At 47.0% G+C, this 115,343-nt stretch carries 99 protein-coding genes, 2 tRNA genes, 1 other RNA gene and 3 pseudogenes (1 of these 105 only partly in view); 90 read left to right on the top strand and 15 right to left on the bottom strand.

The features are described from left to right. Positions 1-1,379, bottom strand: the 5' portion of a protein-coding gene (locus DWY63_RS15545; protein ID WP_117802582.1) for a glycoside hydrolase family 2 protein. It extends 340 nt beyond the left edge of the window; the window shows 1,379 of its 1,719 coding nt (coding positions 1-1,379); its start codon is at positions 1,377-1,379; the stop codon falls past the left edge of the window. A gap of 146 nt (positions 1,380-1,525) precedes the next feature. On the opposite strand from DWY63_RS15545, the gene DWY63_RS15540 reads away from it, so the two are divergent. Both DWY63_RS15540 and DWY63_RS18970 read left to right on the top strand, forming a co-directional pair. Further along, the gene (locus DWY63_RS15540) at positions 1,526-2,368 is read left to right on the top strand and encodes an AraC family transcriptional regulator (RefSeq protein WP_055228666.1); all 843 of its coding nucleotides are present in this window, start codon (positions 1,526-1,528) and stop codon (positions 2,366-2,368) included. A 458-nt stretch (positions 2,369-2,826) separates the two neighbouring features. Beyond that, a pseudogene (locus DWY63_RS18970) lies at positions 2,827-2,970 on the top strand (group II intron reverse transcriptase/maturase); the annotation flags it as partial. A 25-nt stretch (positions 2,971-2,995) separates the two neighbouring features. Here the strand turns inward: DWY63_RS18970 and DWY63_RS17900 are convergent. Beyond that, complete coding sequence (locus tag DWY63_RS17900; RefSeq protein ID WP_147343085.1) at positions 2,996-3,283, bottom strand: hypothetical protein; 288 nt, start codon at positions 3,281-3,283, stop codon at positions 2,996-2,998. A 223-nt stretch (positions 3,284-3,506) separates the two neighbouring features. Here DWY63_RS17900 and DWY63_RS15530 point away from each other — a divergent pair, with 223 nt between their 5' ends. From DWY63_RS15530 to DWY63_RS15490, 9 genes are all read left to right on the top strand, one after another. Continuing rightward, entirely contained in the window at positions 3,507-4,202 is a 696-nt protein-coding gene (locus tag DWY63_RS15530) for a polyphosphate polymerase domain-containing protein (RefSeq protein ID WP_117510843.1), read from the top strand. 11 nt (positions 4,203-4,213) lie between these two features. Beyond that, positions 4,214-4,891: a DUF4956 domain-containing protein gene (locus DWY63_RS15525; RefSeq protein WP_117802581.1), complete on the top strand. Its 678-nt coding sequence runs from the start codon at positions 4,214-4,216 to the stop codon at positions 4,889-4,891. A 1-nt stretch (position 4,892) separates the two neighbouring features. Continuing rightward, on the top strand, positions 4,893-6,374 hold the full coding sequence (locus DWY63_RS15520) for a CotH kinase family protein (RefSeq protein ID WP_158568384.1): 1,482 nt from the start codon (positions 4,893-4,895) through the stop codon (positions 6,372-6,374). Between the two features lie 198 nt (positions 6,375-6,572). After that, complete coding sequence (locus tag DWY63_RS15515) at positions 6,573-8,552, top strand: hypothetical protein (protein ID WP_243001907.1); 1,980 nt, start codon at positions 6,573-6,575, stop codon at positions 8,550-8,552. Further along, positions 8,549-9,640, top strand: a complete 1,092-nt coding sequence (locus DWY63_RS15510; protein WP_117802578.1) for a HEAT repeat domain-containing protein — start codon at positions 8,549-8,551, stop codon at positions 9,638-9,640. Before DWY63_RS15515 ends, DWY63_RS15510 begins: the two co-directional genes overlap by 4 nt. Beyond that, positions 9,637-11,040, top strand: a complete 1,404-nt coding sequence (locus tag DWY63_RS15505) for a glycosyltransferase family 2 protein (RefSeq protein ID WP_117510833.1) — start codon at positions 9,637-9,639, stop codon at positions 11,038-11,040. Before DWY63_RS15510 ends, DWY63_RS15505 begins: the two co-directional genes overlap by 4 nt. 58 nt (positions 11,041-11,098) lie before the next feature. Continuing rightward, on the top strand, positions 11,099-11,665 hold the full coding sequence (locus DWY63_RS15500; RefSeq protein WP_158568383.1) for an IS630 family transposase: 567 nt from the start codon (positions 11,099-11,101) through the stop codon (positions 11,663-11,665). A 28-nt stretch (positions 11,666-11,693) separates the two neighbouring features. After that, positions 11,694-12,158 (top strand): low molecular weight protein-tyrosine-phosphatase, encoded by a 465-nt coding sequence (locus DWY63_RS15495; RefSeq protein WP_117802576.1) that lies wholly within the window; start codon positions 11,694-11,696, stop codon positions 12,156-12,158. Positions 12,159-12,387: 229 nt separating this feature from the next. Continuing rightward, entirely contained in the window at positions 12,388-13,326 is a 939-nt protein-coding gene (locus tag DWY63_RS15490; protein WP_117802575.1) for a hypothetical protein, read from the top strand. A gap of 123 nt (positions 13,327-13,449) precedes the next feature. On the opposite strand, the gene DWY63_RS15485 is transcribed toward DWY63_RS15490, so the two are convergent. Next, positions 13,450-13,704, bottom strand: a complete 255-nt coding sequence (locus tag DWY63_RS15485; protein WP_117802574.1) for a heavy-metal-associated domain-containing protein — start codon at positions 13,702-13,704, stop codon at positions 13,450-13,452. Positions 13,705-13,993: 289 nt separating this feature from the next. On the opposite strand from DWY63_RS15485, the gene DWY63_RS15480 reads away from it, so the two are divergent. After that, complete coding sequence (locus DWY63_RS15480) at positions 13,994-14,896, top strand: AraC family transcriptional regulator (RefSeq protein WP_055228413.1); 903 nt, start codon at positions 13,994-13,996, stop codon at positions 14,894-14,896. A 10-nt stretch (positions 14,897-14,906) separates the two neighbouring features. Here the strand turns inward: DWY63_RS15480 and DWY63_RS15475 are convergent, their stop codons facing one another. Beyond that, on the bottom strand, positions 14,907-16,241 hold the full coding sequence (locus DWY63_RS15475; protein WP_117761791.1) for an MATE family efflux transporter: 1,335 nt from the start codon (positions 16,239-16,241) through the stop codon (positions 14,907-14,909). 314 nt (positions 16,242-16,555) lie between these two features. On the opposite strand from DWY63_RS15475, the gene pckA reads away from it, so the two are divergent. Continuing rightward, on the top strand, positions 16,556-18,160 hold the full coding sequence (pckA, locus tag DWY63_RS15470) for a phosphoenolpyruvate carboxykinase (ATP) (RefSeq protein ID WP_117802573.1): 1,605 nt from the start codon (positions 16,556-16,558) through the stop codon (positions 18,158-18,160). Positions 18,161-18,400: 240 nt separating this feature from the next. On the opposite strand, the gene DWY63_RS15465 is transcribed toward pckA, so the two are convergent. Both DWY63_RS15465 and DWY63_RS15460 read right to left on the bottom strand, forming a co-directional pair. Next, on the bottom strand, positions 18,401-19,891 hold the full coding sequence (locus tag DWY63_RS15465) for an AAA family ATPase (protein ID WP_117802572.1): 1,491 nt from the start codon (positions 19,889-19,891) through the stop codon (positions 18,401-18,403). Between the two features lie 302 nt (positions 19,892-20,193). Next, positions 20,194-21,120: a DMT family transporter gene (locus tag DWY63_RS15460; RefSeq protein ID WP_117761787.1), complete on the bottom strand. Its 927-nt coding sequence runs from the start codon at positions 21,118-21,120 to the stop codon at positions 20,194-20,196. A 315-nt stretch (positions 21,121-21,435) separates the two neighbouring features. Between DWY63_RS15460 and DWY63_RS15455 the strand changes: the two genes are divergently transcribed. The 26 genes from DWY63_RS15455 to DWY63_RS19170 all read left to right on the top strand — a co-directional run bounded on the left by DWY63_RS15455 (position 21,436) and on the right by DWY63_RS19170 (position 50,780). Continuing rightward, positions 21,436-23,385 (top strand): ABC transporter substrate-binding protein, encoded by a 1,950-nt coding sequence (locus DWY63_RS15455; protein ID WP_022462697.1) that lies wholly within the window; start codon positions 21,436-21,438, stop codon positions 23,383-23,385. A 99-nt stretch (positions 23,386-23,484) separates the two neighbouring features. Continuing rightward, on the top strand, positions 23,485-24,489 hold the full coding sequence (locus tag DWY63_RS15450) for an ABC transporter permease (RefSeq protein WP_022462698.1): 1,005 nt from the start codon (positions 23,485-23,487) through the stop codon (positions 24,487-24,489). 15 nt (positions 24,490-24,504) lie between these two features. Beyond that, complete coding sequence (locus DWY63_RS15445) at positions 24,505-25,758, top strand: ABC transporter permease (RefSeq protein WP_022462699.1); 1,254 nt, start codon at positions 24,505-24,507, stop codon at positions 25,756-25,758. A gap of 10 nt (positions 25,759-25,768) precedes the next feature. Next, positions 25,769-26,776 (top strand): ABC transporter ATP-binding protein, encoded by a 1,008-nt coding sequence (locus DWY63_RS15440; protein WP_022462700.1) that lies wholly within the window; start codon positions 25,769-25,771, stop codon positions 26,774-26,776. Continuing rightward, on the top strand, positions 26,769-27,587 hold the full coding sequence (locus DWY63_RS15435) for an ABC transporter ATP-binding protein (RefSeq protein WP_022462701.1): 819 nt from the start codon (positions 26,769-26,771) through the stop codon (positions 27,585-27,587). Before DWY63_RS15440 ends, DWY63_RS15435 begins: the two co-directional genes overlap by 8 nt. 198 nt (positions 27,588-27,785) lie before the next feature. Beyond that, positions 27,786-29,651, top strand: coding sequence for a sensor histidine kinase (locus DWY63_RS15430; protein WP_117802570.1), 1,866 nt, complete (start codon positions 27,786-27,788; stop codon positions 29,649-29,651). Then, positions 29,623-31,071 (top strand): response regulator, encoded by a 1,449-nt coding sequence (locus tag DWY63_RS15425; protein WP_117802569.1) that lies wholly within the window; start codon positions 29,623-29,625, stop codon positions 31,069-31,071. Before DWY63_RS15430 ends, DWY63_RS15425 begins: the two co-directional genes overlap by 29 nt. Further along, positions 31,064-32,821, top strand: a complete 1,758-nt coding sequence (locus DWY63_RS15420) for an ABC transporter ATP-binding protein (protein WP_117802568.1) — start codon at positions 31,064-31,066, stop codon at positions 32,819-32,821. The genes DWY63_RS15425 and DWY63_RS15420 overlap by 8 nt, the downstream gene beginning before the upstream one ends. Before the next feature lie 115 nt (positions 32,822-32,936). Continuing rightward, entirely contained in the window at positions 32,937-33,206 is a 270-nt protein-coding gene (locus DWY63_RS15415; protein ID WP_242998449.1) for a spore coat associated protein CotJA, read from the top strand. Next, positions 33,203-33,484, top strand: a complete 282-nt coding sequence (locus tag DWY63_RS15410) for a spore coat protein CotJB (RefSeq protein WP_022462706.1) — start codon at positions 33,203-33,205, stop codon at positions 33,482-33,484. The genes DWY63_RS15415 and DWY63_RS15410 overlap by 4 nt, the downstream gene beginning before the upstream one ends. Positions 33,485-33,487: 3 nt before the next feature. Continuing rightward, positions 33,488-34,141: a manganese catalase family protein gene (locus DWY63_RS15405; RefSeq protein ID WP_055218834.1), complete on the top strand. Its 654-nt coding sequence runs from the start codon at positions 33,488-33,490 to the stop codon at positions 34,139-34,141. A 165-nt stretch (positions 34,142-34,306) separates the two neighbouring features. Beyond that, a complete protein-coding gene (locus DWY63_RS15400) occupies positions 34,307-34,597 on the top strand; it encodes a phage holin family protein (protein ID WP_117510326.1) in 291 nt (96 codons plus the stop codon). Between the two features lie 60 nt (positions 34,598-34,657). Then, positions 34,658-35,770, top strand: coding sequence for an N-acetylmuramoyl-L-alanine amidase (locus DWY63_RS15395; RefSeq protein WP_117510346.1), 1,113 nt, complete (start codon positions 34,658-34,660; stop codon positions 35,768-35,770). A 187-nt stretch (positions 35,771-35,957) separates the two neighbouring features. Continuing rightward, positions 35,958-37,805: a glycerophosphodiester phosphodiesterase gene (locus DWY63_RS15390; protein WP_055228402.1), complete on the top strand. Its 1,848-nt coding sequence runs from the start codon at positions 35,958-35,960 to the stop codon at positions 37,803-37,805. Between the two features lie 30 nt (positions 37,806-37,835). Further along, positions 37,836-39,068 carry an FtsW/RodA/SpoVE family cell cycle protein gene (locus DWY63_RS15385; RefSeq protein WP_243001906.1) on the top strand — a complete coding sequence of 411 codons (1,233 nt, stop codon included), beginning with the start codon at positions 37,836-37,838 and terminating at the stop codon, positions 39,066-39,068. Between the two features lie 95 nt (positions 39,069-39,163). Next, entirely contained in the window at positions 39,164-39,397 is a 234-nt protein-coding gene (acpP, locus tag DWY63_RS15380; RefSeq protein ID WP_022462712.1) for an acyl carrier protein, read from the top strand. Between the two features lie 142 nt (positions 39,398-39,539). After that, positions 39,540-40,991 carry a glutamate--tRNA ligase gene (gene gltX, locus DWY63_RS15375; RefSeq protein ID WP_117802567.1) on the top strand — a complete coding sequence of 484 codons (1,452 nt, stop codon included), beginning with the start codon at positions 39,540-39,542 and terminating at the stop codon, positions 40,989-40,991. Beyond that, positions 40,988-42,808, top strand: a complete 1,821-nt coding sequence (locus DWY63_RS15370; protein WP_117802566.1) for an ATP-dependent helicase — start codon at positions 40,988-40,990, stop codon at positions 42,806-42,808. Before gltX ends, DWY63_RS15370 begins: the two co-directional genes overlap by 4 nt. A 150-nt stretch (positions 42,809-42,958) precedes the next feature. Beyond that, positions 42,959-43,951, top strand: a complete 993-nt coding sequence (locus DWY63_RS15365; RefSeq protein WP_022462715.1) for a 2-hydroxyacid dehydrogenase — start codon at positions 42,959-42,961, stop codon at positions 43,949-43,951. 163 nt (positions 43,952-44,114) lie between these two features. Continuing rightward, positions 44,115-44,474: a zf-HC2 domain-containing protein gene (locus DWY63_RS15360; protein WP_022462716.1), complete on the top strand. Its 360-nt coding sequence runs from the start codon at positions 44,115-44,117 to the stop codon at positions 44,472-44,474. After that, positions 44,471-47,146 (top strand): DNA polymerase I, encoded by a 2,676-nt coding sequence (polA, locus tag DWY63_RS15355; protein WP_117802565.1) that lies wholly within the window; start codon positions 44,471-44,473, stop codon positions 47,144-47,146. Before DWY63_RS15360 ends, polA begins: the two co-directional genes overlap by 4 nt. A gap of 34 nt (positions 47,147-47,180) precedes the next feature. Further along, complete coding sequence (gene coaE, locus DWY63_RS15350) at positions 47,181-47,780, top strand: dephospho-CoA kinase (protein ID WP_117510320.1); 600 nt, start codon at positions 47,181-47,183, stop codon at positions 47,778-47,780. Beyond that, positions 47,767-48,564, top strand: a complete 798-nt coding sequence (locus DWY63_RS15345) for an MBL fold metallo-hydrolase (RefSeq protein ID WP_055218850.1) — start codon at positions 47,767-47,769, stop codon at positions 48,562-48,564. Before coaE ends, DWY63_RS15345 begins: the two co-directional genes overlap by 14 nt. A 99-nt stretch (positions 48,565-48,663) precedes the next feature. Next, a complete protein-coding gene (locus DWY63_RS15340; protein ID WP_022462719.1) occupies positions 48,664-48,936 on the top strand; it encodes an ACT domain-containing protein in 273 nt (90 codons plus the stop codon). Positions 48,937-48,955: 19 nt separating this feature from the next. After that, positions 48,956-50,320 carry a PFL family protein gene (locus tag DWY63_RS15335; protein WP_022462720.1) on the top strand — a complete coding sequence of 455 codons (1,365 nt, stop codon included), beginning with the start codon at positions 48,956-48,958 and terminating at the stop codon, positions 50,318-50,320. Between the two features lie 220 nt (positions 50,321-50,540). Continuing rightward, on the top strand, positions 50,541-50,780 hold the full coding sequence (locus DWY63_RS19170; RefSeq protein ID WP_430409883.1) for a hypothetical protein: 240 nt from the start codon (positions 50,541-50,543) through the stop codon (positions 50,778-50,780). Here DWY63_RS19170 and DWY63_RS18535 read toward each other — a convergent pair. Then, a pseudogene (locus tag DWY63_RS18535) lies at positions 50,701-50,883 on the bottom strand (IS66 family transposase); the annotation flags it as partial. The gene DWY63_RS19170 and the pseudogene DWY63_RS18535 sit on opposite strands and share 80 nt — an antisense overlap. Before the next feature lie 480 nt (positions 50,884-51,363). On the opposite strand from DWY63_RS18535, the gene DWY63_RS15315 reads away from it, so the two are divergent. From DWY63_RS15315 to DWY63_RS15300, 4 genes and pseudogenes are all read left to right on the top strand, one after another. Further along, on the top strand, positions 51,364-53,565 hold the full coding sequence (locus DWY63_RS15315; RefSeq protein ID WP_117802562.1) for a hybrid sensor histidine kinase/response regulator: 2,202 nt from the start codon (positions 51,364-51,366) through the stop codon (positions 53,563-53,565). Positions 53,566-53,619: 54 nt separating this feature from the next. Next, positions 53,620-54,299, top strand: a pseudogene (locus DWY63_RS19165) (substrate-binding periplasmic protein). Positions 54,300-54,556: 257 nt separating this feature from the next. Further along, on the top strand, positions 54,557-54,862 hold the full coding sequence (locus tag DWY63_RS15305; protein WP_055228394.1) for a response regulator: 306 nt from the start codon (positions 54,557-54,559) through the stop codon (positions 54,860-54,862). A 121-nt stretch (positions 54,863-54,983) separates the two neighbouring features. Beyond that, positions 54,984-55,295 carry a hypothetical protein gene (locus tag DWY63_RS15300; RefSeq protein WP_147326121.1) on the top strand — a complete coding sequence of 104 codons (312 nt, stop codon included), beginning with the start codon at positions 54,984-54,986 and terminating at the stop codon, positions 55,293-55,295. On the opposite strand, the gene DWY63_RS15295 is transcribed toward DWY63_RS15300, so the two are convergent. Then, positions 55,238-56,488: a tRNA(Met) cytidine acetate ligase gene (locus DWY63_RS15295; protein WP_117802561.1), complete on the bottom strand. Its 1,251-nt coding sequence runs from the start codon at positions 56,486-56,488 to the stop codon at positions 55,238-55,240. The genes DWY63_RS15300 and DWY63_RS15295 overlap by 58 nt on opposite strands. A 215-nt stretch (positions 56,489-56,703) precedes the next feature. Between DWY63_RS15295 and pta the strand changes: the two genes are divergently transcribed. The 11 genes from pta (at position 56,704) to ilvA (ending at position 68,879) form a co-directional block, all read left to right on the top strand. Continuing rightward, positions 56,704-57,699, top strand: a complete 996-nt coding sequence (gene pta, locus DWY63_RS15290) for a phosphate acetyltransferase (protein ID WP_022462726.1) — start codon at positions 56,704-56,706, stop codon at positions 57,697-57,699. A 99-nt stretch (positions 57,700-57,798) separates the two neighbouring features. After that, positions 57,799-58,995 (top strand): acetate kinase, encoded by a 1,197-nt coding sequence (locus DWY63_RS15285; RefSeq protein ID WP_022462727.1) that lies wholly within the window; start codon positions 57,799-57,801, stop codon positions 58,993-58,995. Between the two features lie 74 nt (positions 58,996-59,069). After that, complete coding sequence (locus tag DWY63_RS15280; protein WP_117802560.1) at positions 59,070-59,597, top strand: YceD family protein; 528 nt, start codon at positions 59,070-59,072, stop codon at positions 59,595-59,597. 2 nt (positions 59,598-59,599) lie between these two features. After that, positions 59,600-59,779, top strand: coding sequence for a 50S ribosomal protein L32 (gene rpmF / locus DWY63_RS15275; RefSeq protein WP_022462729.1), 180 nt, complete (start codon positions 59,600-59,602; stop codon positions 59,777-59,779). Between the two features lie 207 nt (positions 59,780-59,986). Continuing rightward, positions 59,987-60,772, top strand: a complete 786-nt coding sequence (locus tag DWY63_RS15270) for a hypothetical protein (protein ID WP_055218872.1) — start codon at positions 59,987-59,989, stop codon at positions 60,770-60,772. 228 nt (positions 60,773-61,000) lie between these two features. Then, a complete protein-coding gene (gene plsX, locus DWY63_RS15265; protein WP_117802559.1) occupies positions 61,001-62,041 on the top strand; it encodes a phosphate acyltransferase PlsX in 1,041 nt (346 codons plus the stop codon). Continuing rightward, positions 62,031-62,264 (top strand): acyl carrier protein, encoded by a 234-nt coding sequence (gene acpP / locus DWY63_RS15260; RefSeq protein WP_117802558.1) that lies wholly within the window; start codon positions 62,031-62,033, stop codon positions 62,262-62,264. Before plsX ends, acpP (DWY63_RS15260) begins: the two co-directional genes overlap by 11 nt. A gap of 105 nt (positions 62,265-62,369) precedes the next feature. Then, positions 62,370-63,062 (top strand): ribonuclease III, encoded by a 693-nt coding sequence (gene rnc / locus DWY63_RS15255; protein ID WP_055228392.1) that lies wholly within the window; start codon positions 62,370-62,372, stop codon positions 63,060-63,062. Between the two features lie 7 nt (positions 63,063-63,069). Continuing rightward, positions 63,070-66,630: a chromosome segregation protein SMC gene (gene smc / locus DWY63_RS15250; protein WP_117802557.1), complete on the top strand. Its 3,561-nt coding sequence runs from the start codon at positions 63,070-63,072 to the stop codon at positions 66,628-66,630. A gap of 60 nt (positions 66,631-66,690) precedes the next feature. Continuing rightward, entirely contained in the window at positions 66,691-67,632 is a 942-nt protein-coding gene (gene ftsY / locus DWY63_RS15245) for a signal recognition particle-docking protein FtsY (RefSeq protein WP_022462735.1), read from the top strand. 35 nt (positions 67,633-67,667) lie between these two features. Continuing rightward, complete coding sequence (gene ilvA / locus DWY63_RS15240; protein ID WP_117802587.1) at positions 67,668-68,879, top strand: threonine ammonia-lyase; 1,212 nt, start codon at positions 67,668-67,670, stop codon at positions 68,877-68,879. Between the two features lie 124 nt (positions 68,880-69,003). On the opposite strand, the gene DWY63_RS15235 is transcribed toward ilvA, so the two are convergent. Continuing rightward, positions 69,004-69,088, bottom strand: a tRNA-Leu gene (locus DWY63_RS15235). A 25-nt stretch (positions 69,089-69,113) separates the two neighbouring features. Then, positions 69,114-69,198 (bottom strand) — tRNA-Leu (locus DWY63_RS15230). Between the two features lie 203 nt (positions 69,199-69,401). Between DWY63_RS15230 and DWY63_RS15225 the strand changes: the two genes are divergently transcribed. The 18 genes from DWY63_RS15225 to DWY63_RS15140 all read left to right on the top strand — a co-directional run bounded on the left by DWY63_RS15225 (position 69,402) and on the right by DWY63_RS15140 (position 87,461). Continuing rightward, positions 69,402-70,409 (top strand): deoxyguanosinetriphosphate triphosphohydrolase, encoded by a 1,008-nt coding sequence (locus tag DWY63_RS15225; RefSeq protein ID WP_117802556.1) that lies wholly within the window; start codon positions 69,402-69,404, stop codon positions 70,407-70,409. Between the two features lie 16 nt (positions 70,410-70,425). Further along, positions 70,426-72,204 carry a DNA primase gene (gene dnaG, locus DWY63_RS15220; RefSeq protein WP_055228390.1) on the top strand — a complete coding sequence of 593 codons (1,779 nt, stop codon included), beginning with the start codon at positions 70,426-70,428 and terminating at the stop codon, positions 72,202-72,204. A 105-nt stretch (positions 72,205-72,309) separates the two neighbouring features. Continuing rightward, on the top strand, positions 72,310-73,452 hold the full coding sequence (rpoD, locus tag DWY63_RS15215) for an RNA polymerase sigma factor RpoD (protein ID WP_055228389.1): 1,143 nt from the start codon (positions 72,310-72,312) through the stop codon (positions 73,450-73,452). A gap of 29 nt (positions 73,453-73,481) precedes the next feature. After that, entirely contained in the window at positions 73,482-74,180 is a 699-nt protein-coding gene (locus DWY63_RS15210; RefSeq protein WP_022462740.1) for a tRNA (adenine(22)-N(1))-methyltransferase, read from the top strand. A gap of 117 nt (positions 74,181-74,297) precedes the next feature. Beyond that, entirely contained in the window at positions 74,298-75,953 is a 1,656-nt protein-coding gene (locus tag DWY63_RS15205) for a nucleoside kinase (protein WP_242991187.1), read from the top strand. 100 nt (positions 75,954-76,053) lie between these two features. Continuing rightward, an RNA gene (rnpB, locus tag DWY63_RS15200) (RNase P RNA component class A) lies at positions 76,054-76,404 on the top strand. Positions 76,405-76,586: 182 nt separating this feature from the next. Then, complete coding sequence (locus DWY63_RS15195) at positions 76,587-77,183, top strand: Maf family protein (RefSeq protein ID WP_117510305.1); 597 nt, start codon at positions 76,587-76,589, stop codon at positions 77,181-77,183. A gap of 16 nt (positions 77,184-77,199) precedes the next feature. Further along, the gene (locus DWY63_RS15190; protein WP_117802555.1) at positions 77,200-79,374 is read left to right on the top strand and encodes a M3 family oligoendopeptidase; all 2,175 of its coding nucleotides are present in this window, start codon (positions 77,200-77,202) and stop codon (positions 79,372-79,374) included. Between the two features lie 233 nt (positions 79,375-79,607). Next, on the top strand, positions 79,608-79,817 hold the full coding sequence (locus tag DWY63_RS15185) for a FeoA family protein (protein WP_022462744.1): 210 nt from the start codon (positions 79,608-79,610) through the stop codon (positions 79,815-79,817). A 19-nt stretch (positions 79,818-79,836) separates the two neighbouring features. Beyond that, the gene (locus DWY63_RS15180) at positions 79,837-80,058 is read left to right on the top strand and encodes a FeoA family protein (protein ID WP_022462745.1); all 222 of its coding nucleotides are present in this window, start codon (positions 79,837-79,839) and stop codon (positions 80,056-80,058) included. A 116-nt stretch (positions 80,059-80,174) separates the two neighbouring features. After that, positions 80,175-82,325: a ferrous iron transport protein B gene (gene feoB, locus DWY63_RS15175; RefSeq protein WP_022462746.1), complete on the top strand. Its 2,151-nt coding sequence runs from the start codon at positions 80,175-80,177 to the stop codon at positions 82,323-82,325. Between the two features lie 97 nt (positions 82,326-82,422). Continuing rightward, complete coding sequence (locus DWY63_RS15170; protein WP_022462747.1) at positions 82,423-82,557, top strand: FeoB-associated Cys-rich membrane protein; 135 nt, start codon at positions 82,423-82,425, stop codon at positions 82,555-82,557. A 33-nt stretch (positions 82,558-82,590) separates the two neighbouring features. Next, on the top strand, positions 82,591-83,046 hold the full coding sequence (locus tag DWY63_RS15165; RefSeq protein ID WP_022462748.1) for a transcriptional repressor: 456 nt from the start codon (positions 82,591-82,593) through the stop codon (positions 83,044-83,046). Positions 83,047-83,222: 176 nt separating this feature from the next. Then, positions 83,223-83,534 carry a DUF6110 family protein gene (locus DWY63_RS15160; protein ID WP_022462749.1) on the top strand — a complete coding sequence of 104 codons (312 nt, stop codon included), beginning with the start codon at positions 83,223-83,225 and terminating at the stop codon, positions 83,532-83,534. Between the two features lie 97 nt (positions 83,535-83,631). Then, positions 83,632-85,719, top strand: coding sequence for a heavy metal translocating P-type ATPase (locus DWY63_RS15155; RefSeq protein ID WP_022462750.1), 2,088 nt, complete (start codon positions 83,632-83,634; stop codon positions 85,717-85,719). 364 nt (positions 85,720-86,083) lie between these two features. Beyond that, entirely contained in the window at positions 86,084-86,374 is a 291-nt protein-coding gene (locus DWY63_RS15150; protein ID WP_022462751.1) for a DUF2325 domain-containing protein, read from the top strand. Positions 86,375-86,392: 18 nt separating this feature from the next. Next, positions 86,393-86,947 carry a DUF3793 family protein gene (locus DWY63_RS15145; RefSeq protein WP_022462752.1) on the top strand — a complete coding sequence of 185 codons (555 nt, stop codon included), beginning with the start codon at positions 86,393-86,395 and terminating at the stop codon, positions 86,945-86,947. A gap of 91 nt (positions 86,948-87,038) precedes the next feature. Next, positions 87,039-87,461: a flavodoxin gene (locus tag DWY63_RS15140; protein WP_022462753.1), complete on the top strand. Its 423-nt coding sequence runs from the start codon at positions 87,039-87,041 to the stop codon at positions 87,459-87,461. 93 nt (positions 87,462-87,554) lie between these two features. Here DWY63_RS15140 and DWY63_RS15135 read toward each other — a convergent pair whose 3' ends face one another. Then, positions 87,555-88,709, bottom strand: a complete 1,155-nt coding sequence (locus tag DWY63_RS15135) for a DUF4317 domain-containing protein (RefSeq protein WP_022462754.1) — start codon at positions 88,707-88,709, stop codon at positions 87,555-87,557. 275 nt (positions 88,710-88,984) lie between these two features. Here DWY63_RS15135 and DWY63_RS15130 point away from each other — a divergent pair, with 275 nt between their 5' ends. The 4 genes from DWY63_RS15130 (at position 88,985) to nadC (ending at position 93,724) form a co-directional block, all read left to right on the top strand. Then, complete coding sequence (locus DWY63_RS15130; protein WP_243001905.1) at positions 88,985-90,199, top strand: AI-2E family transporter; 1,215 nt, start codon at positions 88,985-88,987, stop codon at positions 90,197-90,199. 379 nt (positions 90,200-90,578) lie between these two features. Continuing rightward, the gene (gene nadA, locus DWY63_RS15125) at positions 90,579-91,487 is read left to right on the top strand and encodes a quinolinate synthase NadA (protein ID WP_022462755.1); all 909 of its coding nucleotides are present in this window, start codon (positions 90,579-90,581) and stop codon (positions 91,485-91,487) included. Positions 91,488-91,527: 40 nt separating this feature from the next. Beyond that, positions 91,528-92,904, top strand: coding sequence for an L-aspartate oxidase (locus DWY63_RS15120; protein WP_117802553.1), 1,377 nt, complete (start codon positions 91,528-91,530; stop codon positions 92,902-92,904). Then, complete coding sequence (gene nadC, locus DWY63_RS15115; RefSeq protein WP_022462757.1) at positions 92,870-93,724, top strand: carboxylating nicotinate-nucleotide diphosphorylase; 855 nt, start codon at positions 92,870-92,872, stop codon at positions 93,722-93,724. Before DWY63_RS15120 ends, nadC begins: the two co-directional genes overlap by 35 nt. Positions 93,725-93,865: 141 nt before the next feature. Here the strand turns inward: nadC and DWY63_RS15110 are convergent, their stop codons facing one another. Together DWY63_RS15110 and DWY63_RS15105 are read right to left on the bottom strand one after the other, a co-directional pair. Continuing rightward, a complete protein-coding gene (locus DWY63_RS15110) occupies positions 93,866-94,498 on the bottom strand; it encodes an SdpI family protein (RefSeq protein WP_022462758.1) in 633 nt (210 codons plus the stop codon). Then, a complete protein-coding gene (locus DWY63_RS15105; protein WP_022462759.1) occupies positions 94,482-94,766 on the bottom strand; it encodes an autorepressor SdpR family transcription factor in 285 nt (94 codons plus the stop codon). The genes DWY63_RS15110 and DWY63_RS15105 overlap by 17 nt, the downstream gene beginning before the upstream one ends. Positions 94,767-94,960: 194 nt before the next feature. Here DWY63_RS15105 and DWY63_RS15100 point away from each other — a divergent pair, with 194 nt between their 5' ends. Beyond that, on the top strand, positions 94,961-96,142 hold the full coding sequence (locus DWY63_RS15100; protein WP_022462760.1) for an MFS transporter: 1,182 nt from the start codon (positions 94,961-94,963) through the stop codon (positions 96,140-96,142). Between the two features lie 60 nt (positions 96,143-96,202). Here the strand turns inward: DWY63_RS15100 and DWY63_RS15095 are convergent, their stop codons facing one another. Then, complete coding sequence (locus DWY63_RS15095; RefSeq protein WP_022462761.1) at positions 96,203-96,640, bottom strand: aspartate carbamoyltransferase regulatory subunit; 438 nt, start codon at positions 96,638-96,640, stop codon at positions 96,203-96,205. 19 nt (positions 96,641-96,659) lie between these two features. Continuing rightward, a complete protein-coding gene (gene pyrB, locus DWY63_RS15090; RefSeq protein ID WP_022462762.1) occupies positions 96,660-97,580 on the bottom strand; it encodes an aspartate carbamoyltransferase in 921 nt (306 codons plus the stop codon). 413 nt (positions 97,581-97,993) lie between these two features. Between pyrB and pheA the strand changes: the two genes are divergently transcribed. The 13 genes from pheA to tnpB all read left to right on the top strand — a co-directional run bounded on the left by pheA (position 97,994) and on the right by tnpB (position 115,103). After that, positions 97,994-99,124 carry a prephenate dehydratase gene (gene pheA / locus DWY63_RS15085; RefSeq protein WP_117802552.1) on the top strand — a complete coding sequence of 377 codons (1,131 nt, stop codon included), beginning with the start codon at positions 97,994-97,996 and terminating at the stop codon, positions 99,122-99,124. 76 nt (positions 99,125-99,200) lie between these two features. Further along, the gene (locus DWY63_RS15080) at positions 99,201-100,529 is read left to right on the top strand and encodes an ATP-binding protein (RefSeq protein ID WP_055228687.1); all 1,329 of its coding nucleotides are present in this window, start codon (positions 99,201-99,203) and stop codon (positions 100,527-100,529) included. Positions 100,530-100,612: 83 nt separating this feature from the next. Next, entirely contained in the window at positions 100,613-102,154 is a 1,542-nt protein-coding gene (locus DWY63_RS15075; RefSeq protein WP_055228686.1) for a Ppx/GppA phosphatase family protein, read from the top strand. A 13-nt stretch (positions 102,155-102,167) separates the two neighbouring features. Beyond that, the gene (locus DWY63_RS15070) at positions 102,168-104,354 is read left to right on the top strand and encodes an RNA degradosome polyphosphate kinase (protein ID WP_117802551.1); all 2,187 of its coding nucleotides are present in this window, start codon (positions 102,168-102,170) and stop codon (positions 104,352-104,354) included. Positions 104,355-104,974: 620 nt separating this feature from the next. Continuing rightward, positions 104,975-106,129 carry an ABC transporter ATP-binding protein gene (locus DWY63_RS15065; RefSeq protein WP_117802550.1) on the top strand — a complete coding sequence of 385 codons (1,155 nt, stop codon included), beginning with the start codon at positions 104,975-104,977 and terminating at the stop codon, positions 106,127-106,129. A 55-nt stretch (positions 106,130-106,184) separates the two neighbouring features. Further along, positions 106,185-107,012 carry a carbohydrate ABC transporter permease gene (locus DWY63_RS15060; protein ID WP_117802586.1) on the top strand — a complete coding sequence of 276 codons (828 nt, stop codon included), beginning with the start codon at positions 106,185-106,187 and terminating at the stop codon, positions 107,010-107,012. A 101-nt stretch (positions 107,013-107,113) separates the two neighbouring features. Further along, entirely contained in the window at positions 107,114-107,926 is an 813-nt protein-coding gene (locus DWY63_RS15055; protein WP_416388109.1) for a carbohydrate ABC transporter permease, read from the top strand. Between the two features lie 53 nt (positions 107,927-107,979). Then, positions 107,980-109,398: an ABC transporter substrate-binding protein gene (locus DWY63_RS15050; RefSeq protein WP_117802585.1), complete on the top strand. Its 1,419-nt coding sequence runs from the start codon at positions 107,980-107,982 to the stop codon at positions 109,396-109,398. 478 nt (positions 109,399-109,876) lie between these two features. After that, a complete protein-coding gene (locus DWY63_RS15045) occupies positions 109,877-110,605 on the top strand; it encodes a glycerophosphodiester phosphodiesterase (RefSeq protein WP_117802584.1) in 729 nt (242 codons plus the stop codon). Further along, the gene (locus DWY63_RS15040) at positions 110,602-111,426 is read left to right on the top strand and encodes an HAD-IIA family hydrolase (RefSeq protein ID WP_243001904.1); all 825 of its coding nucleotides are present in this window, start codon (positions 110,602-110,604) and stop codon (positions 111,424-111,426) included. The genes DWY63_RS15045 and DWY63_RS15040 overlap by 4 nt, the downstream gene beginning before the upstream one ends. Positions 111,427-111,684: 258 nt before the next feature. Beyond that, on the top strand, positions 111,685-113,241 hold the full coding sequence (locus DWY63_RS15035) for an ABC-F family ATP-binding cassette domain-containing protein (protein ID WP_117802549.1): 1,557 nt from the start codon (positions 111,685-111,687) through the stop codon (positions 113,239-113,241). 324 nt (positions 113,242-113,565) lie between these two features. Next, positions 113,566-113,979: an IS200/IS605 family transposase gene (tnpA, locus tag DWY63_RS15030; protein ID WP_055222090.1), complete on the top strand. Its 414-nt coding sequence runs from the start codon at positions 113,566-113,568 to the stop codon at positions 113,977-113,979. A 5-nt stretch (positions 113,980-113,984) separates the two neighbouring features. Beyond that, a complete protein-coding gene (gene tnpB, locus DWY63_RS15025) occupies positions 113,985-115,103 on the top strand; it encodes an IS200/IS605 family element RNA-guided endonuclease TnpB (RefSeq protein ID WP_117802548.1) in 1,119 nt (372 codons plus the stop codon). Positions 115,104-115,343: the final 240 nt, after the last annotated feature.

Here is a 115,343-nt window from a genome sequence, read left to right as displayed (position 1 = left end):
CCCTGTTTAAAGGACTCGTAGGTTGCTGCAAACTTTGCCGGATCCTGCTCATAATTGTGTAAGTCATAGATGTCCGTCACCACATGATAATTTCCGCTGGTATCAATGCAGGGTCTGGTGGTGTCATACAGCTTTGTCATCTTATACACATTGGCCAGTAAGCTGTCATCCTGCCTTCTTCCCTCATAATCCCATGTCTCATTAAACGGACACCAGCCGATGATGGCGGGATGGTTGAAGTCTCTCTCCAAGGCTTCCATCCACTCAGGCAGGAAATATTTTAATGCTGCGGGATTGCTGTAATCCAGTCCCCAACAGCCCTGCTCGCCCCATACCAGATAGCCTGCTTTATCGCAGTGATACAAGAACAGAGGCTCAAATACCTTCTGATGGAGTCTTGCGCCGTTGAAGCCTGCAGCCATGGACAGTTCCACATCCTTGACAAGTGCTTCCTCTGTAGGCGCTGTGTAAATGCCATCCGGATAGAAGCCCTGATCCAGCACCAGTCTTTGGAACACGCTCTTATCGTTGATGAGGAATTTCTCTCCATCCAGTCTTACCTCACGCATACCAAAGTAGCTTTCTACCTTATCTTCTCCATAGGTTAATGTAAGGTCATACAGTCTGCCATGACCCGGCTCCCACTTTTCCAGACGGGACAAAGGAAGTGTCATGGTAACGGTGCCGCCCTCTGACTTTGCGCTTACGCTGCCACAGGGCTCTCCCCCATAAAAGGCCTTTGCTTCCAGTGTGCCCTGCCCCTTTACCACCGCCTTAATTCCCAGAGTTGCCTCTGCCAGGTTTGGATAATATTGCACTTTTTCAATGTAGCTTTCCGGTACCCACTCAAGCCATACCGTCTGCCAGATACCTGTCGTTCTGGTATAATCACAGCCTCTGGAGTAGAAGAAATGACTCTGCTTTCCCTTGGGCTGCTTTCCGCTTCTCACATCATCTGCTGCAAAAAGCGTAATGTCATTTTCTCCTTCCTTTACAAGCTTTGTAATATTAAACGTAAAGGAAACATAACCGCCCTGGTGTCTGCCTGCCTCTACTCCATTGATCCATACTCTTGCATCATAGTCCACTGCGCCGAAGTGTAAGAGAAGATCTCCCTTCAGCTCCTCCCCTGTCAATGTGATGGTACGGTGATACCATACGCCGGGGATAAAGTCCTTATAGCCGATTCCGCTCAGATCACTTTCCGGGCAGAAGGGCACCAGGATCTTCTTCTCCCAATCTGTCTTTCCTTCCTGCCATTTCTGATCTATGCCGCTGCATCCAAAGTCAAAGGAAAAATCCCATTCTCCATTCAGGTTTTTCCAATGCTCCCTCTTCATCTGGGGCTGGGGATGCTCCGGTCTGGGTATTTGTGTCATAATTTTGTCCTCCTGTGATCATTTATTTGGGTTGATTTCATTTTTATTTTATATAGTGAAAGCCATAGTTGACAGGCTTGCTCCTTTTTACTACAATGCTGTTATTGCATTATTGCAATTTGCTTTCAAAAAATGGAGGAACCACCATGCCTCAGGAAATTACACGCACACAGATTGAAAAATACACTGTCTACACCGGCCCTACCGCGGAAAGCTTTTCTCCCATCATGGCCGGTATCACTTACCCGGATCCTGCCTATGAGATCCTGGTTTATCGCAGACCCCTGTGTGTGTTTGAATACGTTTTAAGCGGCCGTGGACATATCGAGCGAAACGGCAGTATCCTCACTGTAAATGCCGGAGATGCCTATATCCTTACTGCCGGCACCTACCACCACTACTATTCAGACAAAGTTGATCCCTGGACCAAGATCTGGTTCAATGTCAGCGGCAGTCTGGTACAGCATCTTCTCTCCGATTACGGCTTAGACGGTGTCACCCTGATCCCCCGCTTCCATAACGAAACACCTCTGACCCGGATCCTTGATGCCTTTACCGCCGACCCTGTACACTCTGCTGACAAGCTGGCTGTACTGCTCCATCAATATATTCAGGAGCTTGCGGATTTTCTGGCAAACAAAGTTCCCATCAATCCTACTGCACTGGCGATCCGCAATTATATCGATATGCACTTAACAGAAAGTCTGTCCTTGGATCATCTGGCAGATACCGTTTCCCTATCCCGCTCCAGGCTCATCCACCTGTTCCAGGAGGTATATCATGTTGCTCCCTACCAGTATTACCTGTCCCAGAAGTGCAAGCTGGCCCAGTCCATGCTAAGCCGCACCACTCTTCCTGTTTCTGCCATCTCCACACAGCTTGGGTTCTTAGACCCTCACCACTTTTCTTCCTTTTTCAAGAAACAGTGCGGTCTGTCCCCGGCTTCTTACAGAAAACTCCACACAGCGCCTGGGAATTTTCCCACCTAAGTATTATTCTTTCTAAAAATGGAACCAAGGCAACGAAACTACTTTTTTAAGTACTTTCATTGCCTTGGATTATAGTGTATTTTCTTTCTGTTTACGATACAAAATACAGCTAAAAAGGTATGAATTATTGCTACTACATATTTACTCCTAAGGGAGTCAATTATTTCTTACAGTACCTTCTCCTCATTTTTTTCCGGGGACAGGCACCGGAAGCTGTAGCCAATCTCGTGTGGTCTATATTTTTTTGGTGGTCACAGATCAACGATATACAGAAAATGTTAGCTTTGCAGAATAAGCTGCAGTCCAATCGGATTGATATGAAAGGGGTCATACAGGAATATCAGGAGACTCAGAGAACTGCTGAAGTGAGTGAGAAGAAACAAGCCTTTCTTCAGGATTTTAAAGAAATGATTACGGAGGCAATAAGGGCGTTAAAATCGGACACAGAATGGGCAGAGCTGGACTTATCGAAATACTTTGACACACTCAATCATGAAATTCTCATGAACTTACTTCGCAGGAATGAAAAGGATGAACGAGTGGTACAGCTGATTAAGCGTTATCTGAAAAGCGGTGTAATGGAGAATGGAGTAGTCATGGAAGAAGTTTAAGTCAAAGCTGAAAGGATTATCTTCCCGTAAATCCGTACAGGCAATTAAACCAAGCTTTGTCGTAGCCGATGTATTCAAAATGAACATTCCAGTAGCGTGCCATAAGACGTAAGGTATCATATCCATAGCCGCTTCGTTTTCCGGTTTCATCCTGCATATGGTATCCGTCCATCTCAAAGAATCCCACGCGTATGGTTTCACGCTGTGAAATGGCTTCGGTGGCATAGGGCGATTGTGGATACAGTACGATCACACAGATAAATGTTAATATTATTTCAAGATATTTTTGGCAGTTTGATATCATACAACATCCCCATTTCATAAGGAATCCCCATTTCCATTATGATTTTTATATATTTGTTTATAAAATATCATATCTTTTGGTATATATTGTCAATAAATGTTGATTTTATCGAGAGTTCATTGTATACTACAAAGTTTTATTCCATATATGGACAAAAAAAAAAATTATGGATGTATACTATCGTAGTATTTACTAAAAAGCAAAGGCAGGAGGAAATAATACTGTGCGCGATGTACTGCGGGAAGAAAAGAAATTTCTACTTAATCAGGCAGAAGCATTAAAACTTCGGAATTATTTGTCAAATGTGGTTCATACTGACTCACATAACGGACCGGATGGTTATCAGGTACGTTCTTTGTACTTTGATTCTTTGTCAAATCGGGATTTTCAGGAAAAGGAAGATGGTCTGGAGTTAAGAAGGAAGTTTCGTTTGCGGGTATATAGTCCTGATGCGGATTTTGCACTGTTTGAAATGAAGCAGAAGCAGGGACCTTATCAGCGGAAGCGATCATTAAGATTATCCAGAAGGGAAGCGCAGGCTCTCATTGAGGGTGATTATTCTGTACTTTTAAACAGTGGCAGTGAGTTTGGACAGGAATGTTATTCAATTATGGAAATGTGGGCATACCGTCCTAAAACAGTTGTAGAATATGACAGATTTGCATTTATCGCGCCGGAAAATTCTATTCGAATAACTTTTGATTCTGGAATACGGGCTAATGAAGTAAATTTCAATATATTTGATAGAAATCTGGTGTTAAACAGTGTAATGTCTCCTTTTGCTGTAGTGTTGGAAGTAAAATATAACGGTTTTTTGTTAAGCTATATCAAGCATATGCTTCTGCCCGTTCAGAAAAGCGAGCTTTCCGTGAGCAAATACTGTATGGCAAGACAAATTGGCTGTGACTACAGATTTTAGGAGGAAAGGAAATGAAAGAGACGATTTATAACCTGCTTGCCCAGCAGGGGGATATGACCTGGCAGCAAATTACAATGCATATTCTGGTAAGTGCTGTCATTGGTCTGTTTATTTTTATTTCATATGTGATCTCACATAAGGGAACGATTTACAGCAAAAAATTTGGAGTAACACTAATCGTTCTGACTGTTATGACAGGAACAGTTATGACTGTCATAGGAAACAATATTGCATTGTCGCTTGGTATGGTCGGTGCATTATCTATCGTGCGTTTTCGAACTGCAATAAAAGATTCCAGAGATACTGTATATATTTTCTGGACGATCATTGTGGGAATATGTTGTGGAGTTGGAGATTATCTGGTTGCTGCAGTAGGCAGTTCTGCTATTTTTCTTATCTTTCTTATCATGGGAGCAATCCGCAGTGATAACCGTATGCTTTTGATCATCCGTGCAAAAAGAAGCCGCTGTGAAAATATAGAATCCCAGGTCTTTCGTTATTTTGGGACTGGTGCCGTTCTTCGGGTAAAAAATACGACAGAGGAGAATGCTGAGTACATTTATGAATTATCCAGAAAAATACTGGAAAAAGTTCAGAAACAGCATCCGGCTTTAACAGATGATTTCTATAACCTTGGACAAATTGAAAGTGTTAATATTGTAGCTCAAAGCGATGAGATTTATAACTGATATGAAATATAAAATAATAGGATTTACATGCTGCTTTGCGGTTATTCTGATTGCCGTTTTTGCGCCATTGTTTTATAAGGACTACCGAAAAACAGAGAGAATTCATCAGCATGAACAGGAAATTCCCCAAGAAGCATGTACAGATCCTGCGGATGGCGGTCTGTGTACATATCTTCCGATTGTCAAAATTGATACAGATGGGGTGGTAATCCCGGGAAGACCCATTAAGGATGATGGAAACAACCGCATTTATACACGTGCTGCTGATGGGGAAACTACAATTGCTGCTCAGATGGATATAATCGGAAATGACAGCAAAGAGTACCATCATGCAAATGAAACGGCAGATGTATCTTCTGCAATCCGCATACGAATGAGAGGTAATTCCTCAAGAGAGTTTGATAAGCCAAGCTATGCCATCAGACTTGTAGATAAAAAAGGGGAAAACAATCCGCTTTCCATTATGGGAATGGATGCGCACCATGAATGGGTATTATACGGTCCCTGGCTCGATAAAACAGCCATACGAAATTATATGTTTTACAATCTTGCCGGAGAAATGATGTCTTATGCGCCAAATGTAAGATTCTGCGAAGTAATTCTTAATGGTGAATATGAAGGTCTATATGTAATGACTGAAATGATAACCGGCGGAAAAGATGGCGCCAGGCTGGGACTTCGTGTAAATGCCAAGCGCAGCACATTTTCCGGATACCTGCTTCGCCTGGATCATCAGCATGCGGGCGAAGAAGCTTTAAACAGCTTTACAACGTATACCTACAAAACCCCCTTCATGCTGCAGATAGAATATCCCGGAAGCAGGAACAGGGATGCCAGACTGACAGAAGAAATCCGGCAGGATTTTTCAAATTTTGAAAAAACTCTGTACTCATATGATTATGACAGGGAAAAACATGGCTACACTTCTATGATAGATGTAGACAGCTTTGTAGATTACTTTATTATCAATGAGCTTTCCAGTAATGCAGATGCCGGAAACTATTCCACTTATATTTATAAGGGAACAGATAATCTGTATCATATGTGTGTATGGGATTTTAATAATGCCTGTAATAACTATTTCGAGGAGGAACTTCCTTATACTGGATTTTTCCTGAACAACCGATTATGGTTTGAAATGCTTATCAAAGATGAGAATTTTACTGAACGGATCATCCAGCGATATCATTCCTTGCGAAAAGGTCTGTTAAGTGAGGAATCACTTTATCGTTATATCGATGAAACCCTTGATTTTATCGCACCAGCTCTTGCAAGAAACGATGCACGATGGGGAAGTGTAGAACAGCAGGCAAAGGGACTTCTGGTTCCGGTATCAAGAAATCTGGACAGCAGATCTGCCGCTGAAGGACAGTTAAAAGGTTACTTGCGAAACAGAGGAAAATGGTTGGATGAAAACATTGAGACTCTGCGTCAGTATTCAGCATCCTCCCGTGTAAAGCAGTATAATGAGGTTAATGATTAAAATATGAAACGATTTATTATCAGCATATCTGCCATCATTCTGCTTCTATTTATTGGATTTATAGCTGTGTTTTATGGCGGATTTTATATGGACTCAGACCGGGACAATCATATAAACACATTTGTCCGGACTGAGAATAAAGAGATACTTATAAAGGACAAAGATAAGTGGAAACCATTTGAAGTCAGGGGAATTGATATGGGAAGCGGTATTCCTGGTGAATGGTCTACAGATTATGCGATCACCAAAGAAACCTATCTGCACTGGTTTCAGCTGATCCAGGAAGCAGGAGCAAATACGCTGAGAGTCTATTCTGTCCAGAATCCGTCTTTTTATAAAGCGTTCTATGAATACAATTCCCAACATGAGGAGCCGTTATATTTACTTCAGGGAATCTGGGTAAATGATTATATACAGAACTCCCGAGTGGATGCATATGCCGACTCCTTTGCAGGAAAGCTTCTGGATAATTGCCTGGTCACTGTAGATGTGATCCATGGAAAACGACTTATCATCAATAATGATGCAGATACAAGTACAGGACTTTATTTACACGATGTCTCGAAATGGGTGCTGGGATATATTATCGGAAATGGATGGGAAGATACAACAGTTGCATATACAGATGAGAAATATCCGGATATGGAACCTTATAAAGGAACCTATCTTACTGCTTCAAAAGATGCCTCTGCCTTTGAATCCCTGCTTGCCAAAATAGGTGACAGGATGCTGCACTATGAATCAACAAGATATGATGAGCAGCGTCTGATCTCCTTTTCCAGTGGAAATGCAACAGATCCCTTTGATTATCCTAAAGAGATTGCAGAATATTTCAGAAAATGTGCCCGGATCGACACAGAACATATAACTGCAACTGATAAATTTATATCAGGTCAGTTTGCCAGCTACAGTGCATCTCCATATGATCAGGATTACTTTTCCTGTATGGAATACACAACATGGAACAGCTTGTCTGATAAAAAGATTGACTTTAGTGACTGTATCACTCCTGACGGAAAACGGAATACTTATCGGGCATATTTAAGACTTTTAAACGAACATCATACAATGCCGGTTTTGGCTGTTGAATTTGGTGCAGCCACAGGACGAGGTGAGATTCATGAGAATCAGGTGACCAGCAGAGGACTTGGATACTATTCTGAAAAAGAACAGGGAAAGATTCTGGTAGATTGTTATGAAGACATTATGGCTGCCGGACTTTCCGGAGGCTGTGTCTATTCCTGGCAGGATGAATGGTTCAAGCATACCTGGAATACCATGTATGCTGTAGACTTAAGCCGTAATATTTACTGGGAAGATGCTCAGACAAATGACCAGCATTTTGGCCTGCTGGCATTTGAATGTGGGGAAAAAGAAAGTGTTTGTTACGTGGACGGTGATACTTCCGAATGGACGGATAAAGATAGGGTGATCCAATATGAAGACGGCTCTTTCATCAGTGTGAAGTATGATGCCTCCGGTGTTTATTTATATCTCCATAAAAAGGACTTTGATCTGGAAAATGACACGCTGTATGTTCCGGTTGATACGACCAAAAAAACAGGCAGTACCCGTATGGAAAATTGTACAGCAGAATTTGAAAGACCTGCAGATTTTGTACTGGTCTTAAATGGAAAAGATAATACTCGTCTGTTGGTTCAGGATCGGTATAATCCCATTCATGCCAATTATGAGGAAGATATTACAGGAAAAGATCCTTATATTGATCCACCAGCCAGGGACAGCGCTGTATTCGAAAATATCAGCATGGTATTACGGGATGTTATTGGTCAGTATCAGGATGCTGCCACACCGTTAAAAACCTTTGAAAGTGGAAAGCTGTATTATGGTAATGGAAATCCATCTGCATCTGCTTATGATTCCAGGGCAGATTTTATCTGTAATGGAGATGATGTGGAAATTAGAATCCCATGGCAGCTGCTGAATTTTTCTGATCCGTCCCGAATGCAGATCCATGATGATTATTATGACGGAAATTATGGCATTGAATCAGTGGGGATCAAAGAGATGTTTATAGGTTTTGGCGGAGAAGGAAATACAATCGAGATGGGAGGCCTTAAACTGAAAGGATGGGAGAATACAGTATCCTACCATGAAAGATTAAAAGAAGCATACCAGGTTCTGAAGACATACTGGACAGGAAAGGAATACGAATGATAGCACAGCTTGTGATTGTTTTTTATTTTATTGTCTGTGTGGGGATTATCATTTTTAACTGCTTTACAGAGATAATTTCAAGATATCGTTCCTGTGTTCTGAAAAGGAGGGAACAACGATATTGCGAAGAATACAGACAGTTGTTTTTAGAAAATATAACGGAAAATAAAAAGCAGGAAAAAAGGCTGGTTAAAGAGCTTCATTCAACCAGCAGACTTCTGACGTTCAGTGAAGCATTATCTAAAGTTGAAAACAGTATGCCGGAACAATTCCAGCAGGGAATAGCATCTGTAAGTCGGCTGATGGAAGAACTGATACCGGTTTATAAAAGAAAACCGGATATGGAAAAGGCCTGCCTGGCTTATGTATTTGCCATATTTCATATGACGAAATTCCAGGCTAAGGAAATTGTTTTCCCATTTCTTTTTGACCTGCTTGGAAATAAAAGTCTCTATTGCAGGGAGAATGCTTTGCGGGCATTATACAGTTCAGAAGATATACACGCGGTTATGCAGGCATTGACATTTCTGGATGCAAATGAGCAGCTGCTTCCGCATAAAAAAATACTTGCAGATGGACTTCTTTCCTTCGATAAAAAAGAAGAACTGATACCACTCCTTTGGAAAAAATTGAGTGAATTTCATCCAAGGATGCAGGTAAGCTTGTTGGATTATATTCGATATGCATCGTCAAACTGGAAGGATGAAATGCTGTCTATGCTGGAAACAAGCCAGGATATGGAAATTCAAATCGCATGTGTCCGCTATTTTGGCAGATATCAGGATGAAAGAAGTGTTTCTTTTCTGCTTCATCACGCTGAAGAAGAAAAGGAAGGGTTCTGGGAATTGCAGAATGCCTGTATTTCTGCTCTTGCTGTGTATCCCGGACCGCAGACACTGGAAATCTTGAAAAAAGAGACTTCCAGTAAAAACTGGTATGTCCGTTATAATGCTGCAAAAAGCCTTGCAGTTCTGAATACAGACAGGGATGCATTAGCTGATATTTTACAGGGAAATGACCGCTACGCAAAAGAAATGTTAGAGTACCAGCTGGATGAAGTAAAAGTACAAAGGAGGGCGGGTTTATGACCGATGCATTTCGTTTTTTTCTGGAATGTGTCAATCTGTTTTTTATTATATACCTGATTGGATATTCCAGCTTTTTGTTTTTGTCGGTTGTAGCAGGCGCAATTGAGCTGTACAGATCATACCGCCTTGAACAGATGCACAATAAACTGTGGCAAAGCTATTACATACCGGTTTCCATTCTTGTTCCGGCTTATAACGAAGAGGTTACGGTGAAGGATACAGTCACTTCACTTCTCAACCTGGATTATAAACTATATGAAATTATAGTAATAGATGATGGTTCTAAAGACAAAACATCTCAGGTTCTGATTGATGCATTTCATATGGAGCGAGTGGAACGCCCGATCCGTCATCTGATCCAATGTCAGCCTGAGGAAGAAATTTATGAATGCCCGAACCAGAAAGTGCCCATTACTTTGATCCGCAAGAAGAATGGCGGAAAAGCAGACAGCTTAAATGCCGGAATCAATGCAGCCAGGTATCCCTGGTTTATCTGTATGGATGCGGACTCTATTTTACAGCATGATTCGCTGGAGAAAATCGTTCGCCCGGTTCTGGAGGACGAAAATGTAATAGCCGTTGGTGGAAGTGTCCGCCCAGCCAATGGTGTTGTCATAAAAAAAGGTCATGTGATAAAATACAGGCTGCCCAGAAATATAATAGCAAGAATGCAATCCCTGGAATATGCCCGTTCTTTTCTGGCAGCACGTATCCTGCTGGATAAAATCAATGCAAACATGATCATATCCGGAGCTTTTGGATTATTTGAGAAAAAAACAGTGATTGCCGTAGGCGGATATGACAACAGTACAATGGGCGAGGATATGGAACTGGTAGTCAGACTTCATGAATTCAGCCGCATGAATCGTAAGCCATATAAGATTGATTTTGCACAGGATGCCATCTGCTGGTCGCAGACTCCGGAAAAATTAAGTGAATTAGGCAAGCAGCGGAAAAGATGGCAGAGAGGATTGTTCCAGTGTATGTGGGGACACCGTAAAATGCTGGCAAACCCACGGTACGGAGCTGTAGGACTTTTATCCTATCTTTATTTTCTGCTTTACGAATTATTGTCACCATTTATTGAACTTTTGGGTGTACTTACAATGGTTTTATCTGTGATGATGGATATGCTGAATGTGAAATTTATGCTGGTATTTCTTGCATACTATGCCCTGTATGGTATTTTACTCACATTAACTGCATATTTTTCAAGAATCTATACCATTGACCAGAGGTTTTCTTTTCGAGAGCTGATCCTTGCTATTACTGCTTGTTTTTTTGAAACAACTTTTCTCCGCTTTTATCTGGAATTTGTCCGTGTGACTGCATTTGTGGGATACAAGAAGAACAAACTGAACTGGGATAAACTGGAAAGAAAGAAAATGAACAGAATATAGTTTTATTATACTTATAAGAAAAAATCTTTGCACGCAAAAGAACAGGATCGTCCCCGATGTGCAGAGAAAACGCAGTCAATGGATAGAAACTATATCTGGTGCAAATGCAGAACATCAAATATATCTCGATGAAAGCGGTATTAATACAAACCTCACAAGACACTATGCACATGCAGTACATGGGAAACGTGCCATGGATGCTACCCCGATCAACACGCCTGCCGGAACAACTGTTTTGTCATCCATCCGGCTTAACGGCAGTCTGGTATATACTACGTACCAAGGTGGAACAACTGCACAGCGATTTCGTAAATATATGGGAAAACAATGGATACCGAGCCTTGAGAAAGACGATGTTGTAATCATGGATAACATGCGTTCTCATCATGCCAAAATAGTGACGGAACTTTTAGACAAGGCGGGGATCTCCTATCTATATTTGCCACCATACAGTCCAGATTTGAACCCTATTGAAAAAATGTGGTCAAAAATGAAAGCCTTTCTCCGAAAGAGGAAAGTCCGTGTTGCTGCTGAACTACCTGAGGCTGTAAAAGCGGCCTTAGAAACAATAAGCACGAATGATTGCAAAGGGTGGTTCCACGCATCTGGAATTTGCGTTAATTAAGAGGATAGCTATAGGAGGAAAAATTTTTATGATACGAGTACTTTTCATCTGCCACGGCAATATTTGCCGCTCGACTCTTGCTGAGAGCGTATTCACCCACAAAGTAAATTCCCTCGGCCTTGCCCACAATTTTGAAATTGACAGCTTCGCCACCAGCCGCGAGGAGATCGGCAATCCGCCGCACTACGGGACAGTCAATAAACTGCGCGAGGAGCACATTCCGCTCGTGCCGCATCACGCGAAGCAGATTACATGGAAGGATTACGAGCGCGCCGACTACATCATCGGCATGGATACCGCGAATATCCGCAATCTGAACCGGATGCTGAAAAATGATCCGGATGGAAAGGTTTACAAATTTCTTTCCTTCACCGGTTCCGGCCGCGATATTGCGGATCCGTGGTATACGGGAGATTTTGAGGCGACGTACCGCGATGTCGTGGAGGGATGCAACGGCTTTCTGGCGTATCTGCGCCGGGAAGGAAAAATCTGAAAAACAAAAAGCGCCGAAAACAAGGCCAGCGCCCATTTGCAGAGAATGCGGCACTAGCCTTTTAATATAAGAAAATCCTATAGCCACTCCAAAGAATTAGCAATTAGACGTAACCAGACAGATATGGTATGATAACTGCATAGAAAACATAGCGAAATGATAGGAAAGCAAAAGCTTTCCTATTTGAAAATTCATTCGATAGAACACGCGAAAGAGAGGCAGAAAATCAATGGCGAATTATGATTATGAGATTGTAAATGGAAGAAAAATCCGCGTAAGACCAAAAGAAACCGTATCGGAGATCGACAAAAACGGCTATTTCCGCAGACAGCCGAATCACTTCACGACTCCGTTCGGCGACGGTGAAAATGATCTGAAGGCAGAAGGTAATAAGAGATACCGTCTCGTCTGGGCAAAGCTGTGCCACTGGTCCAACCGCGCGGCGATCGTAAGAGAGCTGGAGGGCCTGGAAGATCAGATTTCCGTCAATATGGTAGAACATGCCCCGCATGAGAAAAACCTTGGCTGGGAATACGTTTACAATGAAAACAACATCGACCCGGTGTTCGGTGATCAGTTCCTCTCTGAGGCGTATTACCGTGCTGATGATGATTACCAGGGAAGAACGACCGTTCCGGCGCTGATCGACACAACGACGGGAAAGGTAGTCAACAACGATTACAACTGGCTGACCACTTATTTCGAGGTCAACTTCCGCCCATGGCACAAAAAAGGCGCGCCGGAGCTGTATCCGGTGGAGCTGCGGGAAGAGGTTGACAAGATGAATCTCTGGCTCTTCGATAATATCAACAACGCGGTATACCGCAGTTCCTTCTCCAGAAGCAACGAAGGCCATTTCGACGGTGTGAACACCTTCTTTGCAGATTTTGCCGTGCCGCCGGCAGACGCCAAGGGAAGAATTGAGGGAGAGGAAGACGGCTTCCGCGCCAGCACACACTACGATCTGGCACTTCCGAAGATTGACTGGGATGCACAGTGGAAGGTTTCGACCGAGCGCGCCTACCTGTCCTCAGACCCGACCCATCCGATCTATCTTGGAAACAACCGCAGATTCGACATCGACCCGACCTGGTACGATCTGGGCGCAGAATCTCCGAAAAAAGAGGAGAAAGAAACGCCGCCGTCCTGCGGATGCTGCTGCGGCTGATCAAATCATGGATAAAAAATAGAAAACACCGTTTCAGAGGCAGATTTCCAAAAGGAAATAAACTTCTGAAAAGGTGCTTTTTTTCCGACGCACAAACTGCAAAAGGAAAGGCATGAAATCCGCTTATCGTCCGAAATGGAAAAATCCCTTTTTCTCATACGGCTCACTCGTATACGAAACCAGCTCATATCCGATGTTCTTGATCTGCTGTTTCAGATACGGAATATCGAGCGGCGCTTCGCTGATGACAACGGTCTCGCCGCTTTTTGCAGAAGAGTTTACTTTCTTTGGAGAGCAGCTCTTGCGGACTACATCATTCATATGGGATTCGCACATGCCGCACATCATACCATCAATTTTTAAGACTGTTTTAATCATACAATACCTGCTTTCTTCCGGGAATACAGCGAAACGAAAGCGTGCCGGACTGTATTCCTGGAGTTTAATGAAAAATTTGAAATCACATACCCTATCGGGGTATCTAAAATATAGCGCGGATGAAAAGAAATGTCAATAAGCTGATAAAATATGATAATTATTATCATTTAAGAAGGAAAAATACGGTCATGGAAGGGCGATTCGCCGGCAGAACATGGAAACTTGCCGGAATCGCAAAGTTCGTGTTACAATTGGGACAGCAGAGCAAAACAAGAGAGGAGACAAAAATATGCTCTCACAGATGAATTACCGAAAAGAAACACAGCCCCACGGTGATGAGCTTTTTCCGCTGAGCATTCACGTTTTCGAGACAGACCTGCAGAGTACCGTGCGGGTGTACTGCCACTGGCATGAGGAAGTGGAGCTCTTTTATGCAGTAAAGGGCGAAGCTGTTTTTCATATGGATACCGAGACCTTTCTCCTGCGGGAAGGGGAGACCGCCTTTGTCAATGCAAACCGTCTGCATGAGGTAGAGGGAATCGACGGACAGGAATTTACGTTTCTTGCCGTTGTATTCCAGCCGCGTTTTCTGTCCGGCACATCGCTTGACCGGATCCAGCAGCAGTATATCGAACCAGTGCTGTCCTCCGAGATCCGTTTTCCATCCAAGACAGAGCGGGGGACACGCCTTGCAGAAAAAACGGCACAGGCCATGCAGGAGATCCGAAATCTGCAGGAAAGAAAAGAACCGGGCTGGGAGCTGCTGTTAAAAGCGGAACTTCTGAAAATCTGGCAGGGATATTACAGTGCGGCAGAAAAGAACGGCGGAAAAACGGATGCCTCGACGAATTACCGTGTCAGCAGAATGAAAGAGATCCTCACATACATGAATGCTCATTTCTGTGAGGATCTCGAAATCGCGGAACTGGCGAGCCAGTTTCATATGAGTGAGAGCGCTTTCTGCCGCTTCTTTAAGTCGATTATGCATATTTCCGCCGTGACGTATGTCAATAACCTGCGGATTGCCGAGAGCTGCCGGCTGCTGCTTTCCACCGAGGAGGCGATCAGCAAGATTGCGAGCGACTGCGGATTCCGAAATATCAGCTATTTTAACCGCGTCTTCCAGGAACGCATGCACCAGACGCCGGGGCAGTTCCGCAGTTTATCCGCAGAAAACCGTACTGCGATATAAGATTCGGAACTTATGCAGGCTTCTGCGATCGGAATGCACGCCGCAGGAAGAAAAGTCCGGTCATATCAGCCAGTGCCCAGCCGATCGGAATGGCGATCCAGATCCCGGCAACGCCAAGCGCCGTGGCGGAGAAAAGGTATGCCAGCGCCACACGCATGCCAAGCGAAATGACGGTCAGAACAACCGACATCTCGGCGCGTTTGACAGCGCGGTAATACCCGTACAGCAGAAACAGCCATCCGATGCCGAGATAGAACGAGCCTTCCAGCCGCAGGTACTGTATGCCGATCGCGATGACCTCCATTTCTGATGCTTTCACGAAAATCTGCATCAGCGGATGCGCGAACAGATTGACAAGCAGAGAAATGACGATGGAAAAAGCAGCGCTCAGTGCAAAAGCATCTTTCGTGCCGCGCCGGATCCGCTCGTGATTTCCGGCCCCGTAATTCTGTGCGGTGAAAGTGGAGTAGGCATTTCCGAAATCCTGCACCGGCAGATAGGCAAAGGTATCAATTTTCACCGCGGCCGCAAATGCCGCCATGACCGCCGGACCGAAGCTGTTGACGAGCCCCTGTACCATCAGAATGCCGAAATTCATGACCGACTGCTGAATGCAGGTCATCGAAGAAAGATTCAGAATCTCTTTTAAAATGGAATGGCTGAAACGCCATTCTTTTTTTGACGGCAGCCACATGCGGCAGCGGAGCAGCACATAGAGCAGAATACCGACGGCGGACACATACTGCGCAAGAACCGTAGCGAGCGCCGCGCCTGCGATGCCGAACGGCAGTACAGCGACAAAGAGCAGATCCAGTGCAATGTTCAGCACAGCAGAGACAGCGAGAAAAATCAGCGGCACAGAAGAGTTTCCGAGCGCGCGCAGCATACAGGAAAAGAAATTGTATACGGATGTTGCAATAAGGCCGGCAAAGATAATCAGAAGATACGTCCGCATGCCGGGACGGACTTCATCCGGGACGCGAAGAAACGTAAGGATCGGCTCGATGCCTGCATAAACAGCGAGATTCAGCACGAGCGTAACGGCAAGGATCAGCAGAAACGCGTGGAGAATCGAAAGTTTTAAAGAAGAAAGATCTTTTCGTCCCTGATAAATCGAAAAGAGCGCACCGGCGCCCATCGACAGGCCGAGAAAAATGGAAGTCAGAAACGTCATCAGCGTATAGGAGGAGCCGACGGCGGCGAGCGCATTGCTTCCGAGAACGCGTCCGACGATCAGGGTGTCGGCAATGTTGTAAAACTGCTGCAACAGATTTCCTGCGATCATCGGCAGGGCAAACAGGATAAGAGAGCGGGAGATTTTCCCGCGGGTCAGATCGTAATACATAAAGAAACTTCTTTCCGAACATAATTATTAATATTATAACATAAAAAATCAAAAAATGTCAATTTGCAGGATGAAGTGTACAAAAATGCAATTGTCAGAAAACTTCGAAAAATCGAAGTTTATAAAATTTTTACAGATTTTGGGACACGTTCTGTAAAAAAACGGAAGATTTTCAGTTGATTTTTTTGGCCTTTTATGTATAATTAGAGTAGAAGAGGTCGGCTGGTCCGGTTTCTTCTAAAGGATACCTTCAAATTTCTGCATTTTGCAGAATGAAGCAGTATTACTATCAAAGGAAAGAGGTTAATTACAAGATGGCACAGATCGATTTAACAAAGTATGGCATCACCGGTACCACAGAAATTGTGTACAACCCTTCTTATGAGCAGTTATTTGAGGAAGAGACAAAACCAGAGCTGGAAGGCTATGAAAAAGGCCGGGAGACAGAGCTTGGTGCAGTTAACGTTATGACCGGTATCTATACAGGCCGTTCACCGAAAGACAAATACATCGTTGTGGACGAGAATTCGAAAGATACTGTATGGTGGACTTCTGATGAGTACAAAAACGATAACCATCCGGCAACCCAGGAAGCATGGGCAGCAGTAAAAGAGATCGCCAAAAAAGAGCTCTCCAACAAAAGACTGTTCGTTGTAGATGCATTCTGCGGTGCAAATAAAGATACCCGTATGGCTATCCGCTTCATCGTTGAGGTAGCTTGGCAGGCACATTTCGTAACTAACATGTTCATCAAACCTACAGCAGAAGAGCTTGAGAACTTCGAGCCGGATTTCGTTGTATACAACGCATCCAAAGCAAAAGTTGAGAACTACAAAGAGTTGGGTCTGAACTCTGAGACAGCAGTAGTATTCAACATCACAAGCCGTGAGCAGGTTATCGTCAACACATGGTACGGCGGAGAGATGAAGAAAGGTATGTTCTCCATGATGAACTACTATCTGCCGCTGAAGGGTATCGCTTCCATGCACTGCTCTGCAAACACAGACCTGAACGGTGAGAACACCGCAATTTTCTTTGGACTTTCCGGAACAGGAAAAACAACACTTTCCACAGACCCGAAACGTCTTCTGATCGGTGATGACGAGCACGGCTGGGACGACAACGGAGTATTCAACTTCGAGGGCGGCTGCTATGCAAAAGTTATCAACCTGGACAAAGAGTCTGAGCCGGATATCTACAACGCAATCAGACGTGACGCTCTGCTTGAGAACGTTACTGTTGATGCAGAAGGCAAAATTGACTTCAATGATAAGAGCGTAACCGAGAATACTCGTGTATCTTATCCGATCAACCACATTGAGAACATCGTTCGCCCGATTTCTTCTGCACCGGCAGCTAAGAATGTTATCTTCCTGTCCGCAGATGCATTCGGCGTACTTCCGCCAGTATCTGTTCTGACACCAGAGCAGACTCAGTACTACTTCCTGTCCGGATTTACTGCAAAACTTGCAGGAACCGAGCGCGGAATTACCGAGCCGACTCCTACCTTCTCTGCATGCTTCGGCCAGGCATTCCTGGAACTGCACCCAACCAAATATGCAGAAGAGCTTGTTAAGAAAATGGAGAAGAGCGGAGCAAAAGCATACCTGGTTAACACAGGCTGGAACGGAACCGGAAAACGTATCTCCATCCGTGATACCCGTGGAATCATCGATGCAATCTTAAGCGGTGCTATCAACGAAGCTCCGACGAAGACTATTCCGTACTTCAACTTCGAAGTTCCGACTGAACTTCCGGGCGTTGATCCGGCTATCCTGGATCCTCGCGATACCTATGCTGATGCTTCCGAGTGGGAGACCAAAGCACTGGATCTGGCTGAAAGATTCATCAAGAACTTTGCAAAATATGAAGGAAACGCTGCTGGTAAAGCACTTGTTTCCTCCGGCCCGCAGAAATAAATTTTCTGAATTGATCGAAAGGAAGCCCCTGACATGAAATTGTCAGGGGCTTTCTTTTATGAAAATATCTGGAGAAATAAAATAGTTCCCTGCCCGAAAGTACAGACTGATGGGACAGGAAACTATTTTACAGCACACTCTAAAATAATACAAAAAATTTCAGCACCACAGAGCGTGAATTGTTGCGTCACTGGTTTTCGCCGTACCCTGATACGCCTTCAAAATAGAAAATAAGGCAGATCAGCAGGACAAGAGCAGTTCACGTACCATTTCTGCATTAAAGGTAACAGAGGAAACATGGTTGACTTCTATCTGATATAACGCATTTGCTGCGATATGCTCAGCAGCCTGCTCAAGATCACGAATACCGCTTGTGTTTTCGTGGCAGGAGATTACGGCATCGAGTCCTTCCGGTGTCAGAATGCATTCCTTTTCTTTCATACCGATACGTTTTAACACCTTTGGAAGTGCATAGCGGGAGAAAATGATTTTCTTTTCTTCCGGTGTGTAATCCGGAATTTCAATCACAGCGAAGCGGGACATCAGCGGAGCACTGATCTGGTCCTTGTCGTTTGCGGTTGCAATCGGGTATACACCGACGGTCGGGATCATACATTCGATATAGTTATCGGTAAAACCAAGATTATCAAGAAGGGTCAGCAGAACATCTGCCGGGTTTCCATTACCCTTGCCGGAGGCAGCCTTGTCGAGTTCGTTGATGATAAAGACGAGGTTGGATTCGCCGGCCATGGAAAAAGCATCCATGATGATTCCCGGTTTTGCGTTTGCGTAAATGCGGGAGCTTCCGGTCAGCTGTTCCGGGTCATTGATTGAACTCATATCGAGTGTTGTCCACGGCAGTTTTAAGATACGCGCAACGGCATAAGCAATCTGCGATTTTCCGGTTCCGGCAGGACCGATCAGTAACAGACCATAGGCCGGCAGCGTATGAGTCCGGTTAATCTGAATGATGGTTTCGATAATTCTCTGCTTCACGCGTTCCATGCCATACAGTTCTTCATCGAGGATCCGGCGTGCTTCCACTGGATCAATGGCTTCAAAATAGTTGCTTTTCCATTGAATATTCATCATCATGGAGAGGGCGCGCTGTGCGTGACGACGTTCTTCGGGAGAGACTTCGTGGGAACGGGCAACAGCGAGGTTTCGACGAGCCCAAAGGCGGATATTGTCCGGCAGCGTTCTTCCGGCACAGTTCATAAAATCAGTGATGGATTGGATGCTGGTGAGCTTCATGCTGTCACCGGTTTCCTCCTGATCCTCATCCTCAACTTCTTCTTCCGGTGCATTGCTGGCGAGGAGACGCTCAATCATAAACTGTAAAAATCCATCCTCAGCCGAAAGCTTTGCGCCGCCACCGAAAGCGATCTCGCGGATTTTGTAAACTGCATAACCGTCGGATGTTTGTGTACCGGAAAGGCGGACATTGATATGGTTTTCACCGAGCCATTTTAAAAGGCTGACAAAACGGGCATCGATCTGAAGAATGTCGGCAATAAAGGTTTCTTCTTCCTCTTTAAATTCAAACGAGGTCCGTTTGGATGGGTTTGTGAAAATACCACAGGGATGATGCGGGAAAGCCTTCTCTTTTGTATCCAGAATTAGGATCGGCTGATCCGGAGAAGTAAACGGTGCGTTTGTGCGGAAAACAGTATACGTACATTCGGAAACTTTTGCTTTTTCCGGGGAATTGCTGAAATCAAAAACGGGCATGACAGAACCTCCTAATAAAATAAGTGCTTATTGGTACAATAAAAACAGTGTAGCACGAATTAAAAAATCCTGCAATCAATATGCAGAATTTTGTATTTTTATGCTATGAAAATATTGGGCAAGCGGATATTCGAAATGGAAGCAGGTGACTTACTTGATTCTGTTAAATTTTCGGAAGGCATAAAAAAGCCCTCCGGGCAGGATCACACTGCGGCGGAGGGAAATTATGTCATCAAAGCAAGCTGTCGTAAGAAAGAAGCTCGCAAAACAGGAATCTTTCTTACACTGAAAAAGGAATGGCATCAGGAAACAGCGTTGGTTTTGGAAAATCCCGGAAGCTGTACCAGCACGATCGCTGCAAACATCAGAATACAGCCGGAGAGCTCGCGAGCGGAGAGAGCCTGATGAAGGAGAATCCAACCGGCAAGAACAGAAAAAACGGATTCCAGGCTCATAAGCAGAGAAGCTGTGGTAGGATTTAATCCTTTCTGCCCGATGATCTGCAGGGTATAGCCAATACCTGAAGAGAGAATTCCGGCATAGAGAATCGGCATCCAGGCGTGCAGAAGATCGGAGAAGTTTACGGTTTCAAAGAGAACCATACAGACAGCGGACAGGATCGAACAGGTAAAAAACTGAATGCAGGACATTTTGATGCCGCTGACAAGCGGAGAAAAATGATCAATAACCAGAATATGTACGGTAAATCCGAGCGCGCAGGCAAGCACAAGAAAATCTCCCTTCTGCAAAGAGAAGGAGCCGTCTGTCATACAGAGCAGATAGAGACCAGCGACGGCAATAAGAACTGCGAGCCAGACCTTCGGCTGTACACGCTTTCGGAGAAAAAAACCGCAGACCGGAACAAGTACGATGTAAAGTGCGGTGATAAAACCGGCCTTTCCGACGGTTGTGTACTGGATGCCGATCTGCTGCAGAGTTGAGGCGACAAACAGTGCGATGCCGCAGAGAATACCGCCCGCCCAGAGCGTTTTTGGCTGTGTGCCATTTTCTGACGAAGCATCCGGCGGTAGGGTTCGCTTTTTACGCGAGGAGAAAAAGACAATCAGCGGAAGAAGCGTAAGTCCGCCGAGCAGGTTTCGTGCCGCGTTGAACGTAAAAGGTCCGACATAATCCATACCGGTCTGCTGTGCGACAAAGGCAGAACCCCAGATCGCAGCGGTCAGAAGCAGAAGCGCTGACTGTCGGTACTTATGAGAAACAGTATTCATAATAGAAAAAACCTCCTGAAATTGATACGATATTCATCATAGCACAAAGAGATGGAAAAAGCGAACGGAAAAATGTCGGAAAAGACGGAAAAATAGCACAAATAATCATAATGACGAAATAGTGCAGATGTTGCGAAAATGGATATGTGAAAAATGAGCAGAACAAAGGGAGTTAAAAAGAGTAAAATGAGCAATTTAACCAACATAAAACAAAAAAAGAACACCAAAAACAAAAAATAGACACTGTTTTTCTAACAGTCTTTGTGTATAATGAATTCATCAAGCAAGAACGAAAACCTTAAGGAGGTAAAAAGTATGAAAAAGCGTAACATGAAAGTCCTTGCACTGTTAATGACAGTGACAATGGCAGGAACGATGCTTGCCGGATGTGGAGACAGCGGAAGTACAAGCACCGGTTCATCCGGAGGAACAACAGCATCATCCGGAGGAACAACAGCATCCTCCAGCGGAACAGCAGATGCATCAAGCGATGCCACAGCAGCATCTTCCAGCACAGCAGATGCTTCCAGCGAAGATACCACAGGTTCAGATGATGTGGTAGGAGAGCTTCCAAGAAATGAAACTCTTTACTTCGCAGGACAGCAGTGGGGTACCGTCAACGATTACAACCCAATGTCCGCAAACTCAAACAATGCAATGGTTATAGCACAGGGCGATGCTTCACGTGTACTTGTTTATGAAACTCTTTATATGTGGAATCCACTGGATGCAAAAATGTATCCGTTGCTTGCAGACGGAGATCCAGTATGGAACGACAATCGTACCGAGATCACAGTGAAAATCAAAGCTGACGCAAAATGGAATGACGGCACACCGGTTACTGCAAAAGATGTAGCAGCTACCTATCATGCACATGTAGATTACAATTCTTCTACCGGCGCTGAAATGAAGAGCTACATTGCAGATGTTGTTGCACAGGATGACAGTACCGTAGTCTTCAAACTGACAACCGATGACTCCGGCGAAGCAGTTAACCCGGTTCTCGCGGAAAGATATCTGCCGATGCTCTACATCATGCAGGAAAATTATTTAAAGACCGTAGCTGACAGAAACAACAACGATGCTGAAGCAATTAAAATGGATAAGATGGACGATCTGGTAACTTCCGGACCGTACAAAAAATACTTTGACAATGACCAGAACGTAGTTCTGATCCGCGATGATAATTATTGGGGACAGGCAGATTCCATGTGGGGTAAGCTTCCGGTTCCGAAATATATTTCTCACCCGATCTTTAAAGATAACGCAGCAGCTACCACCGCATTCCAGAATGGTGATATTGATGTGGCACAGATATTCATCACAGACCTTCAGAAATTGTGGTTAGAGCAGGATCTTCCGATTTCTACCTATGTTGATGAAGCACCGTATCAGCTGTGTATGACAATGCCTACCCTGTTCTTTAATACAGAAGTAGAAGGACTGGATCAGGTAGCTGTTCGTAAGGCAATCGCTATGGCAGTTGACTACGATCAGGTTATTTCTTCAGCAATGTCCGGACAGTCTCCTACCTTCGCAGATGTTCCGCGTTCTGTCATGAACCCGACCGATGCTGAGCAGGCTATGGTGGATCAGGATGCCTTAAAAGAGTATCAGTGGTCCAATGCCGATGTAGAAGGTGCTAAGAAGCTTCTGGACGATGCCGGAATCGTAGACACCGACGGAGACGGAATCCGTGAGTACAACGGAAAGAACCTTTCCTATAAGGCTGAGTGCCCGACAGGATGGTCTGACTGGAATGCAACCCTTGAAATCGTAGCAGCAGCAGGAAAGAATATTGGTATCAACATTGAGACCTACTTCCCGGAAGCAGCAAACTACAGCACGGATTACAGTACCGGAAACTTCGAAATCACCATGCAGTCCGGCCCTGGTACATCGGTTGCCAACCCGTACATGAGATGCCGTTTCTTCATGAGCTCTGATTACAACGATCTTGAGGTTAACTTCAGTGGTAACTTCGGTCATTATCAGAACGACCGTGTAGATGAAATCCTTGCAGCAATTCCTCATGAGACCGATGATGCAAAACTGAAAGATTACTATACAGAACTTTCCAAGATTATGCTGGAAGATTGCCCGTGTGTACCGCTGATGTACAGACCGCAGGTATTCCACGAAGTAAACGAGTCCGTATGGACCAACTATCCGCAGAAAGACGATGGAACCAATGTTCCTCCGATGGACTGCACCGATGGTTATGGCGTAGCAGCACTGTACAATCTGGAACTGATTGACGGCTGATTTGCCAAACAGAAAGAAAGCACACACTGAATTGTAACAGAGGCGGCCGGAGCCGGGGTGCTCCGGCCGCTTTTACAAAATCAGAAGGAGGGTTCCTCTATGAAAGGAATGAAAAAGTATTATACGCAGAAGATCATGTGGTATCTTTTGACGTTAGTCTTTGCAGTGCTGCTGAACTTCATTCTTCCGCGTCTGATGCCGGGCGATCCGGTTTCAACTATTGCGTCCAAATCGGTAGAAGGTATGACCGATGCGACTGCAATTCAGAAAGTATATGAAGACTATGCAGCGAAATTTGGTATTAACAAACCAATGTATGTCCAGTTTTTTACCTGGGTAAAAAATGCACTTCGCGGTGATTTCGGCATTTCTTTCAGCCAGTATCCGCGTACCGTATCCGATATTATTTCCAGTTCAGTTCTGTGGACCATATGTTTACAGCTTCCGGCCATTATTGTTGGATGGATTCTTGGTAACCTGCTTGGTGCAATTGCAGCTTACATGAAAGGTGTTTTCGACAAGGCAATCCTTCCGGCATTCCTGTTTATCAGTAACGTACCTGCCTTTGGTATGGCAACCGTACTTTTATTTGTTTTCTCACTGAAATTACATATTGCACCTGCAGCAGGCGGCTATGCGAGCAGTATGATTCCGCATATGAGCCTTGCTTTTATGAAATCTGTGCTTTCACATTACCAGTTGCCGTTCTGGTCTATCGTAATCATCACGATCGGCGGCCAGGCTATTGGTATGCGTTCAATGTCAATTTATGAATTGAATGCCGACTATGTAAAATACAGTCGTTTCCTTGGAATCAAGGATCATACGATTGTGAAATATGTGTTCCGTAACGCAATGCTTCCGCAGATCACCGGTCTTGCAATGTCCCTTGGTACCATGATAGGCGGTAACCTGGTAGCTGAGATGGTATTCAGTTATCCGGGACTTGGAACAACGATGCTCTCAGCAGTTACCGGCCAGGATTATCCGCTGCTTTCTGCCTGTACGTTAATCATTACTATCATGGTTCTGCTGGCCAACCTGCTTGTTGAACTTCTGTATGCAGTCATTGACCCACGTGTCAAAGCATCCCAGCAGGATTAGAAAGGAGAATACGCTATGAAAAATACAATCAAACAGATTTTTCATTCAGGAAAATTCGTGACAGGATTTGTAATCTTCTTGGCAATTCTCCTGACTATTATCATCTATCCGCTTGTTGTGGCAAAAGATCCGCTGGCAATGATCGGAAACGGAAACTTTTTCAAACCGGGTACCTATCTTTCGATTCAGGACACCGTAAATTCCGGCAAAACGTATAAGATGAATGTTGATGCAACCGCATCCATCGTTGAAAGCAAACTGACAATGGACAACCGTTCTATGATGGCAGAATGGCTGGAAAAATACGGCGGTGTAGATGCCAGTGAAATCGATGTTACCGATGCAGAAGGTCTGATTGCTCTCTGGGAGGAAAAATATGACCCAAATGCAGAACAGAAAGGCCTTATCGCAGCAAAAAAGAAAAAATATCAGCGTCTTGACAAAGAGATCGATGGTATTTTAGAAGATGTTCCAACTATTATTGCCGAGAAAAATGAAGAGACCGGTGAGCTGGAAGAGGTTCAGAGCATCGACAGCAAGCAGTACATCAATGAAAAAGATGTTATTAACCGCCAGACTTTCGTGCTTGGTACAGATAACTTTGGTCGTGATGTTTTGACTGAGCTGATCTCTGCAACAGGTTCATCCCTGAAAATTGGTCTGGTTGCGGGAATCATTGCAACCGTGATCGGACTGTTCCTCGGACTTCTTGCAGGTTACCTTGGAGGTTTTGTGGACAACCTGATTCTGTTCTTTACCAACTTGTTCACTGTTATCCCATCCTTCGTTCTCTTGATCCTCATCTCCTACAGCGTAGGTGAGTCTCAGAGGGGAATCATGATGGTGGCACTCCTGATCGGAATTACCGCATGGCCGTGGACAACACGTTCTGTACGTTCCCAGGTTATTTCTCTTCGAAACCGTGACCATGTAAACCTTTCCAAACTGTCCGGCCACAGCATGCTGCGGATTGTCCTTACCGACATCCTTCCGTACGTTGCATCCTACGTTGTTATGGCCTTCATTCTCCAGATTTCCTCCGGAATTCTGGCAGAGGCACAGCTTTCTATGATCGGACTTGGACCGGCAACCACAAAGACTGCAACACTTGGTCTTATGATGCAATGGGCAACCCAGTACAATGCACACTTAAACGGTGCATGGTGGGCATATTTCCCGGTTATTCTTGTAATCGCACTTATTTCATTCTCTCTTAACCTGATGAACACCGGTCTTGACCAGGTATTCAACCCGCAGTTAAGAGACTAAGGAGGCAGCTATGGGAAAAGTAATGCTGGAAGTAAACAATCTGAAAACGAAATATGTAACTCGTTTTCATGAAGATGTATACGCCGTAGACGGAGTCTCCCTGAAGATTGAGGAGGGAAAATCCCTCGGTGTAGCAGGTGAGTCCGGCTGTGGTAAATCGACGCTGGCACTGTCCCTGATGGGCTATTATTTCGCACCGCTTCACTACATCAGCGGCGATATTATCGTAGATGGAAGAAAAATTTCCGGAATGAAACCAGACGATGTCCGGAAAAATATTCTGGGCAATGAGATCGCCTACATTCCGCAGGCAGCAATGAATGCTCTGAACCCGACACAGAAAATCATCCGATTTGTAGAAGACGTTATTCATGCGCATGATCCGAAAATGCCGAGAAAGGATATTTATGATCTGGCAAAAGAACGTTTTCAGATCTTAGGCCTGCCGGAGGAGGTACTGCAAAAGCATGCGGTTGAGCTTTCCGGAGGTATGAAACAGAGAACCGTTATCGCAATTTCGACCATTCTTTCTCCGAAGGTACTGATCGCCGATGAGCCATCGTCCGCGCTGGATGTAACTTCCCAGAAAATGGTTATTAAAATGATGCGTGATCTGATGGAAAAAGGATTTATCAAATCCATGATCTTCATCACACACGAGCTGCCGCTTCTTTACAACGTAACCGATGATATTATGGTTATGTATGCTGGACAGATTGTAGAAAAAGGTACCGCAAAAGAAATGGTATTCGATCCGCTGCATCCATATTCCAAAGGTCTGATGGGATCGATCATCGTTCCGGAGGAAGGTGTAAGAGAACAGAAGCTGACTGCAATTCCGGGAACTCCGCCAAACCTGAAGCATCCGCCGGAGGGCTGCCGTTTCGCAGACCGCTGTCCTTATGCACAGCCAACCTGCCGCGGTATGAAACCAGAGGTCATCGAACTGCCGAACGGAAGAGAGTACCGCTGCCTGATGTCTGAGAGAAAGGTTCGGGAGGTGTATGCAAATGCGTGATGGTAAAGAATTAAAACCATGCCTCTCCGGAAGAGGCGTAACGAAAGTGTTTGGCTTTGGCGATGCAAAAACGGTCGCTGTAGACCATGTTGATTTCGATTTTCATGAAGGTGAATTTGTTTCTATCGTAGGAGAATCCGGATCCGGAAAAACAACCCTTTCGAAGATGTTGCTCGGGCTGATCAGCGTAACGGAAGGTGAAATTGATTTCCAGGGTAAACCAAGAGACATCTCGAACGGAAAGAAGAAAAAAGAGTACTGGAAGGGAATTCAGGCGATTTTCCAGGATCCGTTTGCTTCCTACAATATGTTTAAACGTGTAGATTCTGTTCTGCTGGATTGCATTAATATGCGCGGTGACAAGAATCTGCCGAAAGAAGAAAAAGAACGTCTGATGACAGAGGCCTGCAGCTTTGTAAACTTAAAATACGCAGAACTGACAAACAAATATCCATTTGAGCTGTCAGGAGGCCAGATGCAGCGACTGATGATTGCACGTATTTTCCTTCTGAAACCAAAGATTCTGCTTGCCGATGAGCCGACGTCTATGATTGATGCCTGCTCACGTGCAACGATCCTGGATATGCTGCTGAAGTTGCGTGATGAGATCAATATGACGATTATCTTCATCACCCACGATATTGGTCTTGCTTACTATGTATCCGATAATGTTTATATTATGGAGCATGGAAAATTTGTGGAATCGGGACCGGCAGAAGAAGTAATTCTTCACCCGACAGCAGCGTATACCAAACGTCTGATCAGCGATGTTCCAAAGATTTATGAACCGTGGGATCTGACAACAGTATAACAATGGTACGAAAGCTGTTTCCCTGGAATCATGCTTTGCGTCATATATGAGTCTTGCGAAAAGAGAGACGGTGCACGGAAAAAAAGTGTACCGTCTTCTCTTTTTGTCAATAATTTTTCTGAAAAAATTGCTTTTTAAAGAAAAAACTGGTAAAATTAGTAAGGTTACAGAACCGAAAAGAAAACTGGGGGATGAAAAATGCGAAACTGGTTTCGCGGACTGAAACTGAACCAAAAATTTACCGTAACAACGTTGATCTTTATTTTTATTCCGCTTTTTGGCATGATGTGCTTTGGGTTTAGGAGTATCAAAAAGAATGCCATAGATCATGGGGTAAATGAAGCAGTAACGGCAATAGATCTTACCTGTGCGGAGGTGAATGCAAAAGCGAATGCCTGCTCAATGGTTGTAGATACGCTGCAGGAGTATGAACCGTTGGAAAAATATCTTCTTCATCTCAGGAGGGGAGAGGAGATCTCGGAGAGCTATTATCAGCAATTTCGAAACAACAGCATCAGCATAATCGATAAAATGCAGGAGGCAATGCCAGATCTGTACCAGATCCATATTTTTGCCATGGCAGATGGTTTTCTGGAGCAGCAGCCGATCCTGTACCAGAAGGAAAAGATGAAAAACTGCGCCTGGTACCGAAGCTATCAGGGCGGAGGACAGTGGTTTTTTGACATACAGGAAAAAAATATTATCTCCGGTACAAAAAAAGAAGGTTCCCATTTGATGACTTATGTACGGGAACTGCGGGATCAAAGCGGAGGAAGGCTTGGCGTGATCGAGGTATCCATGCGTATGGCAGACATATTTCCCGAAATTTATCGATCCGGTGACAGCAGCTGGGCCTGCTTTGTTGATGAAAATTGGAATTTATATGACTGCGGAAAAACAGCGGCAGCCTGCAAATGGCAGTCCTATCGGGGGCTGATTCTGTTCCGGGCAGGAATCCGTGACAGAAAAGAGAGTCAGCAGAGCGCGGTGATTGACCGGAAAAACGTTGCAATTGTGCTTCGGAAAGTCGATAAACTCAATGGAATGTTTGTAACACTGACCAATTTGGATGATGCAACCGGAAACATGATCAAACAGCAGCAGAGAATGCTGCTTGAATTTGCCGGCTTCGGGCTGCTTCTGATTGTGGTGGTCAATCTGATTGTGCGTGGCCTGCTGAAGGAGTTTTATGACGTCTTGGGTGAGATGCGTCAGATTGACAATGGAACAACAAAGATCAAGGTTTGTTACAGCGCAGAAGAAATGCGGGAAATGAGCTATGGTATCAACGGAATGCTGGAGAGAATTCAGAAACAGAACGAGGAAAGCATCAAAAGGGAGGCAGCACTGAAAGATACGGCAATCCGGGCAATGCAGAACCAGATTAACGCTCATTTTATTTATAATGTTCTGGAATCCATCAAGATGATGGCTGAGATTAATGAAGAATATACGATTTCCGATGCAGTGACAGCACTTGGTGAAATGCTGCACTACAATATGCGCTGGAATAAATTCCTGGTAACCGTTCAGGATGAGATGAATTATATTCAGAACTATGTGGAACTGATGAATCTGCGGTATGATTTCACAATAACACTGTCCGTTCAGATGCCGGAAAATTTATATCGGCAGGATATCCCGAAGATGTCTCTTCAGCCGATTGTGGAAAATGCAATTACACATGGAATTGAGGAGCTGGATGCAGACGCTGTCATTGAAATCAAAGGAATAGAGCATGAAAAGAGCTTTGAGATTGAAATCACAGATTCCGGAACAGGCATGTCAGAAAAGCAGCTTGCAATTCTGAGACGTAAACTAAGAATGCGCCTGAATTCGGATACACAGCCGAAACATGGAATCGGGCTTCGGAATGTACAGGACAGAATCCACATTCAATTTGGAACAGAGTATGGACTGTCAGTTTATACAAAAGAGCATTGCTATACGAAGGTGAGTATTCATCTTCCCATCACGAGGGGGAAATATTCTCTGATGGATCAAGAGGGTGACGAGAAAGAGGAAGAAAAAGAAAATGAATACACTGCTGGTTGTAGAAGATGAAAAATTGATTCGACAGGGAATCGTGGCGATGATCCGGCGAAGCAGCGTGCCGGTGGAGGAGATTCTGGAGTGTCGAAACGGAGAAGAGGCATTGGAGATTTTGGGAAAACAGAGGGTGGACGTCATGTTCACTGATATCCGTATGCCCAAAATGGATGGTCTGACACTGGTCAACAAAATGGAGGAGTTGTCACAGAAACCTGTTGTTATTGTTTTAAGCGGCTATGATGAATTTTCCTATGCGGTTGAAATGATGAAACATGGAGTTCGGGACTATATTTTAAAACCGATCAAGCGGGAGACGATAGAACAGCTTCTGGAAAATCTGGAACGAGAGCTTTCGGAGACCCGGGAAACGGAAGAAGAGGAAGAACGGTGCTTTTTAAATCAGCTCCGTTATCTGATGATGAATGCAGAAATGGCCGAAGAAAAAGAATGGATGGATATGGAAAGCAGGATCCGGCGATACATCGGAAACAACAGCTTCCGGATCCTGCTGACCAGCAAGGCAAATGGGGAACGGTTTTCGAAATGCAGCGGAATTCTGCTGGAAGGCGTAGAAGGAGGAGTTCTGTATCTTCTGCCGGAACCGGAGGCAGAGCGGATCATGAAAGAAAAAGATGAGAGATTTTGTCTCGGAGTGGGAAAAGAACATCGTTCTGTGATGGAAATTCCAGAGGCATACCAGGAAGCACTGCTGGCCCGGGAAATGGCATTTATACAGAAAAATCCTGTGGAAGAATATCAGAAAAAATGTTTTGAGGAAAAGCCGGAACTGGCACAGTTTCAGGAAAAATTTATTCTGCAGGTGCCAACGGACCGGGCAGATACTGTGCTGCGAAAAATGCGGAACTGGTATTTTGAGGCAGCACATCAGAGGGTTTCCCCCTATCAGCTTCTGGCAGTAACAGAAGCAATCTGTAAAGAGCTGGATCTTTTTCATCGAGTGGCGGAAAAACAGGAAAAATGTCCGCGCCCTCTGCAGTACCGTGATGCAGATCTGTTTCTGGATGCGTTTGAAAAATGGATACACGTTTACAGGGAAAGCCTGAAAAGTCAGACAGCCGGAAAAGAAAAAATGGAAGAGGCAATTTCATATATTCGGGAAAATTATGCAAAAGATCTGAATATGGCAATGGTATCTAACCATATTTGTATGAATTATTCGCTGTTTTCAGCAGCGTTTAAAGAACATACCGGTGTGAATTTTGTGAACTATCTGAAGGAGATCCGCATTGCGGAGGCAAAGCGTCTGTTGATTCAAACAGAAGATAAAATTACGGAAATTGCCAAACAGGTTGGATTTGAAAATGATAAGCATTTCATGAAATCATTTAAAACGGCATGCGGCGTATCACCGTCTGAGTTCCGAAAAGATTACAAAATGGTTTCCAACGGAAAGGGAGGACAGGATGAGTAAAGAAAAAGAAACCGGAAAAGAGAAGAGAAGAATCCGCCAGCTGGCGCGGTATTACATTCCATATAAGGGATTGTTTTTTACCGACATGTTTTTTGCAATGCTTGGAGCAGCCATTACACTGGTGATTCCACTGATTGTACGGTATATTACGAGTACGGTTGTGGAAAAGCCGCTGGAGCAGGCAACGGGTGAGATTATCCGCCTCGGTATTCTGATGATTGCTATGGTTCTGGTTGAAATGTACTGTAACTTTTATATTGCCTATTACGGCCATGTGATGGGGGCGCGGATTGAGCATGATATGCGGAACGAGATCTTCGGCCATTATCAGAAGCTTTCGTTTGCTTTTTTCGACAACCAGAAGGTCGGCCATCTGTTGTCGCGCATCACAAGCGATCTGTTCGATATCAGTGAGCTTTTACATCATGGGCCGGAGGATATTGTCATTTCGTTTATCAAACTGATCGGTGCGATGATCATCCTGTTTGTGGTAAATCCGATGCTGGCATGTGTGCCGCTTGTGGTTATTGTGGTGATGCTGCTGTTTGCGTTAGTGATGAACAGCCGCATGAAGAGTGCATTTAAGGAAAACCGCCGCAGAATTGCGGATATCAACAGTCAGATTGAGGACAGTCTTTCGGGGATCCGTGTTGTCAAATCGTTTGGAAATGAGACAGAAGAGATGCGTAAGTTCAATGCGGGAAATGACCGTTTTGTCGATTCGAAGAAGGTCAGCTACCGCTATATGGGAATTTACAATTCGGGAATGGGAGCCTTTTCGACGCTGATTACCGTTATTTCGCTGATTGTCGGCGCATTGCTGATGACAGGTGGGAAGCTTGGGGCGGCGGATCTGGTTACCTTTCTTCTGTACATCAATAACTGCACAGATCCGGTGAAAAAGCTGGTGAACTTTACGGAGCAGTTCCAGAATGGTTATTCCGGTTATGAACGTTTCCTGGAAATTATGAGCATCGCACCGGACATCCAGGACAAGCCGGATGCACTGCCACTGAAGAATGTGCAGGGAGAAGTAACCTTTGAAAACGTTTCGTTCCATTATGAGGAGTCGAAGGAGAATGTGTTAAGCAATGTGAATCTGCATGTCCCGGCAGGAGACTATGTGGCGCTGGTGGGCAGCTCCGGCGCCGGAAAGACGACACTCTGTTCTCTGCTTCCGCGTTTTTACGATGTGACAGAAGGAAGGATTCTGCTGGATGGAAAGGATATCCGCGATGTGAAATTGAAGGATCTGCGCGATGAGATCGGTATTGTGCAGCAGGATGTGTACCTGTTTGCGGGAACGATCATCGACAACATCCGCTATGGCAGACCGGATGCGACCGACGAGGAGGTCATCCGCGCAGCGAAAGCGGCCAATGCACATGAATTTATCATGGAACTGGCGGACGGCTACGACACCGATATCGGCCAGCGCGGCGTAAAACTTTCCGGTGGCCAGAAACAACGGCTTTCCATCGCCCGCGTATTCCTCAAAAACCCGCCGATCCTGATTTTCGACGAGGCAACCTCAGCGCTCGACAACGAAAGCGAAAAAGTCGTCCAGAAATCTTTGGAACTTCTGGCGAAAGACAGGACAACCTTCGTGATTGCGCACCGGCTGTCCACAATCCGGAATGCAAAGCGGATTCTGGTGCTGACGGAGAATGGAATTGCGGAGGAAGGCACACATAAGGAACTGCTCGCGAAAGGCGGGATTTATGCGCATTTGTATGAGATGCAGTTTTGATGAAAATTTCATTAGTATGACAGAAAGGCAGCGGAAGAGAAACCGCTGCCTTTTTTGACACTTTCTTATTTTCTTCATACTCTATAAAGAACAGAAAATGAAAGAGGAACATGGTATGGATTCATCCCGTATGAATCGCGGCTGCTGCGGTGCGAACAATATGCAGAACCGCCGCGCCGCTTCAAACAATATGGAACTGAAGATGGAATCAAGGAATTTCCCGCGGAAAATGCAGCATGTAGATCATATGATACCTGCAATGGCGTACGTTCCGATGCAGCGGTTTGAACAGATCTATGATCTTTCCGCTGCATTAAAAAATGGAACCTTATTCCCGGAACTCTGTAAACCATTCTGTGGAAAGGGAGGAGGACAGTGCCTATGATGCCGCAGATGCCATCCCGCGAAAAGCTGCTCGCCTGGATTGATCAGGTCAGCTTTGCTGTTGTTGAAATGAACCTTTACCTCGACACCCACCCGGAGGATGAAGATGCACTTGCCTTTTTCCGGGAAAAAGTGGAGCTTCGAAAAGAAGCACTGAAACAGTACGCCGAACAGTACGGCCCGCTCACGATCGATACCGCCAACGACCGCATGAGCCGTTCTTTCGAATGGGTTATGCAGCCATGGCCGTGGGAAGTCAACCGGAAAGGAGGGTGCTGACGGATGTGGAATTATGAAAAACGCCTCGAGTATCCTGTAAACATCACGACACCAAACCCCAAAATCGCCCAAATTATCATGAGTCAGTATGGTGGACCGGATGGAGAGATGGGCGCATCCATGCGGTATCTCTCTCAGCGTTTCACAGCACCGAACCGAATTGTAGCGGGGGTGTTGAATGATGTTGGTACCGAGGAATTAGCTCATCTCGAAATGGTATCCACGATCGTTCATCAGCTTACCTGTAATCTTTCGCTGGAAGAAATTCAGAATTCCGGTTTTGCTAATTACTATGTAGACCACACGGCCGGAATCTGGCCACAGGCGGCCGGCGGAGTCCCGTTTAATTCCTGCGAATTTCAGTCGAAAGGCGATCCGTTAACAGATCTGTTCGAAGATCTCGCTGCAGAACAGAAAGCCCGGTCAACGTACGACAACATCCTTCGCTTGGTAAAAGATCCGGAGGTAGCTGATCCGATTCGTTTCCTGCGGGCACGTGAGGTTGTGCATTTCCAACGTTTTGGTGAAGCACTGCGTTCTGTACAGGACGAATTGAATTCGAAGAACTTTTATGCGTTTAATCCGTCGTTTGATGCAAAGACTTTCTGTGCGGCACCGCAGCCAGGGGCAGGTCAGGGGAATTGCTGCACAAGATAGTAAATTAAAAATCAAAGAACAGCACACCACTGGAAAATCCCATCTGAAAAACAGGTGGGATTTTTTGGGTTTACAGTAAGAAAATCTTATCCAGTCGTAAATCATTATCCCATCATAATATAGAAAAAAGACTTTCAAAAACAGAACAGTCAGAAAGGATGTTCCATGGAAGCAATGAATTATGTAAAGCCCGAACTCATCGTCGTTGCGTTCGTGCTGTATTTTTTCGGTGTTGCTTTGCGGCAGTCGCAGGCGGTGAAGAATAAGTACATTCCGCTGATCTTAGGCGGCATCAGCATGGTGCTGTGTGCGGTTTGGGTGATGGCGACGAGTGAGATTGAGACGGCGAAGGAGGGGGCGATGGCGGTTTTTACGGCGGTCACGCAGGGGATTCTGGTGGCTGGGCTGAGCAATTATGTGAATCAGATTATCAAGCAGATCCATAAGCCGGAGTGAACGGCGCTTCAAAAAATCTGTGTTATGCCGGGCAGTCTGAACCATCAGAAAGGGGAGAATATGAAAATTGATCGGTCGTATCTTGGAAATCAGAATACGTATGCGGAAAACAATCCCAAATGTATCGTAGTCCACAACACCGACAACTTCGCAGCAGGTGCCGATGCGCGGGCACATGCGCGAGCACAGCATGACGGGAATTTCCAGAACATTTCCGCACACTATTACGTCGATGACGGTGACACAGCCTACCAGGCGGCACCGCACAGCCGGGGGTGCTGGCATGTCGGCATTAATTACGGCGGAAAAAATCTGTTTCAGCAGTACGGCAACAAGAACAGCATCGGTGTGGAGATGTGTGTGCAGGCCGGGTATAATTATGAAAAAGCATTTGAGAATACTGCGGCACTGGTGCGGGAGATCATGCGGGAGACGGGGATTCCGCTGGAAAGAGTCTATCGTCATTATGACATCTGCAGCAAATACTGTCCGAGCCAGATCATGAACCGCGGTGACTGGGACCGCATGAAGCGGATGATCGGAAGCGGTGCAGGGAGCACAGGAACGGGAACAGCAGGCAGCGGAACAGGAAAAACGTATGCGCCCGGGATCTATCAGGTGCAGACAGCGGCCCTCAACATCCGTCAGGCACCGGATGCGGACAGCAGGATTGCCGGAACGATCCGGGATCAGGGAAGCTACACGGTGACGGAAATCCAGAACACAAGCTGGGGACGGCTTCTCTCAGGGGCAGGCTGGGTCAACTGCCATACAGCGTATTGCCGTTATGCCGGTCCCGCAAAAGAAAAATCGGCAGAGACAGCAAAGTCATCCGGAAAGACAGTCGCAGAGGACGGAATCTGGGGCGAAAATCTGACGCGCCGTCTGCAGGAACTTTTCGGCACACCGCAGGATGGAAAAATCAGCAATCAGCTGGCTGTCAACCGGAAATTCTGTGATGGCATCACAGCCGCCGAGTGGGACAGTACGCCAAAAGGCGGATCGGCCCTTGTAAAAGAAATGCAGAAATGGGCATCGGCCGGCATGGACGGCTATATCGGTCCGCAGACAATCCTCGCCTGGCAGAAAAAACTCGGTACGCCGATCGACGGCACAGTAAGCAGCCCATCCGCCATGGTAAAAAAACTGCAGAAGTGGTGCAACCAGAAATAGAAAAAAGAATACTCAAAGACCCGGTTTTGTGTTATACTGGAAGATAGTTTAAAATGAACAGAAAGAAAAGAGCTTCAAAAAAGACTCGAAGTGTCAAATGTAAAATACAAAAGAGAAAAAATAAAGGTAATTTTTGCATACAGATTCATCGGGGGGAATTGCGGCTGACAGGAGAGAACAACAGCAGATGAGAAAAAAGGCAGTAAAAAATGCAGGAATGATACGAATTTATCTGAATATGGCATGGAAACTTTTGCAGAAAAACCTGCTTAGCATCGTGATATTTGAGACGGTCTACCGCCTGTTTTCCAGCCAGCTGGTTTCAAGACTCGCCAATGCGGCGATCAACTTTTCCTTAAAACAGCTGGGAACGAGTTATATGACATCGGAAAACTTCAACAAGATCATGCTGCATCCGCTGACCCTTCTGCTGATTTTTGGAATTCTGCTTGTTTTCTTTTTCTGTATGCTGTTTGAAATCTATGCTGTCATGGCGGCTCTGGAGGCCTCCTGGAAACGAAAACGGATTTCCGTTCCTGTCATGATGCTTGCCGGCGGAAGAGGAGCTGCACAGTTTGTGCGTGCCCGCCCGTGGACCTGGTTTTTCTACATGGCAGCGAGCTTCCCGTACCTTTGGCTGCACAGCAGCTACAGCGCCATCCGCAGTATGAAACTGCTTCAGGTTTCCCTGACGAAGATTTTCAATGCCTTCCCGGCATACTGGATCCCGGTGGTGCTGACGATTCTGCTTGTCGCGTTCTCGTTTGTGTTTTCCTACACCATCCCGTTCCGGTGCATGATGACGGAAAAAGAGAAAAATACCCATCTGCGGGTGCGCCAGACACTGGAAAAACGCGTGCTGCGTGAGCTTGGCATCAACGTCTTTTTCCAGGTGATGATTTTTCTGATTACGTGGGTTTTGTATCTGATTTTCGGAACGGCTGTCGTTGCCTATGCAAAGCTGGTGAAAACGCCGTCTACCGTTGTCAGTACCGTCATCGTCTACGGTGACTGGGTCAAATCGACGATGAGCCTGATCGGCGGAGCGTTCGGCCTTGTCGGAAGCATTACGTATCTGTATCTGATTTTTATCCGTTCCTCCCGAAAGGGCTACCAGAAGAGCCGGACAACGAAAAAGCCGAGCTCGAAGCTGGTACGCACCTTCTGCGGTCCGGTAACGGCGGTGGTTCTCACGATCGCCATGCTGGCGGGAGAAACGGTTTATCTTGTATATGCCATGCGCGCAACACGTGCAGAGGCAACGGCTTCCTCCCAGTATATTTCGGTGTCAGCGCACCGGGGCGGAGCCAGAAAAGCACCGGAAAATACGATGAGCGCGATCAAATATGCAGTGGACAGCATGTCGGATTACGCGGAGATCGATGTACAGGAGACGAGTGATGGTGAGATTGTCCTTATGCACGACACAAATCTGAAGCGGACAACCGGTCTGAATGCCAGCATCTGGACCCTGACCTACGATGAAATCAGCCAGCTCGATGCCGGTGTACGATTCAACAAAAAATTCCGCGGCGAGCAGATTCCGAAGCTGGAAGAAGTCATCGCGTACGCGAAAGGAAAAATCAACCTGAATATTGAAGTAAAATACAACGGCCACAACCAGAATATTGTCAAAAAAGTGGTGAAAATCATCGAGGACAATGACTTTGTGGATCAGTGTGTGCTGACTTCCATGAACTACAATTTCCTCAGGCAGGCAAAGAAAATCAATCCGGATATCAAGACCGGGTATACGATGAAAATGTCGTACGGAGGCCTGGAGGATATGGACGCGGCGGACTTCTTTTCTGTAAAATATACGTACATCACCGAAAGCTTTGTAGAGCATGCGCACAGTCTTGGTAAAGAAGTCTGTGCCTGGACGCTGAATTATCAGGGAGATATGCAGCGGATGGTCAACTGCGGCGTGGACAACATTATCACGGACGATCCGGAGCTGGTGCGTAAGGTTATCCTCGGAACGACCGACCGAAATCCGGGCTTTGTCAGCCTGCTTGGCTATGCACTGAAATAAATGGAGTAAAACAATGGAGGTGGAAACTTCATGGCAGAGAAAGTAAACATGCCATCCCAGAAGAAAGAAAAGAAGAAAAAGAGGAAGAAAAAACTTCCTTCGGATTTTTATGATTATAACCTGCTGGCCTGCACTATTTTGCTGGTCAGCTTCGGACTGATTATGCTGTACAGCGCGAGTGCCTACGAGGCGGCCAGTACATTCAAGGGAAATGATATGTATTATTTCACGCATCAGGCGGGGCTTTCTGCTATTGTTCTGGTGGGGATTGTGATATTGTCGAAGCTTGTAGATTATCATAGTGTATGGTTCCAGCGGATTGCAGCACTGGTATACTGGGGAAGTCTCCTTCTGATGGCGGCGGTAAGGTTTACGCCGCTTGGTTATGAAGCCTACGGGGCGAGAAGATGGCTCCGGATCGGCGGTGGCAGTCTTCAGCCTGCGGAGATTGGAAAGCTGGGGCTGATTCTGTATTTGCCATACATTATCCTGAAGATGGGAAAAAATATGCGTACCATCCGCGCAAAAGCAATTGTCCTCGGACTTGGCGTGCTGCAGGCGCTGGCTGCGTGGATTCTGACGGACAACCTGAGTACCGCCATTATTCTGGGACTCATCGCCTGCGTCATTTTGTTTCTGGCGGACCCGGAGGTAAAATTTTATGCGCGTGTGATTCCGGGCGCGGCGGTAATTGGCGTTTTTGCGATTATCATTTTAAAAAATAATCTGCAAATCTTTGAAAGAATAGGCGGTGACTTCCGGTCGAATCGTATCTATGAATGGCTTTCTGGAGGCAGCTATCAGATTCTGCAGGGACTTTATGCGATTGGATCCGGTGGATTTCTCGGAAAAGGACTTGGCAACAGTACGCAGAAGATTACAACAATTCCGGAAGCACAGAACGATATGATCTTCTCGATCATCTGCGAGGAGCTTGGAATATTTGGCGCGATTCTTGTATTGCTGCTGTTTGGCTACCTGCTGTACCGTCTGTTTGTGGTTGCACAGAATGCGCCGGACGCGTATGGAATGCTGATGGTGAGCGGCGTTTTTGCACATATTTCCATTCAGGTTATTCTGAACCTGTGCGTTGTTCTGAAACTGATGCCGGCAACGGGAATTACCCTTCCATTTATCAGTTACGGAGGAACATCGGTGTTCTTTATCCTGACGGAAATCGGCATTGCCCTGTGCGTCTCCCGCTTTATTGTGTTCCAGGATGGAAAGAGCGGAGAAGGAGAGGCACAGGCGGAAGAACAGTAAAAGTAGAAAAATCTATTGACAAATGCCGGAATAACAGATACACTTTTTTCGAAAGAAATACTGGCTGCCGGGTAGAGGCAGGAAGGAGCAGGACAATGTTAGAAAAGATAAAAGAAATTTTAGTAGAACAGCTCAACTGTGATGCAGACAGCATCAACGAAGATACCTCTTTTAAAGATGACCTGGGTGCAGATTCCCTGGATCTCTACGAGATGGTTATGGCATTAGAAGACGAGTACGGAATTGAAATCGACACCGACGAACTGACAGACCTTTCTACCGTCGGCGACTTTATGGAATATTTGAAACAGCACGGCGTAGAGGTCTGAAAAAGAGCATTGCCGCTGGCAAAAGTGGAAGGATGGTGCAGCTCGGAAGAAACGCCGGGCTGTTTTCCATTCTAAATAAATGGTGGAAGGGAACAGACAAAAGGATTGTTCCAGAAAAACCAGAAATCAGGAGAAAAGAAAAATGAGCAATGTAAAAACAAGATTTGCACCGAGCCCGACAGGCCGGATGCATGTAGGAAACCTGCGTACTGCCCTGTATGCGTATCTGATCGCAAAACACGATGACGGAACCTTTATGCTCCGTATCGAGGATACCGACCAGGAGCGTTTCCAGGAAGGCGCACTTGATATCATCTACCGTACCTTAAAAGAGACCGGCCTGGTACACGACGAGGGACCGGACAAAGACGGCGGCTGCGGCCCGTACGTACAGAGCGAGCGTAATGCAGCAGGTCTGTACCTGAAATACGCAAAACAGCTGGTAGAGCAGGGTGACGCTTATTACTGCTTCTGTGACGCAGAGCGCCTGAGCCAGTGCAAGCGTAACGTAGGCGGAAAAGAAATCTCGATCTACGACAAACACTGCCTTGGTCTTTCCAAAGAGGAAGTAGAGGCCAATCTGGCAGCCGGCAAACCGTACGTCATCCGTTTCAATATGCCGACCGAAGGAACCACAACCTTCCACGATGAGATCTACGGAGATATCACCGTAAACAACGAGGAGCTGGAAGACCTGATCCTGATCAAATCCGACGGATATCCGACCTACAACTTCGCAAACGTCATCGACGACCATCTGATGGGTGTAACCCACGTTGTCCGCGGTAATGAGTATCTGTCCTCATCCCCGAAATACAACCGTATTTACGAGGCATTCGGCTGGGAAGTTCCAGTTTACGTACACTGTCCGCTGATCACCAACGAGGAGCATCAGAAGCTGTCCAAACGCTGCGGCCATTCTTCTTATGAAGACCTGATCGATCAGGGCTTCTTAAAAGATGCCATTGTCAACTTCGTAGCCCTTCTTGGATGGAGCCCGGAAGGAAACCGCGAGATCTATTCTCTCGAGGAGCTGGTAAAAATCTTCGATTACCACCACATCAGCAAATCTCCGGCCGTTTTCGATATGACAAAACTCCGCTGGATGAACGGCGAGTACATGAAGGCAATGGACGACGAGAAGTTCTATGAGATGGCGCTTCCGTATATCCAGAAGACAGTCCACCGTCCGCTCGATTTTAAGAAAATTGCAGCCATGGTAAAAACAAGAATCGAAGTATTCCCGGATATTGCAGACCTCATCGACTTCTTCGAGGAAGTTCCGGAGTACGACGCTTCGATGTACACTCACAAAAAGATGAAGACAAACGAGGAGACCTCCCTTGCACTTCTTCAGGAAGTAAAACCGCTGCTGGCAGCGCAGGAAGATTTCAGCAATGATGCTCTCTTTGAGATGCTCAGCGCATTCGGAAAAGAAAAAGGATACAAGACCGGTTATATTATGTGGCCGATCCGTACCGCTCTTTCCGGAAAACAGATGACACCGGCCGGCGCAACGGAAATCCTTGAGGTTCTGGGAAAAGAGGAGTCTCTTGCCCGCATCAACAAAGCGATTGAGAAATTATCCAAATGATATATAATGATTCACAGAAAAAAGCGGTGATGCATACCACCGGCCCCATGATGGTCCTTGCCGGACCGGGGTCGGGGAAAACCGCAGTGATTACGGGGCGGACCTGCCAGCTTGTAACGAGCGGCATTTCCGCCTCTCGTATTCTTGTCGTAACATTTACGCGTGCGGCGGCAAAAGAGATGAAGGAGCGGTATTTAAAGGCGATGGGAAAGACGAGTACCCAGGTCACCTTTGGAACGTTCCACGGGATATTCTACGCGATTCTGCGCCATACGTACCGCATGTCCGGCAACAATATTTTAAGCGAGGAAGAGAAAAAGCGGCTGATGCGCGAGCTGGTCAACCACTATGCCAGAGACCTGGAGGAAGAGGATCTCGAGGAAAATCTGGCGCGCGAAATCAGCACTGTGAAGAACAATCAGATCCCGCTGGAACATTACTATTCCGCCTGTATGCCGCAGGAAAAGTTCCGCGAAATCTATGAGGCGTATGAGAAATGGCGGAAGGAGAACAAAAAACTCGATTTCGACGATCTGATGGTGCAGTGCAAACGTCTCTTTCTGGAGCGGCCGGAGGTCCTCCGCGCCTGGCAGCAGAAATTTCAGTATATCCTGATTGACGAGTTTCAGGACATCAGCCCCGTGCAGTATGAGATTGTGCGGATGCTGGCGCTGCCGGAAAATAACCTCTTTATTGTCGGGGATGACGATCAGTCGATTTATCAGTTCCGCGGGGCCAAGCCGGAGATCATGCTGAATTTTCCGAAAGATTACCCGGGCGCGGCGCAGGTAGTGCTCGATAAAAATTACCGTAGTACGGAATTTATCGTGAAGCGGTCCCAATGCCTGATCCACCACAACAAAAAGCGGTATGAAAAGGCGATTTCCACCGACAACGAGAAAGGCGCTCCGGTTGCAATCCGGAGATATAAGAACCCGCGCGAGGAGATGCGTGCCGTTGCCGAGGAGCTGCGGGAGGCGGAGAAAAACGGCTGTCCGTATGAAGAGATGGCGCTTTTGTTCCGCACGAATCTTGGCTGCCGGACAGCAGTAGAGGAACTGATGGAAGCACAGATCCCGTTCCAGATGCGGGATACCCTGCCGGATCTCTATGACCACTGGATTGCGAAAGATCTGCTGACGTATCTGAATCTTGCGATGGGAAGCCGGAAGCGCGGCGAGTTTTTAAAGATTGCCAACCGCCCGAACCGTTATCTGTCGCGGGATGCCTTTGAGGAGGCGACTGTTTCGTTCGATGCACTTCTGGAATATTACGAAGAAAAAGACTGGATGTGCCAGCGGATCCGCAAACTGGAGCAGGATATCACGACACTGACGCATTTATCGCCGTTCGGCGCGGTCAATTACATCCGCTATGCGATCGGCTATGAACAGTATGTGAAGGAATATGCTGCATACCGCCATCTGAAAGAGGATGATCTGATTTCCGTTTTGGACGAGCTGCAGGAGGCGGCAAAGAGCCAGAAAAACATCGAGGGCTGGTTTGCACATATTGAGGAATACCAGCAGAAGATGAAGGAAAAACAGAAGCAGCGCGCAGAGAGTGCGGAAGGAGTTATGGTTTCCACCCTGCACAGCGTCAAGGGACTCGAGTACGACAAGGTCTATCTTCTTGACGTCAACGAGGGCGTAATGCCGTATCAGAAAGCAGTCCTTGCGGAGGCGATCGAGGAGGAGCGGCGGATGTTCTACGTCGGAATGACGCGCGCCCGGAAAGAGCTGACGCTCTGTTATGTGGAGGAACGGTTTGAAAAGAAAGTCGAGCCGTCCCGGTTCCTGGACGAGGTGATCCAGTAAATTTGTACTGTTGTGAAAGATGTTGAAAATAAATTTACTAATTGATAAAATTTTAACAAATAATACATTGACAAAGTTTTAACAATGAAGTATAGTAATACCTGTAAGCGGGAACAATAAGATGACCGCAAAGCGAGGAGGAAAAACATTATGAAAATTTTATTTTACGATACCCAGAGCTACGACAGAGAATCTTTCGACCGAACCAAAGAGCAGTTTCCAGAAATTGAAGTGGAATATTTAAAAACCGGCCTTGCTGCAAGAACCGCTTCCCTGGCAAAGGGCTACGATGCCGTGTGCGCCTTCGTAAACTCCGATGTCGGAACAAAAACCGTAGAAGCACTGCATGAGGCAGGCGTCAAGCTGATCCTGATGCGCTGCGCAGGCTTCAACAACGTAGATTTAAAGACAGCTGCAAAATACGGCATTGATGTACGCCGTGTACCGGGTTACTCCCCGGAGGCTGTAGCTGAGCATGCGATGACACTGGCCATGACGGTAAACCGCCACATGCACAAAGCATATACGAAAGTAAGAGAAAACGACTTCAGCCTGGGCGGACTGATGGGATTTAACTTCTATCAGAAGACCGCCGGAATCGTCGGAACCGGAAAAATCGGTGCGGCTATGGCAAGAATCTGCCGCGGTTTCGGCATGAAAGTCATTGCTTACGATGTATACCAGAATGAATCCTTAAAAGATTTTGTTACGTACGTAACTCTTGATGAACTGCTGGCACAGAGTGATCTGATCTCCCTGCACTGCCCGCTGATGGACAGCACATACCACATGATCAACCGCGAGAGCATCAAAAAGATGAAAGACGGCGTGATCCTGGTCAATACGTCCCGCGGAGGTCTGGTAAAGACAGACGACCTGATCGAGGGAATCCGTGCAAGAAAATTCTTCGGCGTCGGCCTTGACGTATACGAGGAGGAAACCCCGAACGTATTCGAGGACCGTTCCGATGAGATTCTGGAGCACTCCACCACAGCACGTCTCCTGTCCTTCCCGAACGTTATGATCACTTCACATCAGGGATTCTTCACCGAGGAAGCACTGCGTGCGATTGCAGAGACCACACTGCAGAATGCACTGGATTTCGAGGCAGGAAAAGAGACCCCGAACATTGTCCGTGCATAATGGAAATCCACTAGAAAACAGTTATCTTATAAGAGAACAAGAGACAACCCATTTTCGGCGGGTTGTCTCTTTTAAATTATGAGAAAATAGTGTATGATGGTAGATAGCAGAAAAAACGGCCAGAGGAAAACACTGGCCGGATACAAAAGGAGAGCAGGATTTTATGGACTGTAAAGAAGCAGAAAAATTAATACAGCCATACGTGCAGGGAAATATGCCGGAGAAAGAGATGGAACCGTTTATTTCCCATATCCGGAAATGCCATACATGCCACGAGGAACTGGAGACATATTTTATTGTGAACCGTGCGATGGCATATTTCGAGGATGACGCGCCCGATTCCTACAATCTGACAGGACTTCTGGAACGCGATCTGGAGAAAAAAGAGGAAGAAGCGAGACACCGCCGGTACAAAGATACGTTTTTCCGGGTGCTGATGCTGATTCTCGTTCTGTTTCTGGTGCTCCTGGCTCTGCACTATTTTGAAGTGATAGAATTACCCTGGCTGAAAGGATTATTATGAGTGATAAAATCGTATTACTGGACGGACACAGTATTCTGAACCGGGCTTTTTACGGCGTACCGGATCTGTCCAATGCAGAAGGACTGCACACGAACGCCGTATATGGATTCCTGAATATTCTGTTTAAAATTCTCGATGAGGAGCAGCCGCAGTATCTTGCCGTGGCGTTTGACCTCCATGCACCGACATTCCGTCACAAAATGTATGACCAGTACAAGGGAACGAGAAAGCCGATGCCGCAGGAATTGCGCGAACAGGTCCCGGTGATCCAGGAAGTGCTCGCAGCAATGGACATTGAGATTGTCACAAAAGAGGGCTATGAGGCGGATGATATCTTAGGAACGCTCGGCCGCAAATGCGAGGCGGAAGGGATGGAAGTTACGATCGTATCCGGAGACCGCGACCTGCTGCAGCTTGCAACGGACCACATTCTGATCCGGATTCCAAAGACCGTAAAGCGTGTGACGACGATTGAAAATTACCACACGGCAGAGGTGCTGGAAAAATACAGTCTTCTCCCGAAACAGATCATCGATCTGAAAGCGCTGATGGGCGATACCGCAGACAATATCCCGGGTCTGCCGGGTGTCGGCGAGAAAACCGCGACGAAAATCCTGCTGCAGTACGAGACACTGGAAAATGCGCATGCACATTTCGAGGAGATCAAACCGAACAAGGCAAAAGAAGCGATGCGTGATCATTATGATCTGGCGGAATTAAGCAAAAAACTTGCAACGATTGATACCGATGCGCCGGTGGAGCTCGACCGTGAAAAAGCGGCACTCTCGAATTTTTATACACCAAAAGCGTATGAGATGTTCAAACGTCTGGAGTTTAAGAACCTGCTGGGCCGCTTCGAGGAGACGAATGCAGAACCAGAGGATGCCGTCTTTCTGCGCACCGTAACGGATTTTTCCGAGGCGGAAGAACTCTTTGAAACCATCGCGAAGGAGGAGAAGGCAGGAGCCGCTCTTCTGACAGAAGAAACCCCGAAGGACGGACCGATGGCAGATCGGAGCCGTTCACTTGTCGGTATGGCAGTTGCGTATGGAAGCGGAGAGCCGGATGTTGTTTACTTCCCAGCAGAAGGTTTCCTGACCGGAGATTATTTAAAAGAAAAATTGACTGAGCTGCAGAAGCAGATTTCGGTTTTCTGCGTCATGGACGGAAAAGAATTTCTGAAGGATATGCCGGACGCCGATGAAGCCCATCTGTTTGATGCCGGAATTGCCGCGTATTTATTAAATCCATTGAAATCACAGTATTCGTACGATGATATCGTAAAAGAGTACGTACACCGCTATGTGCCGGCAGTGGAAGAGATCTTCGGCGGAAGCAAGATTCCGGCCGCAGGAAAGATGACGCCGGAACAGCAGGAGTCGTATGCAGGTTATCAGGCGTATGCTGTATTTGCCGCACAGGAAAACATGGAAAAGCTGCTGAAGGAGCAGGGCATGTGGGATCTGTACCGGAATGTGGAGATTCCGCTGGTGTTTACGCTCCGTCAGATGGAAGCGGATGGAATCGCCGCAGAAAAAGAAGCACTTTCCGTTTACGGAGCTGAGCTGGCGGAGCGGATCAGAGAGCTGGAGGCACAGATCTACGAGGAGGCCGGCGAGGAGTTCAACATCAATTCCCCGAAGCAGCTCGGCGTGATTCTGTTTGAAAAGCTGCAGCTTCCGGGCGGCAAAAAGACCAAGACGGGTTATTCCACCGCCGCCGATGTGCTCGAAAAGCTCGCACCGGATCACAAACTCGTTGCCGATATTCTGGAGTACCGCCAGCTTGCCAAACTGAAATCGACGTACGCCGACGGTCTGCAGGCCGTGATCGGGAAAGATGGAAGAATCCATTCGACATTTAACCAGACAATTACCGCGACCGGCCGCATCAGCAGTACTGATCCGAATCTGCAGAACATTCCGGTGCGGATGGAGCTTGGCCGTCTGATCCGGAAAGCCTTCGTGCCAAAGCCTGGCTGTGTCTTTCTGGATGCCGACTATTCCCAGATTGAGCTCCGCGTGCTGGCCCATATGTCGGGCGATGAAAACCTGATCGAGGCGTACCGCGAGGCGGAGGATATCCACCGCATGACGGCATCGAAAGTGTTCCATGTGCCGCTTGAAGAGGTAACACCGCTGCAGAGAAGAAATGCGAAGGCGGTCAACTTCGGTATCGTATACGGCATCAGTTCGTTCGGTCTGGGCCAGGATCTCGGCATCAGCCGGAAAGAGGCAGAGGCCTATATTCAGCAGTATTTTGAGACGTATCCGGGTATTCATGAGTTTTTGAACCGCTGCGTAGAGGATGCCAAAGAGAAAGGCTATTCCGTGACGATGTTCGGACGCAGACGGCCGATGCCGGAGCTGAAATCGAGCAACTTTATGCAGCGGTCATTCGGCGAGCGCGTTGCGATGAATGCGCCGATCCAGGGAACGGCGGCGGATATTATTAAAATAGCGATGATCCGCGTGGCGAAACGGCTGAAAGAGGAGCAGTTAAAGACCAGACTTCTTCTTCAGGTACACGATGAGCTGCTGCTGGAAGTGCCGGAAGACGAGCTCGAAAAGGCAGAACAGATCCTGGAAGAGGAGATGACCGGGGCAGCACATCTGGCTGTCAAACTCGAGATCGATATGCACACAGGAAACAACTGGTACGAGGCGAAATAGTGCACTCATACCAGGAGCGAAAGGATACAAAAGAATGAAAGTTTTTGGAATTACAGGCGGCGTGGGCGCCGGAAAAAGCGAAGTGCTCACGTACCTTGGACAGAATTATGATGCAACGGTGATCCAGGCGGACGAGGCAGGTTACCTTGTGATGCTGCCGGGCGGCGAATGCTATGGAGAGATTGTGAAGCTGTTCGGCAGACAGATCACCACAGAGACCGGCGAACTTGACCGGAAACGGATTGCTGAGATCGTTTTTCAGGACGAAGAAAAGTTAAAAGCCCTGAATGCGATCGTTCATCCGGCGGTAAAACGGTATATCAAAAAAGCCATTGCAGCCGCGGAAAAAGCAGGGACGGAATACGTCTTTGTGGAGGCCGCACTCTTAATCGAAGAAAAATATGATGAAATTTGTGATGAACTGTGGTATATTTATGCGGATGAAGAAGTCCGGAAGGAGCGATTGATCGAAGGACGCGGCTATTCCGAGAAGAAAGTTCGCGAAATCATGGCAAATCAGCTTTCCGAGGATGAATTCAGCAGCCACTGCGATTTTGAAATCGACAACAGCGGCGATTTTGAGGAAACAAAAAAACAGTTAGACCATAGGATGAAAAAATATGAAACTTTGTAGTATTGCAAGTGGTTCGAGCGGAAACTGCATTTTCGCGGGAAGCGAGACCACAAGCCTTCTGATCGATGCGGGCATCAGCGGAAAGCGCGTGGAGGCGGGACTGGCTGTTCTCGACCGCAGCGCGAAGGAGCTGGACGGCATTCTCGTGACACATGAGCATTCCGATCATATCCAGGGCCTTGGCGTGCTGGCGCGCCGGTATGGTATTCCGATTTACGCAACGGATGGAACAATTCAGGCGATGCAGCAGACGAAGAGCCTTGGAAAGTTTCCGGAGGGGATTTTTCACACGATTCACGCGGATGACACGTTTACACTGGGAGACATCGCCGTACATCCGTTTACGATCTCCCACGATGCGGCAGAGCCGGTCGGCTACCGCATGGAATCCGGCGGGAAATCGATTGCGATTGCGACGGATCTTGGCGTTTACAGCGATTACACGGTTCAGAATCTGACCGGGCTGGATGCCGTTTTGCTAGAGGCAAATCACGACGAGAACATGCTTGCGGTCGGACCGTACCCGTATCCGTTAAAACAGCGGATCGCCGGGGCGAAAGGCCATTTATCGAACCTGGCGGCAGGCCATCTCCTCTGCGAGATTCTGCACGACAATCTGCAGGAAGTGCTGCTCGGCCATCTGAGCAAGGAAAATAATTATGAGGCACTGGCCTTTGAAACCGTGGCCTGCGAGGTCACAACGGGTGATAATCCGTATCACTCGGGTGATTTTCATCTCGCTGTCGCTAAAAGAAGCGAAGTATCACCGTTAATTGAGGTTTAAATATACATTTTTAGAGCTACATACCATGTTTTTCGCAAGGCCGCCATTACCGGTTTTTCCGGGGCTTTGACATAAAACCAGAAAAAGGAGAATGGAAACATGAAGAAGACAATTATCACTGTCGTAGGCAAGGACACCGTGGGCATTATCGCAAAGGTATGTAATTATCTGGCAGAGAACCAGGTAAACATCGAAGACATTTCTCAGACGATTGTGCAGGGATATTTCAACATGATGATGGTAACGGACGTCTCCAAGAGCGAGAAATCCAACGCAGAGCTTGCAAAAGATCTGGAGGAGCTTGGAAGTTCCATCGGCGTTGTCATCCGCTGCCAGCATGAAGATATTTTCAATATGATGCACCGTATCTAAAGCGAAGGAGAAAAACGACATGATAAATCTGTTTGAAGTAAAGGAAACGAACGAGATGATCGAAAAAGAGAATCTGGACGTTCGTACCATTACCCTTGGAATCAGTCTTATGGACTGTATCGACTCCAATCTTGACAAGCTGAACCGCAAAATCTACGACAAAATCACGACGACTGCCAGAAATCTGGTTTCCGTAGGTGAGGAGATCGAGGGCGAGTTCGGTATTCCGATTGTAAACAAGAGAATTTCCGTTACCCCGATTGCCTTAGTCGGCGCAGCAGCCTGCAGAACGCCGGAGGATTTCGTGACGATTGCACAGACTCTGGACCGTGCGGCAAAAGAAGTCGGCGTCAATTTCCTCGGCGGCTATTCCGCTCTGGTAAGCAAAGGTATGACGACAGCAGATGAGCTTCTGATCCGTTCTATCCCGAAGGCACTGGCTGTGACGGATTTTGTCTGCAGCTCCATCAACCTTGGCTCCACTAAAACCGGTATCAACATGGATGCTGTCAAACTGATGGGTGAGATCATCAAGAAGACGGCGGAGGCAAGCAAAGAGAACAACTGCCTTGGATGCGCAAAACTCGTTGTTTTCTGCAATGCACCGGACGACAACCCGTTCATGGCAGGCGCTTTCCACGGCGTAACCGAGGCGGATGCCATCATCAATGTCGGCGTTTCCGGCCCTGGTGTTGTCAAACATGCTCTGGAAAAAGTACGCGGCGAGAACTTTGAGGTACTCTGCGAGACGATCAAGAAGACGGCGTTTAAGGTAACGCGTGTCGGACAGCTCGTTGCACAGGAGGCTTCGAAACGGCTGAACATTCCGTTTGGTATCATTGACCTTTCCCTGGCACCGACTCCGGCGATCGGAGATTCCGTTGCGGATATCCTTGAGGAGATCGGCCTCGAGCACGCAGGTGCACCGGGAACGACAGCGGCGCTGGCGCTTCTGAACGATCAGGTGAAAAAGGGCGGTGTTATGGCATCTTCCTATGTCGGCGGTCTCTCCGGCGCATTCATCCCGGTTTCTGAGGATCAGGGTATGATCAACGCAGTCAACGACGGCGCACTGACCATTGAAAAACTCGAGGCAATGACCTGTGTCTGCTCCGTAGGTCTTGATATGATCGCCATCCCGGGAGACACGAAAGCATCGACCATCTCCGGAATCATCGCAGATGAGCTTGCCATCGGTATGGTTAACCAGAAAACAACGGCAGTCCGCCTGATCCCGGTCATCGGAAAAGGCGTGGGCGAGACCGTAGAATTCGGCGGCCTCCTCGGCTATGCACCGATCATGCCGGTCAACAACTTCTCCTGCGAGGCATTCGTCAACAGAACAGGAAGAATCCCGGCACCGATTCATTCGTTTAAAAACTAAAGAGAAAGCTGAAAAGCCGGCAGTGATCCTGAATGGAAAGGATCGCTGCCGGCTTTTTTACCATCTGCGCAAATAAAAATAGTAATTTTAAGGAATGTATAGTATGATATATTACATACTGATAATTTTACTTGCAACCCATAAAAAGTGTAAGAAAAAATGAATTATTACGGGGAACTTCAGCGATAGCAGCCGTTGTTCTAGCAATACCTCTGCGGATGTGCATGTGAAGGCCGCCATAGAAAACACAAAGTATTATTTGAACAAAAACGGCAAAATGCAGACTGGCTGGCAGAAGATCGGTGGAAAATGGTATTACATGGATAAGAACGGAGCGCTGCAGGAATCTAAATGGATCAGCGGAATTTATTATGTAAAAGTCGATGGGCAGTCCGTTCGTCTGATGAAAGACCGGAAAGCTTTCCTTCCTCCCGGTAAATCGCACGGATCGGGTTCATGATGAGGTACAAAACAGACTGTTTCCTCAGATCTTTCGGTATGACCTCCAGTGCCTCATGGAACTTGCGCCTGTAATGTACCCAGCACCCTGCGATCTTCAGATCTCCAAAATATGATGTTCCTCAACTTCGACTTTTCAGGCACAAAGCGGTAACATCTTGATATGGCATCTGGAAGCTGTTTTCATTCTTTTTGCCGATCTGTTTTTTCTTTTTGGCTGCTCTTATTGGACAGCACGATCTGTTCCATCATCAGCTGCATCTTATCATTGCGGGTCTGTGTCTGTTTTGTCAGTTCCTCCATCTGATCCTGAAGACAGAGAAACAGAAGAAAATATATCTGCCGAAAGTCCATTTCCGTTTTTGATACACATCACTGGAACTTCGGGCACAGTTGCTGTTCTTTTTTTGCCTTTTAACGCTAAAAGGTAATGTTTTTCTTGTGTGCAGTAAAGTGTTAGAGTATAATAAAACCAGTTTTTTTGCATAAGTTTAGGCGGAGAATCCTGCCGTAGCAGGATCCTTTCTTACGGTGTTATTTCACAGACGTAACCATAATAGTTTTACTGCAGGGGGGGATAGAAAATGAAAACAAAAGAGATTCAGGAACTCTATCAAATAAAATTACATAGTATGGACACGATCCTGCATCAGATATCGCTTATGGATCAGGTGGAAAATGAGCAGGAGCTGTCAGAAATTATTCACTCTTTGTTGCAGGCGATTGGAAACTATACAGGGGCAGACCGGGTATATGTTTTTGACTGGGAAACTGATCAGAAGGACAGTCTGAGCAATGCATTTGAATGGTGTGCCGATGGAGTGGCACCAGAGATAGATAACCTTCAGGCAATCCCGGTCAGTTCGATGCCGAACTGGGTGAAACGATTTGAAAACAAGGAAGTAATCGTGATTCATGATCTGGAAGCGACAAAAAATTCTGAACCGGAAGAATATGAATTGTTAAAAACACAGGAAATATGTTCCTTGATTGCGGTGCCGATTTATGCCAATCATCAGATGAATGGATTCATCGGGGTAGATAATCCTGATTTGAGGCAGAATGAGATTTCCATTACACTGCTGTCTGATGTTGGCGGACATCTTGGATGTGTGAGGGAAAATCTGAAAAGTACGGTACTGTTGAAAAAGGCTCTTGATGAGGCGACAAAGAGGTCAGAGATTATTGCCGCAATTGCTACGTTGTATGTAACAATCGTACAAGCCAATGTTAAAGAGCGGACATATGAGCTTTTGAAAGGCCATGACCTTGTGCAAAAAATCCTTGGACAAAAGGGGAAAATTGATGATGTTATGGAAAGACTTCCAACAGCATTTGCCGCCCAGGAAGAGAGAAAAAAATACCGGGAGTTTCTTGACTTTGATACATTGACAGAGAGACTTCGTAATACGAATTTTGTTTCGATTGAATTTATGGGAGTAAACGGAGAATGGCGGCTGGCCAGATTTATTGTAAAGAGCAGAGATGCACATGGAAACGCTGTGGATGTGCTTTATGTCGTACGAGATATTACGGAAGAAAAATCACGGGAACTCATGTATCAGAAACAGCTTAAGGAAAGCATGGAAGATGCTCATCGCGCGAATCTTTCAAAAACAGCCTTTCTCCGGCGTATGAGCCACGATATCCGTACACCGCTAAACGGAATCGTGGGGATGATCCATATCGCTGAAAAATATAACAATGATGTGGTCAAGTTAAGGGAATGCAGGAAGAAGGTACTTCAGTCCGCCGATTATCTGCAAAATCTGATCAACAATGTCCTGGATATCAGCAAACTGGAATCCGGTTCCCTTGTGTTGGAACATAAATCCTTTGATCTGGCAGAACTGTTAAGGAATAATCTGACGGTTGTTGCAATGAGTGCTTATGAGAATGGTGTAAGATTTGAAGGCGGCGTGGAAGCAAGCACAATCCGCCACAGATATTTGATTGGAAGTCCGGTACATCTGAGCAGGGTTTTAATGAATCTTTCTTCCAACGCGATTAAATACAATCATTTTCATGGAACAGTGAATGTTCATTGCGAAGAATTATCGGATGATGGGAATATAGCTGTTTTTCAGTTTGTATGTTCAGATACCGGTCTTGGTATGAGTGAAGAATTTCAAAAACATGCGTTTGATGCTTTTGCGCAGGAAGGCAAACAGTCAACTACAACATTCAGTGGCTCCGGTCTGGGACTTTCGATTGTCAAAGATATTGTTGAACGGATGGGTGGAACGATAGAACTGGAAAGCGAAGAAAATGTAGGAAGCACGTTTACGGTTACGGTTCCATTTGAAATAGATTATTTGGTTGAAAATAATGATTCACAGAAGGACAGCTACTCACAGGATATGGATCTGTCAGGAAAACGGGTGCTTCTTGTTGAAGATAATGTCATTAATATGGAGATAGCCCATGCAATCCTGGAGGAGGAGCATCTGAACATTACAGAAGCGAAAAACGGAAAAGAGGCATTTGAAATATTTCAGAATTCCAGGTTGGATGAGTATGATGTCATCATCATGGATGTGATGATGCCGGTCATGGATGGGCTGGAAGCAACAAAAGCAATTCGTATGCTGGAACGTGAAGATGCTAAAAAGATTCCAATCATTGCCATGACGGCAAATGCTTTTGAGGAAGATCGGAAAGCATGTCTGGAGGCCGGGATGAATGAACATATTGGAAAGCCGATTGATATTCCGCAATTAAAAAGAGTGATCACAAAACTGCTGACAAAAAGGGGTAGTAAACGCAAAAACATAATCATTCATTGAAATTAAGAAGAACTATAGCAATTTTATTAGGACTTTTGATATTTAGCAGTCACCCTGGCAGGGTGCAAAAACACAGATAACACGAAAGAAGAAACCGAAAAGCCTGTTATTACCCTCGGCAGCGACAGCTATCCACCATACAATTATCTGAATGAGGATGGTGTACCGACAGGAATTGATGTAGAACTGGCTACGGAAGCATTCAAAAGAATGGGATAACAGGTGAAGGTTGTCCAGATCAACTGGGAGGAGAAAAAAGAACTGGTGGAGAGCGGCGAGATTGATTGTATCATGGGCTGTTTTTTCTATGGAAGGACGTCTTGACGATTACCGCTGTCCAGTCCACAACCAAACCGGAAAGCATCTTTCTGAACCGGACGGATGAGAGGATCCCAAAGCTGGGAAATCTGATCATCCTGGGACACCGGGAGCTGATCTATACGTTTCTGGGAAAAGGATATGTAGATGCGGTTGCTGCACACGAGGAATCTATCGTTCAGTATAGGAAGGATTATGATGCAAGCTTCCGTATCCTGGAAGAGCCTCTGATGATCACCGGAATAGGCGTTGCTTTTGCAAAAGAGGATGACAGGGGAATCTGTGAGCAGATGGGCCAGACACAGGAAGAGATGCGTCTGGATGGCACATCCCTGAAAATCATTGAAAAATACCTGGATGATCCCCAGAAGTATCTGGAGGTGGAGAAAAACGGATCCAGCTGCTCGGCGGTCTGATAGGAATCTGTGTAGCTGTAGTCTCTCTGTTTTATTTCTTCCACGCAGAAAAAGCAGAAGCAGAGAAAAGAATGGTGGAGATTGTAAACTATGTGAAAGTGCAGTGTTCCACTACACCCATTATAATGAATCTTCGGAATCCAAAAGTCTCCTCCGTGCCATTGAAAGTGCCAGACAAATGAGTACAAATATTAAAATGGAAACAGAAAACGGCGGGCAGCTAAGAGAGGATTTCCTGAAAGAAAAAAGGTGCCGACGTGACAAAAACATGGGATGGTCAGGAAGCTGTTGAACTGTTCAGAAATAGTGAACCTGGTGAATTTGATGTCATTCTTATGGACATTATGATGCCGGTCATGAATGGTTATGAAGCTACAAAGATGATTAGGTCTCTGGACAGAGAGGATGCAAAGAAAATACCGATCATTGCAATGACAGCAAATGCGTTCACGGAGGACAGAATAAGGGCAAAAGAAGCAGGGATGAATGAACATGTTGCTAAGCCTGTTGATGTGGAATTACTGATGAAAGTAATTTATAGCGGGAGTGCTATGAAGCATTAATAGTACATGAGAAAACAAGGAGGAATTCAGTTGTTGGAGAAAGCGGTTCAGGCTGCAATATATGAAAAAGCTCTTAAAAATCATTATATAGAAATCCTGTACATTGATTTTGAAGATACTCATGCGTTATGCATCTGGCAATATAGATGATCTTAATCGGATAAAACAGCAGATGACGATGGAAGCAATCACACAGGGAACAGCAGAACACATCATGCATCATGTTATGATCAATTTTATACTGAATGGTGAGATGCGTTTCATGCAGTTTGACTTTACAAGAGAAAGTGCAGATACAAAAAATGTTTTCCTGTTTGTGGAGGACTATACAGTTCCACAGCAGCAGATGATGCTGCTGCTGGAAAAAAGCTGGTTCTATAACAGAACCAGCTTTTTTGTGTATTCATGGACGAACGGTGTCCCTGTTTTGTGAGAACGGACAGTCTCGTAAAAAAGAGAGGCCTGTATATCGCTCTCAAAGGCGGCAAGTGCATCGCCGGTAAGAAGCCGCGGGGCGTCGGCTGCCTTGGCAATGAGCGGCAGAGAAGAACGTCTTCTAATCTCTTTTAACAATGCACCGGCACTTTTTCGGAAACCGAGAACACGGTTATAGCCGGCCGGGTACAATGTTTTCTGGTTCAGAAGCAGATGCATCAGGGAACGGCTGATGCGGGTATACGTCATTTCCTTTGTTTTAAGCTGCATGGCGAATTCTGAAAATGAGGAGCATGCGTGGCGCTGGCGGAGGATGCGGTTGGCAAGATCCGGCGAGAGGTCGAGACAGGAGGAGAGAGATTCCTTCGTTTCCGTGAGGAGCCGTGCGGCGAGGAGCAGGCTGAAATCATCGGCGGTCAACAGTCCATGAGATGCGACGGCATTCTGAAAAGCGTGAAAGACCGCTTCTGGCATGCAGGAGGCGAGCGCGGACAGTTCCAGATCCTTATGCGGATTGGAAAAAAGAAGATTCCGCATTGCTGTAGCAGAAGGGAGTGCATGTGTGAAAAGCGCTCCTTCGTGGTAGCCGCTGCCCTCCCGGCGGATCGTTACCGGCCGAATGCGGCTTTGTGACAGCAGAAGTGCCTGGACATATTCAATGCCTAAAATATTGTTTGGTTCTTTTAAAAAGGTATCAAGTTCTTCTTTTGGAAGCGAAGAGAAGGAAGCGCTGTCAGAAAAATAAGCGGAAAGTGCCTGTGCGCGCGCCGTCGGGAAGGAAAGTCCGTTCCGAAGCAGACCGGAGAGCAGCTCACGGTATTCCTCCGGCTCGTGGAGCAGAACATCAGCGAGTTCCAGAAACGGCGCCGTGTCTCCATATTCACTGCCAAAGCAGAGAAAATCGACACAGCCAAGCGCAGTAAGAAGCGATACCGCCCCGCGTGCGAAATGCTGTGCACTGCCGAGCGCAAAGTGACACGGAAGCTGCAGCACAAGGTCCGCGCCGCCAAGAAGCGCCAGCTCCGCACGGTCGTGCTGATCGAGAATGGCAGGTGCGCCGCGCTGGACGAAATCGCCGCTCATAATCACGACAAGATAGTCCGCCCCGGTCAGTTCTCTGGCTTTTGCCAGCTGATAAGCATGGCCGTTATGAAAAGGATTATATTCTGCAATGACTGCGGTAATGGTCATAAAACGTACCTTCTTTCGAAAAAAATAGCACGATTCCAAACAGAGAGGAACCGCGGATCACATAGCCCTATCGTAACAAAAACAGAAAAGGAATGCAAGAATTCCTCCGTTTTGGATTTTTTGTCCAGTTGTTTTGAATTTTATACTTGCGAAAGGGCAAAAAGCGTACTACAATGAGAATATCGAGTAAATTTATCGAAAGGAGTCAAAAGATCATGGGATTTATTGACACAATTAAAGCAAGAGCAAAAGCAGACAAAAAAACAATTGTACTGCCAGAGTCAGAAGACAGAAGAACATATGAGGCTGCTGCACAGATCCTGAAAGAGGATCTTGCAAATCTGATCATCATCGGAAGCGAAGAGGCAGTAAAGAAAGGCAGCGAGGGACTGGATGTCTCCAAAGCTACTATTGTAGATCCAGAGAAAAACGAGAAAACACAGGCTTATGTAGATAAGCTGGTAGAGCTTCGTGCAAAGAAAGGCATGACTCCGGAGAAAGCAAGAGAGACCATCCTGAATGACTATACATATTATGGCGTTATGATGGTTAAAATGGGAGATGCAGACGGACTTGTTTCCGGTGCCTGCCATTCTACCGCAAACACCTTACGTCCATGCCTGCAGATCTTAAAGACCAAACCAGGAACAAAACTCGTATCCGCATTCTTCCTGATGGTAGTTCCGGACTGCGAGTACGGCGATGACGGTGTATTCGTATTCGGTGACTGTGGTCTGAACCAGAACCCGAATCCGGAAGAGCTGGCTGCAATCGCAGAGTCTTCCGCAGAGTCCTACCGCATGCTGACCGGAAACGAGCCAAGAGTTGCTATGCTTTCCCACTCCTCCAAAGGAAGTGCAAAACATGCTGATGTAGACAAAGTTGTTGAGGCTACCAGAATTGCAAAAGAAGCAAACCCGGATCTCGCTCTCGACGGCGAGCTGCAGCTTGATGCAGCAATCGTTCCGAGCGTAGGTGCATCCAAAGCTCCGGACAGCAAAGTAGCAGGAAAAGCAAACGTTCTGATCTTCCCGGATCTGGATGCCGGAAACATCGGATACAAACTGGTACAGAGACTGGCAAAAGCAGAAGCATACGGCCCAATGACGCAGGGTATCGCAGCTCCAGTCAACGATCTGTCCCGTGGATGCTCCGCAGAGGATATCGTTGGTGTTGTAGCAATCACTGCTGTACAGTGCCAGGCACAGTAAGCACGAAATAAAACCAATTACAAGCGGTTTTCTGGCCGGCTGCGGAGAACAGGCCGGCCAGAAGTTTTAATAAGACTTTTAAAATAGGAGAATTTAGAAATGAACGTATTAGTAGTAAACTGCGGAAGTTCCTCTCTGAAATTCCAGCTGATCAATTACGATAACCGTGACGTCCTGGCAAAAGGACTCTGTGAGAGAATCGGTATCGACGGACGCCTCGTTTATGAGCCAAAGAACGGCGAAAAAGAGGTAACAGAAGCAGCAATGCCGACACACGTAGAGGCAATCCAGATGGTTCTGGACGCTCTGGTAAACGAGAAGAGCGGCGTCATCAAGAGCCTGGAAGAAGTAGATGCCATCGGACACCGCGTTCTGCACGGCGGAATGAAGATCACAAACTCTGTTATCATCGATGACGAAGTAATCAAAGTTATCGAGGAGTGCGCTGACCTTGGTCCTCTGCACAATCCGGCAAACCTGATGGGAATCAATGCCTGCATGAAACTGATGCCGGGCGTTCCGAACGTAGCAGTATTTGATACCGCATTCCATCAGACCATGCCTCCGAAAGCATATATGTACGGTATTCCGAAAGAGTACTATGAGAAATACGCAATCCGTAAATACGGCTTCCACGGAACTTCTCATAAATTCGTATCCAAGAGAACCGCAGAGTTCCTTGGCAAAGACTACAACGATCTGAAGATCATCGTATGCCATATGGGAAATGGTGCTTCCCTTTCCGCTGTAAAGAACGGCAAATGTGTAGATACCTCCATGGGCCTTACCCCGCTCGAAGGTGTGATCATGGGAACCCGTTCCGGAGATATCGATCCGGCTTTTGTTGAGTATCTGTGCAACAAAGAGAACCTGACCGTATCCGAGGTTCTGAACATTCTGAACAAGAAATCCGGTATGCTCGGCATGACCGGCATCTCCAGCGATTACCGTGATGTATCTGCAGCAGCAGAGGCAGGTAATCAGGATGCCATCAACTGTCTGGAAGCATACGCTTACCGCATTATCAAATACATCGGTTCCTACATCGCAGCTATGGGCGGCGTAGATGTGATCACCTTCACCGCAGGCCTTGGAGAGAACGCTATTCCGCTTCGTGAGACCATCTGCAAAGCATTTGAGTTCATGGGTCTGGAATTCGATTCTGAGGCAAATAACTGCCGCGGCGTTGAGAAGATCATCACCAAAGAAGGCTCCAAGATTACAGCATGCGTGATCCCGACCAACGAGGAAATCGCAATCTGCGAGGAGACTGTAGAGTTAGTAAAAGGAAAATAAAAAATAATTCAAAAAGCAGTTGACAATTCTTACCTTCCCGGGTATAATTGGTAAAGTGTGATTAGGAGAACAATATGAAAATCAGTCTGACCAAGTTATTTGCGCAGGACGGAAAGTCCGAAAAGTATGAAATTCCGCTTACATCCGAAATTTTTTCGATCGGCGGGCAGGACTATCGGGTAATCGAAAAACATCCTGTTATCCTTGGCCTTACGCATGAAGGCAATCGTGTGATCACGATCACCGGCAGCGCAGACCTTACAATGGAGATTCCATGTGCAAGATGCCTGACACCGGTAGCGACTCCATTCCAGCTCGAGTTCGATCTGCAGATTGATCTGAATCTGTCAGAGGAAGAACGCGAGAAAAAAGAAGAGGACTCTTCGTTTGTGGAGGGAGACGAGCTCGATGTGGAAGAACTGGTTCGTAATGAGCTCATAGTCCAATGGCCGATTCGAGTGCTGTGTAAAGATGACTGTAAAGGAATCTGCAGCCGTTGTGGTGCGAATCTGAATATTCAGACCTGTGATTGTGATACCACAGGGCTAGACCCCCGAATGGCTGCAATCAAAGATATATTCAGCAAATTTAAGGAGGTGTAACTATGTCCATTTGTCCTAAGAATAAATCTTCCAAAGCAAGACGCGATAAGAGAAGAGCAAACTGGAAAATGTCTGCTCCGAACCTTGTAAAATGCAGCAAATGTGGTGCTCTTATGATGCCGCACAGAGTTTGCAAAGCTTGTGGTTCTTACAACAAAAAAGAAGTCGTTGCAATGGACTAATATTCATAAATCGGAATCAGTTCCGATGTGCAATGCAGCAAAAGGCTCCCGTCACCGGGGGCTTTTTTGTTGTCTCTGCGGGTTGTCTGGAAGCGTCATATAAAAGATTTGACGTGGTGTGTCGTGATGTGCTATAATGGTCTCGGTGAGAATTGAAACAATATTGCAACATTTTCGTAACAATTATAAAAAAGGAGTGCAAAGCATATGAAGAATAGACGAATCATATTTCTGGCAGCATGCATGTGCAGTGTAGTATTCCTCTCAGGATGTTCCACAGACAGTCTGATGGATAAAATGATGGGAACTGAGACGACGGTTTCGTCTTCGGCCAGTGTAGATATTTCAAAAGAGGACAGCGATGCTGTTCATGTAGATGCCAATCTGGAAAAGCCGGTTTTTTCGGTAAATCCGGTGGAGAGCCTGCAGATTCCCGTTGGAAATACATCTGGAAAGCTGACTTGTGAGGCAGGAATAACGGGAGAAGGCACAGTAACATATCAGTGGTATAAGAACAACGTAAATTCCAACGGCGGAGGAACGCCGATTGAAGGCGCAACAGAAGTGACATACCAGGTCGATACTTCGGCGGAGGGCAAAGATTACTATTACGTTGTGGCAACAAACACGGTTGGAAATACCGTTTCCATGGCGACGAGTACAGTAACAGAAGTTACGGTAATTCCGGCAGGGAAATGGGTTCAGAATGAAAACGGATGGCAGTATCAGAATAATGATGGAAGCTATGCAACCAATACCTGGCAGAATATCGACGGCTACTGGTACGTGTTTGATGAAAATTCATACATGGTGACAGGATGGTACTGGAGCGGAGAAGAATGGTATTATCTGGCGGACAACGGTCAGATGCAGACCGGCTGGTTCACGCAGGATGGTGAGGAATATTATTTGGATCCGGATACCGGTGTCATGGCACGGAATACAACCATAGACGGTCATGAGATGAATTCGAGCGGAGTCAAGGTTTCTTAAGAAAAATAAGATAAAACAGAGCGGGTGGATTTTGGAAAGATAAATCCACCCGCTTTTTTGGAATACAGGAGAAAGCGCGGATGGGCATTTGTGCTTGATTTTTGCAAAGGAGTTTAGTATAGTTAATACAGCACTTGCATGAGTGCTTTTAGAGCGTGGTTGAAAACGGTTTTTTGAAAGAAAAAGAGTTTTCAAACGCGCTTTAGAAAAGAGAAAAGAGGAAAAAACATGAGTGACTTAGTCAGAGTTGCAGTGGACGCGATGGGCGGCGATTATGCGCCTGTGGAGCCGGTAAAAGGCGCCGTTGAGGCCGTAAACGCAGATGAACGTGTCAAAGTCCAGCTGGTCGGCCAGGTGGATGTCATCGAAAAAGAACTGCAGAAATATACGTACCCGAAGGAGCGGGTTGAGATCGTTCCGGCAACCGAGATCATTGAGACGGGAGAGCCGCCGGTCAATGCGATCCGCCACAAAAAAGATTCTTCGATCGTTGTCGGCATGAAAAAAGTGCGCTGCGGAGAGGCAGACGCGTTTGTCTCCTCCGGAAGCACCGGAGCAGTCCTGGTCGGCGGACAGACGATCGTAGGACGCATCAAGGGCGTAGAGCGCCCGCCGCTGGCTCCGCTGATCCCGACGAAAGACGGTGTATCCCTTCTGATCGACTGCGGTGCGAATGTTGATGCAAGACCGTCCCATCTGGTGCAGTTTGCCATGATGGGTTCCATCTATATGGAACACGTTGTCGGCATTAAAAATCCGCGTGTGGGAATCGTGAATATCGGTGTGGAAGAAGAAAAAGGAAACGCGCTCGTCAAAGAGACGTATCCGCTTCTGAAAGAAAACCCGTATATCAACTTTGTCGGCAGTATCGAAGCAAGAGAAATTCCAAACGGAGCCGCAGACGTTGTTGTCTGTGAGGCGTTTGTCGGAAACGTTATCTTAAAGCTGTATGAGGGCGTCGGCGCGACCCTGATTTCCAAGGTAAAACAGGGCATGATGACATCTCTGCGCAGTAAAATCGGAGCCCTTCTTGTGAAACCGGCGCTGAAAGAGACACTGAAGTCTTTTGATGCCAGTGAGTACGGCGGAGCACCGCTGCTTGGCTTAAAAGGACTCGTTGTAAAAACGCACGGAAGCTCAAAAGCCAACGAATTTAAAAATTCCATTCTCCAGTGCATTTCATTTAGCGAGGAGAAGATTCCGCAGAAAGTGCAGGAGCATCTGGCAGACTATAAGAGCAGCAGGGAGGCAGCGAAAGATGGAATTTGAGAAATTACAGGAGATCATTGCGGATGTATTAAACGTAGATCCGAATGAAGTAACCATGGAGACAACCTTTACAGATGATCTGGGAGCGGATTCCCTGGATGTATTTCAGATTGTGATGGGAATTGAAGAAGAATTTGATATCCAGATCGAAGCAGAAGAAGCAGAGCACATCGTATCGGTTGAGGATGCGGTGGAAGCGATCAAAAAGAAACTGGCAGAATAATAGAAAATGGCGAAGGGGCTGTTTGCTACAGGACAGCCCCTTTGTTACCGTCCGCAGAACACCTGCAAACGGTAACTATGAGGAAGGACAGGCTTAAAACAGGTTATGAATAATATTGATAAACTCGTGGATTTGGAAAAGAAGATCCAGTATAAATTTCAGGATTTCGGACTGCTGGAGATGGCGATGCGCCATTCTTCCTACGCAAATGAGCACCATATGGAGCGCCTGGAGTGCAACGAGCGTCTGGAGTTCTTAGGAGATGCCGTGCTGGAAGTTGTATCCAGCGAATTTTTATACAAGACATTCCCGCGTCTCCCGGAGGGCGAGATGACGAAAAAACGCGCCAGCCTCGTCTGTGAACCGGCACTGGCATTCTGTGCCCGTGAGATTGACCTTGGCAGCTTTCTGCTCCTTGGAAAGGGCGAGGAGGCAACCGGCGGCCGTCACCGCGATTCCATCGTTTCGGATGCTATGGAGGCAACGATCGGTGCGATTTTCCTGGACGGCGGCTTTGAACCGGCAAAAGCGTTCGTTCTGAACTATATCTTAAACGATATCGAACACAAACAGCTTTTCTACGACAGCAAAACGATTCTGCAGGAGCTGATCCAGGGTGAGACGGATGAAGAGATTGTTTACACCATCTTAAAAGAAGAGGGACCGGATCACGACAAGAGCTTCTGGGCACAGGTCAGCGTCGGAAAGAAAGCGCTCGGTACCGGAAAGGGCAGAACGAAAAAAGCGGCAGAACAGGCAGCGGCATACGATGCAATTCTTGCCAGAAAAAAAGCGTAGGTGAATTATGTATCTCAAATCCATTGAAATGCAGGGATTTAAGTCGTTTGCCAACAAAACCATTCTGCAGTTCCACGACGGTATTACCGGCGTTGTAGGGCCGAACGGCAGTGGAAAGAGCAATGTTGGCGATGCGGTGCGCTGGGTGCTCGGCGAACAGAGCGCCAAGCAGCTCCGCGGCGGAAATATGCAGGATGTTATTTTCTCCGGAACCGAGACGAGAAAGCCGCTCGGCTACGCGTCGGTTGCAATTACACTCGACAATTCCGACCACAAGCTGAATGTCGATTTCGAGGAAGTCACGGTGACGAGACGGCTCTACCGCTCCGGTGAGAGCGAGTATCTGATGAACGGCGCATCGTGCCGGTTAAAGGACATCAACGAGCTGTTCTACGATACCGGTATCGGAAAAGAAGGCTATTCCATCATCGGACAGGGTCAGATTGATAAGATTTTAAGTGGTAAGCCGGAAGAGCGCCGGGAGCTGTTTGACGAAGCGGCAGGAATTGTCAAATTCAAGAGAAGGAAGGCCGTGACCGAAAAGAAGCTGGCGGAAGAGCAGCAGAATCTGGTGCGCGTCAACGACATTCTCTCGGAACTGACAAGGCAGTTAGAGCCGCTGGAACGCCAGTCTGAGACGGCAAAGATTTATTTAAAGAAGAAAGAGGAATTAAAGCTCCTCGATATCAATATGTTTCTGCTCGAGATGGAGCGCATCCGGAACGATCTCGCGAAAGTAGAAGACCGGTACCGGATTACAGAAGAGCAGTTAAAGAGCACGAAAGAGGCTTTTGAGCATACGAAGCAGGAGTATGAAAAGCTGGAACAGGAGCAGGAAAAACTGGACCAGACGATTCTTTCTGCGCGCGATCAGGCGGGGGAGAATGCACTGAAACGTCAGCAGCTCGAAAACCAGATCGAGGTGTTGAATGAGCAGATTCATGCATCGGAGAGGAACAGCGACACATTAAGAGAACGTCTGGAGGCGATCCGCGCGGAGAGCCGCACAAAGACGGCAGAAAAAAATACATATCAGGCAGAAAAGAACGGGCTTCATGAAGCACTTCTTGCGTCAGAGACGGAAAAGAGTGAGAAAGAGGCCGCTCTCTCGGAATGCCAGGGGCAGATCCAGGCAGTCGAGCTGCAGAGTGAACAGGATAAGAGCGAAGTCATCGGCCTTCTGAACCAGCGGGGTTCCACGAAGGGAAAAATGCAGCGCTACGATGCGATGCTCGAGCAGATCGGCATCCGAAAGGCAGAATTAAGCCAGAGGGTGCTGCATTTAAAGACGAGCGAGTCCGAACAGAACGGGCAGATGGAAGAACTGCAGAACGCGTTTGAAGCGCTCGAAGAGACGGTAAGCAGCCTGAAACAGCAGTACCAGGAGGCAGATCAGAAGATTACCGCGCTGACGGCGGATCTCTCGAACCAGACGAAAGAGATGGAAGCCGGCCAGACCAATTACCACAGAGAAGCGTCAAGGCTCGAATCCTTAAAGAACATCACCGAGCGGTACGACGGCTATGGAAACAGTATTCGGAAGGTCATGGAGCAGAAAGACCGGAATCCCGGCATCCACGGCGTTGTGGCGGATCTTCTGCAGGCGGAGAAAAAGTACGAGACGGCGATCGAGACCGCACTTGGCGGCAGCATTCAGAATATTGTCACCGACAATGAGGCGACGGCGAAATACCTGATTGAATACCTGAAACGGGGCCATTTCGGCCGTGCGACGTTCCTTCCGCTCACCAGTATGCGCGGGAAAAAAACGCAGGTGAATGAGGATGCGGCAAGAGAAACCGGTGTGCTTGGTGTGGCAAATGCACTTGTTTCGTACGACCCGGTGTATGAGGGCCTTGTGGCACAGCTGCTTGGAAGAACGCTGGTGGTCGACACGATCGACCATGCCATTGTGATTCAGCGGAAATACCGTCAGACGCTCCGCATGGTAACCCTCGAGGGCGAGCTCTTGAGCCCGGGCGGTTCCATGACAGGAGGTTCGTTCCGGAACAACAGCAACCTGCTCGGAAGACGGCGTGAGATTGAGGAACTCGAAAAGAGCGTACAGGGTCTTGCGAAGGAACTGCGGGAAATCCAGCAGGAACTTGAAGAGAAGAAAAATAAGCGGAATGAAATCCGTGATCTCCGCACCGAGCTGAATGAAAAACTGCAGCGGCAGTACATCGAGCAGAATACGGTGCGCCTGAATCTGGAAAAAGCGCGCGAGAAAAAGACGGAAATCCGTCTGGATTTTGAAGCGCTTCAGAAGGAGAGTCTCGAGATTGAAAATCAGATCGCCGAGATTGAGCGGAACCGGAAAGTCATCGGTCAGGAAATGCAGGAATCGGTGGAGCGGGAAAGCACGCTGCAGGAGAATATCCAGAAGGCACAGGAGGCGCTTACAGGGCTTCGCCGCCGGGAAGCAGAATATACGAAGGATCTTGAAGAAATCCGGTTAAATTACGCAAATCTGTCCCAGAAGGATGGATTCCTTGCCCAGAACATCCGCCGTCTTGAGGAAGAGACGGGAAAACTGGAAGCGGAAAGCCGCACCATGCTGGAAAAAGCGGCGGAGGAAAAAGACGATGTCAAAAGGAAACAGCAGGACATCGTGGAGATCCAGAAGACGATTGCAGCAGCAGTGCAGGCAAAAGAAGAGGAAGACCGCCGGATTGTGGAACTGCAGGAGAAAAAAGAAGCATTAAGCGCAGATCACAAAGAATTTTTCGAGAAGCGGGATCAGCTCTCCGACCAGATTTCCCTGATGGACAAAGAGTGCTTCCGTCTGAACAGCCAGAAAGAAAAGCTGGAGGAGACAAAAGAGGCACAGACCTCGTATCTCTGGGAAGAGTACGAAGTGACACCGGGCCACGCAAGAGAGTTCCAGATGGAGGAGATTCCGGAGCGTAGTGAATTAAAGCGGCGTGTGCTGGAAGTAAAAGATGCGATCCGGAAGCTTGGCTCTGTCAATGTGAATGCGATTGAGGAGTACAAAGAGATTTCGGAGCGCCACGCCTTTCTCGATGCACAGCACACCGATCTTGTCAAGGCGGCAGAGACACTGCAGGGCATCATCGATGAGCTGGATGCCGGTATGCGCAAGCAGTTCACGGAAAAATTCGAGGAGATCCGGAAAGAGTTTGACCGCGTGTTCCGCCAGCTGTTCGGCGGCGGAAAGGGAACGCTGGAACTCGAGGAGGACACGGATGTACTCGAGGCAGGTATCCGCATCATTTCCCAGCCGCCGGGAAAGAAACTGCAGAATATGATGCAGCTCTCCGGAGGCGAGAAGGCACTGACCGCGATTGCGCTGCTTTTTGCAATCCAGAACTTAAAGCCGTCCCCGTTCTGTTTACTTGACGAGATCGAGGCGGCGCTCGACGATTCCAACGTAACGCGTTTTGCACAGTATCTGCATAAGCTGACAAAAAATACCCAGTTCATCGTCATCACCCACAGGCGCGGTACGATGACGGCGGCAGACCGTCTGTACGGCATCACGATGCAGGAGAAGGGTGTTTCTACCCTTGTTTCTGTCGATTTGATCGAGGGAGAACTGGACAAATAGAAACGAATAAGATACAATACGAAAGAAGTAAGATAGAAAAGATAAAGGGAGGCGAACGGTATGGCGGAGGAGAAAGTAGGCTTTTTCAAACGTCTTGTCAACGGTCTGACGAAGACCCGAGACAGCATTGTAGCTGGAATTGATTCTATTTTCAGCGGCTATTCCAATATTGATGACGATTTTTATGAGGAGATCGAGGAGATTCTCGTCATGGGAGATATCGGCATCAATACAACGACCAAAATTATTGACCACTTAAAAGAGCGGGTGGCAGAAGAGCACATTACCGATCCGGCAGAGTGCAAACAGCTTCTGATCGAGAGCATCAAAAAACAGATGGATGTAGGCGATACAGCCTATGAATTTGAAAACCGGAAATCGGTAGTGCTGGTGATCGGTGTCAATGGAGTCGGAAAAACGACCTCCGTCGGAAAGCTGGCCGGCCTTCTGAAGGATCAGGGCAAAAAGGTTGTTCTTGCGGCAGCAGATACGTTCCGTGCAGCGGCAGGCGAGCAGCTCACGGAGTGGGCGCACCGCGCCGGCGTGGATATCATCGGCGGACAGAACGGAGCAGATCCGGCGTCCATCGTGTACGATGCAGTCGCAGCGGCAAAAGCCAGAAATGCGGATGTGCTGATCTGTGATACGGCAGGAAGACTTCACAACAAGAAGAACCTGATGGAAGAGCTCCACAAGATTTACCGGATTCTGGAAAAAGAGTACCCAGAGGCATACCTGGAAACGCTGGTGGTGCTGGATGGTACCACGGGCCAGAATGCGCTGCAGCAGGCAAGACAGTTTGCGGAAGTGGCAAATGTCACCGGTATCATTCTGACGAAGCTGGACGGAACTGCAAAGGGCGGTATCGCCGTTGCCATCCAGTCCGAGCTTGATATTCCGGTCAAATACATCGGCGTGGGCGAGAGCATCCACGATCTGCAGAAATTTGATGCAGACCAGTTTGTAAATGCACTGTTCCATACATCCGAAGAGAATGCTTAAAAAGACAACAAGGAGAAAAGACTATGGCAGAAGAAATGCTGACACTCCCGAAATTTGAGGAAGCGTCTGAAATTGTAAAAAAAGTAACACAGGAGACCAAACTGGTTTACAGCAAATATTTCAGCGAGCAGACGGGAAATAAAGTCTACTTAAAACCGGAAAATATGCAGCTGACCGGCGCCTATAAGCTGCGCGGTGCCTATTACAAAATCAGCACCTTAAGTGAAGAGGAGCGCGCAAAAGGACTGATCACCGCATCGGCAGGAAACCATGCACAGGGCGTTGCGTATGCGGCAAAATGCTACGGTGCAAAGGCTGTCATTGTGATGCCGACGACCACACCGCTCATCAAAGTAGAGCGTACCCAGAGCTACGGCGCTGAGGTTGTTCTGTACGGAGATGTGTACGATGAGGCATGTGCAAAAGCATACGAGCTTGCAGCAGAGCATGGCTATACCTTTATTCACCCGTTCGATGATCTGACCGTTGCAACCGGCCAGGGAACCATCGCTATGGAAGTGATTCAGGAGCTTCCGCTCGTAGATTATATCCTTGTTCCGATCGGAGGAGGCGGACTGGCTACCGGTGTTTCCACACTGGCAAAACTGCTGAAACCAAACATCAAAGTCATCGGTGTTGAGCCGTCCGGAGCAGCCTGTATGAAGGCTTCTTTTGAAAAAGGCGAGGTAACGACCGTATCTCCTGTCAGCACAATTGCAGACGGTACTGCAGTACAGACACCGGGAACCAAGATTTTCCCGTATGTAAGACAGAACCTGGACGAGATCATTACTGTGGATGATGATGAGCTGATCGTAGCATTCCTTGATATGGTAGAAAACCACAAGATGATCGTCGAGAACTCCGGTCTTCTGACTGTGGCTGCATTAAAGCATCTGGATGTCAAGGGCAAAAAGATTGTTTCGATCTTAAGCGGCGGAAATATGGACGTCATCACCATGTCTTCCGTGATCCAGAACGGACTGATCCAGAGAGACCGTATCTTTACTGTATCCGTTCTTCTGCCGGATAAACCAGGCGAGCTGGTACGCGTTTCCCAGGTGATTGCAAACGAGAACGGAAACGTCATCAAACTGGACCACAACCAGTTCTTCACAACGAACAGAAGTGCTGCAGTAGAGCTCCGCATCACAATGGAGGCATTCGGCACCGATCACAAGAACCGTATTGTCAAAGCACTGGAAGAGGCTGGCTATACACCGAAGATTGTAAGACCGAACCTGTAAAAACAGAAATTGCAGAGAAAATTCTGAAAAAAAGAAAAATAAGAAATCAGAGGGATCCGGAAAGGAATTTCCTCTGATTTTTTTGAGCAGGAAAAAACCCTTGCATGCACAAGGGTTTTCGTTCTGCGGAAGATGGGACTTGAACCCACACGATCGCAATGACCACCAGATCCTTAGTCTGGCCTGTCTGCCAATTCCAGCACTTCCGCATGTTATGTAGTTTTTTAAATTTCATGCGGAAGATGGGACTTGAACCCACACGATCGCAATGACCACCAGATCCTTAGTCTGGCCTGTCTGCCAATTCCAGCACTTCCGCATGTTCTTTAAGTTTTTGTCATCTCGCTGACGACAAGATGTATTATAGCACCAGAGTTGTAAGCCGTCAACACTTTTTTTGAAAAAATTTGAAAAATTTGAAAAATAAAAAAGGAAATCGGAATCGGGCACCGAATATAGGAAATAGGAGGACAATGAAAAGAACTGTTACAGGCATATTACCGGGAAAGAGGTGGTCTTCGTTTGAACTTGAGAGAATCGTTTGAAGAACGGGAATTTCAGAAGCTGAGTCCTTATGCGGCGCACAGCCGGAATTCCAGAGGAAGGGACCGATATGAACCGGAGTGTGACATCCGCACCGTCTACCAGAGAGACCGGGACCGGATTCTCCACTCCAAAGCCTTTCGCAGGATGAAAGACAAAACACAGGTGTTTCTTGCTGCGCAGGGCGATCATTACCGGACCCGCCTGACGCACACACTCGAGGTGTCCCAGATTGCCCGCACGATTGCGCGGGCGCTGAATCTGAATGAGGATCTGACCGAAGCCATTGCGCTCGGCCACGATCTCGGACACACGCCGTTCGGCCATTCCGGGGAAGCGGCGCTCAATGCGGTGCATCCCGGGGGCTTCCGCCACGCGGAACAGAGCGTCCGTGTCGTGGAGGTTCTGGAAAAGGAAGGACAGGGCCTGAACCTGACCTGGGAAGTGCGGGATGGAATTCTGAACCACCGCACGGCGGGAAAGCCGTCGACCCTGGAGGGACAGGTTGTGCGTCTCTGCGACAAGATCGCCTACATCCACCACGATATGGACGATGCCATCCGTGCCGGCATTTTAAGCGAGGATGACATCCCGATTACGATCCGCGTCGTCCTTGGCGATACATGCCGCGAGCGGCTCAATACGCTGATCCACGACATTGTGGAGCAGAGCCGCGGAACGGAGTATGTGCGCCAGTCGGCGGAGATTGCCGAGGGAATGCGCATGCTGCGGGAGTTGATGTTCGCGAACGTCTACCGCAACCAGGAGGCGAAAAAAGAGGAGGAGAAGGCAAAGAAGATGCTGATTTCCCTCTACACCTACTACCAGGAGCACCCGGAACAGATGTCCCGCGAGTACCGGAATCTGATCGGGTGCGGCGAGGACAAGACACAGGTAGTATGCGATTACATTGCCGGTATGACCGATCAGTATTCCATGCACAAATACGAGGAGCTGTTCGTGCCGAAAGCCTGGGCGGTTTATTAGATACAGGGAGGAAAAAATGCGATATTCCGATGATTTAGTGGAAGAGATTCGTATGAAAAATGACATCGTAGATGTGATATCCGGCTACGTAAAGCTGACAAGAAGAGGAAGCTCTTACTTCGGGCTCTGCCCGTTCCACAATGAGAAGTCCCCTTCCTTTTCCGTCAGCCCAGGAAAGCAGATGTATTACTGCTTCGGATGCGGAGCCGGAGGAAATGTTTTCACATTTTTGATGGAATACGAAAACTTCACGTTTGTGGAAGCCTTGAAATTTCTGGCCGACCGGGCCGGGGTGGAGCTTCCGCAGATGGAGTATTCGAAAGAAGCAAAGGAGCAGGCGGATTTAAAGAATACGCTGCTGGAGATCAATAAGCAGGCGGCGAAATTCTATTATTACCAGCTCCACACCGAGCGCGGAAAGCAGGGCTACGATTACCTGAAGGGGCGCGGCCTTTCGGATGATACGATTCGAAAATTCGGCCTTGGCTATTCAGATAAGTATGGAAGCCTGCTGTACCGTTTCTTAAAAGAAAAAGGGTATGACGATGAAATCCTGCGTCAGTCGGGCCTTTTTCTGGCGGACGAGGTGCATGGCATGCAGGACAAGTTCTGGAACCGTGTCATTTACCCGATCATGGATGCCAACAGCCGTGTCATCGGCTTCGGAGGCCGTGTGATGGGGGATGGAAAGCCGAAATACCTGAATTCGCCGGAGACAAAGATTTTCGATAAGAGCCGCAATCTCTACGGGCTGCATCTGGCGCGCTCTTCACGGAGAAAAAATCTGATTATCTGCGAGGGCTATATGGACGTCATCTCCATGCACCAGGCAGGATTCAATAACGCGGTAGCTTCTCTTGGAACAGCACTCACATCGCTGCAGGCGGGGCTGATGAAACGGTATACCGACGAGGTTCTTGTGATCTATGACAGCGATGAGGCAGGCGTCAAAGCGGCGCTTCGTGCGATTCCGATGCTCAAAGGGGTTGGTCTTACAACGCGTGTCGTCAATTTGAGACCGTATAAGGACCCGGATGAGTTTATCCAGCACGAGGGCTGCGAAGCGTTCGAAAAACGTCTGGAAGAGGCGGAGAACAGCGTTTTGTATGAGATCCGCATGAAGGAACGCGATTTCGACCTTGCCGACCCGCAGGGCAAATCCGATTTCCTGCATGAGGCGGTGCGTCGTCTCGTTGCAATCGAGGATGAGATCGAGCGGAACAGTTATCTTGAGGCAGTGGCAGGAAAATACGGGATTGCCGTCGAAGTACTGCGAAAGCAGGTCGGTCAGATGGCACTATCAGGAGCCGGAAGGACGGAGCGTGTCAAGCCGCGGAATACAGCCGCAAACAAAAAAGAGAAAGAGGGCGGTGTCGAAAAAGCACAGAAGCTGATGCTGACATGGATGACCTCTTATCCGGCGCTCATTGGAAAACTGGAAAAATATATTACGCCGGAGGATTTTACCACACCTCTTTACCGCCAGATTGCAGAGATGATTGTGCTGCAGTATCACGAGGGCGGGGTGAATCCGGCAAAGCTTTTGAATCAGTTTGTTGATTCCGAGGAGCAGAAAGAAGTTGCAGGCCTTTTTAATGCCAGAATCCCGCTGGAGACAGAGGAGGAAAAACGGCGCGCGCTGCATGATGTGATCTGCAATATGAAAGAAAACAGCATTGCGTATCAGTCGGCACATATGAATGTGACCGATATGGCGGCGCTGCAGAAGCTGATGGCGGACAAAAAGAGCCTGGAGCGGTGGAAAGCAGGGGAACTTCCGGATTTCGCTTTTTAAGGAGGCCTGGATACCAAAGAAAAACCCTGGAATCTTCTGTTCTGCGTGTTTAATTTCGCAGGGCAGGGACAGAATATATACAAGCTATGGAAGGATGGACAGTCAATGGAGTTCGATAAAGCAAAATTTATGGAAAAATTAAAAGAGCTGGTAGCATACGGCAAAAAGAAAAAGAGCGTCCTGGAATATCAGGAAATCAACGACTTTTTCCGCGATATGCCGCTGGATGCGGAGCAGATGGAGAAGGTATTTGAATACCTGGAGGCAAGCGGTATCGACGTACTGCGCCTCTCCGATATGACCGAGGATCCAAATGCGGCAGACCGCGATCTTCTCCTTCTGGACGACGATGACATCGACCTTTCCGAGGAAGAAGAGATCGATATGGAAAACATCGACCTTTCCGTTCCGGAAGGCATCAGCATTGAGGACCCGGTCCGCATGTACTTAAAAGAGATCGGTAAAGTGCCGCTTCTTTCCGCAGAGGAAGAGATCAAGCTGGCACAGAGAATGGAAGAGGGCGATGAGGATGCGAAAAAACGTCTGGCAGAGGCCAACCTTCGTCTCGTTGTTTCCATTGCAAAACGTTATGTCGGCCGCGGCATGCTGTTCCTGGATCTGATTCAGGAAGGTAACTTAGGCCTCATCAAAGCGGTTGAAAAATTCGATTACCGCAAGGGATACAAATTCTCCACCTATGCAACATGGTGGATCCGCCAGGCAATCACAAGAGCGATTGCAGACCAGGCGAGAACGATCCGTATTCCGGTTCATATGGTAGAGACCATCAACAAGCTGATCCGCGTTTCCCGTCAGTTACTGCAGGAGTTAGGCCGCGAACCTACTCCGGAAGAGATCGCAGAGGAGATGCACATGTCTGTAGAGCGTGTGCGTGAGATCCTGAAAATCTCCCAGGAACCGGTTTCACTCGAGACACCAATCGGTGAGGAAGAGGACAGCCACCTCGGTGACTTCATCCAGGACGACAATGTGCCGGTACCGGCAGACGCGGCAGCATTCACCATGCTGAAAGAGCAGCTCGAGGATGTGTTAAGCACGCTGACTGACCGTGAGCAGAAGGTTCTGCGTCTCCGTTTCGGACTCGATGACGGCCGTGCGAGAACCCTCGAAGAGGTTGGTAAAGAGTTCAACGTTACAAGAGAGCGTATCCGTCAGATTGAGGCGAAAGCGCTCCGTAAACTGCGCCATCCGAGCCGTTCCAGAAAGCTGAAAGATTACCTGGACTAATCTGCGAGGAAGAAAAGGACGACAGGAAAATGCAGTTATCAAAAAGACTTTCCGCGGTAGCGGAGTTTGTCACCCCGGGCGGCTGCCTGGTCGATGTGGGAACAGATCACGGTTATGTGCCGATTGCGCTGCTGGAACAGAAGAAGATTTCCTCCGCAATCGCCATGGATGTGAACCGCGGACCGCTGGAGCGGGCCAGGGAGCATATTGCGCAGTACCAGATGGGGGACTACATAGAAACAAGACTTTCCGACGGACTCCATGCCCTGCGTGCGGGAGAGGGTGATTCTCTTCTCATCGCGGGCATGGGCGGCGGGCTTACCATAAGAATTTTAAGCGAAGGTGAGCCGCTGCTGTCCGGTTTTCGGGAGCTGATCCTGGAGCCGCAGTCGGATATCGACCGCGTGCGTGCATGGCTTCTGGAACACGGATTTTTCCTTGCACAGGAGAATTTTGTAGAGGAGGATGGAAAATATTATCCGATTCTGCGGGCAGTGCCAGGGGAAAAGGAGAATCTGAAGGCGGAGGAGCTTTTCTATGGACCGCGCCTTCTGGAAAAGGAAAATCCGGTGCTGAGGGAATACCTTCTGAAACAGCAGGAGCAGAACCAGACGCTGATCCGCCAGCTTTCGGATCACTCCAGTGAAAAGGCAGCACAGCGCCTTTGGGAATTAAAAGAAAAAGAGGCAGTACTGGAATCTGCGCTTGCGCGTTTCCATACGATGTAACGACAGCGTTTGCACAAGAGGGGCGTGTCTGAAAATTTCAGCAGTTGTAATTTTCGGGCGCGCCTTTTCTGTCACTTCTGAATTTTCAGAAAGTTTTGCAAGAAGGAGGAATTACAATTGATTCAGGTAACAATTGATGGAAAAGGATACGAATATCCGGAAAATTGCTCTTATTATGAGATTGCAAAGGATTTTGAAAAAACAATGGACGCGCCGATTGTCCTTGTGAAAGTGGACGGACGGCTGCGGGAGCTGCACAAACAGCTGAAAAAAAAATGTGAACTGGAATTTGTGACAACGAAGGATGAGATCGGACATAAAACGTATCAGAGGAGTCTTTCTCTTCTGCTGGTAAAAGCGGTGTATCATGTGGGAGGCTACGATAAGATCCGCCATGTGATGCTGCATTTTTCGGCGGGTTCGGGCTTTTTCTACACGGTGGACGGCGATATCACGCTGAATCAGGCGTTTTTGGACGAAGTAAAAGCGTATATGCATGAACAGGTGGAAAAGGCGGTGCCGATTTATAAGCGGAGTGTCGATACGCACGAGGCGAGAGAACGGTTCCGGCTGCATGGCATGACGGATAAAGACCGCTTATTCCGTTACCGCCGTGTCTCCCGTGTGAATCTGTACAGTCTCGGGGATTTTGAAGACTATTATTATGGATTTATGACGTATGATACGAGTTATCTGAAGTATTTTGATCTCTATTTATACGATGACGGCTTTGTGCTGCAGATGCCGGAGAAAAAGGCGCCGGAGACGGTGCCGGCGGCGAATCTCTCCCCGAAGGTGTTCCAGGTGCAGCGGGAATCGGAGCGCTGGGGTGAGCAGATGGGAATTTCCACGGTTGCCGACTTAAATGAACGCATCACAAAGGGCAATATTCAGCAGATGATGCTGATTGCGGAGGCGCTGCAGGAGCAGAAAATCGCGAAGATTGCGGAGCAGATTGCGGAAAGAAAGCAGGTTAAATTTGTGCTGATTGCGGGGCCGTCTTCCTCCGGAAAGACAACGTTCTGCAACCGGCTTTCCATCCAGCTTTCAGCGCATGGTCTGACGCCGCATCCGATCAGCCTTGATAATTACTATGTGAACCGGGTAGATACGCCGCGGGATGAAAACGGCGATTATGATTTTGAATGCCTGGAAGCACTGGATATCGAGCTTTTGAATCGGGATATGACAGCACTTTTGAACGGAGAGCGTGTGGAACTGCCGTATTTTAATTTTAAGACGGGCAAGCGCGAGTACAAGGGGAATTTTATTCAGATGAAGGAGACTGATGTGCTGGTGCTGGAGGGGATTCACGGGCTGAATGAAAAACTGACATGGTCGCTTCCTTCGGAAAGTAAATTCCGGATTTATATCAGTGCGCTGACGCAGATCAATGTGGATGAGCACAACCGGATTCCGACGACGGACGGACGTCTGATCCGGCGGATGGTGCGCGACAGCCGGACGCGGGCAACGTCGGCGAAGGAGACGATTGCGATGTGGCCGTCGGTGCGCCGCGGCGAGGATCGGAATATTTTTCCGAACCAGGAGAAGGCGGATGTGATGTTTAATTCGGCGCTGGTGTATGAGCTTTCGGTTCTGAAGCTGTATGCGGAACCGCTGCTGTTCCAGATTGAGGAGGGAGAGCCGGAGTACCAGGAGGCAAAGCGGCTGCTGAAGTTTTTGGATTATTTTGTCGGAGTGCCGATTGAGGATATTCCCAAGAATTCGATTCTGCGGGAGTTTGTGGGGGGAAGCTGCTTTGATGTGTGAAAGGCTGTTTTGTATGGCTTTGTGGGATCTGCGATTTGGGGATGGACAAGAAAGAGAGTTTGTGGTAAGATTATTAACTGTCTGATGTTCCGTTTTTGACAAAGTAAGATATGTAATCGCGGCTGGCAGGACCGAAAGGGGCCAGGTGAGGAAAGTCCGGGCTTCGCAGGGCAGGATGCCGGATAACGTCCGGCGGAGGCGACTCCAGGGATAGTGCAACAGAGAGATACCGCCAGGTTTTTCCTGGTAAGGGTGGAAAGGCAGTGTAAGAGACTACCGTTTCTCTGGTAACAGAGAAAGCCATGTAAACCCCATCCGAAGCAAGACCGAATAGAAAACGTATATGGCTGCCCGTCATGTTTTCAGGTGGGTCGCTTAAGGGGACTGGCGACAGTTCCATTGGATAGATGATTACACACGACATAACCCGGCTTATCGTTTTGCTTTGCATAAGACGGAAATTCAGGCATCTGGATAAAATAAGTACGCCGGGAACGGACACGAGTGGATTGTGTTTGTTCCCGGCGTACTTATTTTATCCGGCCATCTGGCGCAAGCCGCACATTCCCGCGGACCGCTGCATGGTGTGAAAAAAATGCATGTCATGAAAGAAAAAATAAAGGAGACAGCAGGATGAAAGTGATATTGGCTTCGGGGTCACCCAGAAGAAGAGAGTTGATGGAGATGTTGGGAATACGGTGTAAGGTTCAGGCTTCAGGGGCGGAAGAAGTTGTGACGTCTGCGGAACCGGAGAAGGTTGTGGAGGAGCTTTCACGGCTGAAATGTCTGGATGTTGCGGAGATTACCGAAGGGGATGCCGTTGTGATCGGGGCGGATACGGTTGTGGCTTTTGAAGGGGAGATCCTTGGCAAGCCGAAAGGGATAGAACATGCCAGAAGCATGATGCAGCAGTTGCAGGGAAGGGTGCATCAGGTGTATACTGGAGTTACGATTGCGGTAACAGAGGGGGACGCAAAGCGTGTGGTATCGTTCTGTGACCGTACAGATGTAGAGTTTTATGCGATGACAGAGGAGGAGATAAACGGGTATCTTGCTCTTGAGAAAGAGGGGGAGGCTCCTGTGTGGTCGGATAAGGCTGGAGGATACGGAATTCAGACGGTGTTTGGGACAAAGTTTGTGAAAGGAATCCAGGGAGACTATTATAATGTGATGGGGCTGCCGGCGTCCCGGGTTTATCATGAGTTGAAAAATCTGGGCGTTCTGGAATAGAAGGAGGTAAGAGAAGATGAAAAAGTTTTCGGAAATTGAATACGTAAGGCCGGACATGGAGGCAGAGCAGGAAAAAGTAAGAGCGTATACGAAGGCGCTCAAAGAGGCAAAATCATATGAGGAGCTGCGCGGACTTTTTATGGAAGAAAAAACGCGCGAGGATGCCTGGGCGACAATGGCGGAAGTGGCGCAGGTAAGATATACGGTGGACACCAGAGATTCGTTTTATGAAGGAGAGGTTCAGTTCTGGAATGAGACGATTCCGGCGATCCATCTGCTGATACAAAAGGCAGAGAAGGTGATTCTGGAGTCTCCGTTTATCAAAGAGTTTGCAGAGGAGTTCGGGGAATTTTTTGTGAAGAATATGGAGGTTGGCCAAAAATTAGCGGACGACTGTATCGTGGAGGATCTGATCGAAGAGGCGAATCTGACGCAGCAGTACAGTAAAATTACGGCGAATGCTTCGACGGAATTTAAGGGCGAAACGTGTAATTTTTATGGACTGCTGAAGGCGATGCAGAGTACGGACCGCCAGATGCGGAAAGAGGCGATGACGGCATGGGGAGATTTGTATGAAGAGATTTCCGGGGAGCTGGATGCGCTGTATGACAAGATGGTTCCGCTGCGCGATAAAATTGCGAAGAAGCTGGGATTTTCTTCTTACATTGAATTTATTTACCTGAGCTATGGAAGATACGATTATACGGCGGAGGATGTTGCAAAGTTCCGTGCGCAGGTGAAGGAGAAGATTGTACCGCTCTGCCTGGAGCTTCGGAAGGAGCAGGAGAAACGGCTTAGAGTGGACCGGCTGCATTATTACGATGAGGAGCTGATTTTCCCGGAAGGAAATGCGGTTCCGGAAGGAACGACGGAGGAACTGGTTGCGAAGGCGCAGAAGATGTACCATGAGCTGTCGAAAGAGACGGGTGAGTTCTTTGATTTTATGGTGGAGCATGAGCTGTTTGACCTGGAGACGAAGCCGGGAAAACAGACAGGCGGTTACTGCACATTTCTGAATACGTTCAAGGCGCCGTTCATCTTCTCCAACTTTAATGGTACGAGCGCGGACGTTGATGTTCTGACTCATGAGGCGGGCCATGCATTCGAGGCGTATACGGCGGCAAAACAGATTCCGTTTATGGATATGGTATTCCCGACAAGCGAGGTGGCGGAGATTCACTCGATGACAATGGAGCATTTCGCATACCCCTGGATGAATGCATTCTTTGGAGAGAAAGCAGATGATTACCGTTATGCGCACCTGATGAGCGCGCTGGAAGTGATTCCGTACATGGTATGTGTGGATGAGTTCCAGCATAAGGTATTTGAAAATATCGGCATGACGGCCAAGGAGCGCCGTGCGATCTGGCATCAGTTAGAGCTGACCTATATGCCATGGAGAAATTATGACGGCCACAAGTTCCTCGAGGAGGGCGGTTTCTGGATGCAGAAGCAGCATATCTTTGTGAACCCGTTCTATTATATTGATTATGCGCTGGCACAGATCTGTGCTTTCCAGTTCTTTGAGCGTTCCAAAAAAGAGCCGGAAAAGGCGTGGGACGATTATTACCGTCTCTGCCAGGCAGGCGGAAGCAAGGGATATTTTGCACTGCTGGAGCTGGCAGGACTGAAGAATCCGTTCGTGGATGGAACGGTGGAAGAAGTCGTTGCGGGACTGAAGCCCTATTTAAAACGAAAAGTAAAGTATACGATCCGTCCGGTAAAAGAGGAAGATCTGAAAAAGGTAGCCGAGGTGGAGGCGCTATGCTTCCCGGCTGCCGAGGCGGCAGGTTATGAAGACTTCATGGAGCGGTACAAAACCTGCAAAAACAGCTTTTTTGTGGCGGAAACTGAAGACGGCGAAATCGCAGGCTTCTGCAATGGCTGCTGTGCGGATACCGATTATCTGGCGGATGCACTCTACCATGACGCCACGCTGCACAACCCGGACGGCGATTATCAGATGATTTTCGGACTGGACGTCAATCCGAAGTTCCAGAAACAGGGCATTGGAGAAGCACTGATGCGTCATATGGTAAAAAGCGCAGGAGAGCGTGACAAAAAAGCCGTTGTTCTTACGTGCAAGGATCATATGATTCCATTCTACAAAAGGATCGGATACGAATATATCGAACTTTCCGACTCGACGCATGGCGGTGCAAAATGGCATAAGATGATGTACCGTTTCTAAAAAGAAATGGAAAGCAAAAAGGGCAGAACAGGGAGATACGAAATTTCTCTGTTCTGCCTTATTTTTCAAAAAAATAGGGCTCTTAACGAAGGCTTTTTCTCAGTAACGGAGTAAATTTCAGAAAAAAATACAAAAAAATAGTAAAAAAGCAGTTGACATCTAACGTACGTTAGCATATACTAACAACTGAAATAGAGATGAAACTCATTATCATACACAGGAGGTAATTGACTATGCCTTTAACGATGGCAAATCCAGGCGAATGTTACACAATCAGAAAAGTCGGCGGAAAAGAAGAGACCAGAAGATTTCTTGAAAATCTTGGCTTCGTCGTTGGCGGAAACGTGACAGTCGTATCGGAAATCGACGGCAATCTCATCGTGAATGTGAAAGATTCCAGGGTGGCCGTTGGAAAAGATATGGCAGCCAAAATCCTGATTTGATAGGAAAGAAGGAGAGAAGATGAAGACTTTAAAAGAGACTTCCGTAGGAGAAACCGTTAAAGTTGTAAAACTCAACGGCTCCGGTCCGGTCAAAAGAAGAATCATGGATATGGGAATCACCAAGGGTGTTGACGTATTCGTGCGCAAAGTTGCTCCGCTCGGCGATCCGGTCGAAGTAACCGTCAGAGGATACGAATTATCCTTAAGAAAAGCAGATGCCGAAATGATTGAAGTAGAGTAAATTTTTTTTGCCTGCTTGTTAGCGGATGCTAACAAAAGCAAGCTGTAGCCAATATTGGTAAGGCTTGTGAAGTTATTAAAATCAGTAAAAATCAAAGAAAGAGGGGCATGGAAAAAATGGCAATTAAGATTGCACTCGCAGGAAACCCGAACTGCGGTAAGACAACATTGTTCAATGCACTGACAGGCTCCAACCAGTTCGTAGGAAACTGGCCAGGTGTAACCGTCGAGAAAAAAGAAGGAAAGCTCAAAGGCCACAAAGATGTCACCATCATGGACCTTCCGGGTATCTATTCTTTATCTCCGTATACACTGGAGGAAGTGGTAGCCAGAAATTACCTGATTAATGAAAGACCAGATGCGATCCTGAACATCGTAGATGGTACCAACATTGAGCGTAACCTGTATCTGTCCACACAGATCATGGAACTTGGTATTCCGGTGATCATGGCTGTCAACATGATGGATATTGTTGAGAAGAACGGAGACAAAATACATATCGACAAACTGGCGAAAAAGCTGGGCTGTGAAGTTGTAACCATCTCTGCTCTGAAAGGAACCGGAATCAAAGAAGCTGCTGATAAAGCAGTGCAGATTGCACAGAAAAAAGGTGCTGCTGTACCGGTTCATGAGTTTGACAAGGATGTGGAGGCAGTCATCCGCACCGTTGAGAGCAAACTCGGAAGTGATATTGTAAATGAGCAGAAACGCTTCTTTGCAATCAAACTTCTGGAGAAAGATGATAAGATCACAGAGCAGATGAAATCCGTTCCGGATGTATCTGCCGAGATCAAACAGCTGGAAGACAAATTTGATGACGATACCGAGAGTATTATTACAAACGAGCGTTACGTTTATATTTCCAGCATCATCGGTGACTGTGTCACAAAGAACAAGAAAAACGCCATGACAACATCGGATAAGATCGACCGGATCGTAACCAACCGCTGGCTGGCACTTCCGATCTTTGCAGTTGTTATGTGGGTTGTATATTATGTATCTGTCACAACAGTAGGTACTTTTGTAACGGACTGGACCAACGATGTACTCTTTGGAGAGATCATTCCGCCGGCCATTGAAAATCTGCTGAACGCGATCCACTGCGCTGACTGGCTGCAGGGTCTGATCCTGGATGGTATTGTTGCCGGTGTTGGTGCCGTACTTGGATTCGTACCGCAGATGCTGGTACTGTTCCTGTTCCTGGCATTTCTGGAGTCCTGCGGTTACATGGCGCGTGTTGCATTCATCATGGATCGTATCTTCCGTAAATTTGGACTTTCCGGAAAATCCTTCATTCCGATGCTGATCGGAAGTGGTTGTGGTGTTCCTGGTATCATGGCTTCCCGTACCATCGAGAATGACCGTGACCGTAAAATGACCATCATGACAACAACGTTTGTACCTTGTGGAGCAAAACTTCCAATCATCGCCCTGATCGCAGGCGCCCTGTTTAATGGAGCTTCCTGGGTTGCACCAAGTGCTTACTTCGTTGGTATCGCAGCAATCATCTGCTCCGGTATCATCCTGAAAAAAACAAAACTGTTCGCTGGCGATCCGGCTCCGTTTGTTATGGAGCTTCCGGCTTACCACTGGCCGACGGTAAGCAACGTTCTCCGCAGCATGTGGGAGCGTGGCTGGTCTTTCATCAAAAAAGCCGGTACGATCATCCTGATGTCTACCATCGTTCTGTGGTTCCTGATGAACTTCGGATGGGTTGACGGATCCTTCGGAATGCTGGAAGCTGAGCAGTTAAATGACAGTATCCTGGCTTCCATCGGAAGCGTGATCGCTCCTCTGTTTGCACCTCTTGGATGGGGCGACTGGAAGATGGCTGTTGCAGCTGTTTCCGGATTGATCGCAAAAGAGAACGTTGTTGGTACCTTCGGTATCCTGTTCGGCTTTGGTGAAGTTGCAGAAGACGGTGCCGAGATCTGGGGACAGCTCGCAGGAAGCTTATCTACGGTAGCAGCTTATTCCTTCCTGGTATTCAACCTTCTGTGCGCACCGTGCTTCGCAGCAATGGGTGCAATCAAACGTGAGATGAACAATACCAAATGGTTTTTTACTGCAATCGGATATCAGACACTGCTTGCCTATGTTGTATCCCTGTGCATTTATCAGATCGGTAACCTGTTCATCGGCGGCGGTTTTGGAATCGGAACGGTAGTTGCTGTTCTGCTCATCATTGGATTTGTATATCTGCTGGTAAGACCTTACAAAGAGAGCGCAACTCTGAGCGTTTCCACCAACAAAATGTTCAGCAAATAATTGCTGTGACAGATAGAGAACATGTATCTGATGAAGAGTCCGTATCCGGCATCCGCTGCAGGATGCGGACTCTTTTGAAAAGAAAGGAGTTGTTTCTATGGGAACTTTTATCACACTTGTAGTCGTTGTTGGTCTGGTAGGACTTGCAGTACGCAGTATGATTAAAGATAAAAAAAGTGGCAAGGGAAGCTGTGGTGGTAACTGCGGGCAGTGCAAGGGACATTGCGACTGACAGGACAGGAATCATCATCAGGAGGTAGAACGTATGCCGCAGGAACAGACAAAGCATGAAGCCAGAAATTATCACAGAACACAGATGAAGCGAGAACTGATTATTCAGAAGCTCCGGGAACAGGGATGCAGAATAACCAGACAGAGACGGATTCTGCTCGATATTATACTGGAAGAGGAGTGCTCCTGCTGTAAAGAAATTTACTATAAAGCTCTGCAGAAAGACAGCAGCATCGGGCCTGCTACGGTGTATCGCATGGTGAATACACTGGAGAGCATCGGTGCAATCAGCCGCAAAAATTTTTACAAGATTGCCTGTGGAGAAGAATGCTTCAAAGATCAGGGCTGTACCGTAGAACTGAGCGATCATACCATCTGCCGCTTAAGCGGAGAGATGTGGATGGACGTGATGAAATCCGGACTGAAGGCAAAGGGCTATATTCAGAATCAGGATATTGAAAATGTGATTGTTTCAGCGGTGGAAGGCTGAAAAACGGGGAAAACGGGTGAAAATTCCTTCCGTTTTCCCTGTTTTAATGAAAATAATTATCAAAAAGAACTGTACGTATTGTCTAACCGAGCAGGTGAGTGCTATACTGTGAACCACAGCGGGGGAAAATGTAAAATTCAGGAAAAATTTATTTTAACAATAGGAGGAAATGTAATATGACAATCAAAGATTTAAAACATCCAGGACTTTTCGCAGCAGGAGTATTATTCGGAACAGCAGGTATCAAAGCACTGTCCAGCAAGGATGCGAAAAAACTTTACACCAACTGCACCGCAGCTGTTCTTCGTGCAAAGAAAGTTGTTATGGATACGGTAACGACCATCCAGGAGAATGCGGAGGACATCTATGCTGACGCAAAACAGATCAACGAAGAGCGTGAAGCAGCAGAAGAGGCAGTAGAGGATGTAGCTGAAGAGACAGCAGAGGAAGCTGTTGAAGCAGAAGCAGAGGATACGGTTGAGGCATAAGCTGTACACAGCAACATCTGATTTACGTCGTATTCATACGGAAAAAACAAAACGCCTGCAGAATTCTCTGCAGGTGTTTTTCTAGGAGGCATAAGATTTGAAATTTTATATTAAACACGAAAGCAGAGGCAGAATCCGAATCCATCTGGCACAGAAGCGCATGTCCTCCGTACAGGCAGAGACACTGCTGTACTATCTGCAGAATCAGAACCAGGTATCTTTCGCGAAGGTATATGACAGAACCGGCGATGCCGTGATCTGTTACGAGGGAGAACGAGCCGCTGTGATTCGGATGATACAGCTCTTCCACTACGAGGAAGTAGAGCTGCCGACCGGACTGCTTGAGAGCTCCGGCAGAGCGTTAAACAACGAATATCAGGAAAAGCTGATCAGCAAAGTGATTTACCACTTTGGAAGAAAATGGCTTCTTCCGGCACCGATCCGTGCCATCTATACTACGGTTGTTTCCGTAAAATATATCTGGAAAGGAATCCAGACACTGGCACAGGGAAAGATCGAAGTTCCGGTTCTTGATGCAACCGCAATCGGTGTTTCGATGCTCCGCGGCGACTATGGAACCGCAGGCTCTGTCATGTTCCTGCTCGGCGTAGGAGAGCTGCTTGAGGAATGGACGCATAAAAAATCCGTCGGAGATCTGGCACGCAGCATGTCGCTGAACGTCGGAAAGGTATGGCTGAAAAAAGACGGCCAGGAAATTCTCGTTCCGTCTGAAAAAATTGTTGCGGGCGACGAGATTGTCGTACATATGGGAAATCTGATTCCATTCGACGGCGAGGTATCCAACGGCGAGGGTATGGTAAACCAGGCTTCTCTGACCGGAGAATCTGTTCCGGTACGCCGTACCTTAGGTTCCGTTGTCTATGCGGGAACGGTTCTTGAGGAGGGCGAGCTTACCATTCTTGTGAAGCAGACCGGCGGATCCAGCCGTTACGAGAAGATTACCGCGATGATCGAAGAGTCCGAGAAACTGAAATCCGGACTGGAGAGCAAGGCAGAGCATCTGGCAGACCGTCTTGTACCGTATTCCCTTGGCGGAACGGCGTTGACGTATCTTCTGACCAGAAATGCAACGAAAGCACTCTCTATTCTGATGGTAGACTTCTCCTGTGCGTTAAAACTTGCCATGCCTATTTCCGTTCTCTCTGCAATCCGCGAGGCAAACCAGCACAAGATCACCGTAAAGGGCGGTAAATTCCTGGAGGCTGTGGCGGAAGCGGATACGATCGTTTTCGATAAGACCGGAACACTGACAAAAGCGCAGCCGACCGTAGCAGAGGTGGTATCCTTCAGCGAAACAAAGAGCCCGGATGAGCTTCTGCGCATCGCAGCCTGCCTGGAAGAGCATTTTCCGCATTCCATGGCAAAAGCCGTAGTAGACGCGGCAAAAGAGAAACATCTGGATCACGAGGAGATGCACTCCAAAGTAGAATATATCGTTGCACACGGTATTTCTACAACGATCAATGGAGAAAAAGCGATTATTGGAAGTTATCACTTCGTATTTGAGGATGAGAACAGTATCATTCCGGAAGGAATGGAAGAGAAGTTCCGTCATCTGCCGGAGGAGTATTCTCATCTCTATCTTGCCTTAGAAGGTGTACTTGCAGCAGTTATCTGCATTGAGGATCCGCTTCGTCCGGAGGCGGCCGAAATTATCCGTCAGCTGAAAAAAGCAGGTCTGAAAAAGATCGTCATGATGACCGGAGACAGCGAGCGCACGGCAAAAGCGATCGCGAAGAAGGTCGGCGTGGACGAGTACTATGCTGAGGTACTGCCGGAGGATAAGGCAAACTTTGTGGAGAAAGAAAAAGCAGAGGGACGTAAAGTCATTATGATCGGTGACGGTATTAACGATTCACCGGCACTTTCTGCCGCAGACGTTGGAATCGCCATCAGCGAGGGCGCAGAGATTGCGCGTGAGATCGCGGATATCACCGTTGCCGCAGACGATCTGGCAGAAATTCTGGTGCTTCGTATGCTGAGCAACCGTCTGATGAAACGGATTCATAAGAATTACCGCTTTATCGTTACGTTCAATGCCGGACTGATTCTGCTCGGCGTGGGCGGTATTTTACAGCCAACCACTTCCGCACTGCTTCACAATACATCTACTCTTTACATTGGCTTAAAGAGTATGGGCAACCTGCTGGACGAGCCGGTATAAAAAACAGAACAGAATAGCAACGGGAAAGCCGCTGGAGTCTTCTTCTTAAGATTCCAGCGGCTTTTTAACAAAAGCAGGGAAAGCCTCTGCTTCCATTGCGAATATTCTTTCACCAGTGTGATGTGAAAAAGAAAATGATACAATTTTCTCAAGAAAAGCTGGAAAAATTTGCAGGATATCCTTGACAAAATCCGACAAAAACGGTATGATATACCTAACAGTTAGATGTAGCTAACTAAAGTACAACGGATAAAACCAAAAATCATACGGGATCCCGGTAGAGGGATTCTTTCTTAAAACACGGGAGTTAGAATAAACTAATTTCAAGTAGCATAAGATAACAACAGAAAGGCAGGTAGAGAAGATGAGTGTCGTAATTATCGGTGGAAATGAAAGAATGGTGTGTCAATATACAGATATCTGTAAAGACTATGGATGTAAAGCAAAGGTGTTCCCGAAAGAGCATGGCTCCGTTAAGAAAAAAATCGGGAATCCGGATCTGATGATTCTCTTTACCAACACCGTATCCCACAAAATGGTCATCACTGCTTCCCAGGAAGCAAAGAAAAACAATATTCCGATCGCAAGAATCCATACCAGCAGTGCCACCGCACTTCGCTCGGTATTAGATGAGCACTGCGCAGCAGCAATGTAAGAAGGAGACGTAAAAGGCATGATTGAGAGATTTCTGATCGAACACTGTTCGGCAACGCTGGCTTCCATCAAAGCCGCAAATTTATGTAATATGACATTTTCATCCAAAGAAGAACTGGAAGATCAGATTTCATACTGGAGTGCCTGTCTGGAACCAAAAGGAATTCACATCTTTGTATTGCGGGAGCATGAGACGAGAGCACTGGTCTATGTGTACCGTGAAGGGCTTCTCCAGAAGGAGCTGGAAAATCCGGAGAATGCAGTGTTTTTAAAATCCTATGGATATGAAAATACAGACATTGCCTATGCACTGAATCGCCTGAAAACCCGGGTAGCAGAGTGTAAAGAAGGATTTCCGCATGAGATCGGTGTGTTTCTCGACTATCCGCTCGGTGATGTGATCGGTTTTATTGAGAACAAAGGCCACAATTATAAATGCAAGGGATGCTGGAAGGTCTATTGCAATGAGTGCGAAGCACAGAAAACATTTCAGCGCTATCAGAAATGCAGAAACGTGTATCTGCGTCTCTGGAAGCAGGGAAGAAGCGTTTTACAGCTCACCGTAGCTGTTTAACATAAAATCCTGCATACCATAAAAAGGGCAGTAGGATCGGGGAAAGAAAAATCCCCCGGAATTAGAAAATAAAGAAAGAAGGATTTGAAACATGAGCAAAGTAGCAGTAGTTTATTGGAGTGGAACCGGCAACACAGAAATGATGGCACAGAAAGTAGCAGAGGGAGCAAAGGAGGCAGGCGCAGAAGTTTCTGTTCTGACTTGCGCAGATTTCTCTGCGGATGATGTAGATGCATACGATGCAATCGCTTTCGGATGCCCGGCTATGGGGGCAGAAGAGCTGGAAGATACCGAGTTCGAGCCAATGTTCTCCGCATGTGAATCCAAACTCTCCGGAAAGAAAATCGCTCTGTTCGGTTCCTATGGATGGGGAGACGGCGAGTGGATGCGCACCTGGGAAGAAAGCTGCAAAAATGATGGCGCCGAGCTGGTATGCGACAGCGTGATCTGCGCAGACGCGCCAGATGATGAAGCTGAGGCAGCATGCATTGCACTTGGGAAAGCACTCTGCTAAGCATAAATAAAAAGGAAGAAAAAGCGGCAGCCCTTTTGTCTGGGACTGCCGTTTTTTTTCGGACAGGGAGAAAGACTCGCTGTCATTTGGCTGTTAAAATTCGGTATCATCCGCATCGGATGGCCGTGACGGTTTTAAAAGAATTCCGTTGATTTCCACTTCATCGGCTGCCTCGATCAGAATATACGGTGTTCCGTCGATCGTACGGGTTTCGATGAGCTGGGCCTTTTCCGGGCTGACTTTGATGATAACATCCGGGGTGCGGATCTCGTAGTTCCGTGTACTGGCCACGTTCGAAGCAACGAAGCTTGCTTTCTCATCCGCAATGGATTCGTACTTCTCGTCGAACTCGTCAAGCTGTTCATTCGGTACGCCGCTGCTGGCGAGCAGACGTTTTACCTCGTGTTTATCGAGCACCACCGGTTCCGGATCGTCTTTCCGCTCTTCAATCATGGTATTTAAGTTCTCCTGAATGGTCATAACAGTAGAAAAATCACAGGCGGAATCGAGAGTTTCTTCTATAATAGACTGAAACGTTTCTTTCTGAGATTTCGCGGAAAGCGGCGCCTGACAGCCCAGAAAGTGGTCGAGAAAGTCCGGCTGATCCATCTCTGCGTTTTTCGTGAAATACAGCAGATTGTGGATATCCGTGTTGCGGTCTGTGAAGGCCGGGAAGAGAAAACCGTTTTCCGGTGCGCCGACCACCCAGTCCTGCACGCGGTTTTCAATCGTATTGTGGGACACATTGTAGCAGAGACCCGGTTTGTCGAGTTTTACCGGGCAGATGCTGCAGAGGATAAATTCATAGACGTAATCGGAAGCATCGTCCATATCCAGATTATCCGAAGCGCGTCCCGGTACATCGTAGGCACCATGAATCAGAATAATATAGTAGTTTTCCGGATAGAGATAATCCGCCATCACCTTTTCATAAAATTCATCAATCAGCGCTTCGTCCTTCAGCTCACTGTTGCGGAGTTTTAAGAGAAACTCCTGTGTGCCGCCCTCACTTTCCTGGGAGAGCGGGAACTCCATATTCAGCAGATTCTTTCCGATGGTACCGGAGAGGGTGCTTTTAAAAATCTTAAAATACTTAAACATTTCTTCTTCTTCGAGAGAGAGAAACGCTTCTTTTAATTTTGTCTTAATATTCTTTTCCGCATCCACATAGCATCCGCAGATTCGCGTGATCGCACAGTGGGATGGGGTAAACAGTTTTTTAATTTCAGCAATTTCCTTTTTGTTCATATAAAATGCTCCTTTATCAGCAATTTCGTATCTTAGACAAGTACTTTCTATTATAGACCATAGGGAAGGGAAAAGGCAAGAAAGAAAATGGCGACTATATCTTTTTACACTTTAAATATAATTTCAAAAATCTTGACAGAGGTACCGATTCTGTTATACGATTAGGTCTAATAAAGGGGAGTAATTTAAGTTTGAAAATTTGCGTTTGCAAGTCTTCCGATTATTCAGTTGCTTAAATGGATACGCATGAAATTAAGAAAAAGAGGAGAATGATAGTGGATATAAGTAAAAAATCTGTAAAAAAAATCCGGGAACTTATTGTGTTTACAGCATTTCTTGTGGTCGCACTGTGGAAGTTTAATGTGGTACTCGATGTGTTGAAAGCAATATGGGGGATCGTATTTCCATTTGTACTTGGCGGAGCGATCGCATTTGTGACCAACGTGCCAATGAGCTTTTTGGAAAAGAAAATTTTTGGAAGGGCAAAAAAAGAAAATAAGATAGTCGAAAAACTGGCAAGACCAATAAGCCTGTTCCTCACGATCGTATTTGCGGTTGGCGTGATTGTACTGGTGATGTTTGGTGTGATTCCGCAGCTTACGCGGACAATAGGAACCCTGATGATGAGTATCGCTGATTTTATTCCGCAGATGCAAAGCTGGATCCGGGAGTTTTCCCATAATAACCAGGAAATCATGAAGCTTGTAGATCAGGTACAGTTTAATCCGGATCAGGCGATCAAGTGGGGGATAAGCCTGCTTGGAAATGGTGCAGGAAATATGATGAATATCACAATGTCAGCAGTGGGTTCCATAGTTAGTGGATTGGCAGCCTTTTTTGTTGCATTTTCCTTTGCCTGCTATGTCCTTTTTCAGAAGGAAACGCTGCAGGTGCAGATTCGAAAAGTATTTTTCGCTTTTCTTCCAAAGGAAAAAGCAGATGCTTTTCTTAAAGTCTGCTCTCTGACTTATCGGACATTTGCAAATTTTCTTACAGGTCAGTGTCTGGAAGCCGTGATCCTTGGCTGTATGTTTGTTGTGATATTGAGCATTTTGAGGATGCCATATGCACTTTTGATCGGAGTTTTAATTGCGTTTACGGCATTGATCCCGATTTTCGGAGCCTTCATCGGGTGTGCAGTGGGAAGCTTTTTGATCTTTATGGTAAATCCGAAACAGGCAATTTTATTTATTATAGTATTTCTGGTGCTGCAGCAGATAGAGGGAAATCTGATCTATCCTCATGTTGTGGGTGAGTCTGTAGGGCTTCCATCGATTTGGGTTCTTGCAGCAGTTACGATCGGCGGAAACCTTATGGGAATTATAGGTATGCTTGTTTTCATTCCGTTGCTTTCCGTGTTCTATACTATTTTTCGGGAATTCGTATATCTGCATCTGAAAAAAAAGCATATCAAACAGGTGACAAAGACAGAAATAGAAGAAGATACGGCGGAAGAGATGGTAAATAGTGACATATCAGAGGTGAAATGATAGAATCCCGTCTTTGACAGCTGTATGGTGATAAAACGGTTACAAACCCAGTAAATATGGGTATTGTGGCCGTTTTTTTTGTAGATAATTATTCAACCGTCAAATTTACGGGTGTTTTTATAGCAGTCCCAGAAAATAATGCAAAAATTCAGCGCAGCAGAACGTGAATTACTGCGTCACAGATTTTCATGTCTTAGACAAGTACTTTCTATTATAGAGCACGGGGAAGGGAAAAGGCAGGAAAAAAATGGACAATGGATATTACAACTGTCTTGTCACATGACAAAAGTTGTGGTATACTAAGCGCTAAAGTGTTAAAAAAATATCACTATTCAGGGTTCTGAATCGTTATAGTAAAAATAGGAAGGAAACAAAACCAATGGATACCAGAAGAGAAAAGCTGGAAGCATTAAAGAAAGAAAAAAATGCTGTCATCATGGCACACTATTACGTGCCGGATGAGGTGCAGGAAATTGCCGATTACATCGGGGATTCGTATTACTTAAGCGACATGGCGACGAAAGTGGACGCCAGTGTCATCGTTCTCTGCGGCGTTCGTTTCATGGGTGAGAGCGCCAAAATCTTAAACCCGGGCAAAAAAGTACTGCTCCCGGATCTGCATGCCGACTGCCCGATGGCTCACATGGCAGAGATTGAAAAAATCAAGGAAGTCCGGCAAGAGTACCCGGATGTGGCTGTCGTATGCTATGTCAATTCCACCGCGGAATTAAAAAGTCATTCCGACGTCTGTGTCACCTCCTCCAACGCAGTAAAAATTGTAAAAGAACTGCCGAACCACGACATCTTCTTTATCCCTGATGAGCATCTTGGTACCTATGTGGCTGAGCAGGTGCCGGAGAAACATATCATCTTAAATGACGGTTTCTGCCACGTACATGCTGCCATCCGCCCGGAAGCTGCAAAGGCTGCAAAGGAAGCGCGCCCGCAGGCAAAGCTTCTCGTTCACCCGGAGTGCAGAAGTGAAGTCGTTGCACTTGCCGATTATGTCGGAAGCACCGCAGGCATCATCAAATATGCCGAGGCAAGTAAAGATACCGAGTTTCTCGTTGCAACCGAGCTTGGTGTTTTCGCGGAGCTGAAAAAGCGCTGCCCGGATAAGAAGTTTTATGCAGTGGGAAATGCGCAGATCTGCCCAAATATGAAAAAAGTAACATTGGACAAATTAATAGAAGCACTGGAAAACGAGGAGAATGAAGTTCTGTTAAGCGAACAGGAAATTTCAGACGCACATGCGCCGCTGTTAAGAATGCTCGAGCTTGCAAAGTAACAAAATAAGCAGAACGCAGAAGCGGAAAAGAGGAAACGAAATGAAAAAGTATTATGATGCAGTGATTGTAGGATGCGGTGTGGCAGGATGCTTTACGGCACTTCATCTGCCCCAGGAAGCCGATATTCTGATGATAACAAAAGCAGATACCGAGGACAGCGACTCCTTCCTCGCACAGGGCGGTATTTGTGTTCTGAAAAACGAGAGCGATTACGATGCGTTCTATGAAGATACGATGCATGCCGGGCACTATGAAAATACGCCGGAATCCGTCGACATTATGATCCGTTCTTCCCGAAATGTTATCAATCAGCTCATTGCCTGGGGTGTGGATTTCCGTCGCGATGAAAACGGGGAACTCTGCTATACGAAAGAAGGCGCACATTCTACCAACCGCATCCTGTTCCACGACGATGTAACCGGAAAGGAGATTACGAGCAAGCTTCTCGCGCAGGTAAAAAAGCTGCCGAACGTGACGCTTCTTGCGCACACGGAAATGTGTGATATTCTTTCCGGCAAAAATGGCTGCGAGGGTGTTCTGATCCGGGATGAAGAAGGAAAGCTGGTTCCGGTTTATGCCAGGGATGTGATCTGGGCGTGCGGCGGTATTGGCGGAATTTATGACAATTCTACGAACTTCCCGCATCTGACAGGAGATGCACTTGCAATTGCGATCCACAGGAACGTAGCACTGAAAAATGTCAATTACGTACAGATTCACCCAACAACGCTGTATTCCCAAAAGAAAGGCCGCCGTTTCCTGATTTCCGAATCTGTCCGCGGAGAGGGCGCTGTTTTGCTCGATAAAAACGGTGAGCGTTTCACCAATGAGCTGCAGCCGCGTGACGTGGTATCCCGTGAGATTCACCGCCAGATGGAAAAGGATCACACGAAGCACGTATGGCTTTCCCTGAAAACGATTCCGCTTGATGTAAAAGAACGGTTCCCGAATATTTACCAGAAATGTCTGGAAGAGGGATATGATATCACAAAAGAACCGATCCCGGTTGTACCGGCCCAGCATTACTTTATGGGTGGCGTCAAGGTAGACAGCAATAGCGAAACGACGATGGATCATCTGTATGCAGCAGGTGAGACGAGCTGCAACGGCGTGCACGGTGCAAACCGTCTGGCAAGCAATTCTCTGCTGGAGAGCCTTGTATTCGCAGAGCGCGCGGCAAAGAAGATGGCTGCCGAATGGGCCGCAGAGGGTCTTGTAGAGAACGCAGACCGCAAAGAAACGGCAACGGAGCCGAAGGAAGATGAATGGAAGCTCCTTGCAAAACGGTACGATATTAGAAAAGAAGATTACCAGGATATGGAAGAATATGCAGAACGCTGCAAAGAGAGCATCTGGGATGCGATCAGAAAGGAAGACAAATATGAATCCAATCACAAGAACACTAAATGTGGATAATCTGCTGCTGTTGGCGCTGCAGGAAGATATCTCCAGTGAAGATGTAACCACGAATGCTGTCATGCCAGAAGCCTGCCAGGGAACGGTACAGCTTCTCTGCAAACAGGACGGCGTCATTGCCGGTATGGAAGTATTTGCAAGAGTATTTACGCTGCTCGATGAGAAAACCGAGATTATTCCGTATGTGAAAGACGGCGATGAAGTCAAAAAAGGCGATCTGCTCGCAACCGTAAACGGCGATATCCGTGTTCTGCTGTCCGGTGAGAGAACCGCGCTCAATTATCTGCAGCGGATGAGCGGAATCGCAACGTATACGAGAAGCGTTGCGAAGCTGCTCGAAGGTTCCAAAACGACCCTTCTCGATACCAGAAAAACGACCCCGAATATGCGTATTTTTGAAAAATATGCAGTCAAAATCGGTGGCGGCCAGAATCACCGCTACAATCTGTCCGACGGCGTTCTGTTAAAGGACAACCATATTGGAGCTGCAGGCAGTGTCACAAAAGCGATCGAGATGGCACGCGATTATGCTCCGTTTGTGCGTAAGATTGAAGTCGAGTGTGAAAACCTCGATATGGTCCGCGAAGCAGCAGATGCAGGTGCCGACATTATCATGCTCGACAATATGACTCCGGCGCAGATGAAAGAGGCGGTAGCCGTCATCAACGGCAGAGCAAAAACCGAGTGCTCCGGAAATGTGACAAAAGAAAATATCGCCACTATCCTCGACACCGGCGTAGACTATGTTTCCAGCGGTGCACTGACGCATTCTGCACCGATTCTTGATGTATCATTGAAAAATCTGCATCCAATAGAATAAGTATAAAAATAGGAATCATTTCCTTATAGATATAAAAATCGCGAAATAAAAAAGCTTCTGTTCCTCCCGGAAAAAGGGAAGAACAGAAGCTTTTTTAAACAGGAAACTTCGTTGAATTTTCTTATAAAAAATTCTCCGGGTTTAGATTCCTTTTTTAAACAGGAGAAAGGAATATCCGATCGGAATCAAAACCAGCGCTGCGATCGTGAGAAATAAAATCCATTCAAGCTGCAGAAAGCTGTTTACGATCATGGCAACGCCGCCGATGATCCAAACCCAGCCGGCGAGGCGGTGAGTGCGGTTCCAGTTTTCCTGACTGTGAAGGGTCCATGGAACCTTGATGCCGGTTGTGTAGTTCTGTTTGCATTTTGGCATGTAATTGCCGATGAGAATAAAGAGAAGGCCGACAATCCCATTGCTAACAAAACCGATATCAACTGCGATGCCGACTGCGTTTGCGTAGATGGAGCAGCAGACGATCAGAGAGGTTACAGGTATGATCCACAGAACAAGACGGATCATCTTCGGGCCGATGTTCTGCCGCTTCGGATCAGAAAAAGTGAGAACAGCGGTAAAAATCTGCAGAGCGGCAAGAAACAGAGGAATACCGATCACTGCCATCGTTTTGCTGCTCCAGCCGTTTGGAACATTGTTTGTGCCAAAATGGGTGGCAATGGTGTCCGGCATGCGATTCCAGAGCAGAAGTCCGATCACCATCGGAAAAAGAGAAATGAGTGTTGTCAGAATCAGTGTTGTTTTATATTTTTTCCACATCAGAAGTGCCTCCTTTGAGCTCTGAAATCCAGAGCATGATTTCTTCCAGGACGGAAGTGTTGAGTTCATAATAAATAAAATTTTTCTCCCGGGATTCCAGCACAAGGTCTGCTTTTTTCAGAATACCGAGATGGTAGGAGATGGTTGCACCTGCCATATCAAAGTGCGATCCGATCTCCCCGGCAGAAAGTCTTTCGTTTTTCAGAAGCTCCAGAATCCTTCGCCGGACAGGATCGGAGAGAGCTTTAAACGTTTCTGCGAATGCCATGGAAACCTCCTTTCCGGCAGTATGAATGCAAATTAATTAGAAATTCATCTAAATACTTTTTATCACAGGGAAAGCGAAAAGTCAATAAGCATTTCGAAAAAATTCCAAATAGTTTTATTGTTGATTTTGAGTTGCTATTTTCTGCAGAATACGCTACGATAAGGGAAAAGTTGTAGAAAAAGGGGGACAAAAACATGAAAAAACACCTGTCCGTGCGCTACGGCACGATTCAGGGCTGCTACTGGATGGGATACGCGGCACTGATGGGGTATGCCAGCGTTTATCTTCTTGAAAAAGGCTTCACAAACACACAAATCGGCCTTCTGACGGCAGTTGGCTGTATCGTGTCAGCGGTTCTGCAGCCTGCGCTGGCATCCTACGCAGATCGGCCGGAAAGCCCGTCCGTACGAACAATGCTCCTTGGAGCGAACCTGATTCAGCTTGTTCTTATCATTTCCCTTGCTGCAACGGCAGAAAGCAGTTCTATGGTGGTAAGGACACTGCTGTACGGCGCAAGCATTACGATGCTGATGCTGATGATTCCGTTCGTTAATTCTCTTGGTATGGAGACGATCCGCCAGGGAGAGGAACTTGATTACGGAATCGGGCGCGGCATGGGTTCCGTTGCATATGCGATTGCATCATGGCTGCTCGGCCGGCTGACCGCATCCTTTGGAGCAGACATGATTCCGATCTGGGCTATCGCACTGACCATTCTTTTCCTCATCTGTGTATTTCGCTTTCCGTTTAAAAAGGACAGGAAAAAAGCAGAAGCAGAAAAAGAAGAGACAGGAGCAGCCGGTCCGGTCGATTTTCTGAAACGGTATCCGTCCTTCGTGGTAGTACTGCTTGGCTGCATTCTGATCTTTATGTCACATAGCCTGATTAACAGCTTCAATTATCAGATTGCAATGGCAAAAGGTGGTGGCAGCGGTGAGATGGGAAATGCGATGACCATCTCTGCAGTTTCCGAGCTGCCAACGATGTTTCTGTTCGGCTATCTGCTGAAAAAGAAGAGCAGTGTTTTCTGGCTCCGTCTCTCCGGCCTGTTTTTTGTCCTGAAAAGCATAGGAACCTTCCTGGCCTTTAATATTCCGACATACTACGCTGTTCAGCCGTTCCAGATGTTCGGCTGGGCGCTGATCAACGTCGCCTGCGTCTATTACGTGGACGGCATCATGGAGCCGCAGGATTCGATTAAAGGACAGGCATATATGGCGATGACCATCACCGCAGGAAATGTAATGAGCTCCCTGTTTGGCGGCTGGCTTATCGATGCAGCCGGTGTTGGCGCGATGCTGATCTGCGCATCTCTTGCGGCCTTCATCGGCTGGCTGATTGTGTGCCTCGGTTCGAAAGAAGCAAAAACTGCATAGGAAAGATAAAAGAAAGCGCCCGAAACCGAACGTGGTTCCGGGCGCTTTGCCGTACAGCTCTTATTTATTTCTGTTTCCTGTATACTTCTCATCACAGTATTTGCAACGGTAAACCTCTTTTTCCGGGTCAGCCAGGATAAAGACATGTTTTAATCCCTGCTCAATAGAGGTGATACAGCGCGGGTTTTTACATTTAATCACATCAACCACCTGTTTCGGCAGATGAAGTTCTTTTTTCTCCGTAATCTCGCCGTCTTTAATGACATTGACAGTGATATTGTGATCGATAAAGCCTAAGATGTCAAGATCCATCTTATCAACCGAACACTCAACTTTCAGAATGTCCTTTTTTCCCATTTTTTCACTTTTGGCATTTTTAATAATGGCTACGGTACAGTCCAGCTTGTCCAGTCCCAGATCATGGTAAATGGTCATAGCCTTTCCTGCTTTAATATGGTCGAGCACGAAGCCCTCTTCAATACGTCCTACGTTCAGCATAGCGAAAGATGCTCCTTTCTTAATCGACTTTGATGTTCAGCAGCGTCAGAATCAGGGCCATACGTGCATAAACACCGTACTGAACCTGTTTAAAGTAAGCAGCGCGCGGGTCATTATCCACGTCAACGGAGATCTCATTGACACGCGGCAGCGGATGCAGAACCAGCATTTCCGGAGAAGCAAGATCCATTTTGGACTGATCCAGAATATAGAAATCCTTCATGCGGATGTAATCATCCTCGTTGAAGAAACGTTCTTTCTGGACACGGGTCATATAAAGAACATCCAGCTTCGGGAGAACATCTTCCATTTTAATAACTTCCTCAAATGGAACATTGTTCGCCCGCAGCACATCATCACGGATGTAATCCGGGAGACGAAGCTCCTCCGGGGAGATTAATACAATTTTAATGCCGGTATAACGAACCAGCGCTTCAATCAGGGAATGAACCGTTCTGCCGAATTTAAGATCACCGCAGAAGCCGATGGTAAGATTGTTCAGGCGACCCTTTAAAGAACGGATGGTGAGAAGATCGGTAAGAGTCTGCGTCGGATGCTGATGTCCGCCATCACCTGCGTTGATCACAGGAATACGGGAGTACATCGATGCAACGAGCGGAGCGCCTTCTTTCGGATGACGCATGGCACAAATATTTGCAAAGCAGGATACCACGCGGATGGTGTCGGCTACGCTTTCACCTTTGGAAGCGGAAGAAGAATTGGCAGAAGAAAAACCAAGAACAGTACCGCCAAGATTCATCATGGCAGCCTCAAAGCTGAGACGGGTGCGTGTGCTTGGTTCATAAAATAAAGTAGCAAGTCTTTTGCCATCGCAGGCATGTGCATATTTCTCCGGGTTCTTTTCAATATCGTTCGCCAGATCCATTAACTGATCCAGTTCTTCGACCGAGAAATCAAGGGGACTCATTAAGTGTCGCATATATTACCTCCTATGAAGATCCTTATTTTTGTTACCGTTCACAGGTTCCCTGCGAACGGTAACATTCGCAGCCCTCATTTAAAGTTTTGCTTCGCAAAAGGAGGGCTGCTCACGCCTGAATCACTTTCTTACGCAGCGAAACAGCAGGTGTTTCCCTGCTGAGTGAACAGTAACTTATTTTTTCTGTGTTCCACCTTAACACAAAAACAGGATAAATGCAAGATAAAAAATGGCAGGAAAAAGGTCGAAAAGCAGAGTAATATGAAATGTGAAAAAATAAAGTGAAATAGCAGTCAAAAAGGAAAAAGATTGTACAAAAGCCGAATTTCGGAAGATCTTTTCTTGTAAATTAAACGGAGATGGAGTAAAATATTGATATCTGCAACAAATGCAGAGTATCAGGAGGACCAGATATGCTAGACTTAGGAAAAATCCGCGACGAGATCGATGCCACCGATGACGAGATCGTCCGCCTGTTCCAGCACCGGATGGCGCTGGCGGCGGAGGTTGCGCAGTACAAGATAGAGACAGGAAAAGCCGTTTTTGATGCGGAACGTGAGCGCCAGAAGCTGGAAAAGCTGACAGGCGAGGGAACAAATGCATTCAATATAAAAGGCATCCAGGAGCTGTTCCAGCAGATCATGTCGATCAGCCGGAAGCGTCAGTATCAGCTGCTGACAGAAAACGGCGGCGAGGAGATGACCGATTACACGCAGGTTGACCACCTCCCGACACACGGCAGAAGAGTTGTTTTCCAGGGTGTGGAGGGCGCCTACAGTTTCGGTGCGATGAAAGAATTTTTCGATGATACGATTACAAGCTTTCACGTAGATACCTGGAAAGAGGCGATGGAGGCGATTACGAGGGGCGAAGCCGATTATGCCGTGCTTCCGATCGAGAACTCCACAGCAGGCATTGTATCCGATATTTATGATCTTCTGGTGGAATATCCGCACTACATCGTCGGTGAGCAGGAATTGCCGGTGGAGCATGTGCTGATGGCACTGCCGGGAGCAAAGGCTGAGGAGATCCGCACCGTGATTTCCCATCCGCAGGCGCTGGCGCAGTGCCGCCGTTTCCTGGATTCCAATGAAAACTGGAAGACGGAAGAGCGTCTCAATACAGCCGCCGCTGCAAAAGAAGTATCCGAGAGCGGTGATCTTACGATGGCAGCCGTCGGAAGTCCGTACGCTGCAGAGCATTTCGGACTGCAGATCTTAAAAGAAGGTATTTTTGATGCCCAGGGAAATACGACACGCTTTGTTATCATTTCTGGGCAGAAACGCTTTGTAAAAGATGCACAGAAAATCAGCGTATGCATGGAACTGCCGCATCAGAGCGGTTCTCTTTACAACGCACTGGCACATTTTATTTACAACGATCTGAACATGACCAAAATCGAGTCCCGCCCGATTCCGCAGCGGAAATGGGAGTACCGTTTCTTCGTGGATTTCGAGGGGAACTTAAGCGATCCGGCAGTCAAAAACGCACTGCGCGGATTGCAGGCAGAATCCGCGAAATTCCGGATTTTCGGAAATTATTAATCCAGAAGAGAGGGCCGTACCAAGCGGCCTTTTCGCATAAATAAAATGAAAAATGACAGGAAGGAAGAGACAAAAGATGATTAGAATAGAAGAATGTATCCTCTACCGCGATTTCGCAGAGGGGGAGGTACTGCGCGATATGACGATACTGGTGGAGACCTACAAAAAACTGGTCAATGCTCAGATTTCCCTGAAGGACCGCCGGTTCCGTGAGAATATGAGCGCATATGAGCCGCAGTTTTATGAGGCACTGAACCGCCTTGTCGAGATGGCAAACCGCTACGGCTTCTCCGGAAATCTCTGGCACGATTATCTGACATATCTTCTGGTCAACAAAGAAAATGCATTTTCTACCTCCTGCGAGATTGTCGGAAAAGTCGAGGGAAGCATCAACCAGATGGCAAAACATGATTTTGTCCGTTTCAAAGAGCTGTTCGATTTCGATATCTGTGTTTTCGACGAAATTTTCGAATCCGGCGATGCTTCCGTCATCAGCGATTACGAGAACACCGACAGCCCGAACAAGCTGTTCAACAAAGAAGTCCGCGACCGCATCTGCGAACTGGCCATCCGTCTTGCAAAAGCAGAATCTGTCGACGAATTTATGGATGATATGATTCAGTTCTACAAAGACTTTGGAGTAGGAAAACTGGGACTGCACAAAGCATTCCGCATCGCACACGTTGGCGAAAATGTTGAGATCATCCCGATCACCAACATCCCGGATGTGCGCCTTTCCGACCTTGTCGGCTACGAAATTCCAAAGCAGAAGCTGATCGACAACACGAAAGCGTTCGTCGAGGGCAAAAAAGCCAACAACTGCCTGCTTTTTGGTGATGCCGGAACCGGAAAATCCTCCAGCATTAAAGGTATCCTGAATGAGTATTACGATCAGGGACTTCGTATGATCGAGGTTTACAAGCATCAATTCCAGGATCTGAACGAGCTGATTGCGCAGATCAAAAACAGAAATTATAAATTCATTATCTACATGGACGATCTTTCTTTCGAGGAGTTTGAGATCGAGTACAAATACCTGAAAGCTGTGATCGAGGGAGGTCTGGAAAAACGCCCGGACAATATCCTCATCTATGCGACCTCCAACCGCCGCCACCTGATCAAGGAGAACTACAGCGACAAAGAGGGAACGAGACAGGATATGCACACCTCCGATACGGTACAGGAGAAGTTGTCCCTGGTATACCGCTTCGGTGTCAGCATCTATTTCGGTGCGCCGGATAAGAAAGAGTTCCAGAAGATCGTTTCCGTTCTGGCAGACCGCTACGGCGTGAAGTTAAGCGAGGAAGAGCTTTTAGCAGAAGCAAATAAATGGGAACTGTCCCACGGCGGTCTTTCCGGCCGTACCGCACAGCAGTTTATCGATTATCTGCTCGGAAAACAGTAAAAAGAAAAAGGTCAAAAAGTCCGCTTGGTATTGGGAGCGGGATTTTTGGGATATCCTTTGAAAAAGAAAGAGGAGAAGCGTATATGCAGTATTCCACATTTGCTGCCATTGATATCGGCAGCTACGACGTCATTCTGGAGATTTTCGAGATCTCCAAAAAGCAGGGTATCCGAAGCGTGGATAAGATCTGCCATCGGATGGAGCTTGGAAAAGATACGTACACGCTGGGGAAAATCCGCCCGGAAATGGAAGAGGAGCTCTGCCGCGTGCTCGCAGATTTCGTGCGGATCATGGAGGGCTACCGCGTGGATGCTTACCGCGCCATGGCTTCGAGCGCAATCAGTGAGGCGGCGAACAGCCTCTATGTCCTTGGAAAAATCCGTCAGCTGACCGGTCTTTCCGTCACGGTTCTCTCTAACTCGGAGCAACGTTTCCTTGGCTACAAGGCGCTTGCGGCGATGGAGGACAATTTCAACAAGGTCATTGAAAAGGGAACTGCGATTCTCGACCTCGACGGCGGCAGTTTTCAGATTTCCCTGTTTGATAAGGACGCTCTTGTGACGACACAGAATATCCGTATGGGTAGTCTTCGTGTCCGTGAGCGCCTCGCCGGAATCCAGAGCGAGACGGAACACTACGAGGAGATGGTCGAGGAACTGATCTGGAATGAAGTGTCGAGCTTCAAGAAGATGTATCTGAAAGACCGCAAAATCGAAAATATCATGCTGATCGGCGATGTTTTCACCGACAGTGTCTACCAGAATATCGAGGAGAAAACGACAAAAATCATTTCCCGTGAGAATTTCAACACCTGGTATGAAAAGATCATCCGTCAGTCACCGATGGAGCTGGCTGTCAAGCTTGGCATCCCGCTGGAGAATGCTTCGCTGATGTACCCGTCCGCCGTGATCTACAAATGTCTGATCGACATGATGGAGGCAGAGCATGTATGGATCCCGGGCGTGCATATGACGCGCGGCATCGCATACGAATATGCGGAGCAGATGAAACTGCAAAAAGGAAGCCACAACTTTGAAAATGATATTCTGATGGCGGCAAAAAACATCGGAAAACGGTATGCAGTAAACCGGCCGCACGTCCAGAATCTGGAGATGACGGCGCTTGCCATGTTTGATGCGACGAAAAAGATGCACGGCATGAAAGAACGCGAGCGGCTGCTGCTTCGGATGGCGGTGATGCTGCACGATGTCGGAAAATACATCAGCCTTAATAATGTCGCGGATTCTTCCTATAATATTATCATGTCAAACGAAATCATCGGACTGTCCCATATTGAACGGGAGATGGTCGCACTGATTGCAAAATACAATACGGCAGTGCTTCCATCCTACGATGAGCTGGTGATGGAATCGTCGCTTAGTGCAGAACAGTATCTGACCGTATCGGAGTTGACAGCAATCGTCCGTCTGGCGAATGCACTAGATCGGAGTCACCTGCAGAAAATCCAGTCGATCCGCGCTGTCTTAAAGGAGAGAGAACTGCATCTGTCTCTGACGGTTGACCGTGATTTCACACTGGAGCAGGGACTGTGCCAGGATAAATTAGATTTTTTCAATGAGGTATTCAGCATACAGCCGATTATTAAGATGAAACGGCAGATGTAAGGAGGCGAACAAGATGGATGTAACACCATATAAGAAACCGGAATATTTTCGAAACCGGGAATTGAGCTGGATCAGCTTCGACGAGCGTGTTTTAAACGAGGCGCGGGATAAGAGTATTCCGCTGTTTGAACGTCTGAAATTTATCAGCATTACCTCCTCCAATCTGGATGAGTTTTATATGGTCCGTGTGGCTTCACTAAAAGACCAGGTGCATGCAAACTATACGAAAAAGGATCTGTCCGGCATGGATGCGAAGGAGCAGCTTACCGAGATCAGCAAACGGACGCATGAGCTAGTGCAGCTGCAGTACAATACGTACAATCGCTCGGCGGTTCCGTCTCTGGAGCACGTTGGCCTTACGATTATCAGTGAGCACGAGAAGCTGACGAAGGAGCAGGCGGAGTATGTGGATTCCTATTTTGAGGAAAACATTTACCCGGTTCTGACCCCGATGGCCATGGATTCGGCCCGCCCGTTCCCGTTGATCCGGAACAAAACATTGAATATCGGTGCACTGGTGCAGAAGAAAGAGGATTCGCTTCTGAGCCGTGCGGAGGATAAGAAAGAGAAGAAAGGCAAGGAGAAGGAAAAGGAGAAAGAACTGGAATTTGCGACGGTTCAGGTTCCTTCGGTACTGCCGCGTTTTATTCTGCTTCCGCAGGATGAAAAGACGGGACAGCGGTATGTGATTCTTCTGGAGGAGATCATCGAGCGGAACATTGGAAAGCTGTTCTTAAGCTACGATGTGGTCTGCGCGCATCCGTACCGTGTTATGCGAAATGCAGATCTTTCGATCGATGAGGATGAGGCTTCCGACCTGTTAAAAGAGATCCAGAAGCAGCTTAAAAAACGTCAGTGGGGCGAAGTGATCCGTCTGGAAGTGGAAGATAAGATGGATAAGCGGCTCCTGAAGATGCTGGAAAAAGAGTTTGACATCGATGAAGACGACCTGTTCCGGATTCCGGGACCGCTCGATCTGACGTTTTTAATGAAAATGTATGGGCTCGACGGCTTTGATGAGTATAAAATTCCAAAATACATTCCAGCAGCAGTTCCGGCGCTGATGAATGAGGATGACATTTTTACAAACATCCGAAAAGGAGACATCTTACTGCATCATCCTTATATGACGTTTGATCCGGTCGTGCAATTTGTACAACAGGCAGCAAAGGATCCGGATGTACTGGCAATCAAACAGACGCTGTACCGTGTGAGCGGCAATTCTCCGATTATCGCGGCACTGGCGCAGGCGGCGGAAAACGGCAAGCAGGTTTCCGTACTGGTGGAATTAAAGGCACGGTTCGACGAAGAAAACAATATTGTCTGGGCGAAGATGCTGGAAAAGGCGGGATGCCATGTGATTTATGGTCTTCTGGGACTGAAAACACACAGTAAGATTACACTGGTGGTTCGGCGCGAGGAGACAGGCATTCGCAGATATGTACATCTTGGCACGGGAAACTATAACGATTCTACGGCAAAGCTGTATACGGACTGTGGCCTGTTGACATGCAATGCAAAGATCGGTGAGGATGCAACAGCAGTATTTAACATGCTTTCGGGCTATTCGGAGCCGGATCACTGGAACAAACTGGTGGTTGCGCCACTCTGGATGAAAGACAGATTCCTGCATCTGATTGCTATGGAGGAGGAACACGCGAAGAAGGGACAGAAAGCGCATATTATTGCGAAGATGAACTCGTTATGCGACCGCGATATTATTGCGGCGCTTTACAGTGCTTCGGCAGCCGGAGTAAAGATTGACCTGATTATCCGGGGAATCTGTTGTCTGAAGGTTGGAATCCCGGGTGTCAGCGAGAATATTACCGTTCGCTCGATTGTCGGCAATTTCCTGGAACATGCGCGGATTTTCTACTTCTACAGTGGTGGAAATGAAGAGGTGTTTATGGGAAGCGCGGACTGGATGCCGCGAAATCTGGAAAAACGGGTGGAGATCGTGTTCCCGGTTGAGGATGAGCAGATCAAGAAAGAAGTAATGCATATTCTTGATATCCAGATGAAGGATAATGTGAAAGCCAGTATTTTACAGGCAGACGGAACGTATACAAAGCCGGATAAGCGCGGAAAGATGCTGGTGAATTCACAGGAGTATTTCTGCAGGGAGGCAACGGAAAGAGCGGAAAAACCAAAAGAACAGGAAAACAGCAGGGTGTTTGTGCCGGCGGAACCGGTGGAATAGGCTCTGAGGTGGGGACGGACGCCCCGTAACGCACACAAGGGTGATGCGCGGTTTCGGGAGCTAGTAATTCTAAGGCTCTGTCATTTTGCTAAAACCATGCGCCAAAAATCAAAACTCGCTGTCGCTCAGACAGTTGATTTTTGGCGCATAACGCAAAATACCAGAACCTAAGAATTACACGCTCCCTGCAAATGCGCACCACCCTTGTGTGCGTTACGGGGCTGTGCGAAGGACGGACACGAATGTGGGCGCGGGAGCGCCCACTGCGTTGAGATGAGAGAAGAATATAGATATTGTGATGAAAAAGTGCGGTGACTTTGATAGTTACGGCCCTTTTTTTGTGTGTCAAAATAATCTGTCTGGTATTGGGAAGAGGAATGGCTATTCAGAACTCGTTTTGAAAATTGGTTTTGCGGGTGATTTTCGGGGATTTTACAAAGAGTGATCCGGAAAAATGGCTGGAAAAGAAGGGGATGGAGACGGAGATAAGGGAAAATGTGGACATTTTTTGTAAAGTAACCGGTTATTTTATTAACGGGTATTTTACAAAGCGGTGGTAGTGGGCTTTACGGAAGGAAAGGTATAATGAATCTCGACAAGACGAGGAGGAAGAAAAACGAATGTCAAATATTGTGTTGAAGAATGTCTGTAAATCTTATGATAAGGAACATTATGCGGTTCAGGATTTTTCGCTTGAAATACCGGATCGGGAGTTTGTGATTTTTGTTGGACCTTCCGGCTGCGGAAAATCGACGACGCTTCGGATGATTGCCGGTCTTGAGGAGATTACGAGCGGGGAGCTCTGGATCGATGGACAGCTTTGTAATTATGTAGAAGCAAAGGATCGCGATCTTTCGATGGTATTTCAGAACTACGCGCTTTATCCGAATATGACGGTATATGAAAACATGGCGTTTTCTATGAAAATCCGGAAACAGCCCAAGGATGAAGTTGATAAAAAGGTACATGAAGCAGCTAAAATGCTTGGAATTGAGCATTTACTTGACCGGAGACCGGCAGCACTTTCCGGCGGTCAGAAACAAAGAGTTGCGATTGGAAGTGCAATTATGAGACGGCCGAAAGCATTTTTAATGGATGAGCCGCTTTCGAACCTGGATGCGAAGCTGCGGGCACAGATGCGGGTGGAGCTGGCAAAATTACATAAGGAACTGAAAACGACGGTGATTTATGTTACACATGACCAGACGGAGGCGATGACGCTTGGTACAAAAATTATTGTTATGAAAGACGGTGTTGTGCAGCAGGCGGATACACCGGGGCAGATTTACCGCCATCCGGCAAACAAATTTGTGGCCGGTTTTATCGGAGCTCCGAGTATGAATTTTATGGAAACGATGGTGACGGAAAGAAACGGAGCGGTTTATCTGGAGGCAGACGGAGGAGTTACCCTTCGTGCAAAAGGAGAGAACGAAATGGTGCTTCGTCGCGCTTATCTCGGAAAAATGGTGATCTTAGGTCTGAGACCGGAGGATTTACAGGACGAAACAACCGCTTCCGCACATCGGATCTGTTACGAAGAGAATCAGTTGAAGGCATTTGTTGACCTGCGGGAGATGATCGGTGCAGAAGCGTATCTGCATATGAATACCGGAAAAAATCTGATTACAGCAAGAGTGCCTTCCGAGGTGCCGGTTACTGTAAAGGAAAGCATTACATTGTATGCAGATATGGAGAAAGCACAGATCTTTGATCCGTTTACAGAAGAAAATATTTTATCTCTGCCGGTTGAAAAAGAAGAACGTGCAACAGCATAAGAAGGAGCAAGAAGTGAAAAAAGTAATCGAAAAGTGTAAAAAAGCAGAAGTTTATATGTATCTAATCCCGAGTATGGTGATCTTTAGCATCTTTCTGTTTTATCCGTTTTTTAAAACCATTTATCTGAGCCTGTATAAGACAAACAAGCTTGGAGAAGCGAAATTGTATGTGGGACTGGACAACTATAAAAGCTTATTATCGAATCCATCCTTTTACAACGGTCTCTGGGTTACACTGGAATTTGTGGCGATTGTTGTAGTCGGAAGTATGGCGCTTGGCCTTCTGGGAGCAGTTCTTTGCAGCAAGGCTTTCCCGGGAATCCGGGTATTCAGTACTTCCTATGCACTCCCAATGGCAGTAGCATCGAGCTCAGGCGCCATGATTTTCAAGATTATTTTAAATCCCACGATCGGTATCGTAAACAAATTGCTGCATGTGAGCATTAACTGGGTCAGTGATCCGAAATATGCGCTGATCTGTGTGGCTGTCCTTACGGCATGGCTGAACAGTGGCATCAATTTCCTGTATTTTTCGGCGGGACTTGGAAACATTGATGATTCGATTTATGAGCGTGCTTCTGTAGATGGAGCGAATGCAGTACAGAAATTTTTTAAGCTGACACTGCCGGGGCTTTCTCCGATCATGTTCTACACACTGGTTGTTAACATTATTCAGGCATTCCAGTCATTCGGACAGGTGAAAATCCTGACACAGGGAGGACCGGGAGAATCCACGAACCTGATTGTATATTCGATATACCGTGATGCGTTTTTTAATTACCGGTTTGGAAGCGCAGCCGCACAGTCCGTTGTTTTGTTTCTGATTGTCATGGCGCTTACCCTGGTTATGTTCCGCATGGAAAAGAGAGGAGTAAAATACTGATGTCTACAATAGCAACTACGATTGCCGGACCAAAAACTTATTCTGCAGAGGAGCTGCAGGCACTGCATCTGGCAATGAATGCAAAAGCAAAAAGAAAGAAAATGCTTCAGAAAACAGCGTTGGTTACCATGAACCTGATCGTTTGTCTGTTTATGCTGTTTCCGCTGCTTTATACCATCAGTGTAGCGTTTATGCCGTCCGGCGAGCTTTACACAATGGCAATGAACATCGTGCCAAAACATCCGACGCTGGAAAATTTCGTGGAAGCATTTCATAAAATTCCGCTGGTACGCTTTGTCCTGAACTCATTTTTGGTTGCGGGCAGCATTACGCTGGGTCAGATTGTAACATGTTCTCTTGCGGCATTTGCCTTCTCTTTCCTGAATTTCAAAGGAAAAAATGTTCTGTTTATGCTGGTCATGGCGACCATGATGGTGCCGGGTGAGGCAACCATTATTTCCAATTATCTGACAGTAGGAAGTCTCGGATTGCTCGATACCTATATTGTTCTGATCCTGCCTTCTCTTACCTCTGCAATGGGAATTTTCCTGTTCCGCCAGTTCTACATGACCTTTCCGATTTCGCTTTATGAATCGGCGAAGCTGGACGGCTGCGGGAATCTGCGGTTTATCGTAAAAATCCTGATGCCGCTGACAAAGTCAGCAATGGGAGCAATGGCGGTTTACACCTTTATCAATGCATGGAATATGTACATGTGGCCGCTGCTGGTTACAGGTTCGGACAGCAAGCGTACCGTACAGATTGGTATCAGTATGCTGAACAGCGTCGACGCACAGTCGATTACCCTGATGCTGGCGGGCGTGGTAATGATTATCATTCCATCCATTTCCATCTTTATCGTAGGCCAGAAGGCCTTAATCAAAGGAATGTTTTCAGGAGCAGTCAAGGGCTGATTCCTGTGACAGAAAAAAGAATAGAAAACTGTATGAAAAACGAGGAGAAAAAAATGAAGAAAAAAGTGATTGCATCGATTCTTGCGGCTTCTATGGCAGCTATGGCGCTTACTGGATGTGGAGGCGGAAAAACAACGAGTGAGGCACAGGGTGCAACAACGGATGAAACCACAGCCAGCACAGAGGCAGGAAGTACGGCAGATGGCGCAGAAGCACCGGATTTAAACCAGGATACGAAGGGAACCACGATTACCTTCTGGCATTCCATGGGCGGTGTCAATGGCGAGGCAATGGATTATCTTGTCAATAAATTCAATGAAGAGAATACCGATGGCATTACCGTTGAGGCGGTTTATCAGGGAGAATATGATGATACGATTAACAAACTGAAAAGTGCACAGATCGGAAATATGGGAGCAGACCTGGTACAGATTTATGATATCGGAACACGCTTTATGATTGATTCCGGCTGGGTCATTCCGATGCAGGAGCTGATTAATGCAGATGGCTATGACATTTCCCAGATCGAGCCGAATATCGCTGCTTATTATACGGTAAACAATGAGCTGTACTCGATGCCATTCAATTCGTCCACACCGATTCTGTATTACAACAAAGATATGTTTGAAAAAGCAGGGATCACTGAGGTTCCGACAAGCCTGGAAGGAATTCTTGCTATCGGTGATGATCTGAAAACAAAGGGCGGAGCCGGTGAACCGCTGGCACTCTCCATCTATGGATGGTATTTCGAACAGTGGCTCTGTAAACAGGGACTTTCCTATGCGGATAATGGAAATGGCCGTGATGCCGCTGCTACTGCAGTTGAATTTGATTCCAACGGCGGAGCGCTCAACATCTTAAATGAGTGGAAAGCCCTGAACGATGCCGACGTTGCACCAAACGTAGGCCGTGCCGGAAGTGATACCGCAACGACAGACTTTACTTCCGGAAAAGCAGCGATCACCCTTGGCTCTACCGCATCTCTGAAGCAGATTTTACAGGATGTCAATGGAAGCTTCGAAGTTGGAACCGCATATTTCCCGACAATCAAGGACGGCGATGAGGGCGGTGTTTCCATCGGAGGAGCATCTCTCTGGGCATTGAACAACAACGATGATGCAAAAGCAGCAGCTACCTGGAAATTTATTAAATTCCTGATTTCCCCGGAATCTCAGGCATACTGGAATGCCGAGACGGGTTACTTCCCAGTAACAACAGCTGCTGATGAGGAGCAGACCTTTAAAGATAATGTAGAACAGTATCCGCAGTTCCAGACCGCAATCGACCAGCTGCACGATTCCAAGCCGCAGTACGCCGGCGCACTTCTCTCTGTATTCCCGGAGGCAAGACAGATTGTGGAAACAGAAATCGAGAATATGATCAACGGAAACGAGACTCCGGAGAAAGCAGTAGAATCAATGGCTTCCCAGATCAACAGCTCCATCGAGGACTATAATCTGGTAAATGAATAAGAGACAGGCTTTACAAAAATAAGATTTCGTCCTATAGTGAAGAAAAACGAGTTCCCAAAGCGTGTTTGAACGGTTTCTATGAAGGGGAAGATCCGAGTTACGGAAATGATTTTTCAGATATGACTGGAAATGCGTCGGAGACAAAAATCCGGCGTGTTTCCGGATTTATAGTAAGCCGCCAAATAATGCAAAAGAGTCAGTACCGCTTTTTTTAACCGAATCAAGTAAGTCCCCTGCTTCCATTGCGTGAAGCAATAAGCAGTGGGTGGGGACTTGCTTGTATCAGGAGGAGTGCAAGCTCCTTCTGATAAACTGCGGAGCAGTTATTCGGTTATGAGCAAGTAGCAAAGCGGATTGCGAATATCCGCTTGACTTATTTTCAGGGTTTACGATAAAAGAAAAAAGCTGCAGCCGGGAAAAAAGATAGAAAAGAGTGCAGGTTTGGAAATGGGAACGGAAAATGGAGGACAGATACGAGATGAAAACAAAAGTATGGGCACACAGAGGAGCCAGTGCATATGCACCGGAAAATACACTGGAAGCGTTTCTTCTTGCAGCAGAGCAGGGAGCAGACGGTGTGGAACTGGATGTACAGCTGACAAAAGATGGCGAGATGGTTGTTGTCCACGATGAGGAAATCGACCGGGTCAGTGACGGAAGCGGATTTGTCAAAGATTATACGCTTGCGGAATTAAAGATCCTGAACTTTAATAAGACACATCCGGAGTATCAGGATGTAAAAATTCCGACGCTTCGCGAAGTATATGAAGCATTAAAACCAACGGGAATGACGATCAATGTCGAGCTGAAAACCGGTATTTTCTGGTATAAAGACCTGGAAAAAAAGGTACTCGAGCTGACAAAAGAGATGGAGATGGAAGATCGCGTGATTTATTCTTCCTTTAACCATTACAGCATTGCAAAAATTCTGGAACTGGATCCGAAAGCCAGCACCGGCATCCTCTACGCAGATATTATTTATGATGTCGTGAATTATGCGAAAAAAATCGGAACAGGAGCTCTTCATCCGGCAACCTTTCATGTGCAGATGGCAGACTTTCTTCAGCGGTATGTGGAAAGCGATCTTGCTGTGCATGTATGGACGGTCAATGATAAGGCGGAGATCGAGCGTCTGATGGAGGCCGGTGTTGACGCAGTCATCACCAATTATCCGGATGTGGCCGTTTCCTGCCGCAACGCGAAGTGATACCGATTGGAGAAAAAAAGCTGTTCCTTTTGGATATCGACGGAACCATCTGCGTGGGGAACCGTCTGATTCCGGGAGCAGACCGGTTTTTAAACGGACTGTCCGAGTACGGTGGAGATTATGTGTTTATCACAAATAATACGACGATGAGCGTAGCAGATTACCGGAAAAAATTTGCAAAGCTGGGCATCCCGACAACAAGCGCGAACTTTCTGACGGCTTCTGTTGCAACAGCGCATTATCTGAAGCAGAAATATGGATCCCGTCCCGTCTATGTGCTGGGAACGGACTCTCTGATCCGGGAATTGGAGAGCTTCGGTGTGTGTACCACCCACGATCCGGAGAAAGAAGGAATTGCATGTGTGCTTGCAAGCTATGACAATGAACTGACGTATCAAAAACTGACGGATATCTGTCGGCTGTTGACAGAGCGCCCGGAGCTCGATTACGCTGCAACGAACCCGGACTATGCTTGTCCGATTGAATTCGGCTACGTGCCGGATTGCGGTTCCATCTGCGAGATGATCGGACATGCGGTCCACCGCATGCCGACTTATATCGGAAAACCAGGTACACGGATGGTTGAGATGGCACTTGATATGACAGGCAGAACCCGCGATGAGGCTGTTCTTGTGGGAGACCGTCTCTATACGGACATTGCGTGCGCCAACATGGCGGGCATTTCTGCAGCACTTGTGCTTTCCGGCGAATCTACGCGTGAAGAAATGCAGAATTCGCAGTATATTGTGGAGTATATGTATCCATCCGTAAAAGAAATGTATTCGGAGTGGGTGTACGGACAAAAAAAGAAATGTTCTTAAAATTCCGAAACGGTTATGGTTTTGGAACAAAAAAACAGAAAGAAGAATTCTGAGAGGAGAACCTTTTTCCGAAGGAGTTCTTCTTTTTTGTTGCGGAAAAGGATACTTTCCGGATACGGGATAAAAGCCTGGGACGGTATAGAAAAAGCTTGCCAAAAGAGGGAATTTCCCTATATAATGATTCAGACTATAATATGAAAAAGAAAACGGTCAGGAGATCGGAAAATTCCAATACAACAGAAGAAGGAGAATTTATGCATGAGTATTTTAAATGTAGAACATCTGTCCCACGGCTTCGGCGACCGTGCGATTTTTGAAGATGTATCGTTCCGCCTGCTAAAGGGGGAGCACATCGGTCTGGTAGGTGCAAATGGCGAGGGAAAATCAACCTTTATGAACATCATCACCGGAAAGCTGATGCCGGATGAGGGAAAGGTTGAGTGGGCAAAAAACGTCCGTGTCGGCTATCTGGACCAGCATACCGTTCTGGAAAAAGGTATGACGATCCGTGATGTGTTAAAAAGTGCTTTTTCCTGGTTGTACGAGATGGAAGAGCGGATGAACACGATCTGCGATTCCATGGGCGATGCCTCCGAGGACGAGCTGAATGCAATGATGGAAGAACTCGGCGTGATCCAGGAGATGATGGATGCACATGATTTTTATATTCTGGATTCCAGAATAGAAGAGATTGGCCGTGCGCTTGGTCTTGAAGAGATCGGTCTCGAACGCGATGTCACCGAACTTTCCGGCGGACAGAGAACGAAGGTACTTCTGGCAAAATTACTTTTGGAAAAACCGGACATCCTTCTTTTGGATGAGCCGACCAACTACCTGGATGTGGAACATATCACTTGGCTGAAACGATACCTTGAAGAGTATGAAAATGCCTTCATTCTGATCTCTCACGATATTCCATTCCTGAACAGTGTTGTCAATCTGATCTATCATATGGAAAACAAAGAGCTGAATCGTTATGTTGGTGATTACGATCACTTCCAGGAGGTTTATGCGGTCAAAAAAGCGCAGAAGGAAGCTGCCTATAACCGTCAGCAGCAGGAGATCAGTGAACTGAAGGATTTCGTGGCACGAAACAAAGCCCGTGTGGCAACCAGAAATATGGCTATGTCACGGCAGAAGAAGCTGGATAAGATGGATGTGATCGAGCTTGCGAAAGAAAAACCAAAGCCGGAATTTCATTTCCGCACTGCGCGCACTTCGGGCCGCTTCGTTGTGACTGCAAAAGAACTTGTGATCGGCTATGAAGAACCGCTCTCCAGACCGCTGACCTTTGCGATCGAGCGTGGCGAAAAGATCGTGCTCACCGGTGCCAACGGAATTGGAAAAACAACGCTCTTAAAGAGTATCCTCGGTTTGATCCCGTCCCTTGGCGGAGACGTGGAGCTTGGCGATTATCTGGAAATCGGATATTTCGAGCAGGAAATGCCAAAAGGCAACACCAACAGCTGTATCCAGGAAATCTGGGAAGAATTTCCATCCTATACTCAGTATGAAGTCCGTGCAGCGCTTGCCAAATGCGGTCTTACCACACAGCACATTGAAAGCCTGGTGCGTGTGCTCTCAGGAGGAGAACAGGCAAAAGTTCGCCTCTGTAAACTGATCAATCGCGAAACCAATCTTCTTGTCCTCGATGAGCCGACCAACCATCTCGATGTAGACGCAAAAGAGGAGTTAAAAAACGCACTGAAAGAGTACAAAGGAACTGTTCTTATGGTCTGCCATGAGCCGGAATTTTATGATGGCCTGGCAACCAGCGTATGGGACTGCTCGGAGTGGACGACGAAAGTGATTTAATCGAATCAAGCAAGTCCCCTGCTTCCATTGCGTGGAGCAATAAGCAGTGGGTTGGGACTTGTTTGTATCAGGAGTGGTACAAGTCACTCCTGATAAGCTGCGAAGCAGTTATTCGGTTATGAGCAAGTAGCGAAACGGATTGCGAATATCCGCTTGACTAATAATAAGAAGAAAAGTCAGCAGAAAACGGACTTTTATCCTCTTTCAGCAAGAAGACTCCGACCTCTAAGGTGGGAGATGAATTGCGTCCGTTACCTTCTTGATAGTGGGTTCTAATCATGGTATAATAGAATCAGTCGAATGGCAGAAAGGGGTCGAAATACAATGGATTTGGATAATAATGCACATTCAGTGTTTTTGCTGCACTATCATCTTGTTCTTGTGGTTAAGTACCGCAGACAGGTTTTTGATGACGCAATTTCCGGCAGGGCAAAAGAGATCTTTGCGTATATTGCTCCAAATTACAATATCACCCTTGAAGAATGGAATCACGATAAAGACCATGTGCATATACTTTTCAAGGCGCATCCAAATACAGAAATAAGCAAGTTCATAAACGCATATAAAAGTGCAAGCAGCAGACTTCTGAAAAAAGAATTTCCACAGATAAAGCAAAAATTATGGAAAGAACATTTCTGGAGCCAGAGTTTTTGCCTGCTCACAACGGGCGGTGCCCCGATGGAAGTAATCAAAAAATACATTGAAAGTCAGGGACAAACGGATCGAAAAAGGAAGTGACCAACATGGCAAACAAAGCATATAAATTCAGAATATACCCCGATGATGTGCAGAAAGTTTTGTTTGCCAGAACGTTCGGCTGTGTCCGAATGGTGTACAACCATTGGCTTGCCAGAAAAATCAGGCAGTATGAGGAGGACAAAACCGCGGTAACTTACACGGTTTGTGCAAAAGAAATGGCTGAAATGAAGAAAACAGAAGCATACGCATTTTTGAGGGAAGTAGACAGTGTCGCATTACAACAATCGCTTCGGCATCTTGATACGGCATTTCAGAATTTTTTCAAACAGCCGAAGACAGGTTTTCCAAAGTTTAAATCTAAAAAACAGAATAAAAAGAGCTATTCAACGATCTGTATCAACGGAAACATTGCCATATTGAATGGATATTTGAAATTGCCGAAAGCCGGCCAAGTCCGGTTAAAACAACACAGAGCTGTTCCGAAAGAATACAAATTAAAATCTGTAACAGTAAGCCAGACACCAGGCGGAAAATATTATGCAAGTATTCTTTTTGAGTATGAAAATCAAGTACAGGAAAAAGAGATGCAGAGTTTTCTGGGGTTAGATTTTTCCATGCATGAATTATATCGTGACAGCAACGGGAATGAACCTGCATATCCGAAGTATTACAGGAATGTAGAGGAAAAATTAGTGAGGGAGCAGCGCAGACTTTCCAAAATGCAGAAAGGTTCGAACAACCGTAGCAAGCAGAGAATCAAGGTGGCAAAACTCCACGAAAAGGTTTCCAGTCAACGAAAGGATTTTCTGCATAAGCTGTCAAGGCAGCTAGCAAATGCTTATGATTGTGTATGTATAGAATCCCTAGATATGAAAGCAATGTCACAGATGCTGAACTTTGGAAAATCTGTTTCAGATAACGGGTGGGGAATGTTCACAGGGTTCTTGAAATACAAACTTGAGGAACAGGGTAAAAAACTTGTGAAGGTGGACAAATTTTTCGCCAGCAGTCAGATTTGTTCAGTTTGTGGTTACAGGAACGCAGAGACAAGAAAACTTGCGGTCAGAGAGTGGGATTGTCCGCAGTGCGGAACCCATCACGACAGAGATGTAAATGCGGCTGTTAATATCAGAAATGAGGGAATGCGGCTGGTAGTGGCATGACCGTAACGTAATATAATAAAACCGTGGGACACACGGGGATAGCTCGCCTATGCTTAGCACATTGGTGCTATCGAACGAGAACCAAACCTACCGAGGTTAGGGAAGCCCCCACCTCTACAGGTGGTGGAGGATGTCACAGAAAGTGTTTTCTGTTGATTTTTTGCATTTAACAAGTAGTTAGATAAAAGAATGAATATACAGAATTAACTATATTTTTCTAAAAATAAGAAAATTCGAAAA

It is taken from the genome of Blautia sp. AF26-2 (genome assembly GCF_003460955.1).
Lineage (GTDB): Bacteria > Bacillota > Clostridia > Lachnospirales > Lachnospiraceae > Fusicatenibacter > Fusicatenibacter saccharivorans.
The sequence above is the reverse complement of the archived record's forward strand: the minus strand, read 5'-3'. Positions and strand labels throughout refer to the sequence as shown.

Bases quoted from the DNA above. Each gene is read 5' to 3' on its own strand.
- DWY63_RS15060 (WP_117802586.1), top strand. From the start codon at position 106,185: ATGTATCTAATCCCGAGTATGGTGATCTTTAGCATCTTTCTGTTTTAT.
- rnc (WP_055228392.1), top strand. From the start codon at position 62,370: ATGAATAATATTGATAAACTCGTGGATTTGGAAAAGAAGATCCAGTAT.
- smc (WP_117802557.1), top strand. From the start codon at position 63,070: ATGTATCTCAAATCCATTGAAATGCAGGGATTTAAGTCGTTTGCCAAC.
- DWY63_RS15075 (WP_055228686.1), top strand. From the start codon at position 100,613: ATGCAGTATTCCACATTTGCTGCCATTGATATCGGCAGCTACGACGTC.
- DWY63_RS15455 (WP_022462697.1), top strand. From the start codon at position 21,436: ATGAAAAAGCGTAACATGAAAGTCCTTGCACTGTTAATGACAGTGACA.
- DWY63_RS15360 (WP_022462716.1), top strand. From the start codon at position 44,115: ATGGACTGTAAAGAAGCAGAAAAATTAATACAGCCATACGTGCAGGGA.
- DWY63_RS15120 (WP_117802553.1), top strand. From the start codon at position 91,528: ATGAAAAAGTATTATGATGCAGTGATTGTAGGATGCGGTGTGGCAGGA.
- DWY63_RS15425 (WP_117802569.1), top strand. From the start codon at position 29,623: ATGAATACACTGCTGGTTGTAGAAGATGAAAAATTGATTCGACAGGGA.
- DWY63_RS15065 (WP_117802550.1), top strand. From the start codon at position 104,975: ATGTCAAATATTGTGTTGAAGAATGTCTGTAAATCTTATGATAAGGAA.
- ilvA (WP_117802587.1), top strand. From the start codon at position 67,668: ATGCTGACACTCCCGAAATTTGAGGAAGCGTCTGAAATTGTAAAAAAA.
- DWY63_RS15050 (WP_117802585.1), top strand. From the start codon at position 107,980: ATGAAGAAAAAAGTGATTGCATCGATTCTTGCGGCTTCTATGGCAGCT.
- DWY63_RS15210 (WP_022462740.1), top strand. From the start codon at position 73,482: ATGCAGTTATCAAAAAGACTTTCCGCGGTAGCGGAGTTTGTCACCCCG.
- acpP (WP_022462712.1), top strand. From the start codon at position 39,164: ATGTTAGAAAAGATAAAAGAAATTTTAGTAGAACAGCTCAACTGTGAT.
- DWY63_RS15370 (WP_117802566.1), top strand. From the start codon at position 40,988: ATGATATATAATGATTCACAGAAAAAAGCGGTGATGCATACCACCGGC.
- DWY63_RS15420 (WP_117802568.1), top strand. From the start codon at position 31,064: ATGAGTAAAGAAAAAGAAACCGGAAAAGAGAAGAGAAGAATCCGCCAG.
- DWY63_RS15445 (WP_022462699.1), top strand. From the start codon at position 24,505: ATGAAAAATACAATCAAACAGATTTTTCATTCAGGAAAATTCGTGACA.
- DWY63_RS15100 (WP_022462760.1), top strand. From the start codon at position 94,961: ATGAAAAAACACCTGTCCGTGCGCTACGGCACGATTCAGGGCTGCTAC.
- DWY63_RS15510 (WP_117802578.1), top strand. From the start codon at position 8,549: ATGATAGCACAGCTTGTGATTGTTTTTTATTTTATTGTCTGTGTGGGG.
- nadC (WP_022462757.1), top strand. From the start codon at position 92,870: ATGAATCCAATCACAAGAACACTAAATGTGGATAATCTGCTGCTGTTG.
- DWY63_RS15045 (WP_117802584.1), top strand. From the start codon at position 109,877: ATGAAAACAAAAGTATGGGCACACAGAGGAGCCAGTGCATATGCACCG.
- DWY63_RS15465 (WP_117802572.1), bottom strand. From the start codon at position 19,891: ATGCCCGTTTTTGATTTCAGCAATTCCCCGGAAAAAGCAAAAGTTTCC.
- DWY63_RS17900 (WP_147343085.1), bottom strand. From the start codon at position 3,283: ATGATATCAAACTGCCAAAAATATCTTGAAATAATATTAACATTTATC.
- DWY63_RS15340 (WP_022462719.1), top strand. From the start codon at position 48,664: ATGAAGAAGACAATTATCACTGTCGTAGGCAAGGACACCGTGGGCATT.
- DWY63_RS15505 (WP_117510833.1), top strand. From the start codon at position 9,637: ATGACCGATGCATTTCGTTTTTTTCTGGAATGTGTCAATCTGTTTTTT.
- DWY63_RS15315 (WP_117802562.1), top strand. From the start codon at position 51,364: ATGAAAACAAAAGAGATTCAGGAACTCTATCAAATAAAATTACATAGT.
- DWY63_RS15185 (WP_022462744.1), top strand. From the start codon at position 79,608: ATGCCTTTAACGATGGCAAATCCAGGCGAATGTTACACAATCAGAAAA.
- pheA (WP_117802552.1), top strand. From the start codon at position 97,994: ATGCTAGACTTAGGAAAAATCCGCGACGAGATCGATGCCACCGATGAC.
- DWY63_RS15180 (WP_022462745.1), top strand. From the start codon at position 79,837: ATGAAGACTTTAAAAGAGACTTCCGTAGGAGAAACCGTTAAAGTTGTA.
- DWY63_RS15390 (WP_055228402.1), top strand. From the start codon at position 35,958: ATGAGAAAAAAGGCAGTAAAAAATGCAGGAATGATACGAATTTATCTG.
- ftsY (WP_022462735.1), top strand. From the start codon at position 66,691: ATGGCGGAGGAGAAAGTAGGCTTTTTCAAACGTCTTGTCAACGGTCTG.
- DWY63_RS15345 (WP_055218850.1), top strand. From the start codon at position 47,767: ATGAAACTTTGTAGTATTGCAAGTGGTTCGAGCGGAAACTGCATTTTC.
- tnpA (WP_055222090.1), top strand. From the start codon at position 113,566: ATGGATTTGGATAATAATGCACATTCAGTGTTTTTGCTGCACTATCAT.
- plsX (WP_117802559.1), top strand. From the start codon at position 61,001: ATGAGTGACTTAGTCAGAGTTGCAGTGGACGCGATGGGCGGCGATTAT.
- DWY63_RS15385 (WP_243001906.1), top strand. From the start codon at position 37,836: ATGGCAGAGAAAGTAAACATGCCATCCCAGAAGAAAGAAAAGAAGAAA.
- DWY63_RS15190 (WP_117802555.1), top strand. From the start codon at position 77,200: ATGAAAAAGTTTTCGGAAATTGAATACGTAAGGCCGGACATGGAGGCA.
- DWY63_RS15450 (WP_022462698.1), top strand. From the start codon at position 23,485: ATGAAAGGAATGAAAAAGTATTATACGCAGAAGATCATGTGGTATCTT.
- DWY63_RS15135 (WP_022462754.1), bottom strand. From the start codon at position 88,709: ATGAACAAAAAGGAAATTGCTGAAATTAAAAAACTGTTTACCCCATCC.
- DWY63_RS15440 (WP_022462700.1), top strand. From the start codon at position 25,769: ATGGGAAAAGTAATGCTGGAAGTAAACAATCTGAAAACGAAATATGTA.
- gltX (WP_117802567.1), top strand. From the start codon at position 39,540: ATGAGCAATGTAAAAACAAGATTTGCACCGAGCCCGACAGGCCGGATG.
- DWY63_RS15430 (WP_117802570.1), top strand. From the start codon at position 27,786: ATGCGAAACTGGTTTCGCGGACTGAAACTGAACCAAAAATTTACCGTA.
- acpP (WP_117802558.1), top strand. From the start codon at position 62,031: ATGGAATTTGAGAAATTACAGGAGATCATTGCGGATGTATTAAACGTA.
- nadA (WP_022462755.1), top strand. From the start codon at position 90,579: ATGGATACCAGAAGAGAAAAGCTGGAAGCATTAAAGAAAGAAAAAAAT.
- DWY63_RS15195 (WP_117510305.1), top strand. From the start codon at position 76,587: ATGAAAGTGATATTGGCTTCGGGGTCACCCAGAAGAAGAGAGTTGATG.
- DWY63_RS15110 (WP_022462758.1), bottom strand. From the start codon at position 94,498: ATGTGGAAAAAATATAAAACAACACTGATTCTGACAACACTCATTTCT.
- pyrB (WP_022462762.1), bottom strand. From the start codon at position 97,580: ATGCGACACTTAATGAGTCCCCTTGATTTCTCGGTCGAAGAACTGGAT.
- tnpB (WP_117802548.1), top strand. From the start codon at position 113,985: ATGGCAAACAAAGCATATAAATTCAGAATATACCCCGATGATGTGCAG.
- DWY63_RS15165 (WP_022462748.1), top strand. From the start codon at position 82,591: ATGCCGCAGGAACAGACAAAGCATGAAGCCAGAAATTATCACAGAACA.
- DWY63_RS15540 (WP_055228666.1), top strand. From the start codon at position 1,526: ATGCCTCAGGAAATTACACGCACACAGATTGAAAAATACACTGTCTAC.
- DWY63_RS15395 (WP_117510346.1), top strand. From the start codon at position 34,658: ATGAAAATTGATCGGTCGTATCTTGGAAATCAGAATACGTATGCGGAA.
- DWY63_RS15055 (WP_416388109.1), top strand. From the start codon at position 107,114: ATGCTTCAGAAAACAGCGTTGGTTACCATGAACCTGATCGTTTGTCTG.
- DWY63_RS15070 (WP_117802551.1), top strand. From the start codon at position 102,168: ATGGATGTAACACCATATAAGAAACCGGAATATTTTCGAAACCGGGAA.
- DWY63_RS15300 (WP_147326121.1), top strand. From the start codon at position 54,984: ATGCGTTATGCATCTGGCAATATAGATGATCTTAATCGGATAAAACAG.
- DWY63_RS15285 (WP_022462727.1), top strand. From the start codon at position 57,799: ATGAACGTATTAGTAGTAAACTGCGGAAGTTCCTCTCTGAAATTCCAG.
- DWY63_RS15270 (WP_055218872.1), top strand. From the start codon at position 59,987: ATGAAGAATAGACGAATCATATTTCTGGCAGCATGCATGTGCAGTGTA.
- pckA (WP_117802573.1), top strand. From the start codon at position 16,556: ATGGCACAGATCGATTTAACAAAGTATGGCATCACCGGTACCACAGAA.
- DWY63_RS15490 (WP_117802575.1), top strand. From the start codon at position 12,388: ATGGCGAATTATGATTATGAGATTGTAAATGGAAGAAAAATCCGCGTA.
- feoB (WP_022462746.1), top strand. From the start codon at position 80,175: ATGGCAATTAAGATTGCACTCGCAGGAAACCCGAACTGCGGTAAGACA.
- DWY63_RS15150 (WP_022462751.1), top strand. From the start codon at position 86,084: ATGAGTGTCGTAATTATCGGTGGAAATGAAAGAATGGTGTGTCAATAT.
- DWY63_RS15140 (WP_022462753.1), top strand. From the start codon at position 87,039: ATGAGCAAAGTAGCAGTAGTTTATTGGAGTGGAACCGGCAACACAGAA.
- polA (WP_117802565.1), top strand. From the start codon at position 44,471: ATGAGTGATAAAATCGTATTACTGGACGGACACAGTATTCTGAACCGG.
- DWY63_RS15480 (WP_055228413.1), top strand. From the start codon at position 13,994: ATGCTCTCACAGATGAATTACCGAAAAGAAACACAGCCCCACGGTGAT.
- DWY63_RS15080 (WP_055228687.1), top strand. From the start codon at position 99,201: ATGATTAGAATAGAAGAATGTATCCTCTACCGCGATTTCGCAGAGGGG.
- dnaG (WP_055228390.1), top strand. From the start codon at position 70,426: ATGCGATATTCCGATGATTTAGTGGAAGAGATTCGTATGAAAAATGAC.
- DWY63_RS15525 (WP_117802581.1), top strand. From the start codon at position 4,214: ATGAAAGAGACGATTTATAACCTGCTTGCCCAGCAGGGGGATATGACC.
- DWY63_RS15365 (WP_022462715.1), top strand. From the start codon at position 42,959: ATGAAAATTTTATTTTACGATACCCAGAGCTACGACAGAGAATCTTTC.
- rpoD (WP_055228389.1), top strand. From the start codon at position 72,310: ATGGAGTTCGATAAAGCAAAATTTATGGAAAAATTAAAAGAGCTGGTA.
- DWY63_RS15515 (WP_243001907.1), top strand. From the start codon at position 6,573: ATGGGAAGCGGTATTCCTGGTGAATGGTCTACAGATTATGCGATCACC.
- pta (WP_022462726.1), top strand. From the start codon at position 56,704: ATGGGATTTATTGACACAATTAAAGCAAGAGCAAAAGCAGACAAAAAA.
- DWY63_RS15475 (WP_117761791.1), bottom strand. From the start codon at position 16,241: ATGTATTACGATCTGACCCGCGGGAAAATCTCCCGCTCTCTTATCCTG.
- DWY63_RS15485 (WP_117802574.1), bottom strand. From the start codon at position 13,704: ATGATTAAAACAGTCTTAAAAATTGATGGTATGATGTGCGGCATGTGC.
- DWY63_RS15035 (WP_117802549.1), top strand. From the start codon at position 111,685: ATGAGTATTTTAAATGTAGAACATCTGTCCCACGGCTTCGGCGACCGT.
- DWY63_RS15295 (WP_117802561.1), bottom strand. From the start codon at position 56,488: ATGACCATTACCGCAGTCATTGCAGAATATAATCCTTTTCATAACGGC.
- DWY63_RS15145 (WP_022462752.1), top strand. From the start codon at position 86,393: ATGATTGAGAGATTTCTGATCGAACACTGTTCGGCAACGCTGGCTTCC.
- DWY63_RS15435 (WP_022462701.1), top strand. From the start codon at position 26,769: ATGCGTGATGGTAAAGAATTAAAACCATGCCTCTCCGGAAGAGGCGTA.
- DWY63_RS15415 (WP_242998449.1), top strand. From the start codon at position 32,937: ATGGATTCATCCCGTATGAATCGCGGCTGCTGCGGTGCGAACAATATG.
- DWY63_RS15410 (WP_022462706.1), top strand. From the start codon at position 33,203: ATGATGCCGCAGATGCCATCCCGCGAAAAGCTGCTCGCCTGGATTGAT.
- DWY63_RS15520 (WP_158568384.1), top strand. From the start codon at position 4,893: ATGAAATATAAAATAATAGGATTTACATGCTGCTTTGCGGTTATTCTG.
- DWY63_RS15400 (WP_117510326.1), top strand. From the start codon at position 34,307: ATGGAAGCAATGAATTATGTAAAGCCCGAACTCATCGTCGTTGCGTTC.
- DWY63_RS15105 (WP_022462759.1), bottom strand. From the start codon at position 94,766: ATGGCATTCGCAGAAACGTTTAAAGCTCTCTCCGATCCTGTCCGGCGA.
- DWY63_RS15335 (WP_022462720.1), top strand. From the start codon at position 48,956: ATGATAAATCTGTTTGAAGTAAAGGAAACGAACGAGATGATCGAAAAA.
- DWY63_RS15160 (WP_022462749.1), top strand. From the start codon at position 83,223: ATGACAATCAAAGATTTAAAACATCCAGGACTTTTCGCAGCAGGAGTA.
- DWY63_RS15280 (WP_117802560.1), top strand. From the start codon at position 59,070: ATGAAAATCAGTCTGACCAAGTTATTTGCGCAGGACGGAAAGTCCGAA.
- coaE (WP_117510320.1), top strand. From the start codon at position 47,181: ATGAAAGTTTTTGGAATTACAGGCGGCGTGGGCGCCGGAAAAAGCGAA.
- DWY63_RS15170 (WP_022462747.1), top strand. From the start codon at position 82,423: ATGGGAACTTTTATCACACTTGTAGTCGTTGTTGGTCTGGTAGGACTT.
- DWY63_RS15460 (WP_117761787.1), bottom strand. From the start codon at position 21,120: ATGAATACTGTTTCTCATAAGTACCGACAGTCAGCGCTTCTGCTTCTG.
- rpmF (WP_022462729.1), top strand. From the start codon at position 59,600: ATGTCCATTTGTCCTAAGAATAAATCTTCCAAAGCAAGACGCGATAAG.
- DWY63_RS15495 (WP_117802576.1), top strand. From the start codon at position 11,694: ATGATACGAGTACTTTTCATCTGCCACGGCAATATTTGCCGCTCGACT.
- DWY63_RS15095 (WP_022462761.1), bottom strand. From the start codon at position 96,640: ATGCTGAACGTAGGACGTATTGAAGAGGGCTTCGTGCTCGACCATATT.
- DWY63_RS15405 (WP_055218834.1), top strand. From the start codon at position 33,488: ATGTGGAATTATGAAAAACGCCTCGAGTATCCTGTAAACATCACGACA.